106 protein-coding genes, 8 tRNA genes and 1 pseudogene are annotated in these 112,690 nt (G+C 72.1%); 32 read left to right on the plus strand and 83 right to left on the minus strand.

Annotated features, from left to right (window positions below; genetic code table 11):
- From ACIQF6_RS28890 to ACIQF6_RS28900, 3 genes are all read left to right on the plus strand, one after another.
- Nucleotides 1-3,825 (plus strand): DUF6531 domain-containing protein (locus ACIQF6_RS28890; protein WP_400900159.1); only part of this gene is annotated, 3,825 nt, incomplete at its 5' end.
- Entirely contained in the window at nt 3,822-4,304 is a 483-nt protein-coding gene (locus tag ACIQF6_RS28895) for a hypothetical protein (RefSeq protein WP_400900161.1), read from the plus strand. The genes ACIQF6_RS28890 and ACIQF6_RS28895, both read left to right, overlap by 4 nt.
- A 38-nt stretch (nt 4,305-4,342) precedes the next feature.
- Nucleotides 4,343-4,648 carry a hypothetical protein gene (locus tag ACIQF6_RS28900; RefSeq protein WP_400900495.1) on the plus strand — a complete coding sequence of 102 codons (306 nt, stop codon included), beginning with the start codon at nt 4,343-4,345 and terminating at the stop codon, nt 4,646-4,648.
- 18 nt (nt 4,649-4,666) lie between these two features.
- Here ACIQF6_RS28900 and ACIQF6_RS28905 read toward each other — a convergent pair.
- The 4 genes and pseudogenes from ACIQF6_RS28905 to ACIQF6_RS28920 form a co-directional block, all read right to left on the minus strand.
- Nucleotides 4,667-5,390 (minus strand): annotated as a pseudogene (locus ACIQF6_RS28905) (IS5 family transposase); the annotation flags it as partial.
- Nucleotides 5,391-6,071: 681 nt separating this feature from the next.
- A complete protein-coding gene (locus ACIQF6_RS28910) occupies nt 6,072-7,031 on the minus strand; it encodes a pirin family protein (protein WP_400900163.1) in 960 nt (319 codons plus the stop codon).
- Nucleotides 7,032-7,501: 470 nt separating this feature from the next.
- Nucleotides 7,502-7,816, minus strand: coding sequence for a hypothetical protein (locus ACIQF6_RS28915; protein ID WP_400900165.1), 315 nt, complete (start codon nt 7,814-7,816; stop codon nt 7,502-7,504).
- Complete coding sequence (locus ACIQF6_RS28920) at nt 7,816-8,127, minus strand: hypothetical protein (RefSeq protein ID WP_400900167.1); 312 nt, start codon at nt 8,125-8,127, stop codon at nt 7,816-7,818. The genes ACIQF6_RS28915 and ACIQF6_RS28920 overlap by 1 nt, the downstream gene beginning before the upstream one ends.
- A gap of 898 nt (nt 8,128-9,025) precedes the next feature.
- On the opposite strand from ACIQF6_RS28920, the gene ACIQF6_RS28925 reads away from it, so the two are divergent.
- Nucleotides 9,026-9,859 (plus strand): NAD(P)H-binding protein, encoded by an 834-nt coding sequence (locus tag ACIQF6_RS28925; protein ID WP_400900169.1) that lies wholly within the window; start codon nt 9,026-9,028, stop codon nt 9,857-9,859.
- Between the two features lie 109 nt (nt 9,860-9,968).
- Here ACIQF6_RS28925 and ACIQF6_RS28930 read toward each other — a convergent pair whose 3' ends face one another.
- Together ACIQF6_RS28930 and rpe are read right to left on the minus strand one after the other, a co-directional pair.
- The gene (locus ACIQF6_RS28930) at nt 9,969-10,256 is read right to left on the minus strand and encodes a hypothetical protein (protein ID WP_400900171.1); all 288 of its coding nucleotides are present in this window, start codon (nt 10,254-10,256) and stop codon (nt 9,969-9,971) included.
- A gap of 327 nt (nt 10,257-10,583) precedes the next feature.
- Nucleotides 10,584-11,267, minus strand: a complete 684-nt coding sequence (gene rpe, locus ACIQF6_RS28935; protein ID WP_400900173.1) for a ribulose-phosphate 3-epimerase — start codon at nt 11,265-11,267, stop codon at nt 10,584-10,586.
- A 286-nt stretch (nt 11,268-11,553) separates the two neighbouring features.
- Between rpe and ACIQF6_RS28940 the strand changes: the two genes are divergently transcribed.
- Both ACIQF6_RS28940 and ACIQF6_RS28945 read left to right on the plus strand, forming a co-directional pair.
- A complete protein-coding gene (locus ACIQF6_RS28940) occupies nt 11,554-12,480 on the plus strand; it encodes a hypothetical protein (protein ID WP_400900175.1) in 927 nt (308 codons plus the stop codon).
- 316 nt (nt 12,481-12,796) lie between these two features.
- Entirely contained in the window at nt 12,797-13,651 is an 855-nt protein-coding gene (locus ACIQF6_RS28945; RefSeq protein ID WP_400900177.1) for a hypothetical protein, read from the plus strand.
- 45 nt (nt 13,652-13,696) lie between these two features.
- On the opposite strand, the gene ACIQF6_RS28950 is transcribed toward ACIQF6_RS28945, so the two are convergent.
- Complete coding sequence (locus ACIQF6_RS28950) at nt 13,697-14,347, minus strand: C39 family peptidase (RefSeq protein WP_400900179.1); 651 nt, start codon at nt 14,345-14,347, stop codon at nt 13,697-13,699.
- 135 nt (nt 14,348-14,482) lie between these two features.
- On the opposite strand from ACIQF6_RS28950, the gene ACIQF6_RS28955 reads away from it, so the two are divergent.
- Together ACIQF6_RS28955 and ACIQF6_RS28960 are read left to right on the plus strand one after the other, a co-directional pair.
- Nucleotides 14,483-15,061, plus strand: a complete 579-nt coding sequence (locus ACIQF6_RS28955; protein WP_400900181.1) for a hypothetical protein — start codon at nt 14,483-14,485, stop codon at nt 15,059-15,061.
- A 92-nt stretch (nt 15,062-15,153) separates the two neighbouring features.
- Nucleotides 15,154-15,903, plus strand: coding sequence for a leucine-rich repeat domain-containing protein (locus ACIQF6_RS28960; protein ID WP_400900477.1), 750 nt, complete (start codon nt 15,154-15,156; stop codon nt 15,901-15,903).
- A gap of 47 nt (nt 15,904-15,950) precedes the next feature.
- On the opposite strand, the gene ACIQF6_RS28965 is transcribed toward ACIQF6_RS28960, so the two are convergent.
- From ACIQF6_RS28965 to def, 5 genes are all read right to left on the minus strand, one after another.
- Nucleotides 15,951-16,922 (minus strand): aldo/keto reductase, encoded by a 972-nt coding sequence (locus ACIQF6_RS28965; protein ID WP_400900183.1) that lies wholly within the window; start codon nt 16,920-16,922, stop codon nt 15,951-15,953.
- Between the two features lie 685 nt (nt 16,923-17,607).
- A complete protein-coding gene (locus ACIQF6_RS28970; protein ID WP_400900185.1) occupies nt 17,608-17,931 on the minus strand; it encodes a hypothetical protein in 324 nt (107 codons plus the stop codon).
- A gap of 286 nt (nt 17,932-18,217) precedes the next feature.
- Entirely contained in the window at nt 18,218-19,651 is a 1,434-nt protein-coding gene (locus ACIQF6_RS28975; RefSeq protein WP_400900187.1) for an RsmB/NOP family class I SAM-dependent RNA methyltransferase, read from the minus strand.
- A 128-nt stretch (nt 19,652-19,779) separates the two neighbouring features.
- On the minus strand, nt 19,780-20,712 hold the full coding sequence (fmt, locus tag ACIQF6_RS28980; RefSeq protein ID WP_400900479.1) for a methionyl-tRNA formyltransferase: 933 nt from the start codon (nt 20,710-20,712) through the stop codon (nt 19,780-19,782).
- 178 nt (nt 20,713-20,890) lie between these two features.
- Entirely contained in the window at nt 20,891-21,436 is a 546-nt protein-coding gene (def, locus tag ACIQF6_RS28985) for a peptide deformylase (RefSeq protein WP_400900189.1), read from the minus strand.
- Between the two features lie 215 nt (nt 21,437-21,651).
- On the opposite strand from def, the gene ACIQF6_RS28990 reads away from it, so the two are divergent.
- Together ACIQF6_RS28990 and ACIQF6_RS28995 are read left to right on the plus strand one after the other, a co-directional pair.
- Nucleotides 21,652-22,122, plus strand: coding sequence for a hypothetical protein (locus tag ACIQF6_RS28990; protein ID WP_400900191.1), 471 nt, complete (start codon nt 21,652-21,654; stop codon nt 22,120-22,122).
- A 357-nt stretch (nt 22,123-22,479) separates the two neighbouring features.
- Nucleotides 22,480-22,974: a VOC family protein gene (locus tag ACIQF6_RS28995; RefSeq protein ID WP_400900193.1), complete on the plus strand. Its 495-nt coding sequence runs from the start codon at nt 22,480-22,482 to the stop codon at nt 22,972-22,974.
- Nucleotides 22,975-23,074: 100 nt separating this feature from the next.
- Here ACIQF6_RS28995 and ACIQF6_RS29000 read toward each other — a convergent pair whose 3' ends face one another.
- From ACIQF6_RS29000 to pyrR, 14 genes are all read right to left on the minus strand, one after another.
- Nucleotides 23,075-25,150, minus strand: a complete 2,076-nt coding sequence (locus ACIQF6_RS29000) for a primosomal protein N' (protein WP_400900195.1) — start codon at nt 25,148-25,150, stop codon at nt 23,075-23,077.
- Nucleotides 25,151-25,289: 139 nt separating this feature from the next.
- Nucleotides 25,290-26,501: a methionine adenosyltransferase gene (gene metK, locus ACIQF6_RS29005; protein WP_400900197.1), complete on the minus strand. Its 1,212-nt coding sequence runs from the start codon at nt 26,499-26,501 to the stop codon at nt 25,290-25,292.
- Nucleotides 26,502-26,736: 235 nt separating this feature from the next.
- Complete coding sequence (gene coaBC / locus ACIQF6_RS29010) at nt 26,737-27,963, minus strand: bifunctional phosphopantothenoylcysteine decarboxylase/phosphopantothenate--cysteine ligase CoaBC (protein ID WP_400900199.1); 1,227 nt, start codon at nt 27,961-27,963, stop codon at nt 26,737-26,739.
- Nucleotides 27,964-28,124: 161 nt separating this feature from the next.
- A complete protein-coding gene (gene rpoZ / locus ACIQF6_RS29015) occupies nt 28,125-28,391 on the minus strand; it encodes a DNA-directed RNA polymerase subunit omega (protein WP_030459184.1) in 267 nt (88 codons plus the stop codon).
- A gap of 71 nt (nt 28,392-28,462) precedes the next feature.
- Complete coding sequence (gmk, locus tag ACIQF6_RS29020) at nt 28,463-29,020, minus strand: guanylate kinase (RefSeq protein WP_400305562.1); 558 nt, start codon at nt 29,018-29,020, stop codon at nt 28,463-28,465.
- A gap of 48 nt (nt 29,021-29,068) precedes the next feature.
- Complete coding sequence (mihF, locus tag ACIQF6_RS29025) at nt 29,069-29,395, minus strand: integration host factor, actinobacterial type (RefSeq protein ID WP_030459182.1); 327 nt, start codon at nt 29,393-29,395, stop codon at nt 29,069-29,071.
- A gap of 229 nt (nt 29,396-29,624) precedes the next feature.
- Nucleotides 29,625-30,464 (minus strand): orotidine-5'-phosphate decarboxylase, encoded by an 840-nt coding sequence (pyrF, locus tag ACIQF6_RS29030; protein WP_400900202.1) that lies wholly within the window; start codon nt 30,462-30,464, stop codon nt 29,625-29,627.
- Between the two features lie 207 nt (nt 30,465-30,671).
- On the minus strand, nt 30,672-31,769 hold the full coding sequence (locus ACIQF6_RS29035; protein WP_400900204.1) for a quinone-dependent dihydroorotate dehydrogenase: 1,098 nt from the start codon (nt 31,767-31,769) through the stop codon (nt 30,672-30,674).
- A gap of 82 nt (nt 31,770-31,851) precedes the next feature.
- Nucleotides 31,852-35,160, minus strand: coding sequence for a carbamoyl-phosphate synthase large subunit (carB, locus tag ACIQF6_RS29040; RefSeq protein WP_400900206.1), 3,309 nt, complete (start codon nt 35,158-35,160; stop codon nt 31,852-31,854).
- The gene (carA, locus tag ACIQF6_RS29045) at nt 35,153-36,310 is read right to left on the minus strand and encodes a glutamine-hydrolyzing carbamoyl-phosphate synthase small subunit (RefSeq protein ID WP_400900209.1); all 1,158 of its coding nucleotides are present in this window, start codon (nt 36,308-36,310) and stop codon (nt 35,153-35,155) included. The genes carB and carA overlap by 8 nt, the downstream gene beginning before the upstream one ends.
- Nucleotides 36,307-36,864, minus strand: a complete 558-nt coding sequence (locus ACIQF6_RS29050) for a hypothetical protein (RefSeq protein WP_400900211.1) — start codon at nt 36,862-36,864, stop codon at nt 36,307-36,309. Before ACIQF6_RS29050 ends, carA begins: the two co-directional genes overlap by 4 nt.
- A complete protein-coding gene (locus ACIQF6_RS29055; RefSeq protein WP_400900213.1) occupies nt 36,864-38,156 on the minus strand; it encodes a dihydroorotase in 1,293 nt (430 codons plus the stop codon). Before ACIQF6_RS29055 ends, ACIQF6_RS29050 begins: the two co-directional genes overlap by 1 nt.
- Nucleotides 38,153-39,133 carry an aspartate carbamoyltransferase catalytic subunit gene (locus tag ACIQF6_RS29060; protein WP_400900215.1) on the minus strand — a complete coding sequence of 327 codons (981 nt, stop codon included), beginning with the start codon at nt 39,131-39,133 and terminating at the stop codon, nt 38,153-38,155. The genes ACIQF6_RS29055 and ACIQF6_RS29060 overlap by 4 nt, the downstream gene beginning before the upstream one ends.
- Before the next feature lie 6 nt (nt 39,134-39,139).
- On the minus strand, nt 39,140-39,751 hold the full coding sequence (gene pyrR / locus ACIQF6_RS29065) for a bifunctional pyr operon transcriptional regulator/uracil phosphoribosyltransferase PyrR (protein WP_400900217.1): 612 nt from the start codon (nt 39,749-39,751) through the stop codon (nt 39,140-39,142).
- 260 nt (nt 39,752-40,011) lie between these two features.
- Here pyrR and ACIQF6_RS29070 point away from each other — a divergent pair, with 260 nt between their 5' ends.
- Nucleotides 40,012-40,515 (plus strand): transcriptional regulator, encoded by a 504-nt coding sequence (locus tag ACIQF6_RS29070; RefSeq protein WP_400900219.1) that lies wholly within the window; start codon nt 40,012-40,014, stop codon nt 40,513-40,515.
- Between the two features lie 114 nt (nt 40,516-40,629).
- Here the strand turns inward: ACIQF6_RS29070 and ACIQF6_RS29075 are convergent, their stop codons facing one another.
- From ACIQF6_RS29075 to ACIQF6_RS29095, 5 genes are all read right to left on the minus strand, one after another.
- A complete protein-coding gene (locus ACIQF6_RS29075; protein ID WP_400900221.1) occupies nt 40,630-41,484 on the minus strand; it encodes a hypothetical protein in 855 nt (284 codons plus the stop codon).
- 102 nt (nt 41,485-41,586) lie between these two features.
- Nucleotides 41,587-42,420, minus strand: coding sequence for a thioesterase family protein (locus ACIQF6_RS29080; RefSeq protein ID WP_400900223.1), 834 nt, complete (start codon nt 42,418-42,420; stop codon nt 41,587-41,589).
- Between the two features lie 151 nt (nt 42,421-42,571).
- The gene (gene nusB / locus ACIQF6_RS29085; protein ID WP_400900225.1) at nt 42,572-43,009 is read right to left on the minus strand and encodes a transcription antitermination factor NusB; all 438 of its coding nucleotides are present in this window, start codon (nt 43,007-43,009) and stop codon (nt 42,572-42,574) included.
- Nucleotides 43,010-43,011: 2 nt separating this feature from the next.
- Entirely contained in the window at nt 43,012-43,575 is a 564-nt protein-coding gene (gene efp / locus ACIQF6_RS29090; RefSeq protein ID WP_400900227.1) for an elongation factor P, read from the minus strand.
- Between the two features lie 69 nt (nt 43,576-43,644).
- Nucleotides 43,645-44,751: an aminopeptidase P family protein gene (locus ACIQF6_RS29095; protein WP_400900229.1), complete on the minus strand. Its 1,107-nt coding sequence runs from the start codon at nt 44,749-44,751 to the stop codon at nt 43,645-43,647.
- Nucleotides 44,752-44,885: 134 nt separating this feature from the next.
- On the opposite strand from ACIQF6_RS29095, the gene rpmG reads away from it, so the two are divergent.
- A complete protein-coding gene (rpmG, locus tag ACIQF6_RS29100) occupies nt 44,886-45,050 on the plus strand; it encodes a 50S ribosomal protein L33 (protein ID WP_400900231.1) in 165 nt (54 codons plus the stop codon).
- A 38-nt stretch (nt 45,051-45,088) separates the two neighbouring features.
- The gene (locus ACIQF6_RS29105) at nt 45,089-45,331 is read left to right on the plus strand and encodes a type B 50S ribosomal protein L31 (RefSeq protein ID WP_400900233.1); all 243 of its coding nucleotides are present in this window, start codon (nt 45,089-45,091) and stop codon (nt 45,329-45,331) included.
- 54 nt (nt 45,332-45,385) lie between these two features.
- On the opposite strand, the gene ACIQF6_RS29110 is transcribed toward ACIQF6_RS29105, so the two are convergent.
- The gene (locus ACIQF6_RS29110) at nt 45,386-45,964 is read right to left on the minus strand and encodes an XRE family transcriptional regulator (protein WP_400900235.1); all 579 of its coding nucleotides are present in this window, start codon (nt 45,962-45,964) and stop codon (nt 45,386-45,388) included.
- 116 nt (nt 45,965-46,080) lie between these two features.
- Here ACIQF6_RS29110 and ACIQF6_RS29115 point away from each other — a divergent pair, with 116 nt between their 5' ends.
- Entirely contained in the window at nt 46,081-46,926 is an 846-nt protein-coding gene (locus ACIQF6_RS29115; RefSeq protein WP_400900237.1) for an EamA family transporter, read from the plus strand.
- Nucleotides 46,927-47,058: 132 nt separating this feature from the next.
- On the opposite strand, the gene ACIQF6_RS29120 is transcribed toward ACIQF6_RS29115, so the two are convergent.
- The 16 genes from ACIQF6_RS29120 to ACIQF6_RS29195 form a co-directional block, all read right to left on the minus strand.
- Entirely contained in the window at nt 47,059-47,751 is a 693-nt protein-coding gene (locus ACIQF6_RS29120; RefSeq protein ID WP_400900239.1) for a DUF6445 family protein, read from the minus strand.
- Between the two features lie 95 nt (nt 47,752-47,846).
- The gene (locus ACIQF6_RS29125; protein ID WP_400900241.1) at nt 47,847-48,653 is read right to left on the minus strand and encodes an Fpg/Nei family DNA glycosylase; all 807 of its coding nucleotides are present in this window, start codon (nt 48,651-48,653) and stop codon (nt 47,847-47,849) included.
- A 110-nt stretch (nt 48,654-48,763) separates the two neighbouring features.
- On the minus strand, nt 48,764-49,621 hold the full coding sequence (locus ACIQF6_RS29130) for an AAA family ATPase (RefSeq protein ID WP_400900243.1): 858 nt from the start codon (nt 49,619-49,621) through the stop codon (nt 48,764-48,766).
- A gap of 85 nt (nt 49,622-49,706) precedes the next feature.
- Nucleotides 49,707-50,150 (minus strand): type II 3-dehydroquinate dehydratase, encoded by a 444-nt coding sequence (aroQ, locus tag ACIQF6_RS29135; RefSeq protein WP_400900245.1) that lies wholly within the window; start codon nt 50,148-50,150, stop codon nt 49,707-49,709.
- Complete coding sequence (gene aroB, locus ACIQF6_RS29140; RefSeq protein ID WP_400900247.1) at nt 50,147-51,241, minus strand: 3-dehydroquinate synthase; 1,095 nt, start codon at nt 51,239-51,241, stop codon at nt 50,147-50,149. Before aroB ends, aroQ begins: the two co-directional genes overlap by 4 nt.
- On the minus strand, nt 51,234-51,755 hold the full coding sequence (locus ACIQF6_RS29145; RefSeq protein WP_400900249.1) for a shikimate kinase: 522 nt from the start codon (nt 51,753-51,755) through the stop codon (nt 51,234-51,236). Before ACIQF6_RS29145 ends, aroB begins: the two co-directional genes overlap by 8 nt.
- On the minus strand, nt 51,752-52,936 hold the full coding sequence (aroC, locus tag ACIQF6_RS29150) for a chorismate synthase (RefSeq protein WP_400900251.1): 1,185 nt from the start codon (nt 52,934-52,936) through the stop codon (nt 51,752-51,754). The genes ACIQF6_RS29145 and aroC overlap by 4 nt, the downstream gene beginning before the upstream one ends.
- Nucleotides 52,937-53,231: 295 nt before the next feature.
- The gene (locus tag ACIQF6_RS29155; protein WP_400900253.1) at nt 53,232-54,056 is read right to left on the minus strand and encodes a shikimate dehydrogenase; all 825 of its coding nucleotides are present in this window, start codon (nt 54,054-54,056) and stop codon (nt 53,232-53,234) included.
- Complete coding sequence (locus ACIQF6_RS29160) at nt 54,053-54,745, minus strand: hypothetical protein (protein WP_400900255.1); 693 nt, start codon at nt 54,743-54,745, stop codon at nt 54,053-54,055. Before ACIQF6_RS29160 ends, ACIQF6_RS29155 begins: the two co-directional genes overlap by 4 nt.
- Nucleotides 54,742-55,554, minus strand: a complete 813-nt coding sequence (locus tag ACIQF6_RS29165) for an ABC transporter ATP-binding protein (protein ID WP_400900257.1) — start codon at nt 55,552-55,554, stop codon at nt 54,742-54,744. The genes ACIQF6_RS29160 and ACIQF6_RS29165 overlap by 4 nt, the downstream gene beginning before the upstream one ends.
- Nucleotides 55,555-55,727: 173 nt before the next feature.
- Nucleotides 55,728-57,737: an endolytic transglycosylase MltG gene (gene mltG / locus ACIQF6_RS29170; RefSeq protein ID WP_400900259.1), complete on the minus strand. Its 2,010-nt coding sequence runs from the start codon at nt 57,735-57,737 to the stop codon at nt 55,728-55,730.
- Nucleotides 57,738-57,847: 110 nt separating this feature from the next.
- Entirely contained in the window at nt 57,848-59,041 is a 1,194-nt protein-coding gene (gene mltG / locus ACIQF6_RS29175; protein WP_400900261.1) for an endolytic transglycosylase MltG, read from the minus strand.
- Between the two features lie 86 nt (nt 59,042-59,127).
- Complete coding sequence (gene ruvX / locus ACIQF6_RS29180) at nt 59,128-59,616, minus strand: Holliday junction resolvase RuvX (protein ID WP_400900263.1); 489 nt, start codon at nt 59,614-59,616, stop codon at nt 59,128-59,130.
- A complete protein-coding gene (gene alaS, locus ACIQF6_RS29185; RefSeq protein WP_400900265.1) occupies nt 59,613-62,279 on the minus strand; it encodes an alanine--tRNA ligase in 2,667 nt (888 codons plus the stop codon). Before alaS ends, ruvX begins: the two co-directional genes overlap by 4 nt.
- Nucleotides 62,279-62,710 carry a DUF6167 family protein gene (locus tag ACIQF6_RS29190; RefSeq protein ID WP_400900267.1) on the minus strand — a complete coding sequence of 144 codons (432 nt, stop codon included), beginning with the start codon at nt 62,708-62,710 and terminating at the stop codon, nt 62,279-62,281. Before ACIQF6_RS29190 ends, alaS begins: the two co-directional genes overlap by 1 nt.
- 6 nt (nt 62,711-62,716) lie before the next feature.
- A complete protein-coding gene (locus ACIQF6_RS29195; RefSeq protein WP_387861619.1) occupies nt 62,717-63,193 on the minus strand; it encodes a DUF948 domain-containing protein in 477 nt (158 codons plus the stop codon).
- Between the two features lie 229 nt (nt 63,194-63,422).
- On the opposite strand from ACIQF6_RS29195, the gene ACIQF6_RS29200 reads away from it, so the two are divergent.
- Nucleotides 63,423-65,474, plus strand: coding sequence for an ATP-binding protein (locus ACIQF6_RS29200; protein ID WP_400900269.1), 2,052 nt, complete (start codon nt 63,423-63,425; stop codon nt 65,472-65,474).
- 71 nt (nt 65,475-65,545) lie between these two features.
- Here the strand turns inward: ACIQF6_RS29200 and rpsD are convergent, their stop codons facing one another.
- From rpsD to ACIQF6_RS29240, 8 genes are all read right to left on the minus strand, one after another.
- Entirely contained in the window at nt 65,546-66,160 is a 615-nt protein-coding gene (gene rpsD, locus ACIQF6_RS29205) for a 30S ribosomal protein S4 (RefSeq protein ID WP_035860039.1), read from the minus strand.
- Nucleotides 66,161-66,466: 306 nt separating this feature from the next.
- Nucleotides 66,467-67,816, minus strand: coding sequence for a replication-associated recombination protein A (locus tag ACIQF6_RS29210; protein WP_400900272.1), 1,350 nt, complete (start codon nt 67,814-67,816; stop codon nt 66,467-66,469).
- Nucleotides 67,817-67,966: 150 nt separating this feature from the next.
- Entirely contained in the window at nt 67,967-68,572 is a 606-nt protein-coding gene (locus ACIQF6_RS29215) for a hypothetical protein (protein ID WP_400900274.1), read from the minus strand.
- Nucleotides 68,573-68,644: 72 nt separating this feature from the next.
- Nucleotides 68,645-69,433 (minus strand): polyphosphate kinase 2, encoded by a 789-nt coding sequence (gene ppk2, locus ACIQF6_RS29220; RefSeq protein ID WP_400900481.1) that lies wholly within the window; start codon nt 69,431-69,433, stop codon nt 68,645-68,647.
- 145 nt (nt 69,434-69,578) lie between these two features.
- Nucleotides 69,579-70,085 carry a GNAT family N-acetyltransferase gene (locus tag ACIQF6_RS29225; RefSeq protein ID WP_400900276.1) on the minus strand — a complete coding sequence of 169 codons (507 nt, stop codon included), beginning with the start codon at nt 70,083-70,085 and terminating at the stop codon, nt 69,579-69,581.
- A gap of 148 nt (nt 70,086-70,233) precedes the next feature.
- Complete coding sequence (gene aspS, locus ACIQF6_RS29230) at nt 70,234-72,024, minus strand: aspartate--tRNA ligase (protein WP_400900278.1); 1,791 nt, start codon at nt 72,022-72,024, stop codon at nt 70,234-70,236.
- Nucleotides 72,021-73,283, minus strand: coding sequence for a histidine--tRNA ligase (gene hisS, locus ACIQF6_RS29235; protein ID WP_400900280.1), 1,263 nt, complete (start codon nt 73,281-73,283; stop codon nt 72,021-72,023). The genes aspS and hisS overlap by 4 nt, the downstream gene beginning before the upstream one ends.
- 11 nt (nt 73,284-73,294) lie before the next feature.
- A complete protein-coding gene (locus tag ACIQF6_RS29240; protein ID WP_400900282.1) occupies nt 73,295-74,011 on the minus strand; it encodes an MBL fold metallo-hydrolase in 717 nt (238 codons plus the stop codon).
- 224 nt (nt 74,012-74,235) lie between these two features.
- On the opposite strand from ACIQF6_RS29240, the gene ACIQF6_RS29245 reads away from it, so the two are divergent.
- Nucleotides 74,236-74,982 carry a peptidylprolyl isomerase gene (locus ACIQF6_RS29245; RefSeq protein ID WP_400900284.1) on the plus strand — a complete coding sequence of 249 codons (747 nt, stop codon included), beginning with the start codon at nt 74,236-74,238 and terminating at the stop codon, nt 74,980-74,982.
- A gap of 205 nt (nt 74,983-75,187) precedes the next feature.
- Nucleotides 75,188-76,417, plus strand: a complete 1,230-nt coding sequence (locus ACIQF6_RS29250; protein WP_400900286.1) for a DUF349 domain-containing protein — start codon at nt 75,188-75,190, stop codon at nt 76,415-76,417.
- A 102-nt stretch (nt 76,418-76,519) separates the two neighbouring features.
- Here ACIQF6_RS29250 and ACIQF6_RS29255 read toward each other — a convergent pair whose 3' ends face one another.
- From ACIQF6_RS29255 to pgsA, 17 genes are all read right to left on the minus strand, one after another.
- Nucleotides 76,520-77,293 carry a hypothetical protein gene (locus tag ACIQF6_RS29255; RefSeq protein ID WP_400900288.1) on the minus strand — a complete coding sequence of 258 codons (774 nt, stop codon included), beginning with the start codon at nt 77,291-77,293 and terminating at the stop codon, nt 76,520-76,522.
- 111 nt (nt 77,294-77,404) lie between these two features.
- The gene (locus ACIQF6_RS29260) at nt 77,405-79,696 is read right to left on the minus strand and encodes a RelA/SpoT family protein (RefSeq protein WP_400900290.1); all 2,292 of its coding nucleotides are present in this window, start codon (nt 79,694-79,696) and stop codon (nt 77,405-77,407) included.
- Between the two features lie 197 nt (nt 79,697-79,893).
- Nucleotides 79,894-80,448: an adenine phosphoribosyltransferase gene (locus tag ACIQF6_RS29265; protein ID WP_400900292.1), complete on the minus strand. Its 555-nt coding sequence runs from the start codon at nt 80,446-80,448 to the stop codon at nt 79,894-79,896.
- A 27-nt stretch (nt 80,449-80,475) separates the two neighbouring features.
- The gene (gene secF / locus ACIQF6_RS29270; RefSeq protein ID WP_400900294.1) at nt 80,476-81,576 is read right to left on the minus strand and encodes a protein translocase subunit SecF; all 1,101 of its coding nucleotides are present in this window, start codon (nt 81,574-81,576) and stop codon (nt 80,476-80,478) included.
- A gap of 3 nt (nt 81,577-81,579) precedes the next feature.
- The gene (secD, locus tag ACIQF6_RS29275) at nt 81,580-83,373 is read right to left on the minus strand and encodes a protein translocase subunit SecD (protein ID WP_400900297.1); all 1,794 of its coding nucleotides are present in this window, start codon (nt 83,371-83,373) and stop codon (nt 81,580-81,582) included.
- 156 nt (nt 83,374-83,529) lie between these two features.
- Nucleotides 83,530-83,928, minus strand: coding sequence for a preprotein translocase subunit YajC (gene yajC / locus ACIQF6_RS29280; RefSeq protein WP_400900299.1), 399 nt, complete (start codon nt 83,926-83,928; stop codon nt 83,530-83,532).
- 184 nt (nt 83,929-84,112) lie between these two features.
- Complete coding sequence (gene ruvB, locus ACIQF6_RS29285; protein ID WP_400900301.1) at nt 84,113-85,186, minus strand: Holliday junction branch migration DNA helicase RuvB; 1,074 nt, start codon at nt 85,184-85,186, stop codon at nt 84,113-84,115.
- An 89-nt stretch (nt 85,187-85,275) separates the two neighbouring features.
- Nucleotides 85,276-85,887: a Holliday junction branch migration protein RuvA gene (gene ruvA, locus ACIQF6_RS29290; RefSeq protein ID WP_400900303.1), complete on the minus strand. Its 612-nt coding sequence runs from the start codon at nt 85,885-85,887 to the stop codon at nt 85,276-85,278.
- Between the two features lie 142 nt (nt 85,888-86,029).
- A complete protein-coding gene (gene ruvC, locus ACIQF6_RS29295; protein WP_400900305.1) occupies nt 86,030-86,707 on the minus strand; it encodes a crossover junction endodeoxyribonuclease RuvC in 678 nt (225 codons plus the stop codon).
- Nucleotides 86,708-86,831: 124 nt separating this feature from the next.
- The gene (locus ACIQF6_RS29300) at nt 86,832-87,587 is read right to left on the minus strand and encodes a YebC/PmpR family DNA-binding transcriptional regulator (RefSeq protein ID WP_400900307.1); all 756 of its coding nucleotides are present in this window, start codon (nt 87,585-87,587) and stop codon (nt 86,832-86,834) included.
- A gap of 91 nt (nt 87,588-87,678) precedes the next feature.
- Nucleotides 87,679-88,287: a pyridoxal 5'-phosphate synthase glutaminase subunit PdxT gene (gene pdxT, locus ACIQF6_RS29305; RefSeq protein ID WP_387642934.1), complete on the minus strand. Its 609-nt coding sequence runs from the start codon at nt 88,285-88,287 to the stop codon at nt 87,679-87,681.
- Between the two features lie 131 nt (nt 88,288-88,418).
- Complete coding sequence (gene pdxS / locus ACIQF6_RS29310) at nt 88,419-89,330, minus strand: pyridoxal 5'-phosphate synthase lyase subunit PdxS (protein WP_400900310.1); 912 nt, start codon at nt 89,328-89,330, stop codon at nt 88,419-88,421.
- Nucleotides 89,331-89,488: 158 nt separating this feature from the next.
- Complete coding sequence (locus ACIQF6_RS29315; protein WP_400900312.1) at nt 89,489-90,034, minus strand: hypothetical protein; 546 nt, start codon at nt 90,032-90,034, stop codon at nt 89,489-89,491.
- Nucleotides 90,035-90,053: 19 nt separating this feature from the next.
- Complete coding sequence (locus ACIQF6_RS29320; protein ID WP_400900314.1) at nt 90,054-90,416, minus strand: isomerase; 363 nt, start codon at nt 90,414-90,416, stop codon at nt 90,054-90,056.
- A 24-nt stretch (nt 90,417-90,440) separates the two neighbouring features.
- On the minus strand, nt 90,441-91,622 hold the full coding sequence (locus ACIQF6_RS29325; protein WP_400900316.1) for a glycosyltransferase family 4 protein: 1,182 nt from the start codon (nt 91,620-91,622) through the stop codon (nt 90,441-90,443).
- A complete protein-coding gene (locus ACIQF6_RS29330) occupies nt 91,619-92,524 on the minus strand; it encodes a phosphatidylinositol mannoside acyltransferase (RefSeq protein ID WP_400900318.1) in 906 nt (301 codons plus the stop codon). The genes ACIQF6_RS29325 and ACIQF6_RS29330 overlap by 4 nt, the downstream gene beginning before the upstream one ends.
- Complete coding sequence (gene pgsA / locus ACIQF6_RS29335; protein WP_400900320.1) at nt 92,521-93,177, minus strand: phosphatidylinositol phosphate synthase; 657 nt, start codon at nt 93,175-93,177, stop codon at nt 92,521-92,523. Before pgsA ends, ACIQF6_RS29330 begins: the two co-directional genes overlap by 4 nt.
- Before the next feature lie 127 nt (nt 93,178-93,304).
- On the opposite strand from pgsA, the gene ACIQF6_RS29340 reads away from it, so the two are divergent.
- On the plus strand, nt 93,305-95,320 hold the full coding sequence (locus ACIQF6_RS29340) for an elongation factor G (RefSeq protein ID WP_400900322.1): 2,016 nt from the start codon (nt 93,305-93,307) through the stop codon (nt 95,318-95,320).
- Between the two features lie 62 nt (nt 95,321-95,382).
- On the opposite strand, the gene ACIQF6_RS29345 is transcribed toward ACIQF6_RS29340, so the two are convergent.
- Nucleotides 95,383-95,805 (minus strand): thiol-disulfide oxidoreductase DCC family protein, encoded by a 423-nt coding sequence (locus tag ACIQF6_RS29345; protein WP_400900324.1) that lies wholly within the window; start codon nt 95,803-95,805, stop codon nt 95,383-95,385.
- Nucleotides 95,806-95,995: 190 nt separating this feature from the next.
- Here ACIQF6_RS29345 and ACIQF6_RS29350 point away from each other — a divergent pair, with 190 nt between their 5' ends.
- The gene (locus ACIQF6_RS29350; RefSeq protein WP_400900326.1) at nt 95,996-97,639 is read left to right on the plus strand and encodes a hypothetical protein; all 1,644 of its coding nucleotides are present in this window, start codon (nt 95,996-95,998) and stop codon (nt 97,637-97,639) included.
- Between the two features lie 74 nt (nt 97,640-97,713).
- Here ACIQF6_RS29350 and ACIQF6_RS29355 read toward each other — a convergent pair whose 3' ends face one another.
- Nucleotides 97,714-98,271, minus strand: coding sequence for an HIT family protein (locus ACIQF6_RS29355; RefSeq protein WP_400900483.1), 558 nt, complete (start codon nt 98,269-98,271; stop codon nt 97,714-97,716).
- 142 nt (nt 98,272-98,413) lie between these two features.
- Entirely contained in the window at nt 98,414-100,393 is a 1,980-nt protein-coding gene (gene thrS / locus ACIQF6_RS29360) for a threonine--tRNA ligase (protein ID WP_400900328.1), read from the minus strand.
- 257 nt (nt 100,394-100,650) lie between these two features.
- Here thrS and ACIQF6_RS29365 point away from each other — a divergent pair, with 257 nt between their 5' ends.
- Nucleotides 100,651-101,424 (plus strand): 3'-5' exonuclease, encoded by a 774-nt coding sequence (locus ACIQF6_RS29365; protein ID WP_400900330.1) that lies wholly within the window; start codon nt 100,651-100,653, stop codon nt 101,422-101,424.
- A 69-nt stretch (nt 101,425-101,493) separates the two neighbouring features.
- On the opposite strand, the gene ACIQF6_RS29370 is transcribed toward ACIQF6_RS29365, so the two are convergent.
- A tRNA-Val gene (locus ACIQF6_RS29370) sits at nt 101,494-101,565 on the minus strand.
- Nucleotides 101,566-101,776: 211 nt separating this feature from the next.
- Nucleotides 101,777-101,848 (minus strand) — tRNA-Val (locus ACIQF6_RS29375).
- Nucleotides 101,849-102,247: 399 nt separating this feature from the next.
- Here ACIQF6_RS29375 and ACIQF6_RS29380 point away from each other — a divergent pair.
- The 3 genes from ACIQF6_RS29380 to ACIQF6_RS29390 all read left to right on the plus strand — a co-directional run bounded on the left by ACIQF6_RS29380 (nt 102,248) and on the right by ACIQF6_RS29390 (nt 104,074).
- A complete protein-coding gene (locus ACIQF6_RS29380; RefSeq protein WP_030056266.1) occupies nt 102,248-102,661 on the plus strand; it encodes an SsgA family sporulation/cell division regulator in 414 nt (137 codons plus the stop codon).
- 267 nt (nt 102,662-102,928) lie between these two features.
- Nucleotides 102,929-103,510 carry a CGNR zinc finger domain-containing protein gene (locus ACIQF6_RS29385; protein WP_400900332.1) on the plus strand — a complete coding sequence of 194 codons (582 nt, stop codon included), beginning with the start codon at nt 102,929-102,931 and terminating at the stop codon, nt 103,508-103,510.
- A 75-nt stretch (nt 103,511-103,585) separates the two neighbouring features.
- The gene (locus ACIQF6_RS29390; RefSeq protein ID WP_400900334.1) at nt 103,586-104,074 is read left to right on the plus strand and encodes a DsbA family protein; all 489 of its coding nucleotides are present in this window, start codon (nt 103,586-103,588) and stop codon (nt 104,072-104,074) included.
- A 35-nt stretch (nt 104,075-104,109) separates the two neighbouring features.
- Here the strand turns inward: ACIQF6_RS29390 and ACIQF6_RS29395 are convergent, their stop codons facing one another.
- The 3 genes from ACIQF6_RS29395 to ACIQF6_RS29405 form a co-directional block, all read right to left on the minus strand.
- Nucleotides 104,110-104,952 (minus strand): GNAT family N-acetyltransferase, encoded by an 843-nt coding sequence (locus ACIQF6_RS29395; RefSeq protein ID WP_400900336.1) that lies wholly within the window; start codon nt 104,950-104,952, stop codon nt 104,110-104,112.
- A 62-nt stretch (nt 104,953-105,014) separates the two neighbouring features.
- Nucleotides 105,015-105,833, minus strand: a complete 819-nt coding sequence (locus tag ACIQF6_RS29400) for an aminotransferase class IV (protein ID WP_400900338.1) — start codon at nt 105,831-105,833, stop codon at nt 105,015-105,017.
- Nucleotides 105,834-105,853: 20 nt separating this feature from the next.
- On the minus strand, nt 105,854-106,870 hold the full coding sequence (locus ACIQF6_RS29405; RefSeq protein WP_400900485.1) for a chorismate-binding protein: 1,017 nt from the start codon (nt 106,868-106,870) through the stop codon (nt 105,854-105,856).
- A gap of 361 nt (nt 106,871-107,231) precedes the next feature.
- Here ACIQF6_RS29405 and ACIQF6_RS29410 point away from each other — a divergent pair.
- From ACIQF6_RS29410 to ACIQF6_RS29435, 6 genes are all read left to right on the plus strand, one after another.
- A tRNA-Gly gene (locus ACIQF6_RS29410) sits at nt 107,232-107,304 on the plus strand.
- Between the two features lie 39 nt (nt 107,305-107,343).
- Nucleotides 107,344-107,417: transfer RNA gene (locus ACIQF6_RS29415), tRNA-Cys, on the plus strand.
- Nucleotides 107,418-107,453: 36 nt separating this feature from the next.
- Nucleotides 107,454-107,525: transfer RNA gene (locus ACIQF6_RS29420), tRNA-Val, on the plus strand.
- 35 nt (nt 107,526-107,560) lie between these two features.
- Nucleotides 107,561-107,635: transfer RNA gene (locus ACIQF6_RS29425), tRNA-Val, on the plus strand.
- Between the two features lie 34 nt (nt 107,636-107,669).
- Nucleotides 107,670-107,741: transfer RNA gene (locus tag ACIQF6_RS29430), tRNA-Val, on the plus strand.
- Nucleotides 107,742-107,776: 35 nt separating this feature from the next.
- Nucleotides 107,777-107,848: transfer RNA gene (locus ACIQF6_RS29435), tRNA-Val, on the plus strand.
- 218 nt (nt 107,849-108,066) lie between these two features.
- Here ACIQF6_RS29435 and ACIQF6_RS29440 read toward each other — a convergent pair.
- Nucleotides 108,067-108,249 (minus strand): hypothetical protein, encoded by a 183-nt coding sequence (locus ACIQF6_RS29440; protein ID WP_400900340.1) that lies wholly within the window; start codon nt 108,247-108,249, stop codon nt 108,067-108,069.
- A 474-nt stretch (nt 108,250-108,723) separates the two neighbouring features.
- Here ACIQF6_RS29440 and ACIQF6_RS29445 point away from each other — a divergent pair, with 474 nt between their 5' ends.
- The 3 genes from ACIQF6_RS29445 (at nt 108,724) to ACIQF6_RS29455 (ending at nt 111,707) form a co-directional block, all read left to right on the plus strand.
- The gene (locus ACIQF6_RS29445; RefSeq protein ID WP_400900342.1) at nt 108,724-110,652 is read left to right on the plus strand and encodes a serine/threonine-protein kinase; all 1,929 of its coding nucleotides are present in this window, start codon (nt 108,724-108,726) and stop codon (nt 110,650-110,652) included.
- A 57-nt stretch (nt 110,653-110,709) separates the two neighbouring features.
- Nucleotides 110,710-111,267 carry a hypothetical protein gene (locus ACIQF6_RS29450; RefSeq protein WP_400900344.1) on the plus strand — a complete coding sequence of 186 codons (558 nt, stop codon included), beginning with the start codon at nt 110,710-110,712 and terminating at the stop codon, nt 111,265-111,267.
- Nucleotides 111,268-111,338: 71 nt separating this feature from the next.
- Nucleotides 111,339-111,707 carry a hypothetical protein gene (locus ACIQF6_RS29455; RefSeq protein ID WP_400900346.1) on the plus strand — a complete coding sequence of 123 codons (369 nt, stop codon included), beginning with the start codon at nt 111,339-111,341 and terminating at the stop codon, nt 111,705-111,707.
- Between the two features lie 42 nt (nt 111,708-111,749).
- On the opposite strand, the gene ACIQF6_RS29460 is transcribed toward ACIQF6_RS29455, so the two are convergent.
- Nucleotides 111,750-112,553: a TrmH family RNA methyltransferase gene (locus tag ACIQF6_RS29460; RefSeq protein WP_400900348.1), complete on the minus strand. Its 804-nt coding sequence runs from the start codon at nt 112,551-112,553 to the stop codon at nt 111,750-111,752.
- Between the last annotated feature and the right edge of the window lie 137 nt (nt 112,554-112,690).

The following is a 112,690-nucleotide window of genomic DNA, read 5'->3' on the forward strand; positions in this document are numbered from 1 at the left end:
CGAATGAGCAACCAGATCGTCAGGGCGCTGGAGCACGGCGCGCAGAAGCTCGGCAAGACGCTCGCGGAGGACGCCGGCAAGGCGCTCAAGAACCTCTACCGGCATGCGGGCGACAACCTGAAGAAGGTCGCCAGGAACACCCGGGAGATCGAGGCCAAGCACGCCAAGGACCTGGAGAAGATCTTCAAGGGCGACGGCAAGGGCGTCCCGCACCCGCGTGCGGGCGGCGGCGCTGGACGGTCGGGCCGGGGCGGCGGCTCGCATCCGAAGCGCCGCGGCCGCGACCAGGTGAAGAGCCCCCGCACCGAGGGCCGCGACCACGGCTCCCGCACCTGCCCGGGCGAGCCCGTCGACATCGCCACCGGGCGGATGTTCATCGACCAGACCGACGCCTCCCTGCCCGGCTCCCTCCCACTCGACTTCACCCGCAGCTTCGAGTCCGGCCTGCTGACGGGCCGATGGATGGGCCCCAAGTGGATCTGCACCTTCGACGAACGCCTGGAGATCGACGAGCAGGGCGTCGTCCACATCCGCGCCGACCGCATCACCCAGGCCTACCCCCACCCCGAACCCGGCGACCCGGTCCACGCCTCCGCCGGCTCACGCCACGAACTCGACCTCGTCGACGGCCACTTCACCGTCACCGACCCCGCCACCCGACTGGTGCACACCTTCACCCCCACCCCCGACGGCGACGAGGCCCTGCTCACCGAGGTCCGCGACCGCCACGGCCGCCACTACACCCTCGCCTACGACGAGGACGGCATCCCCCTCTCGATCACCCACTCCGCCGGCTACCGACTCCTCGTCACCGTCGACAACGACCGCATCACCGCCCTGCGCCTGGCGGGCGCCACCGACACCGGCGGCGACGCCCTCCTCACCCGCTACGGCTACACCGACGGCCACCTCACCGCCGTCTACAACTCCAGCGGCAAGCCGATGCGGTTCACCAACGACGCCGCCGGCCGCCTCACCTCCTGGACCGACCGCAACGACTCCCAGTACCGCTACACCTACGACGCCCACGACCGCGTCACCGACGAAGGCGGCACCACCGGCGCCCTGCGCTTCGCCTTCACCTACGGCGACCCCGACCCCGCCACCGGCCTGCGCACCCACACCGAGACCAACGCCCTCGGCCACACCACCACCTACCTGATCAACGACCACGCCCAGGTCACCGCCGTCACCGACCCCCTCGGCCACACCACCACGTACGAACGCGACGACTACGACCGCCTCCTCACCGAGACCGACCCCCTCGGCCGCACCACCCGCTACGCGTACGACGGCGTCGGCGACCTCATACGCGTCACCCGCCCCGATGGCGCGCAGGCCACAGCGGAGTACACCGGAAGTCTGAGCCTCCCAGTGATCGTGACTGAGCCGGGCGGGGCGACGTGGCGACACACCTACGACGAGGCCGGTCTGCGTACGTCGCTGGTCGATCCGCTAGGAGCGGTCACGGCCTACGGCTACGACGAGTCGGGCCATCTCGCCTCGGTCACCGATGCGTTGGGCCACACCACGTCGGTGCGGTGCGACCGCGCCGGGCTTCCGGTGGAGGTCACCGACCCGATGGGTGCCACCACCCGATTCGACCGCGACGCGTTCGGCAGGATCTCGGTCATCACCGAGGACCTCGGCACCCGCACGCGGCTGACCTGGACGACGGAAGGCCACCTCGCCACCCGCACCGCGCCGGACGACAGTACCGAGTCCTGGAGCTACGACGGCGAGGGAAACCTTCTGACCCACATCGACGCGCTCGGCCAGGTCAGCACGTTCGACTACACCCACTTCGAGAACCTCGCGACCCGCACAGACCCCGACGGCGCGCGGATCCGGTTCGACTACGACGCCAACATGCAGTTGGTCTCGGTCACCAATGCCCTCGACCAGATATGGACCTACACCTACGACCCGGCCGGCCGACTGATCGGCGAGACGGACTTCCACGGCCGCACCCGGCGCTACGAGTTGGACGACGCCGGCCAGGTGGCCTCGATCACCGACGCTTCGGGCCGCACCATCCGCTACTCCTACGACCTTCTCGGCCGCCTCACCGCCAAGGCCGCGGGCGACCGGGCCACCACGTTCGGATATGACGCCGGCGGGCACCTGATCCGTGCGACCAACGCCTACGCGGACGTGGTCCGGAGCGTCGACGTGGCCGGCAACCTCCTGGCCGAGACCGTCAACGGGCGGACCCTCAGCCACCTGCGAGACCCCATCGGCCGCCGGCAACGCCGCATCACCCCTGCCGGCCACGTCAGTGACTGGTCGTACGACGCCACAGGCCGGCCGAGTGCCGTCACGACGACCGGCGGGCGGATCGCGTTCGGCTACGACGAGGCCGGCCGGGAGCAGCAGCGCACCATCGGCGACCAGGTGACCCTCACGAGCCAGTGGGACCCGCTGCACCGCCTGACCGCACAGACACTGCGCCGGACCGGGCCCGCCGAGCCGGAGGTTCTCCAGCACCGGGCCTACGCCTACCGCGCCGACGGCAACCTCACCGGCATCGACGACCTGCTGAACGGACACCGGACCTTCGACCTGGACCCCGCAGGCCGCGTCGCCGGCGTTCGCGCCGATGGCTGGACCGAGCGCTACGCCTACGATCCGGCCGGCAACCTCACCGCCGCCGAATGGCCCGCCACGCCCGCCGGCGAAGCCGCCCTCGGGGCCCGAACCTACCAAGGCGCCCAGCTCGCCGCGGCCGGACGGGTCCGCTACGAGTACGACACAGACGGGCATTTGACGCTTCGGCAGGTGACCCGACTGTCCCGCAAGCCCGACACCTGGCATTACACCTGGGACGCGGAGGACCGCCTCGTCGCGGTCACCACCCCCGACGGCACCCGCTGGCGCTACCTCTACGACCCCTTCGGACGTCGCATCGCGAAGAACCGCCTCGGTGCGGACGGTGTCACGGTCGAAGAGCGTACCGACTTCACTTGGGACGGCCTCATCCTGGCCGAACAGACCACGCACGCCACGTACTTGCCGGGCCCGCACACGCTCTCCTGGGACCACCTGGGACTCGACCCGCTCGCCCAGACCGAGTCCATCAAGACCGGGCCGGCCACGGATTCCGAACAGGCGCGGACCGACCGCCGGTTCTTCGCCATCGTCACCGACCTGATCGGCACGCCGAACGAACTCGTCGACGCGGTGACCGGCACCATCGCGTGGCGCACCACCCCGACGCTCTGGGGGAACACCACCTGGCCGGCCGACAGCACCACGTACACCCCGTTGCGCTTCCCCGGCCAGTACTTCGACCCCGAGACCAGGCTGCACTACAACCTCAACCGCTACTACGACCCGGAGACCGCCCGCTACACCAGCCCCGACCCGCTGGGCCTGGCCCCGTCGCCCAACCCCGAGTCGTACGTCCGCAACCCGCACACCTGGTCGGACCCGTACGGCCTGTCGCCGCACGGGAAGAAGAAGGACAAGCCGCACGTGTCCGCGATGGCGCCCGACTGGGCGACGAAGGGCGCCCACATTCACATCGGCCAGGACGAGGTCCGGGTGTGGGCCGAGAAGACGACGAAGAAGCTGAAGAACGGCGATGACGAGGTGTCGTTCGAGTTCAAGTCCGAAGGGATTCGCCTCAGCCACGGCATGGCCTCGCAGCGCAGCGTGGACACGGCGGCCGACCTGGTACATTCCGACCCGAAGCTCCGGGCCGACCTCATCGCGAAGGCCAAGTCCGCCCAGGACCATATGCGAAACGGCGGCAACTGGGGCAACAAGCAGAACCGTGCGGACGAGATGCAACATCTGATCGAGTACTTGGAGACACTGTCGTGAACGGTGCTGCATTCATCGCCTCTGTCATCGCCACCGGCCGACTCCACGGCATCGGCATCGGCTCCCCGATCGCCGACGTCGACCGGGCGTTCCGGAGCCGGTGGATCGACGACGTGGACGAGCCGAACCTGTCCTTGCGGCGGGACTACGGCCTGGTCGAGCTGTACTTCAACGGGCCCGAGTGGGTCGTGGTTGGCGGCTCCGTCGAACTCCACCGCCTTGCCACCGTGGACGGGCTGGCCGAGGAGTGGCAGAAGAGCGAGGGAGTCGAGTTCTCCGAATACCTCGCATGGAGCGAGGTGGAGACCGCGCTCGCCCATCTCCCCGACGCCCCCGCTCTGACGGTGGACCACCGCCAGAGCGGCTACGTCGAGTACCGGGCGCAAGACCTGAGAGTCTCGGCGCTGGTCGTCGACAGCCACGAGGAGCGCGACGACTGGCCGGGGCACGGCGATGTGTTCAGCGTCGCGTTGGGTTAGGCAGTGTCCTGTGGATCACTGCGTGAGGTAATTGGCCCATGAGCTACTTCATGTACGACGTCATGGGCGGGACGGTCGATGAGCCTGATCCGAAGGCGATGAGGCGGGTGCTGGATGGCCTGGCGAACGCCGACGACGAGCATCCCGACGTGTCGCTGTCGCATGAGAGCGGGTGGCGCCTCAGTGCTTTCCGCAGTGGTCTGCTGATCTGGGAGAACACCGAGGACAGCTCGGTGGCTCCCGTGGAAATGCGCGAGGTCACCCGCGAGGAGATCCTCCGACTCTTCCGGCTGCTGGCGGCGGGTGACATCGCATCGGTTGAGGCACTTCCCTGGCAGCGATGACCGGCCGTCCCGTTGGGCCCGTGCCCACAGGAAGATCGCAGCGACGTGAAGTGCCGCGAGGTAGTGAACGGCGAGTCTGTCCGTCCGCATCGCGATCCCGCGCCACTGCTTGAGCCGGTTGACGCACCGCTCGACGGTGTTGCGGTGCCTATATGCCCGGCGGTCGAAACCGCGTGGGCGTCCGCCCCGCGAGCCGCGCCGCTTGCGGTTGGCGATCTGAGCGGCGGGTTCCGGGATCACCGCCGTGATGCCGCGACGACGCAGGTAGGTCCGGATGGCGCGGGATGAGTAGGCACGGTCCGCACTCACGCTGTCCGGCTCGGTCCTGGGTCTTCCGCTGCCGATCCTGGGTACGCGGATGCCAGCCATGACTGCCTCGAAGAACAGGGAGTCGTGCCGGTGTCCGGCCGCGACCATCAGGAACAGCGGACGGCACCGGCCGTCGGCTGCCAGGTGGACCTTGGTGGTCAGCCCTCCTCGGGACCGGCCGAGGGCGTGGTCGGCGGGTTCTCCTGCGGGTGCCCCTTTCTCGGGCGCCGGCAGCGTGCTGGTGGGCGCGGACGGTGGTGGAGTCCACGCTCACCAGCCAGTCGATGTCTCCGGCGGCGTCGGCCTGGGCCTGGAGCTCGGTCAGGACTTGTTGCCAGGTGCCGTCCTTCGCCCACCGCCGGAACCGGTTGAAGACCTGCCACGGACCGAACCGCTCGGGCAGGTCCCGCCATGCGTTGTTGCACCGGTACCGGAGACAACCAGCGGTATCCCGAGGCAACCGCCGACGCCTTCTGCCGGCGACCGTATCGCGGCGCACTGGAGCCTGACGAAACGTCAGATCACTTTCGGTGAAGGAGTCGTCGAGCATGCCCCAGACCGCAGGCATCCTGCCGCCGATGCCGCCCACCGTGACGCCGGCGTTCGGCCAGGGCGACACCCTGTGCGACATGTCACCGCCCGTCGACGGTCGGCTGACCGGCACCTACACCTTCCGTGGCCGACGCATCGAGGTGCGCACCCCTGCCGACGGTGAGGTGTTCTTCCCGACCGACGCGGGCCTGTCGCTTCTGGAGGCGCTCCGGCAGGACGGCCGCGTCGACATCAGGGGCAAAAGGGTCCTCGACATCGGCAGTGGCTCGGGCATCGCACGGGTGGTGCAGCAGCGAAGCCGTCGGCCCCAAATCTGTCACCTACGCGAAGAGCCTCCCCCGCCTACTGACGGATCGTCAGGAAAATCAGCAAAAGGGCAGCATCCATCCACCCACAGCGTGCAGGACCCACCCACAGGCGAGAATCGGCACGGTCTCCGGGACTGCTGTCGAGAGCTCGGCCCGCGACACGCTCGCTGGCGTCCCGCCCAGACTCGAAGGCGGTCGCGAGCCACCTCGCAAGAGCTGATCGCCACGACCGCCGAGTGTGGCATACGTACAGGTCAGTCGCGGTTTCCACGCGCCTTGAGGGGCACGTTCGGAAGCTCCGGAGCGGCCAGCCGGTCGCCCGCATAGCCCCGCACCTCGCCGAAGCGGACGCCCTGCTCCCAGTCGTTCCGCGCTTGCACGATCTCCTCGCCGGTGCGGCCGATGAAGTTCCACCACATGACCAGGCGTTCGTCGAAGGGCGCGCCGCCGAGCAGCAGGACGGCGGCGTCGGTGCGGGCCCGCAGGGGGAGTTCGCGGCGGCCGCAGCCGAGGTAGAGGATCGAGCCCGGTTCGACCGGGACGCCGTCGATCTCGACGCTGCCGGACATGGCGAGCGCCGCGTACTCGAATCCCTCCTCGACCGGGAGGCGGTGGGCAGCGTCGGCGCGCAGCGTCAGGTCGGCGCCGGTGAGCGGCGTGTAGGTGGTGCCGGGGGAGGTCGCGCCGTCGAGGGTGCCGAGGATCATGTGTGCCGTGAGGCCGTCCGCGGTGACGACCGGCAGCTCGGGGTGGTGCTCGAAGGCGGGCGCGGTGTGCCGGTGGGCATCGGGCAGGGCCACCCAGAGCTGGGCGCCGTGCAGCAGCCGGGCGTGCTCGCGCGGCGACTCCTCGGAGTGCGAGATGGCCCGCCCGGACGTCATCAGCCCCAGCTCGCGGGGGCGGACGGTCTGCAGACTGCCCAGGCTGTCGCGGTGCAGGACGCTGCCCTCGTGCAGCCAGCTGACGGTCTGCAGCCCCATGTGCGGGTGCGGCGGCACCTGCATGCCGGGCTCGTCCGCGATGTCGTCCGGACCGTAGTGGTCGACGAAGCACCAGGCGCCGACCATCCGCCGCCCGAGGTTCGGCAGCAGTCGCCGCACCACGGTCGACTCCCCCAGCGGAACATGACGACCGGTCAGCAGCTCCTTGACCGGCCCGGTCGCGGCCTGCCGCCCGCACGCCGCCGGGGCGGGCTTGAGATCGAGGTTGCTCATGGCGGCCAGTATCGGCCGCCACCCCGCTCCGCCCCGCGACGACAGGCCGTCCGGTTCGCTCGACGCACCCCGAGCAGCGCCACCGCGTCCGACATGACCCGCCGTCAGAACCCGCCGGCGCGCAGGCCGCGCGGAAAGCAGTGCCGGTGAGGGTGCGAGCGGCACCAGTGAGGCGGCGGGCAGCGGGGCAGAACGGGCCCTTGCGGTACCCCGAGGTCGACGAACGCCGCCACGTCACTGCCGTGCCCGTGCAGCGCCAGACAGACCGGCGGGTCGTGCCGGTCCGCACCGGGCGGGTCCATGACGGCCACACTCACATCGCACCCGCGGGGCCCGGGAGTGCTCGGTCCCGGTCCGCACCGCCCCGGCCGGGAACCCGGGCCCCGCCACCCGTCCCGATCGGAGGCCGTCATCTGCACCGGGCCTTGAGGAGCACCGAGCCGAGCAGGTCGTCCACCTCGCCGACGGCGTCAGCGAAGCGATTTCGCCTCGCCCGCGGTTCCGGGCCGCGTTGCGGTGACATTCCCCGTCCACCAGTCCGGGTTGTCGGTGGGCGTCCAGGCCATGGTGACCGGCCGTTGGAACGTGTCCTCGATCCAGCGGCGCATGGCCTCCTGAGCGGACTCGGGTGCGCTCTCGTGCGGTTCGTCGGGGAGCCCGCCGTCCAGGACACCGCGGGGATCGACGAGGTGGACCGCGTAGCGCCACTTGAGCGGGGTCCTGAACAGCACGACCGTGGCGGGCTGGCCAAGTCGGCTGCGCCAGTCCCGTCTGGACCTGGACATCAGGTACCTGCCTCCGACGCGTCGAGCTCGATCCTCACCTGGTGGTTGTGGCCGGCGTGGCAGACGACTCGGCCGCTGACGCGGGTTCCGATCGACGGAAGCACTGCGCCCGGGGGCATCGCCGTGATCTCGGCCAGGCCGATCGCGTCCGGAACGTTGTCGATGGCCATGAAGACGCCGAAGGGCCGGCGGCCGACGACCTCGCCGGTCACCGGGCTTCCGACGGGCAAGGCCCGGCAGGTCGCGGGCCAGGCTGCCCGGTACCGGGCTCCGGCCTCGACGCCGTTGTCCGGCCACGAGTATTCGTTCACGCGCCGATCATGGCATGCGCCGGTTTCGGCCCGAACGGGTCCGTCCGGCGCGGGCCGGACGAGGCTCGCATCGGGCCGCCCACTGCCTGCCGGCAGCTGCCGGTGATGCGACGGCACAGGTCGCAGAGTGCCCGAGCGCGACGGCGGGCTCGGTTCGGAGCCGCTCGTTGCACGGTGTCCTGGTTGAGCTTCCGGTCGACGCCCCGCAACGCGCACACGACGGCGTCGTGGGACTCGGTGGTGATGCGGTCCCGGTCGGGCAAGCAGGGCCGGCCCGGGGCAGGCCGTCCAGCGGCGGGGCCCGCCTCCCGGACGGACCGGGCCGACCAGCCGTCGCCATCGCCATCGCCGTCCCGGGGAGGAACGTGGAGGACCCGTTGACCGAGCCACCAGGTCGCGGACGGTCGCCCCGGGCGCTGACGCACGGTGGCGGAATCAGGTCGTCGGGGGGCCGACGGGGCTGAGGACCCCGGCCGGAAGGCCCTGAGCCGACGCAGCCCCGACGCCCGTTCGACTGCCGCGACGAGGGCTTCGCCGTCCCGGCCGGCCCTCCGGCCAACCGCCCCGGCCTTCAACCACTGCCCGCCCAACTGGGAGAACAGCACGGGCTGTTGCGGGCCGGCGGGCACCGAAGGAGACTCCACCAGGCCTGTCCGTCGCCACGGTGCCCGGGCGCGCCGCTCGCGGCGGACGGCTTCCGGCCCTACGAACCGCAACCGCACCTCGACCCCGTCCGGACCTGCGCGCTCTCCCAGTTCTCGGCGTACCCGTGAAGGTGCTCGGGCAGGTACGGACGAGCGTGGCCGACGAGCCGTCAGGGGCCGTCTTGACTTGAAGGGCACTTGAATTCCTAGGGTTCCCTTCCAGTTGATCGCCCAACGATGGGGGGAAGACGCTCGTGATCCTCGTGACAGGAGCCACCGGAAACGTCGGACGTGCGCTGCTGAAGGAGCTGAAGGCGTGCGGAGCCGGCCCGATCAGGGGGCTCACCCGTGATGCCGAACGAGCAGCCTTCCCTGATGGCGTCGAGGCCGTCGAGGGTGACTTCGCCGAGGCGGCGTCTCTGGAACCCGCGCTGGAGGGCGTGCGATCGCTGTTCCTCGTGTCACGCCTGGGCCCGGACGCCGACATCCTCGACGCAGCTCGGCGGGCGGGCGTGGAACAGGTCGTGCTCGTCTCGTCCATTACCGTCCAGACCCATCCGCACCTCGGCCCTGCCGCCGAGAACCTCGCTGTCGAACGGCTGCTCCAGGACAGCGGCATGGCCTGGACGATCCTGCGGCCGACCCAGTTCGCGTCGAACGCCCTGATGTGGGCGGCGTCGATCCGCGATCGGGAAACGGTCCGCATTCCGTACCCGGACGCCGGACTGCCCACCATCCACCCCGCGGACATCGCGGCCGTGGCGCGCGTCGCGCTGACCGAGCCCGGCCACCGGGGCCGGACGTACGCGCTCACCGGCCCCGAACGGGTGACGGCCCGTCAGCAGATCGAGTCCATCGCGGCGGCACTCGGACGGGAGGTACCGTTCACCGAGATCGGCCGGGAGGAAGCCCACGCCCGGATGGCCGCGGTCTTCGGCGCCGAAGCCGCGGACGCGGTGCTCGACGTGACGGGCGGAGACGTCAACGAAGCACTGCGACAAGTGCGCGACACGGTCGCACGGGTCACCGGCTCAGCGGCCAGGACCTCCCGGCAGTGGGCAACGGAGAACGTCGAAGCCTTCCGCTGACCTTCCCCACTCGGCCGCCCGGGCCGGTTCGGACGTCCGCCCGCGCGCGCGTGGGCGCACCGGCGCGGGAGTCCGGGCCGGACCGGACCGGATTCCCGCACCGCACTCGTCAGTCCGTTTCGTCGCCGCCGTGGATCGCGCTGTCGCAGGCGATACCGGCAGCCACCAGCGGGAGACCGGCGCGCTGCAGAGTGTGGATGCAGGCGGTGGTGTTCCCCTCGCTGCCGCTCCTACAGCCGTCCGACACGAGGTACTCGTTGGCGTTCGGAGCCTCTTCCATGGCGACTTGGTAGCAGCTATGCGCGTCCGCGTTCGCGGCCGGGGCAAGCACGACGACACCTCCCGCCATGAGCGCGAGGCCACCGGCGACAGCAACGGCACGGTGCAGCAGCTTCACAGTGATCATTCCCTTCCGAGTCGCGCGACGCCGCCCACGAAGGAACCCCTTCGTCCACGAACGCCCTTTGCGGACAGGCATACCAGGGCACCCCGAGGCCACCAGCCAGCCGCGCTCCGACATCGGCGAGCATCACCCGATCGCAAGAACGCCGACTCGCAGCAGCGTGACCGACCCGAACAGTCGGCGGCCGCCCGCCCGGCCTCACGTCGTCATCGCCCGACTGAACCGCCGGCACCGACAAGACCCGCGCCCCGAGCCACCGACGCGGCCACCGATCAGCACCGGCAAGCCCATCCCGCCCCGCCGTCTCCGCGCGGCAACCGGTCAGTGCCGGCAACCCCACCCGGCCGCCGCCGTCGCCGTCGCCGCCTGGGCCCGGAGGGCCCGGACCGCCTCGGCCGGGTCCGCCGCGCCGTACACGGCCGAGCCTGCGACGAAGACGTCCGCGCCGGCCTCCGCGCAGGCCTCGATGGTGGCGGCGGAGACGCCGCCGTCGACCTGGAGCCACAGGTCGAGGCCGTGCTTGTCGATCAGCTGCCGGGTGCGGCGGATCTTGGGAAGCATGATGTCGAGGAAGGCCTGGCCGCCGAAGCCGGGTTCGACGGTCATGATCAGCAGCATGTCGAGCTCGGGGAGCAGGTCCTCGTAGGGCTCGATCGGGGTGGCGGGCTTGAGCGCCATCGAGGCCCGGGCGCCCTTGGCGCGGATCTCGCGGGCGAGCCGGACGGGCGCGGCGGCGGCCTCCACGTGGAAGGTGACCGATCCGGCGCCGGCCTCCACGTACTGGGGGGCCCAGCGGTCGGGCTGTTCGATCATCAGGTGGCAGTCGAGCGGGGTGCTGGTGGCCCGGGCCAGGGATTCGACGATCGGCACGCCCAGCGTGAGGTTGGGGACGAAGTGATTGTCCATCACGTCGACGTGCAGCCAGTCCGCGCCGCGCACCGCTTCTGCCTCCTCGGCGAGACGGGCGAAGTCCGCGGACAGGATGCTGGGGTTGATCTGCGCCATGACCGACTACCTTCGTGCGAGGGGTGGGGCGCCGCCGGGACCGGGCACCTCGTCACATCATCCCGTGCCTGGTCGCCGACTCCTGCACGCCCCGACCCCGGGTGATCGTCATCACACTCCGGCCGGGGTTACCGGGCCGCCGTCGAGGCCATCAGCACGTGGACGGGCCCCAACGCCCAAGGGGTCGCCCCGCCCGGCGCATCAACCGTCCAACACATCACCGGTCCGGCCGAGTTGGCCGCACAGCCCGATCGCTCGACCGGCCAGGCCCCCGGGAGGTCACCCGATGTCCGAACCCGTCCAGCCCAACCAGCCCGACCAGCCCGTCCAGCCCGTCGAGTCCGTCGAGTCCGTCGAGTCCGACCACCCCGCCCACCCCGCCCGCGCGCTGTGGCAGCTCTTCGAGCCGGTGTACGCCGTCACGTTCCTTCAGCCGGAGAGCCAGGCAACGTTCGAGGCGGCGGGGCTGGACAACAGCTGGCGCGGCTACTTCGCCGCCCGCTCGGCCCCGTTGGGCGCGGTGGACGCGCCTGCGGTGGTCGCCTCGTTCTTCAGTTTCGCGCCGCGGATGGTCGGGCAGGCGCTGCCGGAGGCGTGGACGCACGCGAGCCCCGAGCAGGTGCTCGCCGCCCGGACGGAGGGTTCGGCGGCGGCACTGGCCCGGCTGCTGGCACCGGTGGAGCCCGAGCGGGTCGAGGCGGCGACGACGGCGCTGGAGGCGGCGGTGGCGCGACTGGACTGCGCCGGCCGGGTGCTGGCCGCCGCCAACGTCGCGCACCTCCGGCCGTCGGACGTCCACGGGCGGCTGTGGCAGGCCGCGAACGTCCTGCGCGAGCACCGCGGGGACGGCCATGTGGCCGCCCTGGTCGCGGCCGGGCTGGACGGCTCGGAGGCGCCGGTGCTGCACTGCGCGCTGGTCGCCAGGCGCGAGGTGCTCCAGCCGATGCGCGGGTGGACGGACGAGGAGTGGGACGCCGCCACCGCGAGGCTGGTCGAACGCGGCTGGCTGACGGACGGGGGCGCGGCCACCGAACTCGGCCGGACCCGGCACCGCTCCATCGAGGCCGCCACCGACCTGGCGGCCGGCCGGGTGTGGGAGGGGCTCTCGCCCGACGAACTCGACCGTCTCACCGCCGACTTGAGGCCGATCGCGGCGATCTGTCGCGAGCGGATGCCGCTCAACCCGCTCGCCATGCCGCCCGTACCACGGTGACCGCCCGCCCCGAGCCGACCCCTGACCGCCCGGTCGGCCCACCCCCCGGCCGGCCCACCCCCGCGGCCGACCGCGCCGCACCTCACCCCGCCCCACCGAAGCCATAAGTCGACACCCGCACAACCCGGTTGACGCGCCCGCCGACACCCGTCCACCCGCCCCGCCCCCGAACGACCCATCAGGCGCCCACCGCCCCGGTGAACTGCGGCGCAGATGTTCATCCGCCCGAAACATCTTCCCTTCCCGCCACCGATCCGCTCTGGCAGGCTCACGGAACAGTGGGACCCGCTGCTCGACCCTCACCGAAAGGCGTCCGATGACCCAGGTCGTCCACCCCGCACGTGCCCTGTGGTGGCTGTTCGAACCCGTCCACGCGCTCACCTACTTCTCCCCGGAGGCCCGCGCCGCGTACGAGGCGGCGGGGCTGCGCGGCTACTGGCGCGGCTACTTCGGCGGACGGTCGGCCCCGCTGGGCGCGGTGGAGGCCGCGCCGGTGGTCGCCGCGTTCTTCAACTTCGCGCCGCAGATGGTGGAGCGGGCGCTGCCGGAGATCTGGAGCCGGGCCACGCCCGAGCAGGCCCTGCAGGCCCGGGTGGAGGGGGCGACCGGCGCGCTCGGGCGGGTCCTCGTGGACGTGAAGCCGGATCTGATCGAGCGTTCGGTGGAGTTGCTGGAGCGCGCCGTCGAGGGTCTGGACTGCGCGGGGCGGGTGCTGGCCGCCGCGAACTCCGTGCTCCCCGCGCAGGACGGGCCGCTGGCCCGGCTGTGGCAGGCGACCACGGTGCTGCGCGAGCACCGCGGCGACGGGCACGTGGCGGCGCTGGTCGCCGAGGGGCTGGACGGCTGCGAGGCGCTGGTGGTGCGCTGCGCGCTGGACACCCGCCGGGAGACCCTGCAACCGCACCGCGGTTGGACGGACGAGGAGTGGGACGAGGCGACGGGCCGACTGATCGAGCGTCAGTGGCTGGCCCCGGACGGCTCGTTGACCACCGAGGGCCGCCGCCGTCACCTCGCCCTGGAGGCCGCCACGGACCTGGCCGCATCCCGGGTCTGGACGCACTTCCACCGCACCGAACTCGACGAACTCGCCGACGCGCTCCGCCCGATCTCCACCGCGTGTCGCGCCGATCTGCCCCCCACCACCCCGATCGGCCTGCCGAACGCCTCCTGACCACCCTCCATCCCTCCCCCGCCCCCGCCCCTCCCCGGCCCCGGCTCAGTACGGCGGCGGCCCGAGCAGGACGCCGCGGCCGGCGTAGAACCGGTCGAGGTCGGGCCAGGGGACGCGGGCGGCGCGCTGGGAGCCGTCGGGGAAGCCGGACGGGTTGTGGATGTACAGCGCGTCGTCGTCCGCCCCGACGGCCAGCACCAAGTGGCCGCCGGGCCGGGGGACTTCGGGGGCGAGGGTCCGGATCGAGGGGTGGACGGAGATCATCGGCAGGACGCCCCGGGCGAGTTCGTCCGCCAGCCGGGGCACGGGCAGCGGGCTGACCGCCTGCGCGTCCAGGCCCCAGCGGGCGCGGACGTAGGACGCGAAGGGCGAGTGGATCAGTCCGTCGAGCCGCCCGTCGGGGTGCCGGATGTACGCGCCGGCCAGCTCGCACTCCTCGGCCAGCCGGACGGCCGCCGGGGCGACGCCCCACCAGTGGTCGAGGACCATCCGCAGGCAGGCCATTCCGCACAGCCGCCAGGACCAGTACTCGTACTCGTACTCGTCGGCCGCGCCCGACCGCTCCCACAGCGGATCGTCGGCGGCCCGCAGCGTGCCGTCCAGAATGTCGGGCACGAGTTCGGACGACTCCCACTGGGAGTAGTAGGGCACCGCGTGGCTGATCGGCTTCACCCGGTCATCCTGACGTACTTTCATCCCGATCCGGTGCACCCTCGCCCGCGACACCGCCGAACACCCTCCCACCTGCGGCAACACCCTCCCCACGCAAACTTGAACGCGTTCAACTTCTCTGGCAGGGTGAGCCTGTCACCACCGGGAGGGGAACGAACCATGCGCGGCCATTACCTTCGGGCGGCGTCCCTCGCCGTCGCCGCCCTGCTACTGACCGGCTGCGCGGGCGCCTACCAGTACTACCAAGGCACTGGGGTGCACGACGTCACCGCCGCCGAGGCCGTCGGCAGCTGGGACGGCGAACAGCAGGCCCACCTGACGCTCCACCAGGACGGCACCGCCACCGCCGAACACCTGGACGGCCGGGAGTGGGACTACGACCGGGGCCTGCGGTTCTCCGGCACCGGACGCTGGGAGCTCACCGACAACGACGGCGGCCAGCAGCTCGTTGTCGACCTCTCCACCATCACCGGCATCGAGACCCGCGCCGACGCCGAGCACCCCGAACCGGCCCCCTCGATCCCCTCGACCCCAGCGGCCACCTCGGCCACCTCGACCGCCTCGATCGCCCTGGTGCCCACCAGGTACCGCTGGCACTACTACGTCCAGCGCGACAAGCAGCACCAGAATCTGGCCCTGTTCGTCTTCGTCGGCGACCCGGACGTCGGCGACCACTACTGGCTCACCCGCACCCCGGCCGAGCCCTCCGCCTCCGCGCAACTCCCCGCCGTGCAATGATCGTTGCTCCCCGGCGGCCCCAGCGACCCCAGCGGCCCTCGGTGGCCCCTCAGTGGACGGAGCGCGCCGTGAGCAAGGAACCCCAGGTCGAGATCCGCGGTGCCGCCCCGGAAGGCGCCGCGACCGGCCCCGTCGTCAGCCTGTGGAACGCGGGCCTCACCACCGTCCCGGACCACGTGTGGCAGCGCACCGACGCCGAGGTGCTGATCCTCGCCGACAACGCACTGACCGAACTCCCGGACACGATCGGCGACTTCACCGCACTGCGCACCCTCGACCTGGGGCACAACGCGCTCACCGCCGTCCCCGAACGGCTCGGCGACCTCACCGGACTTCACGGGTTCCTCTACCTGCACGACAACCGGCTCACCCGGCTGCCGGCCGGCCTCGGCCGCCTGCACCGCCTGCGCTACCTGAACATCGGCGACAACCCGATCACCGAACTCCCGGACACCATCGGCGAATTGTCCGCGCTCCAGGAACTCCGCGCGCAGCGCTGCCGATTGACGAGCCTGCCGGACACCATCGGCGCCCTGGCCCGGCTGCGCGAGCTGCGCCTGGAGGGCAACTCCCTCACCGCGCTGCCGGATTCGTTCGGCACACTGCGCGAGCTGCGCTGCCTGGAGCTGCGCGACAACGCCCTGACGACAATCCCCAGCACCCTCGCCGCGCTGCCACTGCTGCGTGAACTCGACCTGCGCGCCAACCCGTTGGAGTCATTCCCGGGCTGGCTGGCCGAGCTGCCCGCACTGGAGAAGCTCGACCTGCGGTGGACGCCGTCCGCGCCGGACCCGCAACTGGTGGAGCTGCTGGAACGACGCGGCTGCACGGTCTGGTACTGACCGCCGTGGCGGCCCCCGGAGGCGCAACTTCCCCGGGGGCACGGGAGTCACCAGGCGTAGTGCTCCGGGGCGGTGCGGTGGCCGGGGAAGATCTCGTCCAGCCGCTCCAGCGTCTTGGCGTCCAGCTCGACGTCCAACGAGCGGACGGCGGCAGCCAGTTGCTCCTCGGTGCGGGGGCCGACGATCGGCGCGGTGACGGCGGGGCGGGTGCGCAGCCAGGCGAGCGCGACATCGCCGGGCTCGTGGCCGAGCTCGTCGCACAGGTCCTCGTACGCCTGGATCTGCTCGCGCTTCTCGTTCAGGGTGTCGACGGCCCGGCCCTGGGTGCGGCGCACGCCCTCGCGCTCCTTGCGGAGCACACCGCCGAGCAGGCCGCCGTGCAGCGGCGACCAGGCGATCAGGCCGAGGCCGTAGTGCTGGGCGGCGGGGACGACCTCGAGTTCGACGGTGCGTTCGATCAGGTTGTAGAGCGACTGTTCGCTGGTCAGGCCGAGGAAGTGCCGGGCCCGGGCGGTCTCCTGGGCCTGGGCGAGGTGCCAGCCGGCGAAGTTGGACGACCCGACGTAGATGATCTTTCCCTGGAGGGTGAGCACCTCCATCGCCTGCCAGATCTCGTCCCAGGGGGTGTCCCGGTCGATGTGGTGCATCTGGTACAGGTCGATGTGGTCGGTCTGGAGGCGGCGCAGGCTGGCGTCCACGGCGCGGCGGATGTTGAGCGCGGAGAGCCGGCCCTCGTTGGGCCAGTCGCCCATGTCGCCGTAGAGCTTGGTGGCGATCACGGTCTTCTCGCGCCGGCCGCCGCCCTTGGCGAACCAGTTGCCGATGATCGTCTCGGTGAGGCCCTTGTTCTCCCCCCAACCGTAGACATTGGCGGTGTCGAAGAAGTTGATGCCGTGCCCGTGCGCGGCGTCCATGATCCGGTGCGCGTCGGCCTCTTCGGTGTGCACGCCGAAGTTCATGGTGCCCAGACACAGCGGGGACACGGACAGGCCGGTGCGGCCGAGGTGGGTGTACTCCATGAAACCCAACCCTCCGCCGCACCGGCCCCGTTGTCCAGCACGCAACGCCCGCAGCCACTGTGACGCGGCGTCAGCGGTCGGCGCTTCACCGCCCGGCGCGTCACCGCCCGACGCGTCAGCGGCCAGCGCGTCACCGCCCGACGCGTCAGCGGCCAGCGCGTCACCGCCCGACGCGTCAGCGGCCAGTGCGTCAGCGGCCAGCCCTGGCGAAGTCCCGCACCGCGAGCGGCGCCGCGACTGCCAGCACCAGCGCGCACCAGCCGAGCGCGGCGGCCACCGGGTGCTGGGCGGGCCAGGCACCGCCGGACACGAACCGCCCGCCCGCCGGGGAGTGTCACCACCACATGCGTCGACCGACCGGCGAGGCGATCCGACGATGTCGTCCGGCAAGCGACCCGGGCCGATCCGAGCCGGCTGCGCCCGGAGCGCTCCGCCCGCCGACCCCGTCCGGCACACAGCCGGGCGTCGACCGCCCGGGCGGCAGCGGACATTCCGGCCCGCGAGAGCCCGAACGCGGTGACGATACGCCGGATCGCGGCCGAACCCGACGCCGGCACCACCCCAACGGCCCGGACACCACCCACGAACGCGGCCCGCAACGCCTGCCCGCGACCTCGCCGATCTCGCCGATCTCGCCGATCCCGCCGATCCCGCCGACGCCCGACGCCCGACGCCCGACGGAACGTCAATACGACGCCGGACACGCCGCGTACAACCCGCGCTGCTCCTCGCACGGCCCGGAGTCGACCGGCACCGCCGGATCCACCGCCCGCGTGCACCACGTGCACCGCAGCCCCGCCGTCGCCCCCGCCGTCCGCAACCGCCCGACGACGCGCCGCGCCTGCTCGAACGGCTGCTCCCCACCGGGCAACACGGCGGGCACCTCGGCCAGCAGCCGACTCGCCTGCCACAGACTCAGCGTGCAGGCGGCCCCCAACACCTTGAAGACGTCGATCCGCCGCCCACCGACCTCGGCGACCACCACGACGAACTGCGGCTCCTCCGACACCTTGCCCCCAACTCCCCTGCCAGGCCCGTCGGATGAGAGTTGCAGCAAGGCAGTCGAGGGCACAACCAGGGCCGCGAAGAACTGCGCGCAGCAGAATCCTCCCCCGCCCCCGCAAGATCGCGACGCAGGGCGATGGCCTGCACGTGGTCGCGACCCTCCGGACACGACACGACACGACGCGACGTGACGTGCGCGCGCCGCACAGTCCTCCCCCGGCCCCGGCGAGCCGGCCGGCAACACCACAAGCCCCTGGCTGTGCGCCCCCGGCTTCAGGCCCGGAGAGGCCTCAGGCGGTGCGCCGCAGCAGCGCCAGGTACATCGCGTCCGTCCCGTGCAGGTGCGGCCACAGCTGCACGTCCGGCCCGTCGCCCAGTGCGGGCACGCCCGGGAGCAGCGGGCGGGCGTCGATCCATTCGACGTCCTCGCGGCCGCGCAGCACGTCGTCCACCACGGCACGCGTCTCGGCGAGGTGCGGCGAGCACGTCGCGTAGCCGACCACGCCGCCGACTCGCGCCGCGTCCAGCGCGCTGCGGAGCAACTCCCGCTGGAGCGGCCCGAATCCGGCGATGTCCTCGGGGCGGCGGCGCCACCGCGCCTCGGGCCGGCGGCGCAGCGCGCCCAGGCCGGAGCACGGCACGTCGACCAGGACGCGGTCGAACGCGCCCTGCTGCCAGGCGCCTCGGGTGCCGTCGGCGGTGATGACCGCGTACGGCCCGGGGTTGCCGTTCAGTGCGCGGGCGACCAGGCGGGCGCGGTGCGGCTGCTTCTCGGAGGCGACCAGGGCCGCCCCGCGCGCAGCGGCCATCGCGCCGAGCAGCGCGGCCTTGCCGCCGGGGCCGGCGCAGCCGTCGAGCCACAGCCGGTCGGGGCCGTCCACGGGGGCGTTGGCGAGGGCGAGGGCGACCAGCTGGCTGCCTTCGTCCTGGACGCCGGCCCGGTTCTCGCGGACCGCGTCGAGCCCGGCGGGGTCACCGCCCTCGGCGAGCCGCAGCGCGTAGGGGGACCAGCGGCCGTCCTCGGCGTCGGGCAGCGCCTCGCGCAGTTCGGCGACGTCGGAGCGGCCGGGGCGGGCCACCAGCGTCACCTCGGGGCGGGCGTTGTCGGCGTCCAGCAGGCGCTCCATCGCGGCGCGGCCGGCGTCCTCGGGCTGCCAGCGGCCGAGCGCGTCCCACAGCGAGGAGACCACCCAGCGCGGGTGCGAGTGCACGACGGCGAGGTGGTCCTCGGCGTCGTCCTCGTACGGCGGGGCGACCTGGGCGACCCAGCCGTCCAGGTCCTGGGCGCTGATCTTGCGCAGTACGGCGTTGACGAACTTGGCGCGGCCGTCGCCGAGCACCACCCGGGCGAGTTCGACGGTCGCGGAGACCGCGGCGTGGCTGGGGATGCGGGTGGCGAGCAACTGGTGCGCGCCGAGCGAGAGGACGTCCAGCACCGGCGGGTCGACCTCGCGCAGCGGGCGGTCCACGCAGGCGGCGATGATCGCGTCGTAGGTGCCCTGGCCGCGCAGCGTGCCGTAGACCAGCTCGGTGGCGAGCGCGGCGTCGCGGCGCTCCATGCCCTTGCGCTCGGCCTCGCGCAGCAGCGACGGCAGGATCAGGTTGGCGTACGCGTCGCGCTCGTCGACGGCGCGCAGTGCGCGGAACGCGACGATCCGGGCCGGGTCCTTCTTGGGGCGGCGGTGCGGACGGGGGGCGCGCTTGGCGCCGGCGGGGGTGCTCAAAGGGGTGCCTCGTAACAAAGTGCTGCGGATCAGGTCCGACCCGGCCGTAGAACGGGCACGCCGGGTCTCACCGTCAAGTCTAGGGTGAGACCCGGCCGAACCCGGCATCCGCCGCCCCGTGGACGGCGTCAGCCTTCGAAGCGCTCGCCGGACTCGATCCGCGCGCCGCGCGCCCAGTCGGCGGCCGGCATGGCCTTCTTGCCCTGCGGGCGGACCTCGCCGAGCTCCACCTCGTGGCTGCCGGTGCCGACCCGGACGCTGTTCTTGCTGACGGCCAACTCGCCGGGGGCGAGGGCGACTTCACCGGGCAGCAGGCGCACGGGGCCGGTCACCTTGAGCCGCTCGCCGCGGAACGTGGTCCACGCGCCGGGCGCGGGCGCGCAGCCGCGCACCACCCGGTCGACCCGCAGCGCGGGGTGGGTCCACTCGATCCGGGCGTCCTCGACGGTGATCTTCGGCGCCAGCGAGACGCCGTCCACGGGCTGCGGCTCGGGCCGCGCCTGGCCGTCCTCGATCGCGTCCATGGTGCGCACCAGCAGGTCGGCGCCCGCGAACGCCAGCCGGCCGAGCAGGTCGCCGCTGGTGTCGGTGGGCTTGACCGTCTCGGTGAGGACGCCGAACACCGGGCCGTCGTCCAGGCCCTCCTGGATCCGGAAGGTGGACGCGCCGGTGACTTCGTCGCCCGCCATGATCGAGTGCTGGACGGGGGCCGCGCCGCGCCACGCGGGCAGCAGCGAGAAGTGCAGGTTCACCCAGCCGTGCACCGGGATCTCCAGCGCGCCGGGCCGGATCAGCGCGCCGTACGCCACCACCGGGCAGCAGTCGGGGGCGATCTCGGCCAGCCGGGCCATGAACTCCGGCTCGCTCGGGCGGGCCGGCTTGAGCACCTCGATGCCCGCCTCCTCGGCGCGCTGCGCGACCGGGCTGGCCACCAGCTTGCGTCCGCGCCCGGCCGGCGCGTCGGGGCGGGTCACCACGGCGACCACCTCGTGCCGGGAGGCCAGCAGGGCGTCCAGGGCGGGAACGGCGACCTCGGGGGTGCCGGCGAAGACGAGACGCACGGGCATGGGCCTTTCTTGAAGTTCAGCTGATCAGCAGGAAGTCACGCTGGTCAGAACATCGGATTGCCGGAAAATGCTGATCGCTTGATCGGGCCTTCGGTTCATCGACCCCTCCGACAATCCCGCAATCCCGTCGAAACACCGGGCCGCAACGGACGGTTCGGCAGCCCCGGGCACATCAGCGAATGACACCGAACGTGGAATGCGGCGAGATCTTCACCGTCGGCGCCGGAGCACCGCCCCAGTCCGACTCCCGGATCGCCTTCATCGCCGCCTTCCGGGTCTCCCGGTCCAGCCGGTCGATGAAGATGATTCCGTCCAGGTGGTCCGTCTCGTGCTGGATGCACCGCGCCAGCAGCTCGGTGCCCTCCACCGTCACCGGGTCCCCGTACATGTTGAAGCCCTTCGCCACCACGCCGAACGCCCGCTTGGTGTCGAACCGCAGCCCGGGCAGCGACAGGCAGCCCTCGGGGCCGTCCTGCTCCTCCTCGGTCAACGACAGGTCCGGATTGATCAGATGCCCCACCACGCCGTCCACGTTGTACGTGAACACCCGCAACGAGACGCCCAGTTGAGGCGCCGCGAGGCCCGCGCCGGGCGCCCCCAGCATGGTGTCCGTGAGGTCCTTCACCAGCCGGCGCAGCTCCTTGTCGAAGGTCACCACCGGCTTCGCGGTCGACCGCAGCACCGGGTCACCGAAGATCCGGATCGGCTGAACTGCCAAGACTGCGACTCCCTCTGTCACCCGAACGGGACGGAAACAACGACCTACCGCGAAGTCTATGCAATGTCCGTCACCTGTTCGGAGCGGCCACCGACAAATCCCGACTCGCACTCCGGGCGTGACCCAACGACCCGACGTGCGTTGGTCAATGCGAATTGACCGGGACGCGCGAGCGCCCCGAGCACGCGACCCGACCGAGAGGTGGCAACCAGGCCATGGCCGAGCAGATCAACCACGACGCCCGGGCCAGGGCGTCCCTGCACCTGCTGGTGCGGGACATCGAACGGGTCCGACGCCAGGTCGACGCCCTTCGCACGCTCACCGCCCAGCTGGGCAACGTCTACCGCCCCCGCCGTCCCAGCACCTCCGCCGGCTTCGTGGTCTACGGCCGGGCCCCCGCCCCCACCGTCCGCCTCGCCCAGGAGCTGCGCGAAAGCGTCGAGACCCTGGTCGCCGCCGCCGTCGAGTTCGACCGCGCCCTCGGCTTCTCCTGGGACTCCGTCGGCTCCGCGCTCGGCGTCACCAAGCAGGCCGTCCACCGCCGCTACGGCGTCCGCCGCCCCACCACCGAACTCGTCCCCGCCCCCCGCGAAACCGAGACCCCTCCCCCGGCGCCCCCCGCCACCCGCCCCCCGATCCCCCAGGCCCGCCAGGCCAGCCCCCTGATGCCGACCCGCGCCCGCTGAAGCAAGGCCCCGCCAGGGGCGCGGGGAACTGCGCGAGACGGAAGGCACCCACCGGCAAGATCGCGACGCGGGCAAGGACGTGCCGCTGATCGCGACCTTGCGGACCGACGTGCGCCTGTCGCGCAGTTCCCCGCGTCCCTGTTCCCGCGCTCGGCCGCGTCCTTGTTCCCGTACTCGGCTGCGTTGCGCTCCCGCGCTCGGCTGCGTTGCGCCCCCGCAGGCAGTGCGAACCGGCGCGCCGCTGCGCCTCGCGCCCACCTGGCCGTACGGCCGCTTGCGTCCGGTTTGTCCCACCTCCGGTCCGCCCGAAGAATCGATCTCGCACGCCATCCTGCGCCAACGAGAGGGATCGATCCCATGGCCGTGGCCAACACCCCGATGAACCTCACCCGTGCCGCCCACGTCGGCATCTCCGTCTCCGACCTGGACACGTCGATCGCGTTCTACCGCGCCCTGACCGGCCGGGAGCCGATCGTCGCCGACGAGACCATGCACAGCGTCCCGTTCGGCCTGTCCCAGGGCCTGCCGACGGCGAAGCTCCGGTACGCGACCATCAATCTCGACAACGGCCTCGGCATCGACCTGATCGAGTTCGAGGAGCCGATCGGCCTGCGCACCAACGGCGCGGCCAACCGCCCGGGCTCCATGCACCTGTGCTTCCGGGTCGACGACCTCGACGCGGTGTACCGCCGGATGAAGGACGCGGGGTACGGCTTCCTCGGCGACGACTACACCTTCCTGGCCGGCGAGGTCACCCCGGAGGCCGCACTGGGCACCAAGGTCGCGTACTTCAACGACCCGGACGGCACCAACCTGGAGATCATCCAGCCCAAGGGCGGCTTCGCCGGCTGACCCCGACACCGATCCGACGCCGATCCGGCCCGATCCGGCACCGATCCGACGCCGCCCGATCCCGGACACCGGCCGACCCCGTACCGCCACCGCCCGGCGGTCAGCCGATGTCCGTCGGATCCACCCGGATCCGCACCGTCTCCGCCCCCCGCAGCGCCAGCCGCGCGATCTGCGCGGCCTTCAGCGCCGAAGCCAGCGCCGCCCCCTGCCCCGGGGCGACCCGCACCAGCGCCCGTTCCGCCGTCTCCCCCTTCGATCCGCCGTACACGGGCACCGGCCCGAGCACGTCCGCGCCCTCAGGCAGCCGCACCAGCGACAGCAGGTCCTCGACCGCCTGCGCGGGCCCCGTCACCGCGGCCATCCGCGACACCGGCGGGAACCGCAGCTCCTCCCGCTCGTCGAGTTCCATCCCCGCGTGCCCGGCGGGATCCCACCGCACCAGCGCCTGCACGGCTCGCGCCGCCGCCTCCGCGACCACCACCACCGTCCCGCCCTCGCCCGCCGGACGGACCAGCGACGCGGCGGTCAGCCACCGCCGGACCGTCTCCTCGCCGGCCCGCAGGTCGGGGCGGTTCAGCAGCGCCCACCCGTCCAGCAGCAGCGCCGCCGCGTACCCGGGGCCCTCCGCGACCGGCTCCGCACCCGGCGTCGAGATCACCAGCGCGGGGGACGCCGGCACCGACGCCAGGACGGCGTCCCGCCCGGACGTCCGCACGGGCACCCGCGGGAACGCCTTCCCGAGCTCCTCCGCCGTCCGCCGCACGCCCACCACCTGGGCCCGGAGCCGGAACGACCCGCACTCCAGGCAGTGCCAGTCGTGCTCCTCCGTCCCGCACCACGTGCACACCAGCGCCGCGTCCGCCGCAGGGGACTCCAGCGGCCCGCCGCAGGCCCGGCAGCGCACCGGCTCGCGGCAGCGCCCGCACGCCAACCGGGGCGCGTAGCCCCGCCGCGGGACCTGGATCAGCACGGGGCCGCGCGACAGCGCCTCCCGCGCCGTCTCCCAGGCGATCGACGGCAGCCGCGCGGCCTGCGCGGCGGCGTCCCGCGCCTGGTCGTGCTCGGTCACGGTCCGCACCCGGGGCGCGAACTGACGGACCGTCTCCCGGGGGGCGGCCAGCGGTCGGGCCCAGCCGCTGCGCAGCAGCTGCGCGGCCTCGACGGTCGTCGAGACGCCGCCGAGCAGCATCGCCGCGCCCTCCTCGGCGGCCCGCAGCAACGCCACCTCCCGGACGTGCGGATACGGCGCGTTCGGGTCGCTGTGACTGCTGTCGCCGTCCGACCAGACCACCACCAGGCCGAGGTCGCGGACCGGCGCGAACACCGCCGCGCGCGTGCCGATCGCCGCGTGCACCGAGCCCCGGCTGACCGACAGCCAGCGCCGGTAGCGTTCCTGCGGCCCGGCCTCGGCGGCCAGCACCGCGTGCCGGCCCTCGCCGAGCACGCCCCGCAGCGCGGCGTCGACCCGGGCCACCGAACGCCCGTCCGGCAGCACCACCAGCGCACCCCGCCCGGAGGCGAGCGTCGCCGCCACCGCCCGCGCGATCTCGAACGGCCACTCGGGCCCGGGCAGCGCCGTCCACACGGCGCGCGGCGCGTGTCCGCCCGCCAGCGAGGCCAGGAACTCCGGCCCGTGCGCGTACCGCTCCCAGCTGCCCGCCGCCGGCGCACCGGACGGCGGCGGCAGCGGCCGCGGCGAGGGCTCGGACTCGGCCCCCGCGTGCCGCGGCGGGATCGCCAGCTGCAGCACGTCCGCCAACGTCCCCGCGTACCGGTCGGCGACGGCCCGGCACAGCCGCAGCAGCCGCGGGGTCAGCACCACCTCGGGCGACAGCACCCGGGCCAGCGGCGCCAGCGGGCCCGCGTAGTCGGAGGTGTCCCGGCGCTCGACGACGAACCCGTCGTGCAGTGCGCCGCCCTCGCGCCGGCCGTGTGCACCGACCCGCCCCCCGAAACGCACCCGGACCCGGACGCCGGGCCGGGCCTCCTCGGACATCGCCTCGGGCACCGCGTAGTCGAAGTACTGGTCGAGGCTCAGCACGCCCTTGTCCACCAGCACCCGGGCCACCGGCTGCCGCTCCGCCAGGACGACCCCGCGCGCAGCCCGCGGCTTCGCCCGGCGCACCGTCTCCCGGATGAACGCCAACTGCTCCCCGGCCCCGTCCGCGCTGCTCACGCCCCCCAACCTAGCGGACACCGCCGACACAACGACGACGCCGCCCGTCGAGGGGAATCCCCTCGACGGGCGGCGTCACACGCTCGAAAAGCGCTCACGAAGGCACCAGCAAGGCACCAAGAAGCGCTCAGCTGAACGCTCAGCCCGCGACAGCGGCCTTCAGCGCGTCCACGCGGTCGGTGCGCTCCCAGGTGAAGTCCGGCAGCTCACGGCCGAAGTGGCCGTACGCGGCGGTCTGGGCGTAGATCGGGCGCAGCAGGTCCAGGTCGCGGATGATGGCGGCCGGGCGGAGGTCGAAGACCTTGCTGACGGCTTCCTGGATGTTCAGCACCGGAACGGTCTCGGTGCCGAAGGTCTCCACGAACAGGCCCACCGGCTCGGCCTTGCCGATCGCGTACGCGACCTGCACCTCGGCGCGCTTGGCGAGGCCCGCGGCGACGATGTTCTTCGCCACCCAGCGCATCGCGTACGCGGCCGAGCGGTCGACCTTGGACGGGTCCTTGCCGGAGAAGGCGCCGCCACCGTGGCGGGCCATGCCGCCGTAGGTGTCGATGATGATCTTGCGACCGGTGAGGCCGGCGTCGCCCATCGGGCCGCCGATCTCGAACCGACCGGTCGGGTTGACCAGCAGGCGGTAACCCTCGGTGGTCAGCTTGATGCCCTGGTCGGCCAGCGCCTTGAGCTCGGGCTCGACCACGAACTCGCGGATGTCCGGGGTGAGCAGCGACTCCAGGTCGATGTCCGAGGCGTGCTGCGAGGAGACCACCACGGTGTCCAGGCGCACGGCGCGGTCGCCGTCGTACTCGATGGTGACCTGGGTCTTGCCGTCGGGGCGCAGGTACGGGATGGTTCCGTTCTTGCGGACCTCGGTCAGGCGGCGGGAGAGCCGGTGCGCCAGGGTGATCGGCAGCGGCATGAGCTCGGGGGTGTCGTCGCAGGCGTAGCCGAACATCAGGCCCTGGTCGCCGGCGCCCTGCCGGTCCAGCTCGTCCTCGATGTCGCCCTCGACCCGGTGCTCGTGGGCGGTGTCGACGCCCTGCGCGATGTCCGGGGACTGCGCGCCGATCGAGACCGAGACGCCGCAGGAGGCGCCGTCGAAGCCCTTCTTCGACGAGTCGTAGCCGATCTCCAGGATCCGCTCGCGGACCAGCTGGGCGATCGGCGCGTACGCCTTGGTGGTGACCTCACCCGCGATGTGGACCAGACCAGTGGTGATCAGGGTCTCCACGGCGACGCGGGAGGTCGGGTCGTCCTTCAGGAGGGCGTCCAGGATCGTGTCGCTGATCTGGTCAGCGATCTTGTCGGGGTGGCCCTCGGTGACGGACTCCGAGGTGAACAGGCGGCGAGACACAGCGCTCCCTGGGGTTGCAGCGGCTGCTGACTGAATGCGCTCGGAAGTCCCGAGGCATCCGGAAAGACTTGATTCCTGCTGTGGAGTGTAACGGTCGGCTACCGATCGAGGACACTCTCCACCGGCCTCGAACGTGTCCGCGACACGGATCACATCCGGGCGAAACCGGAGGCAACATCCCGAAATATCGGCTCGCCCGTCTCAACTGCCGGTATTTTTCCAGCCATTGGGGTCTTTACTCGGCCGATCGACCGGCCTGATCGGCGAGTCGGGCGGCGACCTGGTCCCAGATCGCGTCGGCCAGCATCTCCTTCGGACCGTCCGCAATGTGGACTTCCGAGCCGTCCGCGCCGAGCAGCACGGCGCTGTTGGTGTCCTGACCGAACGCCTTGCCGTCGCCGACCTCGTTGACCACCAGCAGGTCGCAGCCCTTGCGGGCGAGCTTGGCGCGGCCGTTGGCGAGCACGTCGTCGGTCTCGGCGGCGAAGCCGACCACCACCTGCCCGGCGCGGGCCCGGTCGGCGGAGATCTCGGCCAGCACGTCGGGGTTGCGGACCAGCACGATCGGCGCGGGCTCGACCCCGTCCACCTTCTTGATCTTGCCGGCGGCGTACTCGGCGGGCCGGAAGTCGGCGACCGCGGCGGCCATCACCACCGCGTCGGCCCCGGCGGCGGCCTTCAGCACGGCGTCGCGCAGCTCCAGCGCGGTGCCGACCCGGACCACGTCCACCCCGGCGGGGTCGGGCAGCGCGGTGTTCGCGGCGACCAGGGTGACCCGGGCGCCGCGGGCGGCGGCGGTGGCGGCCAGCGCGTAACCCTGCTTGCCGGACGAGCGGTTGCCGAGGAAGCGCACCGGGTCCAGCGGCTCCCGGGTGCCGCCCGCCGAGACCACCACCTGACGGCCCGTCAGGTCCTGCTCCAGGCCGCCGCGGGCCAGCACCCGCCGGCAGGCGGCGAAGATCTCGCCCGGGTCGGGCAGCCGGCCCTTGCCGGTGTCCACGCCGGTCAGCCGGCCCACGGCGGGCTCGATGACGATCGCGCCCCGGCGGCGCAGCGTGGCCACGTTCTCCTGGGTGGCGGGGTGCTCCCACATCTCGGTGTGCATCGCGGGCGCGAACACCACCGGACAGCGGGCGGTCAGCAGGGTGTTGGTGAGCAGGTCGTCGGCGAGGCCGTGCGCGGCCTTGGCGAGCAGGTCGGCGGTGGCGGGGGCGACCACCACCAGGTCGGCCTGCTGCCCGATCCGCACGTGCGGGACTTCGTGCACCCGCTCCCAGGTCTCGGTGGCGGCGGGCCGCCCGGACAGCGCCGCCCAGGTCGCTTCGCCGACGAAGTGCAGGGCGGCGGCGGTCGGCACCACCTGCACCTGGTGCCCGGACTCGGTGAACCGGCGCAGCAGCTCGCAGGCCTTGTACGCGGCGATCCCGCCACTGACACCGAGGACGACACGGGGCGCGGTCATGGCGGTCGATTCTCCTAACGACGGGTCAACGCGCCCACCTTACGACCCGCCGCCGCGCCCCTGCGACGTGTCGACGCCCACAGGCGGACGTCCCCCGGACACGCCGAAGGCCCGCCCGGTGCACAGGGCATCGGACGGGCCTTCGAACAGGACGCGGGGGCTCAGGCGCCCTCGACCGCCTCGGCGGTGAGCAGGCCGGCGTTGATCTCGCGGAGCGCGATCGACAGCGGCTTCTCGTGCACGTGGGTGTCGACCAGCGGGCCGACGTACTCCAGCAGGCCCTCGCCGAGCTGGGAGTAGTACGCGTTGATCTGGCGGGCGCGCTTGGCCGCGTAGATCACCAGGCTGTACTTGGAGTCAGTGGCCTCGAGCAGCTCGTCGATCGGCGGGTTGATGATGCCCTCGGGCGCGGTCATCGAAGAGGACACGCTAAACCTTCCGAAGTGGTTTCAGTAACCGGTTGAATCCGGCGTGAACCGGCCGGGTGCAGCCGATCCGGTCAGGCTACACCGAGCAAGGCTAGCAGTTCGGCCGCTACCTGCTCGACGGAGGTATTGACAAGCGTCGTGTCGAACTCCGCCTCGGCGGCCAGTTCGATCCGGGCCGCCGCCAGCCGCTCGTCGATGACGTCCTGCGACTCGGTGCCGCGGCCGGTGAGCCGACGCACCAGCTCGTCCCAGCTCGGCGGGGCCAGGAAGACCAGCTGGGCCTCGGGCATCGACTCCTTGACCTGCCGGGCGCCCTGGAGGTCGATCTCCAGCAGCACCGGCTCGCCCTTGTCGAGCTTCTCGACGACCGCCTGGCGCGGGGTCCCGTACCGGTTGCCGGCGAACACCGCCCACTCCAGCAGCTCGCCGTTGGCGACCAGCTTGTCGAACTGTTCGTTGTCGACGAAGTGGTACTGCACGCCGTCACGCTCGCCGGGGCGCGGGTGGCGGGTCGTCGCCGACACCGACAGCCAGACCTCGGGGAACTGCTTCCTCATATGAGCGACGACCGTGCTCTTGCCGACCCCGGAGGGGCCGGAGAGCACGGTCAGCCGCGGACGCTCACTCATGTACCGATTATCCCGGATCGCGGAGGTTTCTCCGACACCGGCCTCCGTTCAGGAGGCGGCGCCGCCGAACTCCCGCTCCAGGGACGCGATCTGGTTCGTGCCGAGGCCCCGCACACGACGGCTCTCGGAGATGCCGAGGCGCTCCATGATCTGCTTGGCGCGGACCTTGCCGACGCCCGGCAGGGACTCCAGCAGAGCGGAGACCTTCATCTTGCCGATGACCTCGTCGTCGGACTTGCCGGCCTTGATGACGTCGTGCAGCGAGGCGCCCGAGTGCTTCAGCCGGTTCTTGACGTCGGCACGCTTCCGGCGAGCCTCGGCGGCCTTGGCGAGCGCGGCGGTGCGCTGTTCGGGAGTAAGGGGCGGAAGAGCCACGCCGTTCACCTCAGGTGTGGATGGAAGGGATGTTCCATGACTGGGTTGTGCCCGGACGCCACAGGCTCTGACCTGCGGCGGCGGCCGGAACCACCGCCAACTGGCGTCCTACCGCCGGACACTACCCAACTTGGGCCGCCGCGTCAGGAAAAGAACACGAAAAAGCCAGGTCAGCAGGGGCCGACCCCGGACTTATCCGGGCAAATCAGCCGAGTTGACCGCTCTTGGTTCACGCGATTGTGACGGCCCTCACATCATCGACGAACGCCTGCGCGGCCCGGCGCAGCGCCGCCACCGACGGTCCGTGCTTCAGCACATCACGGCTCACGCTGGGCACCACGTTGCGCACCTGGTCGCCGAACACCCGCGGCAGGTCCTGCGCGGTGGCGCCCTGCGCGCCCACGCCGGGAGCCAGCAGCGGGCCGTTGATCGCCAGGTCCACGCCCGCGTCGGCGAGCGTCGCGCCGACCACCGCGCCGAACGAACCCAGCGGCGCCGCACCGGAGTTCTCCGCCGCGAGCCGCCGCAGCACGGCCTGCGCGACGCTCTCGCCGTCCGCGCCGACCGCGCGCTGCACCTCGTGACCCTCCGGGTTGGAGGTGAGCGCCAGCGCGAACAGGCCGCAGCCGTTGCGGTGCGCCAGGTCGACGGCCGGCTGCAGCGAGCCGAAGCCCAGGTAGGGGCTGACGGTGAGCGCGTCGGAGAACAGCGGGCTGTCCGGCGACAGGAAGGTCTCCGCGTAGGCGGCCATGGTGGAGCCGATGTCGCCGCGCTTGGCGTCCATCAGCACCAGCGCGCCGGCCTCCCGGGCCTCGGCCACGGTGCGCTCCAGCACCGCGATGCCGCGGCTGCCGAACCGCTCGAAGAACGCCGACTGCGGCTTCAGCACGGCGACCCGGTCGGCCAGCGCCTCCACCACGGTGCGCGAGAAGCTCTCCAGGCCTGCCAGGTCGTCGTTCAGGCCCCAGGCGGTGAGCAGCGAGCCGTGCGGGTCGATGCCGACGCAGAGCTGGCCGCGGGTGTCGAGGGCGGTCCGCAGGCGGGTGCCGAAGGGCGTGATGTCAGTCATCGGTGTCTTCCTCAAAGTGGTCTCGGTGAAGGAACGGAAGGGCCAGGTCCTCTCTTCCGGATCTTGTCGGATCAGCGCGCGGCGTCGGGCGCCCGGCTGGGAGTGCCGGCCGAACGTCCTCGTACTGGGTGTACTTGGATGTTTGGCCGGTGCTTCCAGGCGGGATGATCCGGCGTCGCGCGCCCGGCAAGGTCCGGAAGAGAGGGCCTACCGGATGCCCTTGCCGACCGCCTCGCCGATCGATGCGTAGCCGGCGGCGCGCAGGCGCGCGGACAGGCCCTTGTGGACCTTGCGCATCCAGAACGGGCCTTCGTAGATGAACGCGGAGTAGCCCTGGACCAGGTCGGCGCCGGCCAGGATGCGCTGCCAGGCGTCCTCGGCGGTCTCGATGCCGCCGACCGAGACGATGGTCAGCCGGCCGTCGGTGCGCTTGCGAAGCCGCTCCAGCACCTCCAGCGAGCGGGCCTTCAGCGGGGCGCCGGACAGGCCGCCCATGCCGATCTCCTCGATCCGCGCGGCGGGGGTCCGCAGGCCCTCCCGGCCGATGGTGGTGTTGGTGGCGATGATGCCGTCCAGGCCGAGGTGCAGCGCCATGTCGGCGATCTCGTCGATGTCCTCGTCGGCGAGGTCGGGGGCGATCTTCACCAGCAGCGGCACGTGATGGGTGGTCACCTCGTCGGCGGCCTTGCGGACGTCCCACAGCAGCGGGCCCAGCACCTGCACGGCCTGGAGGTTGCGCAGGCCGGGGGTGTTCGGCGAGGAGACGTTGACGACCAGGTAGTCGGCGTACGGGGCCAGCGCCTTGGCGGACTTCAGGTAGTCGGCGGTGGCCTCGTCCTCGGGGACGACCTTGGTCTTGCCGATGTTGACGCCGATCACCGGGGTGTTGCTGGTGTGCGGGCGGGCGGCGAGGCGGGTGGCGACCCGGGCGGAGCCCTGGTTGTTGAAGCCCATCCGGTTGATCAGCGCGCGGTCCTCGACCAGGCGGAACAGCCGCGGCGCGGGGTTGCCGGGCTGGGGCTCGCCGGTGACGGTGCCGATCTCGACGTAGTCGAAGCCGAGCATCGACAGGCCGTCGATGCCGATGCCGTTCTTGTCGAAGCCCGCGCCGAGGCCGAACGGGCCGGGCAGGTCCAGGCCGAGCGCGGTGGTGCGCAGCTTCGGGTCGCGCGGGGCGAGCACGGCCCGCACCAGCGAGCGCAGGCCGGGTACCGAGTCCGCCAGCCGGATCCAGAAGAACGCCAGGTGGTGGGCCTTCTCCGGGTCCATCTTCTTGAACAGCAGGTTGAACAGCAGCTTGTACACGTGAGGCCTCCGACGGCTGGCTGGGCTCGGGCATGGACGTGGGGGGCACCCGACGTGCGGTGTGCCCCCCACGGTTGTCGACCTACTGGCGGCCGGCGTTGATCAGCGCGGCGTGCTCCTGGAGCGACATCACGCCGACCTCGCCGCGGTGCAGTGCGTCGATGCCCTGCACGGCCGCGCCCATCGCCTGCACGGTGGTCAGGCAGGGGACGGCACGGGAGACCGCGGCGGTGCGGATCTCGTAGCCGTCCATCCGGCCGCCGGTGCCGTACGGGGTGTTGATGATGAGGTCGATCTCGCCCTCGTGGATCAGCTGGACGATGGTCTTCTCGCCGTTCGGGCCCTCGCCCTCGGAGTGCTTGCGCACCACGGTGGCGGGGATGCCGGCCCGCTGGAGGACCTCGGCGGTGCCGGTGGTGGCGAGCAGCTCGAAGCCGAGCTCGACCAGCGCGCGGGCCGGGAAGACCAGGTTGCGCTTGTCGCGGTTGGCGACCGAGACGAACACCTTGCCGCTGGTCGGCAGGGCGCCGTACGCGCCGGTCTGGGACTTGGCGTAGGCGGTGCCGAAGACCCGGTCGATGCCCATGACCTCGCCGGTGGAGCGCATCTCCGGGCCGAGCACGGTGTCGACGCCGCGGCCGTGCACGTCGCGGAAGCGCGACCACGGCATCACGGCCTCCTTGACGGAGATCGGCGCGTCGGCGGGCAGCGTGCCGCCGTCGCCCTCCTTGGGCAGCAGGCCCTCGGCGCGCAGCTCGGCGACGGTGGCGCCGAGCGAGATCCGGGCGGCGGCCTTGGCCAGCGGCACGGCGGTCGCCTTGGAGGTGAACGGCACGGTGCGGGAGGCGCGCGGGTTGGCCTCCAGCACGTACAGGATGTCGCCGGACAGCGCGAACTGGATGTTGATCAGACCACGGACGCCAACACCCTTGGCAATGCCCTCCGTTGCGGAGCGCAGGCGCTTGATGTCGAACCCGCCGAGGGTGATCGGCGGCAGCGCGCAGGCGGAGTCGCCGGAGTGGATGCCGGCCTCCTCGATGTGCTCCATGACGCCGCCGAGGTACAGCTCCTCGCCGTCGTACAGCGCGTCCACGTCGATCTCGACCGCGTCGTCCAGGAAGCGGTCGATCAGGACGGGGTGCTCGGAGATCAGACCGGCGTGCCGCTCCAGGTAGGAGGCGAGCGAGGCCTCGTCGTAGACGATCTCCATGCCGCGGCCGCCGAGCACGTAGGACGGGCGGGCCAGCACGGGGTAGCCGATCTCGTCGGCGATGGCCTTGGCCTCGTCGAAGGAGAAGGCGGTGCCGTGCTTGGGCGCGGGCAGGCCCGCGTCCTTCAGCACCCGGCCGAACGCGCCGCGCTCCTCGGCGAGGTGGATCGCCTCGGGCGAGGTGCCGACCACCGGCACGCCGTTGTCCTTGAGCGCCTGCGCCAGGCCCAGCGGGGTCTGGCCGCCGAGCTGCACGATGACGCCGGCCAGCGGGCCGGCCTGCTGCTCGGCGTGGACGATCTCCAGCACGTCCTCCAGGGTGAGCGGCTCGAAGTACAGCCGGTCGGAGGTGTCGTAGTCGGTGGAGACGGTCTCCGGGTTGCAGTTGACCATCACGGTCTCGTACCCGGCGTCGGCCAGCGCGAACGAGGCGTGCACGCAGGAGTAGTCGAACTCGATGCCCTGGCCGATCCGGTTCGGGCCGGAGCCCAGGATGATCACGGCGGGCTTGGTGCGCGGCGCGACCTCGTTCTCCTCGTCGTAGGACGAGTAGAAGTACGGGGTCTTGGCGGCGAACTCGGCGGCGCAGGTGTCGACGGTCTTGAACACCGGGCGGATGCCGAGCGCGTGCCGCACCTCGCGGACCACGTCGGGCTTCAGGCCGCGGATCTCGCCGATCTGCTGGTCGGAGAAGCCGTGCCGCTTGGCGTGGCGCAGCAGCTCCGGGTCGAGCTTGTCGCCCTCGGCGAGCTCGACGGCGATCTCGTGGATCAGGAAGAGCTGGTCGACGAACCACGGGTCGATCCTGGTGGCCTCGAACACCTCCTCGGCGGTGGCGCCGGCCCGGATCGCCTGCATGACGGTGTTGATCCGGCCGTCGGTCGGGACCTGGGCCTTCGTCAGCAGTTCGGCCTTGTCGCCGGTCTCGCCGACGAAGGTGAACTGCGAGCCCTTCTTCTCCAGCGAGCGCAGCGCCTTGTTCAGCGCCTCGGGGAAGTTGCGGCCCATCGCCATGGCCTCGCCGACCGACTTCATGGTGGTGGTCAGCGTGGCGTCGGCGGACGGGAACTTCTCGAACGCGAACCGCGGGACCTTGACGACCACGTAGTCGAGGGTCGGCTCGAAGGAGGCCGGGGTCTGCTCGGTGATGTCGTTGGGGATCTCGTCCAGCGTGTAGCCGACGGCCAGCTTGGCGGCGATCTTGGCGATCGGGAAGCCGGTGGCCTTGGAGGCGAGCGCGGAGGAGCGCGACACGCGCGGGTTCATCTCGATGACGATGACCCGGCCGTCGTCGGGGTTGACGGCGAACTGGATGTTGCAGCCGCCGGTGTCCACGCCGACCTCGCGGATCACGGCGATGCCGATGTCGCGCAGGATCTGGTACTCGCGGTCGGTGAGGGTCATCGCCGGGGCGACGGTGATCGAGTCACCGGTGTGCACGCCCATCGGGTCGAAGTTCTCGATCGAGCAGACCACGACGACGTTGTCGTTCTTGTCGCGCATCAGCTCCAGCTCGTACTCCTTCCAGCCGAGGATGGACTCCTCCAGGAGCACCTCGGTGGTCGGCGAGAGGGTCAGGCCCTGGCCGGCGATCCGGCGCAGGTCCTCCTCGTCGTGCGCGAAGCCGGAGCCGGCGCCGCCCATGGTGAAGGACGGGCGGACCACGACCGGGTAGCCGCCGAGGGTGTCGACGCCGGCGAGCACGTCCTCCATCGAGTGGCAGATCACCGAGCGGGCGGACTCGCCGTGGCCGATCTTGGCGTTGACGGCCTCGACCACGCCCTTGAACAGCTCGCGGTCCTCGCCCTTGTTGATCGCCTCGACGTCGGCGCCGATCAGCTCGACGTCGTACTTGTCGAGGGTGCCGGCCTTGTGCAGGGAGATCGCGGTGTTCAGCGCGGTCTGGCCGCCGAGGGTCGGCAGCAGCGCGTCGGGGCGCTCCTTGGCGATGATCTTCTCGACGAACTCCGGGGTGATCGGCTCGACGTAGGTGGCGTCGGCGATCTCCGGGTCGGTCATGATGGTCGCCGGGTTGGAGTTGACCAGGATGACCCGCAGCCCCTCCGCCTTGAGGACCCGGCAGGCCTGCGTGCCCGAGTAGTCGAACTCCGCCGCCTGGCCGATGACGATGGGGCCGGAGCCGATCACCAGGACGGACTTGATGTCGGTGCGCTTAGGCACGCTGGGCCTCCATAAGGCTCACGAAGCGATCGAAGAGGTAGGCGGCGTCGTGCGGGCCGGCTGCCGCTTCGGGGTGGTACTGCACGCTGAAGGCGGGGATGTCGAGTGCCTGCAGGCCCTCGACCACGTCGTCGTTGAGGCAGACGTGGGAGACCTCGACCCGCCCGAAGGGGGTGTCGCTCACCTTGTCCAGCGGCGCGTTCACGGCGAAGCCGTGGTTGTGGGCGGTCACCTCGACCTTGCCGGTGGTGCGGTCCTGCACCGGCTGGTTGATGCCGCGGTGGCCGTACTTGAGCTTGTAGGTGCCGAACCCGAGGGCCCGGCCGAGGATCTGGTTGCCGAAGCAGATGCCGAAGAACGGGGTCTTCTTGGCCAGCACCTCGCGCAGCACCTCGACCTGCCGGTCGGCGGTGGCCGGGTCGCCCGGGCCGTTGGAGAAGAACACGCCGTCGGGCTGCACGGCGTAGATGTCCTCGGCGGTGGCGTTCGCGGGCAGCACGTGCACCTCGATGCCGCGCTCGGCCATCCGGTGCGGGGTCATGCCCTTGATGCCGAGGTCGACGGCGGCGACGGTGTACTTCTTCCCGCCGATCGCGGGGACGACGTAGGCCTCCTTGGTGGCGACCTCGGCGCACAGGTCGGCGCCCTTCATCTCGGGGGCCTGCTGCACCTTGGCGAGCAGCGCGGCCTGGTCCTCGACGGCCGGGCCGGAGAAGATGCCGACCCGCATCGCGCCGCGCTCGCGCAGGTGGCGGGTGAGCGCGCGGGTGTCGATCCCGCTGATGCCGACCACGCCCTGGCGCTCCAGCTCCTCGTCCAGCGAGCGCTGGGAGCGCCAGTTGGAGGCGACCCGGGAGGGGTCGCGGACCACGTAGCCGGCCACCCAGATCTGCTGCGACTCGTCGTCCTCGTCGTTCCAGCCGGTGTTGCCGATCTGCGGGGCCGTCATCACGACCACCTGGCGGTGGTACGACGGGTCGGTCAGGGTCTCCTGGTAGCCGGACATGCCGGTGTTGAAGACCGCCTCGCCGAAGGTCTCGCCGACCGCGCCGTAGGCCTGGCCGCGGAACGTCCGGCCGTCCTCCAGGACGAGCACGGCGGGCACTCGCTCCCGCCTGGTGCGCTGCGTGGTGGGGGCAGGTGCGGTCATGTCGCGGCCTCTTCCGTCTTGCTCGTCTTCGTACGTGTTACCAGTGCCTCGACGGCCTCGACCCAGGCGTCGTGCTCGGCTGCGGCATCCAACCGGAAACCGCTTTCCAACTCGCTGTTCCCGTGCGTCCAGCCGACCACCAGCAGGCCCGAGGGGACGACCTTGCCGGCGATGCCGGAGTCGGTCCGGGCGCCGGTGAGGGCTTCGGCGGGGATCCACAGGTCGTCCGCGCCGGTGCGGCGGGCCAGCAGGCCCTGCTCGGTGAGGGTGAGCTCGGCCAGGCTGCGGGTGCCCAGGCCGTGTGCGACGACCCGGTCCAGCCAGTTCCCGGCGGTGGTGGAGCCGTGGTACCGGCCGGGGCCGGTCCGCAGGGCCTCACCCGGCTCGGCGGGCACAGCGGGCAGTTCCGGCAGGTCGGACTGGAGGGTGCGCCGCCAGTTCCAGCCCTGCCGCATCAGCCAGTAGACCAGCGCGACGAGGATCAGCAGGCCGACCGTCGCACCGATGTATCCGGGCCAGTCGGTCACCCGGCCCTTCTCGGTGGCGAGCAGCATCAGCGCTCGACCAGTTCGCCCGCGAGGACGGTGGCCTCGCCGCGCAGGAAGGTGGCGTGGACCCGTCCGGGCAGGTCCATGCCCTTGTACGGGCTGTTGCGGGAGCGCGTGGCGAAGGTGTCGGGGTTCACGACTCCACGGTACGCGGGATCGAAGAGCACCAGGTTGGCGGGCTCACCCACCGAGATCGGACGCCCGTGGCCGGCCAGCCGGCCGATCCGCGCCGGGCGGTGCGACATCCGGTCCGCGACGCCCTCCCAGTTCAGCAGGCCGGCCTCGACCATGGTCTGCTGGACGACCGACAGCGCGGTCTCCAGGCCGACCATGCCCATCGCGGCGACCGCCCACTCGCAGTCCTTGTCCTCCGCCGGGTGCGGGGCGTGGTCGGTGGCGACGGCGTCGATGGTGCCGTCGGCGAGCGCCTCGCGCAGCGCCTCCACGTCCGCGGCGGTGCGCAGCGGCGGGTTGACCTTGTACACCGGGTCGTAGCTGCGGACGAGCTCGTCGGTGAGCAGCAGGTGGTGCGGGGTGACCTCGGCGGTGACGTCCCAGCCCTTGGCCTTGGCCCAGCGGACGATCTCCACCGAACCGGCCGTGGACAGGTGGCAGATGTGCACCCGGGAGCCGACGTGCGCGGCCAGTAGCACGTCGCGGGCGATGATCGACTCCTCGGCGACGGCGGGCCAGCCGCCGAGGCCGAGCTCGCCGGAGACCAGGCCCTCGTTCATCTGGGCGCCGGCGGTCAGCCGCGGCTCCTGGGCGTGCTGGGCGACAACGCCGTCGAACGCCTTCACGTACTCCAGCGCGCGGCGCATGATCACCGCGTCGTCCACGCACTTGCCGTCGTCGGAGAAGACCCGCACCCCGGCGGCGGAGTCGTGCATCGCGCCGAGCTCGGCGAGCTGCTTGCCCTCCAGGCCGACGGTGACGGCGCCGACCGGCTGCACGTCGCAGTAGCCGGACTCCTGGCCGAGCCGCCAGACCTGCTCGACCACGCCGGCGCTGTCGGCGACCGGGAAGGTGTTGGCCATCGCGTGCACCGCGGTGTAGCCGCCCATGGCGGCGGCCCGGGTGCCGGTCAGCACCGTCTCGGCGTCCTCGCGGCCGGGCTCGCGCAGGTGGGTGTGCAGGTCGACCAGGCCGGGCAGGGCCACCAGGCCGGTGGCGTCGACCTCGATGTCGGCCTGCACGTCGAGCTGCTCGCCGATCGCGGCGAACACGCCGTCGACGAGGTGGATGTCCTGGGGGGCGCCGCCGAGGATCTGGGCGTTGCGGATCAGGTAGGTGGTCACTGGGCGGCCTCCGGGGTTTCGGTGGTGCGGGCTGCGTCGGCGAGGGTGGCGCCGCCGACCAGCAGGTACAGGACGGCCATGCGGACCGAGACGCCGTTGGCGACCTGCTCGACCACGGTGCAGCGCGGCGAGTCGGCGACGTCGGCGGTGATCTCCATGCCGCGGACCATCGGCCCGGGGTGCATCACGATGGCGTGCTCCGGCATGGTGGCGAGGCGCAGCCCGTCCAGGCCGTAGCGGCGCGAGTACTCGCGCTCGGTGGGGAAGAAGGCGGCGTTCATCCGCTCGCGCTGGACCCGCAGCATCATCACCGCGTCGACCTTCGGCAGCACCGCGTCCAGGTCGTAGGAGACCTGGCAGGGCCAGGTCTCGATGCCGATCGGCAGCAGCGTCGGCGGGGCGACGAAGGTGACCTCCGCGCCGAGCGTGGTCAGCAGGTGCACGTTGGAGCGGGCGACCCGGCTGTGCAGGATGTCGCCGACGATGGCGACCTTGCGGCCGGCCAGGTCGCGGCCGAGGCCGGGGTTGAGGTGGCGGCGCATGGTGAACGCGTCGAGCAGTGCCTGGGTGGGGTGCTCGTGGGTGCCGTCGCCGGCGTTGATGACGCTGCCGTGCAGCCAGTCGGAGTCGGCAAGGCGGGCGGCGGCGCCGGAGGCGTGGTGGCGGATCACCACCGCGTCGGCGCCCATCGCCTGGAGGGTCAGTGCGGTGTCCTTGAGGCTCTCGCCCTTGGAGACCGAGGAGCCCTTGGCGGAGAAGTTGATGACGTCCGCGGACAGCCGCTTCTCCGCGACCTCGAAGGAGGTCTTGGTGCGGGTGGAGTCCTCGAAGAACAGGTTGACGACGGTGCGGCCGCGCAGCGTGGGGAGCTTCTTGACGGCCCGCCCGGAGAGCTGGGCGAGCTCCTCGGCGGTGTCCAGGATCAGCAGCGCGTCGTCGCGGCTGAGGTCGGCGGCGGAGACGAGGTGGCGCTTCACGCGGGTTTACTCCGGGAGCTGGGGATCGGCGGCAAGAGCCTGGGAGGAGCGGGCGGCGTAGTCGCGGTCGCCGAGCAGGACGGCGTCGCGGCCGTCGGTCTCGGAGAGCTGGACCTGCACGGCCTCGCGCAGCGAGGTGGGCAGGTTCTTGCCCACGTAGTCGGCGCGGATCGGGAGTTCGCGGTGCCCGCGGTCGACCAGCACGGCCAGTTGCACGGCGCGCGGGCGGCCGATGTCGCCCAGCGCGTCGAGGGCGGCCCGGATGGTGCGGCCGGAGAACAGCACGTCGTCGACCAGGATCACCAGCTTGCCGTCGATGCCGTCGGCGGGGATCTCGGTGTGCTCCAGGGCCCGGGCGGGCTTCAGCCGCAGGTCGTCCCGGTACATGGTGATGTCCAGCGTGCCGAACGGGATCTCCCGGCCGGTGATCTGGGTGAGCTTGGCGCGCAGCCGATGGGCCAGGTGGACGCCGCGGGTGTGGATGCCGAGCAGCACGACGTCCTCGGCGCCCTTGGCGCGTTCCACGATCTCGTGGGCGATCCGGGTGACGACCCGGGCGACGTCGGTGGCGTCCAGCACCTGGTGCGGGGCGCGGGGGGCAGAACTGGGAGTGGTCATGCCGAAGCGGACCTCCTTCCCCGCCTCACGGGACGGGTCTTAAAGGATGTCGGGAAGGGTTTCCGGCCGCAGCCAGAACTTCGCTCATCGTAGCAGTGCGCTGATCTCGGCCCGTTCGACGCGCGTTCGCACGAGTGCCCCATTCGGCTTGACGCGCCACCCTCACTCTACGTAACCTCACAGTGAGTTACGAAGGTGCCCCGCTGTGGGCGCTCGTCACTCCCATTCCAGCGCACGCGCAATCTCGTCCGGGGAGATCCATGTCCAGCGACTACGCGAAGCAGCTCGGGGCCAAGCTCCGGGCGATCCGCACTCAGCAGGGGCTCTCCCTGCACGGCGTCGAGGAGAAGTCCACGGGCCGCTGGAAGGCCGTCGTGGTCGGCTCCTACGAGCGCGGCGACCGCGCCGTCACGGTGCAGCGCCTCGCCGAGCTGGCCGATTTCTACGGCGTCCCGGTGCAGGAGCTGCTGCCCGGCGGCACCCCGGGCGGCGCGGCCGAGCCGCCGCCGCGCCTGGTGCTCGACCTGGAGCGCCTGACCCAGGTCCCGTCCGAGAAGGCCGGCCCGCTGCAGCGCTACGCCGCGACCATCCAGTCGCAGCGCGGCGACTACAACGGCAAGGTGCTGTCGATCCGCCAGGACGACCTGCGCACCCTGGCCGTGATCTACGACCAGTCGCCGTCGATCCTCACCGAGCAGCTGATCAGCTGGGGCGTGCTGAACCCGGACGCGCGGCGCGCCGTCCGCGAGGACGACGCCAGCTGAGTCTGCGGTCCGGAAAGATCTGCAGAAACGTCACAGCGGGGCGGGCGGCCGGTTCTCCGGCCGCCCGCCCCGCTGTCGCATGCCCGCCGGGACACCCGCCGGACCGTCGTGCGCTCAGACCACCGTGCCGAGGCTGAACCCCGGGCCCGCCGGGACGCCGTCCACCGCGAGCTCGGCCGGCGTCCAGTCGAAACCCGTGCTGCGCCACGCCCAGGCCACCTGCCGGTACTCGCCGCACACCGCGCCGGAGCCCTGCGTCCCGTGCAGCACCGCGACGCCCGGCAGTTCGCCGTACAGGCCCGCGCAGAGCACCGCCGTGATCAGGTCGAGGTCCTCGTCGTGGATCCGGACCGCGCCGTCCTCCCAGTGCAGCACCCGGGCGTGCGCCTCCAGCGGCCCGCCGGGGGCGTCCACCGCGACCCGGAACTCGTACGCGCCGCAGCCCGCGCCGACCAGCACCCGGCGGAACACCTCGGAGGCCTGCTGGTACGTCCAGCGCACCCGCGGGTCGGCGGCGGCCAGCTCCGCCTCGCACAGCGCGCCGTCCATCACCAGATCGGCGTGGCGCAGCGTCAGACCGCCCTCCCGGGCCCGGACCAGCCGGGGCACGAAGTCGGCCAGGTCCTCGCCGCGGTAGGTGACCAGCTGGGTCTGCAGCGGCGGGTTGACCAGGTAGCCGTCCCGGGCGGCCTGCTCACCGGGGTCGAAGCCGTGCAGCAGGCAGTAGTCCGCGAAATCGTCCGGGTGGAACATCCGGGCCCGGACGGTCGCGTACCCGTCCACCGCCTCCGCCAGCAGCCCGGCGGCCTCGCGCAGATAGGTGGCGTAGTCCGGCGCGTCGGTGAGCTGCCACTCGCGCGCCCGGGCGAAGTCGGCCTCGTCGGTCAGGATCCCGGTGACGAACGCCTCGTCGCTGCGGCGCGAGGGCTCGGCACCGCAACGGCGCGGCCGGCGGCTGTTCCTGGACATCGGTGGCTCCCGGGGGATCTCGGTCGGGCAAACTGCTGACCGACTTCTCCCCTCCCACACCCGTCCCACACACACGGGCTGTCACAACTCTGCAACTGACCGTCAGGAACGGGGCTCACGCGGGGTTTTGGCGAGCTGACGGGACTGGGCGACCAGGCGGCCGTTCTCGTCCCAGATCTCGCAGTCCTCCTCGAAGTAGCCGCCGGCCACGTTGCGGGTGGCGTGCGAGACCCGCAGCCAGCCCTCGGCGGGCAGGGCGCGCAGATGGACCGTCAGTTCGATGGTGGGGGCCCAGCCGGGGCGGCCCAGGTCGAAGGTGACCGGGGGCAGCGCGTCGGCGACGAGCAGCAGCGACAGCGGGTCGGCGGGGCGGCCGTCGGCCAGCTTGAACCAGCCCTGGATGCGGCCCTCCTTGGACGGCTGACCGAGCGCCCAGCCGACGGTGGCCGGGTCGAGGCGCAGGTCGAGGCGCTCCAACAGGGCGGCCTGGGCGATGAGTTCCCTGGGTGCGTGCTCCATCCCTATGCACTGCTCGGGGGCGGGCATGGCGGGCGGCACCGCGGTGGTGGCGATCTCGCCGTCGAGGGCGGCCAGGTCGGTGAAGGCCGCGGTGATCCGCAGCCGCTCCTCGCCGCCCTGGGAGAGGATCGCACCGCCGGTGGCCAGGGTGCGGCCGCGGCGCATGATCTCGGTGCGGACGGTGGCCGGCCCGGGGCGGGACGGCGAGACGTAGGTGCCGCTGACGGTCAGCGGGTGCGGGTGGCCCGGCCCGGCTTCCAGGGCGAGGGCGTGCGCGGCGAAGGCGAGCAGCAGTCCGCCGTTGACGCCGCCGCCGATCTGCCAGCCGTCGCCGAGTTCGCCGTCGTAGCGGCCGGGCTCGTCGGGGTACGGGGTGAGCGCGATGCCCCGGTCGAACTCGCTGGTGGTCTCCGGCATGGCTGAGGCCCTTCTGCGCAGACGCCAAAACACATTACTTGCCGGTAGCTTACGCGCGAAGGCCGCCGGACCAACAGGTCCGGCGGCCTTCGCGACGCCCGACCTGTCCGGGGACTCGACAGTGCGTCCCCGGACGGGTCGGACGAGAAAATCAGCGCCGAATGGTCGGCTTGAGCTCCAGGAAACGGGCGAGCAGACCGTTAACGAAGGCCGGCGACTCGTCCGTGGAGTACTCCTTGGCGATTTCGACGGCCTCGTCCAGGACGACCGCGTCGGGGGTGCCGTCCTCCCAGATCAGCTCGTACGTGCCGAGCCGGAGCACATTGCGGTCGGCGATCGGCATCCGGTCGAGCGTCCAGCCCACCGCGTAGGTGGAGATCAGGTCGTCGATGGTGCGCGCGTGCTGCGCGTAGCCCTCGACCAGCTGCATGGTGTACTCCGCGACCTGCGGAATGCCCTCGTCCGGACGGGGGTCGCGCGAACGCGCGACCCAGTCGGCGAGCACCCGCTCGGGGGCCACGCCGCGGTGGTCCGCCTCGAACAGGATCTGGAAGGCCCGGGTGCGGGCCTTGGTACGAGCAGCAGCCACGATTACTTGACCCGACCGAGGTAGCTGCCGTCGCGGGTGTCGACCTTGACCTTCTCGCCCGTGGTGACGAACAGCGGCACCTGGATCTCGGCGCCGGTCTCCAGGGTGGCGGGCTTGGTGCCACCGGTGGAGCGGTCGCCCTGCAGGCCCGGCTCGGTCTCGGAGATGACCAGCTCGACCGCGGCGGGGAGCTCGACGTACAGCGGGACGCCCTCGTTCTGCGCGACCAGGGCCTCGAAGCCCTCGAGCAGGTACTTGGCGGCGTCGCCGACGGTGGCGGAGTCGACCGGAACCTGGTCGTAGGTGTCCATGTCCATGAAGATGAACGCGTCGCCGTCGCGGTACGAGTACTGCATGGTCCGCTTGTCGACGTTGGCCGTCTCGACCTTGATGCCCGCGTTGAAGGTCTTCTCGACGACCTTGCCGGTGAGGACCTCCTTCAGCTTGGTGCGAACGAAGGCCGGGCCCTTGCCGGGCTTGACGTGCTGGAACTCGACGACGGACCAGAGCTTGCCGCCATCCAGCTTGAGGACCATGCCGTTCTTGAGATCGTTCGTGGTAGCCACGGGCGCACTTACTCCTGATATGTCCGCTGTCAAAGAACACCAAGCAGTGCGCCGCCGTGCCCTGTCGGGCTACAGCGCGAGGAGCTCCTTGGTGGTGATGGTGAGCAGCTCGGGCCCGCCCTCCTCGGGAGGCCGCACCACGAGCGTGTCCTCGATCCGGACGCCGCCCCGGCCCGGAAGATGCACTCCTGGACCGACGGTGACCGGCACGCGATTGTCCAGTTTACCCATGTCGGCGGGCCCGAGGCGCGGAGCCTCCCTGATCTCCAGGCCGATGCCGTGTCCCAGCGGGTGGACGGCGTGCTCGGCGTGGCCCGCGGCCTGCAGGATCGAGCGGGCCGCGTCGTCCGGGACGTGCTGCTCGACGCCCGGTCCGAGCGCCTCCCGGCCGGCCCGCTGGGCCCGGAACACCAGGCGGTGCAGCTCGACCTGCCAGGCGGCCGGGGCGGCGCCGATCACGAAGGTGCGGGCGGTGGAGATGCCGTAGCCGCGGTACTGCGCGCCCAGCGCGACGGTGAGGAAGTCGCCCTCCTCGACCCGGCGGTCGGTCGGCTGGTGGCGCTCCAGGCCGGAGTGGCTGCCGGTGCCGACGGAGACCGGGAAGGCGGCCCGGTCGGCGCCGTGGTCGATCATCCGGCGCTCCAGCTCCATCGCCAGGTGGCGTTCGGTGCGGCCGACCAGGATCGATTCGAGCAACTCGCCGAGCGCCTGGTCGGCGATCTCGGCGGCGATCCGCAGGTCGGCGAGCTCGTGCTCGTCCTTGACGACCCGCATCCGCTCCACCGCCCGGTCCAGGTCGAGCAGCCGGGCGGGGGCGGCCAGCTCGGCGACCGCGCGGTGGCGGTCCACCGTCAGGTCGTGCTCCTCGACGGCCAGGTCCCGCACCCGCAGTCGGGCGGCGGCCTCGGCGGCGGCCACCGCGGCGTCCGTCTCGGCGGGCACCGGCAGCCGGGTGACCTCCTCGTCCACCTCGCGCTCCACCCCCTCCTCGGGCGGCACGTCCTCCGGCAGCGCCAGCACCGCCCGCTCGCGGGTGAGCAGCAGGGCGGCGCCGCACGGCGGGCAGCCGGTGAGGTAGCGGACGTTCGCTGCGCGCGTGATCAGCGCGGCGTCGGCCCCGGAGGCGCTGCAGTACTCGCGGAGGCGTTCGCGTCGGGCGGCGTGCGCGTCGAACATGCTTCCGAGCCTACGAACGGGGCCGGGGGGCCGCCCGTCGGGACGGGCCCGATCGGTGGCGGGAATGCGGCGGGCCCGGGCCGTGTTGTGGCCACATGAAAACGGCAATCGTTGCCGAGAGTGGAGGTTTCGAGATGGCGCGCAGCGAGCTGCGACCGGTGATCACGCTCCGGTCGACGGCGGGAACGGGCTTCAGCTACGTGACTCGCAAGAACCGGCGGACCAACCCGGACCGGATGGTCCTGCGGAAGTTCGACCCGGTGGCGGGGCGGCACGTGGAGTTCCGCGAGACCCGCTGACCACCCACACGTTCGAAGGCTTGCAGAAGGAGGACAAGATGAAGCAGCGAGTGCACCCCGAGTACCGTCCGGTGGTGTTCCGGGACAAGACGGGCGGCCTGTCGTTCCTCACCCGCTCGACCGCCACCGGCGACCGGACGGTCGAGTGGACGGACGGGCGGACGTACCCGGTGGTGGACGTCGAGACGTCCTCCGCGAGCCACCCGTTCTACACCGGCAAGGCCCGCCTGCTGGACACCGCGGGCCGGGTGGAGCAGTACCGCCGCAGGTACGGCGGCTGACCCGAACGTGTCGAAGGGCCCCGGGAGTTGACGACGACTCCCGGGGCCCTTCGGTCATTTCCCGGCTGGCGGGGGGACGGAGACCACCAGGGTGAGGCGGCAGTCGACGGCGCCCTCGTTGTGGTAGCTGTGGGCGGTGCCGGCCTCGTAGGAGGCGGTGGAGCCGGCCGGGATGCGATGGGCGCGGCCGTCCAGCACCAGGGTGAGTTCGCCCTCGTCGATCCGGGCGATCTCGACGGTGCCGGCCGGGTGCGGGTCGGAGGCGTGGGTCTCGCCGGGGCGCAGGTGCCAGGTCCACAGCTCCAGCGGGCCGGGGGCCTCGATGCCGTTCAACAGGACGCCGCTGCCGCCGTCCGGGCCGCTCCACAGCCGTACGGCCTCCTCGGCCGGGACGATCCGCACCACCGAGGTCTCGTCGTAGTCGAGCAGCCGGGCGATCGAGACGCCGAGCGCGTCGGCGAGGCGGACCACGGTGCCGACGCTGGGGTTGGTGCGGGCCTGCTCGATCTGGACCACCATGCCGCGACTGACGCCGGAGCGGGCCGCGAGGGCGTCCAGGGTGTGGCCGCGCTCGGTGCGCAGCCGCTTGAGGTTGCGGGCGAGGGCCTGGGTGACGAGATCGGGTTCCGGCACGCTTCAGTCCAATATTTTAGTTGGGTCGGTTCAGTGGGTTGAACTATGCTGCGTCGGCACGACAGATCCACCGACTGTACTGCGGAGTCCACCATGCTGACCCCTCCCGCGCTCTCGTGAGCGCCGCCCTCGCCCTGCTCGCCAGCCTGCTCTGGGGCGTCGCCGACTACGGCGGCGGCGCGATCACCCGCCGACTTCCGGCGCTCGGCGTCGTGGTGCTCTCGCAGACCGCGGCCGCCCTGGTGCTCGCGGTGGCCGTCACCGCCACCGGCGGCTGGACGGGCGCCGGGCCCGCGCTCTGGTACGCCGTCGCGGCCGGCGTGATCGGCCCGTTCGCGCTGCTCGCCTTCTACCGGGCGCTGGCGCTCGGGCCGATGGGCGTGGTCTCGCCGCTGGCCACCGTCGGCGTGCTGGTGCCGATCGGGATGGGCCTGTTCCTCGGCGAACGACCGGGCCTCGTCCAGGTGTTGGGAATCCTGGTGGCCATCGGCGGGGTCGCGCTGGCGGGCGGGCCGCAGCGCGGCGGGCAGGCCGTGAGCCGCCGGGTCCTGGTCCTCACGCTCTCCGCCGCGTTCGCGTTCGGCGCGGTGCTCGCCCTGATCGGACACGCCAGCGCCGGCGGCGCCCTGCTGCTGACCCTGTGCGTGCAGCGGCTCACCAACGCCGTGATCGGCATCGGCATGCTGGCCGCCGCCGCCCGCAAGGAGCCGCTCGACCTGCGCGGCGCCGGCCGCTCCCTGCCCTCCCTGACCGCCGTCGGCGTCGCCGACGTGGCCGCGAACGGCCTGTACGCCGCCGCCACCCACCTGGGATCGGTCGCGGTCGCGGCCGTGCTCGCCTCGCTCTACCCGGTGGTGACGGCGCTGATGGCACGCGGCCTGCTCAACGAGCGACTGCTGCGGGTGCAGGTGGTCGGCGCCGGGCTGGCCGTCGCCGGAACGCTGATCCTGGCGGCAGGTTGACGCTCCGTCAGGCGGTGCGTGCAGTGCACCGGCGTCCCGGACACCACGGCCCGCCCGCCGCAGAACCCGGCTGCGGCGCGGCGGCAAGGGCGGACCGGGTCGCGGGTGGCACGGATCACCCCTGCCGGGGCGTCAGGCCATCCAGAAGAACACGCAGGTCATCCGCTTCTCGTCCAGCGTGCTGCCGTAGTACTCGGTGGCGGTGTGCATCAGGTTGGCGGTGTACAGCAGCAGCCGGTTGTAGCGGTGCGGGACGGCCAGGTCCTCGGTGAACGAGTCCGGCGGGACGAAGCGGGTGCCGAGCGCGTCCACCAGGTTGTTGTGCGGGGCGACCACGCTGTTCCCGCCGAGCCGGCCGCCCGGCAGGCTCTGCCGGTAGAAACTCGTCCCGCAGCGCTTCGGCACGTTCGGGTTGAGGTACAGCACCGCCGCGTACCGGCACAGCGAGCGCGAATCGGTGTGCGGCCGGGGCTCGCACTCCCCCTCCCCCACCACCTGCACGCAGTTGTGGTTGAAGGTGCCGCCCTCGGCCTCGCTCAACGCCCAGATCCGCGAGGCCCCGACGGTCTCCCGTACCAGCTTCTCGACGTGCGCCAACTCGTCCGGCTCCAGGCCCGGCATCGCCCTCAGCCCCGGCCACGACTCCGGCTTGTGCGGATACCCCTCGTCCCAGTCGGTGCGGGCCAGATGCCGGGCCCGCACCGCGTCCGGGTCCGGGAGCACGTCGTCCAGCACCCAGTAGTCACGGCCCTTGGTGGGCTTGCGGTACGGCAGGACCGGAAGGGCCGGGGTCGGGCGCGGGCCCTGGAACGGTTGCGCGGGCATGGACCCGACAATAGGAGCGCGTTCCAGGGCGCTCGCCCAAGGAACGGTCAACCTTGCGTCAAGGCTTTCCCACTACCCTCCGTGATGACGGCCCGTCAGGACTGCTGGCAGCGCGGGCACCAGAACAGGTTCCGGGCGGCCAACTCCTCCGTCCGCACCGGGGTTTCACAGACCAGGCACGGCTGGTCCTGCCGCCGGTACACGTACACCTCGCCGCCGTGGTCGTCCACCCGCGGCGCCCGCCCCATCGCCTCCGGCGTGTGCTCCGGCCGGACGGTGTCGATCCGCCCCGCCGTGACGCCCTCGCGCATCAGCGCCACCAGGTCCGCCCAGATCGCGTCCCACTCCGCGCGGCGCAGATCCCGGCCCGCCCGGTGCGGGCTGATTCCCAGCCGGAACAGCACCTCCGCTCGGTACACGTTCCCCACGCCCGCCAGGACCTTCTGATCCATCAGCAGCGCGGCCACCGTCGTCCCGCTCCGGGAGATCCGCCGCCACGCCTCGTCCCCGGCCTCACCCGGCCGCAACGGATCCGGCCCCAGCCGGCGGTGCAACGCCGCCTTCTCCCCCGGCGTCAGCACCTCGCACGCGGTCGGGCCCCGCAGGTCCGCGTAGCCGCTCTCGTTCGCCATCCGCAACCGCACCTGCCCGACCGGCTCCGGCGCCTCCCCCGCCCCGAAGTCGTACTTGCCGTACAACCCCAGGTGCACGTGCAGCCACGACTCGCCGAACCCCAGGAACAGGTGCTTCCCGTGCGCCTCCGCCACATCCAGCACCCGCCCGTCCAGCAGCGCCGCCCCCTCCGCGAAGCGCCCCTGCGGCGACGAGACCGCCACCGCCCGCCCCCCGAACAGCTCCCGGTTCAGCCCCGCCAGCCGATGAACCACATGCCCCTCGGGCACCCGCGTCAACTCCTCATTCGATCCCGGACGACAACCCCATTCTCCCAGCCCCCGCCGACACCCCGGCAGAGCCGAAGGTCCGGGAGCGGGCGGGGCGCTCCCGCGAGGGGTCAGCGCTGGTGGAGGCGGGAGAGGATCGCCTGGTCGAGGGCGGCGGCGGTTTCGGGGACGGTGAGGTTGGAGTTGTCGATGATGGGGAGGCCGGAGGTGCGCCAGCCGGCCATCCGGCCGTGGATGCGGGCCACTTCGTCGTCGGAGAGGCGGCGGTTGCCGGAGCGTTCGGCGTTGCGGGCGAGGACGCGGTCGAGGCCGGGGAGGAGGACGACGGGGATCATTCCGGGGCCGATGTGGCGCTTCCAGCCGCCGAGGCCGATCGCGGGGCGGTCGGGGAAGACGGCGTCGTCGATGATGCAGGAGATGCCGTTGGCGAGGTAGTTGCGGCAGGCGAAGCCGCAGGTCCGGCGGGCGAGGCGGTACTGGGCCTCGGAGGCGGTGTTCCAGCCGGACTGCGGGTTGGCGAAGCCGGACTGGACCCATTCGCGGACGTCGTCGAGGCTGATGTGCGCGGTGGGGGTGGGCCGGCGTTCGGCCCAGTGCCGGGCGACGGTGGTCTTGCCGGCGCCGGCGGGGCCGATCAGCAGGACGGCGATCGGGCCGGTGGGCAGCGGGGCGGGCAGTGCGGGCATCGGCGGGGGCGCGGCCGGGAGTTGGACGGCGCCGCCGCTGGGGAGCACGAAGTATCCGGTGCCGCTGGGGGCGACGGGGCCGGCGGACCCGGCCGGCCCGACGGCCTTGAGCGGGACGGTCGGCCGGTCGGGGCGGGGCGCGGTCGGTCCGAGGGTGGGGATGGCCTGGGTGGTGGCGGGCAGCGACCGTGCGGGGTACGGCTGTTGAGGGGCCGTCGGGGGCGTCCCCGGGCGGGGCGGCACCTGACCCCCCGGCTGGTGGCTCTGCGCGTACTGGCTCACCGTCACCTCCCTGCGCCGAATGTACACGTCGGCCCGGTGGCGGGCACAAGTCCGCCACCGGGCCTCAGGGCCTGCCTCGGCCCGGTCAGCGGGTGGTCAGCTGTTCGGCCAGTGCCCGCAGGGCGAGTTCGTACGAGCCGAGGCCGAAGCCCGCGATGGTGCCGGAGGCGACTGCGGCGATCACCGAGGTGTGCCGGAAGGTCTCGCGGGTGTACGGGTTGGAGATGTGCACCTCGATGAGCGGGGCGGTGCGCTGCGCGGCGGCGTCCCGCATCGCGTACGAGTAGTGGGTGAACGCACCGGGGTTGATCACCACGGGGGTCTTCGCGTCCGCCGCCTCGTGCAGCCAACCGACCATCTCGGCCTCGGAGTTGGTCTCCCGGACTTCGACCGAGAGGCCGAGTTCCGCGCCCAGTGCGACGCAGCGCGCGACCAGGCCGGTGTACGAGGTGGAGCCGTACACGTCGGGTTCGCGGGAGCCCAGCCGGCCCAGGTTGGGGCCGTTCAGGACGAGCACCGGGACGGTCATCCGGAGACCTCCGCGTATGCCGCGACCAGCAGCGACGGGTCGGGGCCCTCCAGGACGGAGGTCTTGGCGAGGCCGTCCAGGACGATGAAGCGCAGCAGGTCGCCGCGGGACTTCTTGTCGATCTTCATGGCGTCCAGCAGCTTCGGCCAGGCGTCCGCCCGGTAGCTGAGCGGCAGGCCGACCGAGGCCAGCACGGTGCGGTGCCGGTCGGCGGTGGCGTCGTCCAACCGCCCGGCGAGGCGGCCGAGTTCGGCGGCGAACACCATGCCGATGGAGATCGCCGCGCCGTGCCGCCACTTGTAGCGCTCGTTGCGCTCGATGGCGTGGCCGAGGGTGTGGCCGTAGTTGAGGATCTCCCGGCGGCCGGACTCCTTGAGGTCGCCGGAGACCACGTCGGCCTTGACCTGGATGGCCCGGCGGATGAGTTCCAGGGTGTGCGGGCCGGCCGGGGTGGTGGCGGCCGCGGGGTCCTGCTCGATCAGGTCGAGGATGACCGGGTCGGCGATGAAGCCGGCCTTGATCACCTCGGCCAGCCCGGAGACGTAGTCGTGCTTGCCGAGGGTCTCCAGGGTGCCGAGGTCGGCCAGCACGCCCGCGGGCGGGTGGAAGGCGCCGACCATGTTCTTGCCCTCGGCGATGTTGATGCCGGTCTTGCCGCCGACCGCGGCGTCGACCATGCCGAGCAGCGTGGTGGGCACCGAGATCCAGCGCACCCCGCGCAGCCAGCTGGCGGCGACGAAGCCCGCCAGGTCGGTGGTCGAGCCGCCACCCAGGCCGATGATCACATCGCTGCGGGTGAAGCCGGTCTGGCCGAGCACCGACCAGCAGTACGCGGCGACCTCGACGCTCTTGGCGTCCTCGGCGTTCGGGACCTGGAGCACGATCGCCTCGTAGCCCTGGTCGGCCAGGTCCTCGCGGATCGCCTCGCCGGTGGCCTCCAGCGCCTCCGGGTGGATGATCGCGACCCGCTTGGCCTGCGGGCCGATCAGCGGGGCGAGTTCGCCGAGCAGCCGGTGCCCGATCAGCACCTCGTACGGGGCGTGGCCGTCGCTGCCCGCCACCTGGATCCGGACGATGTCGCTGTCAGTCATGAGGGTTCTTCAACTCCAGTGCTTCGAGTACGGCGTCGGCGACCTGCTCCGGCGTGCGGCCCTCGGTGTCGACCACGGCGGTGGCGACCTCCAGGTAGAGCGGGCGGCGGGCCTCCATCAGTTCGCGCCAGCGGGCCCGGGGGTTGACCGCGAGCAGCGGGCGGGGGGCGTCCAGGCCGACCCGCTTGACCGCGTCGGCGAGGGCGACCTCCAGGAACACCACGGGCAGCGGCGCGAGCAGCTCCCGGGTCACGGGGGCCATCACGGCGCCGCCGCCGAGCGCGAGCACGCCCTCGTGGTCCGCGCAGGCGGCCGCGACGGCCTCCCGCTCCAGCTGCCGGAAGTGCGGCTCGCCCTCGTCCACGAAGATCTCCGGGATGGCCTTGCCGGCCGTCCGTTCGATGTCCGCGTCGGTGTCGCGGAACGGCAGGCCGAGGCGTTCGGCGAGGACCCGCCCGACCGTGGACTTGCCACTGCCGGGCGGGCCGACCAGCACCACAGCGGGCGTGGTCATCGGACGATCAGGTTGTCGAGGTACGACTGCACGTTGCGGCGGGTCTCGGAGACGTTGTCGCCGCCGAACTTCTCCGCCACCGCGTCGGCCAGCACCAGCGCCACCATCGCCTCCGCGACGATGCCGGCCGCCGGGACGGCGCACACGTCGGACCGCTGGTGGTGCGCCTTGGCGGGCTCGCCGGTGCGCACGTCCAGCGTCTGCAGGGCGCGCGGGACGGTCGCGATCGGCTTCATCGCGGCGCGGACGCGCAGCAGTTCGCCGGTGGACAGACCGCCCTCGGTGCCGCCGGAGCGGCCGGAGGCGCGCTTGACGCCCTCGGGGGTCGGCAGGATCTCGTCGTGCGCCTTGGAGCCGGGGATCCGGGCCAGCTCGAAGCCGTCGCCGACCTCGACGCCCTTGATCGCCTGAATGCCCATCAGCGCGGAGGCCAGCCGGGCGTCCAGCCGGCGGTCCCAGTGCACGTGCGAGCCGAGGCCGACCGGCACCCCGTACGCCAGCACCTCGACGACGCCGCCGAGGGTGTCGCCGTCCTTGTGGGCCTGGTCGATCTCCGCGACCATCGCCTTCGACGCGTCGGCGTCCAGGCAGCGCACCGGGTCCTCGTCCAGCCGGGCCTCGTCGGCGGGCAGCGGCAGCACCCCGGCCGGGGCCTTGGCCGCGGCCAGCTCCACCACGTGGCTGACGATCTCGATGCCGCAGGTCTCCTTCAGGTAGGAGCGGGCGACCGCGCCGAGCGCGACCCGGGCCGCGGTCTCCCGGGCGCTGGCGCGCTCCAGGATCGGGCGGGCCTCGTCGAGCGAGTACTTCTGCATGCCGGCCAGGTCGGCGTGGCCCGGGCGGGGGCGGGTCAGCGGCTCGTTGCGGGCCAGGCCCGCGAGCACCTCGGGGTCGACCGGGTCGGCCGACATGACCTGCTCCCACTTCGGCCACTCGGTGTTGCCGACCATGACCGCCACCGGCGAACCCATGGTCACGCCGTGCCGGACACCGCCGAGGAAGGTCACCTCGTCCTGCTCGAACTTCATTCGCGCGCCGCGACCATAACCGAGCCGCCGGCGGGCCAGCGCGTCGGCCACCATGGCGGTGGTGACCGGCACTCCGGCCGGCAGGCCCTCCAGCGTCGCGACCAGAGCGGGGCCGTGCGACTCCCCCGCCGTCAGCCAGCGCAAGCTACCCACCGAAAAGCTCCTTCGTCAGCGGCCCGCGCGCCGTGAACGGCGGCCGGCCCGGCGTCTCGTCCTGCCCGGCCGCAGAATGCGACGGGGCGAACACCGATCCTTTCACGTCCGGGCGGCCACCGGGGTCACGGTCCGCGTGGCGGACAACGGGCGTCCGCCGACGCCGCCCGGCCGGACCGACGAAGCCGCAGCTCAGGGCACCTGACCCGGGCCCGGAACGCGGACGCCGTCCCAGAAACCCGCCCGGCATCCAGGACGGCGACGCCCACCCCGGGCGAACCGGCGCAGCCGCGGCTCAGGACGCCAGCGCCGCCTCGCCCGCGGCGCGCATCGCGGCCAGCGGGCCGCGCTCGACGCCGGTGAACCACTCGAACTGGAGCACCGCCTGGTGCACCAGCAGGTCCAGCCCGCCGAGGACGGTGCCGCCGCGCTCCAGGCACGCGGCGGCCAGCGCGGTCGGCCACGGGTGGTAGAGCACGTCGAACAGCACGCCGGGAGTCCCGGTCAGCGCGGACGCGAAGGCGTCGGTGGCGCCGACCGGAGTGGTGGAGACGGTCAGCGGGCCGGCCAGCGCCCGGGCCGAGTCCGCCCAGTCGGCGGTGCGCACGGCCACACCGAGCTTCTCCCCCAACTCCCGCATCTCAACGGCCCGTTCGGCGCTGCGCACATACACCGTGACCTCGCCGTCGCAGATCTGGCCGAGCGCGGCCAGCGCGGACGAGGCGGTCGCCCCGGCGCCCAGCACCGCCGCCGAGGCGACCCGTTCGACGCCGCGCTCGCGGAGCGCGTTGACCAGCCCGGGGACGTCGGTGTTGTCACCGTGCCGCCGCCCGTCCGGGCCGAACACCACGGTGTTGACGGCGTCCACGGACCGCGCGGTGTCGCTGACGGTGTCCAGCAGCGGCCGGATCGCCCGCTTCAGCGGCATGGTCAGCGACAGGCCCGCCCAGTCGGCGTCCAAGCCGGTGACGAAGGCCTCCAGCCCGGCCTCGTCGATCTCGTACCGGTCGTAGCGCCACTCGTCCAGGCCGAGCGCGGCGTAGCCGGCCCGGTGCAGGGCGGGCGAGAGCGAGTGGGCGATCGGCGAGCCGAGAACGGCGGCCCGGTGCGCAGTGGTCACGACACGATCCTTCGGGGAGTTCGGTACAGGTGGACGTCGATCGGGTCCTCGGACGCGAAGGCGAAGCCGCGCCGCTCGTACGGGCGGCGGGCGGGGCTGCCCTGCATCACGACCCACCGGGCGGCAGGCCCGGCGGCGTCGACGTCGTCCGGCGCGGCACGCAGCCCGGCGACGCCGGGGCCTCGGCCGTGCGGTGCCGGAGCCAGTGCCGCGCCGGGCAGCCTTCGCCCGTCGAGGAGCGACGTCCGGTGCGTGCTGTCGGCGTGCCGGCCGGAAGCACTGGGTGTACTTGGGTTTCGGCCCGTGCGGCGGGAGTGCCCGCCCGGGGGCGCCTCCCAGCCCGCCGGGCCGGGGGCGCGTCGCGACGGCGCAGAGGTCGCCTGCCGCGGCACTGGACGGAAGCGCTCCGGCACCGGCGCGCCGGGCCGGCCCGCGTCCGGGCGCAGCGCCCGGCGGCCGGCCGGCGGCGGAGAGCCGGGCGCATCCGGCACCGGGGTGTGCGCGGACCGGTGCGCGTCGCGGGTCCGCGGCGGGACCCGGTGCTCGTCGAACCGGCCGAGGCGTTCCAGGTCGGGCCGTTCCAGGTCGGCGCGTTCCAGGTCGGGGCGCCGCGCCGCCGCCCGCGGCTCGACCGGCGGTTCCGGGTCGGCGTCGGTGGCGGGGCGCGGCGTCCGGGCCGGGACGGTCACTCGGCGCCCCGGCGGGTGCGGGCGGTCCAGCGGCCCTCGCTGTGGCCGATCCGGATCGGGTGCCGGAAGCAGTCGGAGACCAGCTCGGTGGTGAGCACCTCGGTGGCCGGGCCGGCGGCGGTGGTCAGGCCGTCGCGCAGCAGCAGCGCGTGGCTGGTGGTCTCCGGCAGCTCCTCCAGGTGGTGGGTGACCAGCACGGAGGCGACCTCGGGGAAGCGGCGGCGCAGTTCGTCCAGGCTCTCCAGCAGCTGTTCGCGCGCCGTCAGGTCGAGGCCGGTGGCGGGTTCGTCGAGCAGCAGCAGCCGGGGCTCGGGCATCAGCGCGCGGGCGATCAGCACCCGGCCGCGCTCGCCCTGGGACAGCGTGGTCCAGGCGCTGTCCGCGCGGTGCGCGACACCCAGCGTGTGGATCAACTCCTCGGCGTGGTCGAGCTGTTCGGCGGTCGGCTTGCGGAACGGATCCGGCTCGATGGACTGCGTCGTCCCGGTCAGCACCACCTGACGGACCGTCAGCGGCGAACGCAGCGGATGCCGCGGATTCACATGTCCGAGGTGCGCCCGCAGCTCCCGCACGTCCACCCGTCCGAGCTGCCGGCCGAGCACCTTCACGGTGCCGGCCGTCGGGTGCTGAACCGCCCCGAGCAACGACAGCAGGGTGCTCTTCCCGGCGCCGTTCGCCCCGAGCACCGCCCAGTGCTCCCCGGCCCGAACGGTCAGCGACACGTCCTTCAACAGATATCGGCCGTCGCGGACCACGTCCACGTGGGCGGCTTCCAGAAGTGCCAGGTCCGAGGGCTGCAAGGTCTCCATCCGGGTCACGCTACTCGCTCACCCCGGCCGTCCCGCAAAGCCGTTCCGCCCACCGGACGCCCCGGACCCGGACCCGGCTCCCACGCCCACGCCCACGCCCACGCCCGGAGAACGTCAGCCGCCCCGAACGCGCGGCGGCGCGGCCGGTCGCAGTGACCGACCGCGCCCACAACTCACTTGCAGACGACCTGCTTCGCGTCGTACTGCTTGCCCCTGGAGATGCACCAGTCCTTGGTGTTCTGCGCGTGCTCCTCGCCGGTGACGGCGAACTTGGTCTCCGACGGCGAGATCGCCAGCCAGTACGCCCAGTCGCCCGGCGTCGGGTTGAGGACCGCCTTGATCGCGTCGTCGCCCGGGTTGGAGATCGGCGTGGGCGGCAGGCCCGGGTTCATGTTCGTGTTGTACTTCAGCGACTTGTCGTTGATCTCCTGGTAGGTCAGTTCCTTGCGGCCCAACTGGTACTGGAGCGTGGTGTCCACGGCGAGCTTGTGGCCGGTGACGTTGGTGGTCAGGCGGTTGGACATGGCCCGGGCCATCTTGCCGAAGTCCACCGAGTTGTTGCCCTCGGCCTGCAGGATCGACGCCTCGGTGATCACCTCGTAGCCGTTCTTCAGGCCGACCTTCTGCGCCGCCTCGTCCAGCTTGAGATCGTTGTAGCGCTGGACCGCGTTGGCCACCATCTGCTTGAGCAGCTCCTCGGGCTTCATGCCGTCGGCGATGGAGTACCGGGCCGGGTACAGGAAGCCCTCGGGGTTGTTGTTCGCGTAGGCGGGCAGGCCGAGGTTCGCGGCCTGGTCCTTGGCGACCTGCGCGGTGGCGCCCTTGTCGAGCTTCAGCTTCTCGTCGATCTTGGCGTAGATGTCCGTGGCCCTCATGCCCTCCGGGAGGATCAGCACGTTGCCGCCGTTGGACTCCATGAGCTCCTGGAGCGCCGCCGCGGCGGACATCTCGTGCTTCATGGTGTAGAGGCCGGGCTGGATGCCGCGGGCCTTGTCGTTCTTCTCGTACGCATTGGTGAACGCCTTGACGCTCTTCACCACGCCGGCGTCCCGCAGCACCTTCCCGATGTCGCCGCCGAGCGCGCCGGAAGCGACGGTGATGTTGACCGAACCGGAGCCCTCGCCCGTGAAGTCCGGCGGCGGGCCGAAACGCTGCTGGTACTGGCCGTAGCCCCACCAGCCGGCGCCGCCGGTCACGCCGAGCAGCACCAGGGCGACCACCAGGCAGGCGCCGCGGTTGCGGCGGCCCGACTGCTTGCCCTTCTCCTTGCGCTTGCGCTCGGCCTCACGGGAGTTGTCCTGCTCGGAGAAGAACGACGCGGTGCCGCCCTCCTCCTCCTCGGCGTACTCGTCCTCGGCCCACTGCTCGTCCTCGCCGGCGCGTTCGTCGAACTCGCCCGGCTCGACGACGGCGGGCGCCGCCCCGGGGTTCTCCAGCGCGGCGGCCTCCGCCTCCCAGTCGATGCCGTCCGGACCGGGCCCGCTCGGCGCCGCGGGCTGCGGCCGAGCGGCCCGGGGCTGCACCGGCTGGGGCATGCCCTGCTGCTGAACGCCCTGCTGGGGCATGCCCTGTTGCGGCATCCCCTGCTGCTGAACGCCCTGCTGAACACCCTGCTGCTGAAGGCCCTGCTGCGGCATCCCCTGCTGCATCGGCTGCTGCGCCATGCCCTGCTGGACGAACTGCTGCTGCCCGCCCTGGGTCGCGCCGCGCTGCTGCGGGTAGCCCTGGCCGCCCATCGGCATCTGCTGCGGCGGAACCTGCTGCACCTGCTGCTGCGGGTAGCCCTGCTGCTGGCCGAACTGCTGCTGTTGCTGCGCGAACGGCTGCTGACCACTGTGCGTCATCCCCGGCTGGGGCATTCCCTGCTGCACCATGCCGGACTGCGGCATGCCCTGCTGCTGCGGGTAGCCCTGCGGCTGCTGCTGGACGTAACCCTGTTGCTGCGGGTAACCGTGCCCGCCCATCGGCATCTGCTGCTGGGGCGGGAAGCCCTGCTGGGGCATCCCCTGCTGGGGCACCATGCCCTGGTCCTGCGCCTGCCCCTGCTGCGGCATCCCCTGCTGCGGGTACCCCTGCGGATACTGCTGGCCGAAGTCCTGCTGACCGTACGGGGGCTGCTGCTGTTCGCCGGGGAACCACGCCTGTTCGCCCTGGGCACCGTAGCGCCCGCTCTGATCAGTCATCGATCCCCTTACCGCGTCCAGGGTGGCTGTCGAACCGGCGTGCTAGTGCCGCCTCTGCTGGGAGACGTTACCGTACCGCAGCGTAGCCACCGGGCGTCACTCCCTGTTGTTCACGGGGCGACCGGTGGGGAGTCGGAGGCGGTCGGGGACGGGTTCTGTGCGCGATGTGCGTTGAACTCGTCGACGTTCTTCCGTTGTTGGTCGGAGCTGTCGGTGAAGCGGGTGTCGCCGGGCTGAACCGTCACGAAGTACAGCCAGTCACCGTCGGCGGGGTGGATGGCGGCGCGCAGCGCATCGCGGCCGGGGTTGCCGATGGGGGTGGGCGGCAGGCCGGCGTGGGCGTAGGTGTTGAACGGGGAGTCGAGCTTGGTGTCGGCGACGGTGGTGGTGAGGGTGGAGCGGCCGAGCGCGTAGTTGATGGTGGAGTCGAGCTGCAGCGGCATGTTCTTCGCCAGCCGGTTGTAGACGACCCGGGCGACCCTGGCCATGTCCTCGGGGTTGTCGGCCTCGGCCTGGGCGAGGCTGGCGACGACGAGCAGGCCGTAGGGGGTGACGTTGTTGTTGGTGGCGGCGTCGTCGACGGCGCTGCCGTCGAGCCGGTTGTCGGCTTCCTTGACCATCTCCTTCAGCAGGGTGAGCGGGGTGCTCTCGCCGGTGATGGGGTAGGTCGCCGGGAACAGGTAGCCCTCGGGGTGGCCGTCCGCGTCGGCGGGCAGGCCGAGTTCGTCGAGGTGCTCCTCGACGGCGGCCTTGGTGGTGCCGGCGGGCAGTCCGAGCCGGGAGTCGACGGCGGCGTAGACCTGGGTGGTGCGCCAGCCCTCGGGGATGGTCAGGGCGTTGGCGTTGGCCGGGTCGAGCAGCACGTTGAGGGCTGCGGTCGCCGACATCTTCTCCTTGAGGGTGTAGGTGCCGGGCTGGATCCGGTTGCCGGCCGGGCTCTTGGCGGCGGCCTCGGTGAACGCCCGGACGGAGGCGATCACGTGTTTGGTCGTCAGGGTCCTGCCGATCTGGGTGATGCTGGCGCCCTGGGCGACCGACACCTGCACCCGGCCGGTGCCGGTGCCGACGTAGTCGGGGGCGGGCTTCTTGCCCTCGGGCCAGACCAGGAACAGCGCGACGGCGGCGGCCGCCACCACGCCGAGCAGCCCGGTGACGCTGAGACAGCAGGCCGCGCCGGTGCGCAGCCGTCCCGGTTCGGGCTGTTCGACGCCGTACGGCAGTCCGGGCGGGGCGCCCTCGGGTTCGAGCACGGGTGCGCCGAGGTGACCGGGGGTCAGTCCGGGTGCGGTGTACGGGTCGGTCACGGCGGGCCTCCGGCGGCGGGCATGCGATCGGGGCCCGTGCGGACGCGCGTCCGCACGGGCCCCGATCGGAACCTAAGCCTGGCCGGTCAGACCGTCGGCTCGACACTCTCGCCGGGTGCGCGTCCGCTCACCCGTTCGGTCTCAAGGGCGGCCTGGAGGATCACCACGGCCGCGGCCTGGTCGATCACCGAGCGGCCCTTCTTGGAGGACCGGCCGGAGGCGCGCAGCCCGGCAGCGGCGGTGACGGTGGTCATCCGCTCGTCGACCAGCCGCACGCCGACCGGGTAGAGCAGCATGGCCAGCCGGCCCGCGTAGTCGCGGACCTTGGCGGCGGCCGGGCCCTCCTTGCCGCTCAGCGAGCGCGGCAGGCCGACCACCACCTCGATCGCGTCGTACTCCTCGACGATCGACTTGAGCCGGGCCTGCGAGCGGCCCCCGGCGGGGACGGTCTCCACGGGCGTGGCGATCAGCCCGTCGGGGTCGCAGACCGCGACCCCGATCCGGGCGTCGCCGACGTCCACGGCGATCCGCCGACCGCGCCGGAAGACCTTCTCTTCGATGGAGCCGTCGGTCACGCGCGCTCGGCCACCAGTGCCCGAACGGCCTCGATCGCCTCGTGGACCGCGGCCGGGTTGCTGCCGCCGCCCTGCGCCACGTCGTCCTTGCCGCCACCGCCGCCGCCGAGGGTCTTCGCCGCGGCGCGGACCAGCTCGCCGGCCTTGATGCCGCGGGCCCGGGCGTCCTCGCTGGTGGCGATGACGGTCAGCGGGCGGTCGTTCGCGACGGTGAACGCGGCGACCACGGACGGGCGGTTGCCGAGCCGGGCGCGGATGTCCAGCACCAGCTTGCGCAGCTCGTCCGCACCGGTGCCGTCGCCGACCCGGGCGGCGACCAGGGCCACGCCCTTGATGTCCTGCGCGCCCTCGGCGAGGCCCGCGGCGGCCTGCAGCACCTTCTCGGCGCGGAACTTCTCGATCTCCTTCTCGGCGTCCTTGAGCTTGGCGAGCATGCCGGAGATCTTCTCCGGCAGCTCCTCCGGGCGGCCCTTGACCAGCTCGGTGAGCTGGGAGACCACGGTGTGCTCGCGGGCCAGGAACTTGTACGCGTCCGAGCCGACCAGCGCCTCCACGCGGCGCACGCCGGAGCCGATCGAGGACTCGCCGAGCAGCTTCACCAGGCCCAGCTGGGCGGTGTTGGCGACGTGCGTGCCGCCGCACAGCTCCTTGGAGAAGTCGCCGATGGTGACCACGCGCACCGAGTCGCCGTACTTCTCGCCGAACATCGCGATGGCGCCCTGCTTGCGGGCCTGGTCCATCGTCATCACCTCGGCGGTGACGTCGAGTTCGCGGGTCAGCACGTCGTTGATCTTCTGCTCGACGTCGACCAGCACGCTGCCGGGCACGGCGGCGGGCGAGCCGAAGTCGAAGCGGAAGCGGCCCGGCGCGTTCTCCGAACCGGCCTGGGCGGCCGTCGGGCCGAGCGCGTCGCGCAGCGCCTGGTGGGTCAGGTGGGTCGCCGAGTGGGCGCGGGCGATGGCCCGGCGGCGCTCGGTGTCGATGGTGGCGTACGCGGACGCGCCGAGCACCACCTCGCCGAACAGCACCCCGCCGGAGTGCACGATGACGCCCGGCACCGGCTGCTGCACGTCGCGGATCTCGACGACCGCGCCGGAGTCGAGGCGGATCCGGCCGTGGTCGGCGAGCTGGCCGCCGCCCTCGGCGTAGAACGGGGTGCGGTCGAGGATCAGCTCGACCTCGTCGCCCTCGCTCGCGGCCGGCGCCGGAACGCCGTTCACCAGCAGGCCGACCACGGTGGCCTCGCCCTCGGTGGCGGTGTAGCCGGTGAAGACGGACGCGCCGGCACTGTCGGCGACCTCGCGGTACGCGGCGACGTCGGCGTGGCCCATCTTCTTCGCCTTGGCGTCGGCCTTGGCGCGGTCGCGCTGCTCCTGCATCAGGCGGCGGAAGCCGGCCTCGTCGACCTGGAGGCCCTGCTCCTCGGCCATCTCCAGGGTGAGGTCGATCGGGAAGCCGTAGGTGTCGTGCAGCTTGAACGCCTGCTCGCCGGAGAGCACCACGCTGCCGCCGGCCTTGGTCTCGGTGACCGCGGCATCCAGCAGGTTGGTGCCGGAGCGCAGGGTCTGGAGGAAGGCGTTCTCCTCGGCGACCACGACCGTCTCGATGCGCTTGCGGTCGGTCTCCAGCTCCGGGTACTGCGGGGCCATCGCCTTGATCGAGATGTCGATCAGGTCCTTGGCGACCGGCCCGGTGGCGCCCAGCAGGCGCATGTTGCGGATCGCCCGGCGCAGGATGCGGCGCAGCACGTAGCCGCGGCCCTCGTTGCCGGGGGTGACGCCGTCGCCGACCAGCATCAGCGCGGTGCGGAAGTGGTCGGTGACCACGCGCAGCGAGACGTCCGACTTGTGGTCGGCGCCGTAGCTGTGGCCGGTGAGCTCGGCGGCGCGGTCGAGGATCATCCGGCTGGTGTCGATCTCGAACAGGTTGTCGACCTCCTGCAGGACGGCGGCGAGGCGCTCCAGGCCGAGGCCGGTGTCGATGTTCTTGCTCGGCAGGTCGCCGAGGATCTCGAACCCGTCCTTGCCGTCGCCGTGGCCGCGCTCGTACTGCATGAAGACCAGGTTCCAGATCTCCAGGTAGCGCTCGCCGTTGACCGCCGGGCCGCCCTCCTCGCCGTACGCGGGGCCGCGGTCGTAGTTGATCTCCGAGCACGGGCCGCACGGGCCGGGGACGCCCATGGACCAGAAGTTGTCCTTCATGCCCAGGCGCTGGATCCGCTCGGACGGGACGCCGATGACGTCGCGCCAGATCTGCTCGGCCTCGTCGTCGTCCTTGTAGACGGTGATCCAGAGCTTCTCGGGGTCGAGGCCGTAGCCGCCGTCCGCGACGGAACTGGTGAGCAGCTCCCAGGCGAACTTGATGGCGCCTTCCTTGAAGTAGTCGCCGAACGAGAAGTTGCCGCACATCTGGAAGAACGAGCCGTGCCGGGTGGTCTTCCCGACCTCCTCGATGTCCAGGGTGCGGACGCACTTCTGCACGCTGGTGGCGCGCGAGAACTGCGGCTTGACCTCGCCGAGGAAGTACGGCTTGAAGGGCACCATGCCGGCGTTGACCAGCAGCAGGGTGGGGTCGTCGGCGACCAGCGAGGCCGACGGTACGACGGTGTGGCCGCGCTCCTCGAAGAAGCGCAGCCAGCGGCGGCGGATCTCTGCCGACTCCATCAGTGGGGGTCCTTCCGATCGGTCGTGCGTCCCGGCAGCTCGCGCTGGCGGGGCTTGGCAACGATTTGGGGGGTGGTGCGGCGCGTGCCGCGAGACGTGGGCAGGGCGGCGGCCGGGGAGCCCGGGGCCGCCGAGATAGCTCGGTCCCCGCCGGAGCCGGCCGCGCCGCTGAGGGTGCGGCGGCGGGGCGGTTCGACGACCGCGGTGCCGTCCAGGCCCAGGTCGGCGCGCAGCTGCTGCTCGCGCTCGGCCATGCCGGTCTTCACGTCGCGGGCGAACTGCCGGGCGGCGTCGCCGAGTTGGAGCGCGCCGCGGGCGGCGCTGCCGGACAGCGAGTCGGGCGTGAGGCGGTGCACCGCCTCGTTGGCCTTGCTCATGGCCCACACGGTCGCGCCCGCGCCGACCGCCATCCAGAAGATCCTGCGCACCATCGCCGCTCAGCCCCTCACGGCCCGGCGGACCCGGGCCAGCAGCCCGCCGCGCGGTGCGGTCGCGGCCCGTACCTCGGCCCGGATCAGCCGGGCCAGCTCCTCGCGCTCGCCGCTCTGCTGCGGCACCACGGGCCCGGCCTGCTGGCGGTTCACGGCCCGGCGCACGCCGTAGCTGAACGCGGCCAGCTTCACCAGTGGCCCGCCGACGGTGGCGGCCACCGTGGAGGACAGCGCCTTGGCGTCGGCGGCGGCGTCCTGGACGTTGGCGGTGATCTCGTCGACCCGCTCCAGCTGCTCGTGCGCGCTGCGGACGGCGGCGTTCGCGTCCTGCAGCAGCGGCACGGCCTGCTCGGTGACGGCGGAGACCAGGACGGTGGCCTCCCGCAGCACCTTGGACAGCCGGACCAGGACCACGGCGAGCAGGGTGACCAGGACCGCCCAGAAGACGGCGACCAGCAGCCCGGCCAGCTCTCCCACGGACACCTTCGCGCGCTCCCTCGCCTGTGCCAGTCACACTCTTGCAATCCCAGGGTTGAACCCTACCGTGACTGCCGACCGCTCCCCGACCGGATATCGGCAGGTACGCCCGGCCCCGAACCGGTCGGATGTGCGAACACCGCGCGTAACCTACCGTCCGGTCACCTCGTTGGGGAGGTGACTCGCGGGGCACGGGCCGAACAGGCACTAACGACGGGGGCGTCCCTTGGACGACATGGCGGCAGCGTCGAGCGGGCCGGGCCGGCTGCCCGCCGAAGTCACCCGCTTCGTCGGCCGGGCCGCCGAACTCGACGCCCTGGCGGGGCTGCTCGGCCGCTCCCGGCTGGTCACCGTGACCGGGCCCGGCGGGGTCGGCAAGTCCCGGCTGGCGCTGCGGGCCGCCGCCCGGCTCGCCGCCGGCTTCCCGGACGGCGTCCGCCTGGCCGAGCTCGGCCCGGTGCGCGACCCGCTGCTGCTCGGCCGCACCGTGCGCGCCGCGCTGGCCCAGGCCGGCCCCGGCGCGCGCCCGCTCGCCGACCGCCGCCTGCTGCTGGTGCTGGACGGCTGCGAGCACCTGGTCGACGCCTGTGCCGGGCTGGTCGACGAGCTGCTGCGCGCCGCACCCGGCCTGCGGGTGCTGGCCACCTCCCGGCAGTCCCTGCGGGCGGCCGGCGAGCGCCTGCTGCCGCTGGCCCCGCTGCCGGTCGAGCCGGCCCGCGGCCGGGCCGACTCCGAGGCGATGCTGCTGTTCGCCGACCGGGCCGCCGCCGTCCGGCCGGGCTTCCGCCTCGACGGCGCCAACCGCGCCGAGGTGGCGCTGCTCTGCCGCCGCCTGGACGGCCTGCCGCTGGCCCTGGAGCTGGCGGCCGGCCGACTGCGCGCGCTGTCCGTGGAGCAGCTGACGGCCCGGCTGGACGACCGCTTCCGGCTGCTCACCGGCGGCGGCCGCACCGCCTTGGCCCGGCACCGGACGATGCGCACCGCGATCGGCTGGAGCCACGAACTCTGCACCATGCAGGAACGTTTACTCTGGACGCGCCTGTCGGTCTTCGCCGGCGGCTTCGACCTGGACGCCGCCGAATACGTCTGCGGCGGCGAGGGCCTGGACCTCGACGACATCCTCGAACTCCTCGACTCGCTGGTCGACAAATCCGTCCTGGAACGCCTCGACGGCGAACCCGCCCGGTTCCGGATGCTCGACACCCTGCGCGACTACGGCGCCCACTGGCTGCGGGCCGGCCACGACCACCCGCGGCTGCTGCGCCGCCACCGCGACTGGTACCTGTCCGTCGCCACCTGGGCCGAAGCCGAATGGTTCGGCCCCCGGCAGGCCGAGACCGCCGAACGCACCCGGCTCGCCCACCCCGACCTGCGCGCCGCCCTGGAGTTCTCGCTCGCCGAACCCGGCGAGGAACAGCACGCCCTCACCCTGGCCGGCGCCCTCTGGTACTTCTGGATCGGCACCGGCCGGCTCGGCGAAGGCCGGCTCTGGCTGGACCGCGCCCTCGCCCGCGCCCCCGAACCCACCGACGCCCGCGCCAAGGCCCTCTGGGTCGCCGGCCACCTCGCCACCCTCCAGGGCGATCCGGCCCGAGCCCGCCCCGCCCTCGCCGAGTGCCACCGCCAGGCCCGGGCCGCCGGCGACCCCCGGGCCCTCGCCCACGCCGTCCACCGCCAGGGCTGCGCCGCCCTGGTCGGCGACGACCCGGCCCGCGCCGCCGCCCTCCTCGACGAGGCGCTGCGCCACTACACCGCTCTCGGCGAACTCGACACCCACGTCCTGCTGGCCATGGTCGGACTCGCCCTGGCCCACCTGTTCCTCGGCGACGAACCGACCGGCACCGCCTGGGCCGAACGCGTCCGGGACAGCTGCGAGCAGTACGGCGAGCAGTGGGCGCACGGCTACTGCCTGTACGCGATGGCCTGGGCCCGCCGCCAGTCCGGCGAACCGCGCGCGGCCCGCGGCTTCGCCCGCGAGTCGATCCGGCTCGCCCACCCGCTGCGCGACCCGCTCGCCCTCGTCCTCGCCCTCGACCTGCTGGCCCTGCTCGCCGCCGAGGACCCCGCCCCCGACCCGTACGAGGCCCGGGTCCTCCAGGGCGCCGCCCACCGGCTCTGGGCGGCGGTCGGCACCCCGTTCCTCGGCTCCCGCACCTTCCACGGCCCGCACCTGGCCTGCGAACGCCGCGCCCGCGCCGCCCTCACCGAGCAGCAGTACGACGAAGCCTTCCGGCTCGGCGCCCGCCTCGACCTGGACGCCGCCGTCCGCCGCGCGCTCGGCCCCTGAAAACGCGCCCGGCCCCGGAAACGGGAAACGCCCCCGCGGTCCGAGGACCGAGGGGGCGTTCCGCTCGCGGGTCAGCGCGAGTAGTACTCGACGACCAGCTGCTCGTCGCAGACGACCGGAACCTCGCGGCGCTGCGGCGCGCGGTCCAGACGGAAGGCCAGGGCCTTCAGGTTGACCTCGAGGTACTTCGGGGTCTGGCCCTCGCCGGCGTTGCCGCCCTCGCGAGCCACCTGGAAGGGGACCTTCTCCTTGGACTTTTCCTTGACCGTGACGACGTAGCCCGGCTTCATCTGGAACGACGGCTTGTTGACCTTCGAGCCGTTGACCTCGATGTGACCGTGCACGACCATCTGGCGGGCCTGGTAGATGGTGCGGGCGATGCCCGAACGCAGGACCAGGGCGTCGAGGCGGACCTCCAGCAGGGCGACGAGCGCCTCACCGGTCTTGCCCTCGACCTTCTTGGCGGCCTCGAAGGCACGCGCCATCTGCTTCTCGCTGAGGTCGTACTGCGCGCGCAGACGCTGCTTCTCGGTCAGACGGACCTTGTAGTCAGAGTTCTGCTTGCGGCCACGGCCGTGCTGGCCGGGCGGGTACGGGCGGGCCTCGAAGTACTTGACGGACTTCGGGGTCAGCGGAACGCCGAGAGCACGGGCGATCTTGACCTTGGGGCGCTTCTGGTTCGCCATGTTTCCTTTTCCTGTTCAGATACGGCTGTCACCAGGTGTTGACGGAGGACGCTTCTCGCGGCCCGGAGAAAAACCGTCCGTCGCCGGATGGTCAGCCGCTCTCCGCGACCGGGCACTATGTGCTTGCACACGAGAGGCCCACCGACCGGGAAAGGTGGTGGGCTGCCCGCGACACCGAAAGCCGGTGCGCGCCGCTCCTGGAGAACTCCCTTGCGGGAGGCCTCCGTTGGTTGCCCCGCTGGTGCGGCCGGTCGCTCCTCGCGGAACCCCGGGCCCGGGACACACTGCGGACAGTCTACAGGCTGTTCACTCGCCCTTGAGCCGGGCCCTGGTCCACTCCGCGATCTCCGCGTACCGGGCCTCTCCCCCGCGCCTGGTCGGCCGGTAGTACTCCTTGCCGTGCACCGCGTCCGGCGCGTACTGCTGCGCGGCGATGCCCTCCGGCAGGTCGTGCGGGTACTGGTAGCCCTTGCCGTGCCCCAGCTTCTTCGCCCCGCCGTAGTGCGCGTCCCGCAGGTGCGCCGGCACCGCGCCCGCCAACCCCTGCCGGACGTCCGCCAGCGCCGCGTCGATCGCCAGGTACGCGGCGTTCGACTTCGGCGCCAGCGCCAGCGCGATCGCCGCCTGCGACAGGATGATCCGCGCCTCCGGGAACCCGATCAGCGCGACCGCCTGCGCCGCCGCGACCGCCGTCGGCAACGCGGTCGGATCGGCCAGGCCGATGTCCTCACTGGCCGAGATCATCAGCCGCCGGGCGATGAACCGCGGGTCCTCCCCCGCCTCGATCATCCGCGCCAGGTAGTGCAGCGTGGCGTCCACGTCACTGCCCCGGATCGACTTGATCAGCGCGCTCGCCACGTCGTAGTGCTGGTCGCCGTCCCGGTCGTACCGCACCGCCGCCCGGTTCACCGCCGTCTCGGTCGCCTCCAGCGTCAGCACGCCCCCGCCCTGCTCCAGCGCCGCCCCCGCCGCCGCCTCCAGCATGGTCAGCGCCCGCCGGGCATCGCCCCCCGCCAGCCGCACCAGGTGGTCCTCGGCGTCCTCCGCCAGCTCCACACTGCCGCCCAGCCCCCGCTCGTCCGCGGTCGCCCGGCGCAGCAGGGTCCGGATGTCCTCGTCGGTCAGCGACTCCAGGGTCAGCAGCAGGGAACGCGACAGCAGCGGCGAGATGATCGAGAAGTACGGGTTCTCGGTGGTCGCGGCGATCAGCGTCACCCAGCGGTTCTCCACCGCGGGCAGCAGCGAGTCCTGCTGCGCCTTGGAGAACCGGTGGATCTCGTCCAGGAACAGCACCGTCTCCCGCCCGGTCATCCCAACCGCCCGCCGGGCGCCGTCGATCACCGCACGGACTTCCTTCACGCCGTGCGTGATCGCCGAGAGTTCGACGAACCTGCCCTCCACCGCCTGGCTGATCACATGCGCCAGCGTGGTCTTCCCCGTCCCCGGCGGCCCCCACAGAATCACCGAACTCGTGGCCGCCGGCCCCTTCGCCCCCGCGACCAGCCGCCGAAGCGGCGAGCCGTCCTTCAACAGCTGCTGCTGCCCCGCCACCTCGTCCAACGTCCGCGGCCGCATCCGCACCGCGAGTGGGGCGCGCCCCGGCTCAGCACTCTGACGTTCCTCGGCTGCATGCGTGAAAAGGTCCGGCTCGTCCACGGAACGCAACCCTATACGGCGGGAATCCGGGGGCGCGGGGAACTGCGCGCAGCCGGAGGCACCCGAGCGCGGGATCACGACGCGGGAGAACGACCGGCACGCGGCCGCGACCCTGCGGACGGGCTCCGCGCCTGTCGCGCGGTTCCCGCGTCACTGCGGCCGGTGCAGCAGCACCACGTCGAACTCCTCCAGCCCGTAGATCACCGTCCCCGACGCCGCGCTCGCGGCCGCTCGCGCCGCCGCCTGCGCTCCGCGGGAGGCGTCGAACGCCCGGCGGTCGGCGAAGATCGTCCCGACCACCCCGATCGACCGCTTGCGGTCGATGAGCATGGCGGCCCCCACGTACCCGTCGATCTTCCTGAGCGCCGGCAGGCCGTTCTCCTCGAAGCCGCGCGCCACCCCGTCCGCGCCCGCCGCGCCGAACGCGAAGCGGGTGAGCCGGAAGCCCCCGTTCTCGACGGCCGGGCCGGGCTCGGCCGCGGCGACGTCCCAGCGGTTGACGACGACGGTCGCGGCGAACGGGACGAGCAGCGTGTCGCGGCGGTCGGCCAGCGCGGTGTCGCTGGCGGCCTCGTGTTCGGGGGTGTCCCACCAGGAGCCCATGGTGAGGGTGCCGAGTTGCCGGTTGGCGAACAGTCCGTAACCGCGGTAGCCGGGCTGTCCGGAGAGCATGTCGACGGATTCGCCGCGCAGCGCGTCGAGGCTGTCCTCCAGCAACGCCGGGTCGCCGGTCGCGTAGACGGTGCGGACATACATGGCGGGCCTCCAGCCGTTGCGGGGTCTCCTCCATCGCACGCCCGCCGCGTCGTACGGGTCAACCGGGGGCGGTCACCGCTCGAGCAGCGTCGCGGCGTGGTCGAAGACGTACTTCTGGAGGTCGCGCGGCGGCCGCTGGTAGCCGCGCGGTTGGGGCCTGGGCGGCAACGTGATCGCGGGGCGGACCACCTCGTGGTACGGGACGGTGGAGAGCAGGTGGGCGATCATGTTGAGGCGGGCGCGGCGCTTGTCGTCGCTGTCGACCACGTTCCACGGGGAGTCGGGGAGGTCGGTGTAGACGAACATCTCGTCCTTGGCCCGCGAGTACTCCTCCCAGCGCGTGATGGATTCGACGTCCATCGGCGAGAGCTTCCACTGCCGCATGGGGTCGTCGAGGCGGTCGCGGAAGCGGCGTTCCTGTTCGACGTCGCTGACCGAGAACCAGTACTTGCGCAGCAGGATGCCCGCTTCGATGAGCATCCGTTCGAAGGTGGGGCACTGGTGGAGGAACTGCCAGTACTCCTCCTCGGTGCAGAATCCCATCACCTTCTCGACGCCGGCCCGGTTGTACCAGGACCGGTCGAACAGCACCATCTCGCCGGCCGCCGGGAGCTGTTCGACGTAGCGCTGGAAGTACCACTGGCCGCGCTGGCGCTCGGTGGGCGCCGGCAGGGCGGCGATCCGGGCGATGCGCGGGTTGAGGTACTCGGTGACGCGTCTGATCACGCCGCCCTTGCCGGCGGCGTCCCGGCCCTCGAAGATCACGACCATCCGGACGCCTTCGCTGCGCACCCACTCCTGCATCTTGACCAGTTCCTGCTGGAGCCGGAGCAGTTCGGGCTCGTAGATCCGCTTGGGGATCCGCTGGATGCTCTTGGCGCCGCGGGTCTTCTTGCCGCGCTTGGAGTCCGCCACTTCGCACACCTTCCGATCACCGTACTGATGATGATCACTCAGGCTACGGGCCGCCGGTGGCCCACGCAGGTCGGCCGGCGGCCCTCGCGGGTCAGACCTCCGCGAACGGCGCGGGGTAGCGGCACGCGCCGTGCGGGACGCCGTCCGCGCCGGGCAGCGCCAGCGCCTGGAAGTAGTGGTCGGGGACGTCGAACGGGCTGCTGATGCGGTGCCCGGAGGCGGGTTCGAAGCCGAACCGGGCGTAGTAGCCGGGGTCGCCGAGGACCACCACGACGCGCTCGCCGGCCTCGGCGGCGGCGGTCAGCGCGGCCCGTACGACGGCGGTGCCGACGCCCTTGCGCTGCCATTCGGGGGCGACCGCGACGGGGGCCAGGGCGAGCCCCTTGCCGTTGCCGATCCTCAGCCGGGTGAGCAGGGCGTGGCCGATGACGACCTCGCGGTCGTCGACGGCGACCAGGGAGAGTTCCGGCAGCCAGGCGGGGTCGCGGCGCAGCGCGTCCACCAGGTCCGCCTCTTCGGGGCCTGGGAAGGCCGCCATGTGCACGCGCCGGGTCTCGGCGACGTCGGTGGGGAGTTCGACTCTGGTTCGTACGGTCATCCTTGACCCTTCTTGCGCCCTGCACCCCGTTGTGCAGCGATCCGGCCCCGGGCGGTGCGAGCCTACTCCTGGTAGGCACGCACCGACCGGGGCCGGAACAAATCGTGATCAATATGCCGTTCCTGACGGGGCGTCAGGCGACGGAGTGTCAGGCGGTGGGCTCGGCCTCCGCCTTGGCGGCGTCCTTCGACTTGGGCTTGGCGTCCACGCCGGCCTCCCGGCGCTGGGCCGGGGTGATCGGGGTGGGGGCGCCGGTCAGCGGGTCGCCGCCGGTGGACGTCTTCGGGAAGGCGATGACGTCGCGGATGGTGTCGTAGCCGCCCAGCAGGGTGACCACGCGGTCCAGGCCGAGCGCGATGCCGCCGTGCGGCGGCGGGCCGTAGTTGAAGGCGTCCAGCAGGAAGCCGAACTGCGAGGCCGCCTCCTCCTCGGACAGGCCGATCGCGTCGAACGCCCGCTTCTGCACGTCGCGCTGGTGGATACGGATCGAACCGCCGCCCAGCTCCGAGCCGTTGAGCACCAGGTCGTACGCGTTGGAGAGCGCGCTGCCCGGGTCGGTGTCGAAGGTGGCGAGCGACTCGGCGGTCGGCGCGGTGAACGGGTGGTGCACCGCGTGCCAGCCCTGGAACTCGCCCTTGTCGTCCTCGATGGGCTCGAACATCGGGAAGTCCACGACCCAGAGGAAGGCCCACTGGGACTCGTCGATCAGGTTGCAGCGGCGGCCGATCTCCAGGCGGGCGGCGCCGAGCAGCTCCTGCGAGGCGGTCTTCTTGCCGGCCGCGAAGAACACCGCGTCGCCGGGCTTGGCGCCGGCGGCGGCGGCCAGGCCGGACAGGTGCTCCTCGGACAGGTTCTTGGCGACCGGGCCGCGCAGCTCGCCGGTCTCGGCGTCCACCAGGACGTACGCGAGGCCGCGGGCGCCGCGGGCCTTCGCCCAGTCCTGCCAGGCGTCGAGCTGCTTGCGGGGCTGCGAGGCGCCGCCGGGCATCACGACCGCGCCGACGTACGGGGCCTGGAAGACCCGGAACTCGGTGCCCTTGAAGTACTCGGTCAGGTCGGTGAGTTCCTGGCCGAAGCGGACGTCCGGCTTGTCGGAGCCGTAGCGCGACATGGCGTCGGCGTACGTCATCCGCGGCAGCGGGTTGGGGATCTCGTAGCCGTGCACCTCGCGCCAGATCGCGGCGATGATCTTCTCGCCGAGGGCCAGGACGTCCTCCTGGTCGACGAAGGACGCCTCGATGTCCAGCTGGGTGAACTCCGGCTGCCGGTCGGCGCGGAAGTCCTCGTCGCGGAAGCAGCGGGCGATCTGGTAGTAGCGCTCCATGCCGGCCACCATCAGCAGCTGCTTGAACAGCTGCGGGGACTGCGGCAGCGCGTACCAGTGGCCGGGCTGGAGGCGGACCGGGACCAGGAAGTCGCGGGCGCCCTCGGGGGTGGAGCGGGTGAGGTACGGCGTCTCGATGTCGAGGTAGTCGTTCTCCTCCATCACCGTGCGGATGATGTGGTTGACCTTCGAGCGCAGCCGCAGCGCGCGGGCCGGGCCCTCGCGGCGCAGGTCGAGGTAGCGGTAGCGGAGCCGCACCTCCTCGTTGACCGAGCCGGGCTCGTACTCGGCGACCTGGAACGGCAGCGGCGCGGCCTCGGACAGCACCTCGATGGACTCGACGACGACCTCGACGGCGCCGGTCGGGATGTCCGGGTTCTCGTTGCCCTCGGGGCGGACCCGGACGTCGCCGATCACCTTCACGCAGTACTCGGAGCGCAGCCCGTGCACCGACTCCAGGTCGCGGACCACGACCTGCACGGTGCCGGAGGCGTCCCGCAGGTCGATGAAGGCCACGCCGCCGTGGTCACGGCGGCGGGCCACCCAGCCGGCCAGGGTGACGGTGGTGCCGGCGTGCTCCGGTCGGAGCGTGCCCGCGTCGTGCGTGCGGATCACAGCTGCTTCTCCTTCAGGGTGGTGACGAGCGCCTCCAGGGAGACGGGGGTCTGCTCGCCGGACTCCATGTCCTTGAGCTGGACCACGCCCTCGGCGAGGTCCCGGTCGCCGGCGATCAGGGCGAAGCGCGCTCCGGACCGGTCGGCGGACTTCATGGCGTTCTTGATGCTCTTGACGCCGAACGCCAGGTCGGTGGACACGCCGGCCCGGCGCAGCTCCACCACCTTGGCGAACAGCAGGTCCTTCGCCGCCTCGCCGAGCGCGACGGCGTAGACGGAGGTGGCGGCGGGCAGGTCGAGGGCGATGCCCTCGGCCTCCAGCGCCAGGTAGGTGCGGTCCACGCCGAGCGCCCAGCCGACCGAGGGCAGCGCGGGGCCGCCGATCATCTCGGACAGGCCGTCGTACCGGCCGCCGCCGCCGATCGCGGACTGGGCGCCGAGGCCGTTGTGCACGAACTCGAAGGTGGTGCGGGTGTAGTAGTCCAGGCCGCGGACCAGCTTCGGGTCGTCGGTGAACGAGACACCGGCCAGCGTGAGCAGTTCGCGGACCTTCTCGTCGTACGCCTTGCAGTCCTCGCAGAGGAAGTCCCGCAGCATCGGGGCGTCGGTGAGCTGGGCCTGCACCGACTCGCGCTTGTCGTCGAGCACCCGCAGCGGGTTGATCTCGGCGCGGCGGCGGGTGTCCTCGTCCAGGTCGAGTCCGGACAGGAACTCGATCAGCGCGGTGCGGTAGACCGGACGGCACTGCTTGTCGCCGAGGCTGTTGAGCAGCAGCGAGTAGTTCGACAGCCCGAGCGCGCGGAACGCGTCGTCGGCCAGGATGATCAGCTCGGCGTCCAGCGCCGGGTCCTCGGCGCCGATGGCCTCCGCACCGACCTGCGAGAACTGGCGGTAGCGACCCTTCTGGGCGCGCTCGTAGCGGTAGTAGTTGCCGGAGTACCAGAGCTTGACCGGCAGGTTGCCCTGCTTGTGCAGGTTCGCCTGGAGCGCGGCGCGCAGCACGGAGGCGGTGCCCTCGGGGCGCAGCGCGAGCTCGTCGCCGCCGCGGGTGGTGAGGTTGTACATCTCCTTGGTGACGATGTCGGTGGACTCGCCGACGCCGCGGGAGAAGAGCTTCACGTCCTCGAAGACCGGGGTCTCGATGTAGCCGTAGCCCGCCCGGCGCGCGGGGGCGGCGATCGCCTCGCGGATCGCCAGGAAGGTCGCCGAACTGGGCGGCAGCAGGTCGTAGGTGCCCTTGGGGGCGGTGAAGGTGCTCAACTTCTCTTCCGTCACATTCCTCGTCGCGGGAAAGCTGTGCTTTCGGCGGGGCCGCCGCCCCACGCTGCCTGCTGGAGGTAGGGGTTGGTGGCGCGCTCTCGGCCGATGGTGGTCTGGGAGCCGTGGCCGGAGAGCACCACGGTCGCGTCGTCGAGGGGCAGGCACACCCGGGCCAGCGAGCGCATGATCGCTCCGCTGTCTCCGCCCGGGAGGTCGGTACGCCCGATGGAGCCGGCGAACAGCAGGTCGCCCGAGAACAGCACCGGAGGAATGTCGTCCCCGGCGGGCGTCCTGAACGTCACCGACCCCTTGGTATGGCCGGGCGCATGGTCGACGGTGAGCTTCAGACCGGCCAGGTCGAGCACGCTGCCGTCGGTCAACTCGCGGACGTCGTCCGGCTCTCCGACGGTGAGGGAGCCCATCAGCTGCTGCCCGAGGGAGCGGCCGATGGCCTTCTCGGGGTCGGCCATCATGTACCGGTCCTCGGGGTGGATCCAGGCCGGGACGCCCGTGGCCCCGCAGACCGGGACCACCGAGGCGACGTGGTCGATGTGGCCGTGGGTGAGCAGGACCGCGACCGGCTTGAGGCGGTGCTCGCGGATCAACTCCTCGACGCCGCTTGCCGCTTCGTGCCCGGGATCGACGATCACGCACTCCTCGCCGGCAGCGGGTGCGACCAGGTAGCAGTTGGTGCCCCAGGCCCCGGCGGGGAATCCGGCGACGAACACGCGAGTCCTTCGTTCATGCGGTGGCGGTCTTCTTTACCCCCGCAGCCTACCGGCGGCACGGGGCCGCGGGCGAACCGGTTCCCGGGCGCGTTCAGGCCTTTCTCATGTGGCGTTGATCCCGAGCCGACGTCCAGGGTCCCTACACTTGGCCGCCGACAGGTGCGACGATGCGCACACGACAGTCGCAATTCCCACTCCCCACAGCGCAGTAGGAGACACGCCCGGTGGTCAGCAGCGAACAGCGTCGGCGGCAGCTCGCCCGCAAGAAGTACGAGGACCAGATGAAGCGCCGCGCCGAAGCCGCGGCCAAGCGCAAGAAGCGCAACGCACTGGTCGGCGGGCTCGCGGCCGTGGTCGCGCTGGCCGGCATCGGCGCCGCGGCGACCGGTTGCTCGTTCGGCTCGGACAAGAAGAACGACAAGAAGCCGGCCGCCGCGCCGTCCGAGAGCGGCAAGAAGTGGGCGGCCGAGCCGGCCATGTCGATCGACACGGCGGCGTCGTACACCGCGACGCTGGACACCTCGGCGGGCAAGGTGACCTTCTCGCTGGACGCGGCGAAGGCCCCGCACACCGTCAACTCCTTCGTGTTCCTGGCCGGTCAGCAGTTCTGGGACGACACCAAGTGCCACCGCCTCACCACCGAGGGCATCTACGTGCTCCAGTGCGGCGACCCGACCGGCACCGGTTCCGGCGGCCCGGGCTACCAGTTCACCGACGAGAACCTGACCGGCGCGACGTACCCGGCGGGCACCGTGGCGATGGCCAACGCCGGCCCGAACACCAACGGCAGCCAGTTCTTCCTGGTCTACAAGGACACCCAACTGCCGCCCAGCTACACCCCGTTCGGCAAGATCACCGGCGGTCTGGACGCGCTCCAGAAGATCGCCGAGGCCGGCGTCCAGGGCGGCGGCACGGACGGCCCGCCGGCCACCCCGGTCAACGTGAAGAGCATCACCGCGGCCAAGGGCTGACCCGCCGCGAAAATCGACCGGCGCCGGATGCGGACAGCACCGGCGCTGGTCGCCTATGTTGCTGTTGTATAGGGTGCCCAGACCGTCGGCCGTCACCCTCGGCACGACAACGACGGCTCGGGACGGCGGACTCCATCGGTCCGCCGCACATCAACTGTGGACGACGCTCCCGCCCGTGGGCGTGGCGTCATGTGGAGGAGGCGCTGTGAGCAGCGACCCGTGGGGCCGTGTCGACGAGCAGGGGAACGTCTACGTGAGGACGGCCGACGGCGAACGCCAGGTCGGCTCCTGGCAGGCCGGCTCTCCCGAGGAGGCCCTCGCCTACTTCGAGCGCAAGTTCCAGGGCCTGGAGGCGGAGACCGCGCTCCTGGAGCACCGGGTGCGCAAGACCGACCTGGCCGCCAAGGAGGCCCAGGTCGCGCTGGAGCACCTGCGCGCGCAGGTCGTCGAGGCGCACGCGGTCGGCGACCTGGAGTCGCTGGCCAAGCGTCTGGACACGCTGGCCGGTGAGATCGAGACCCGGCAGAGCGAGCGCAAGGCCGCCCGGGCGAAGGCCCAGGAGGAGACCCGCGCCGCCAAGGAGGCGCTGGTCGCCGAGGCCGAGCAGCTCGCCGAGTCCAACCAGTGGCGGGAGGCCGGCGACCGGCTGCGCGCGCTGGTCGACAACTGGAAGGCGCTGCCGCGCCTGGACCGCAAGAGCGACGACGAGCTGTGGCACCGCTTCTCGCACGCCCGCTCGGTGTTCTCCAAGCACCGCAAGGCGCACTTCGCGGCTCTGGACTCGGAGCGCGACAGCGCCCGCGCGGTCAAGGAGAAGCTGGTCGCCGAGGCCGAGCAGCTGTCCGGCTCCACCGAGTGGGGCCCGACCGCGGCCGCCTACCGGGAGCTGATGACGCGCTGGAAGGCCGCCGGCCGTGCCCAGCGGGAGGCGGAGGAGGAGCTGTGGGCCCGTTTCCGCGGCGCCCAGGACGTCTTCTTCCAGGCCCGGTCCGCCGCGTTCTCCGAGCGCGACGCCGAGCAGGGCGAGAACCAGAAGGCCAAGGAGGCGCTGCTGGTCGAGGCCGAGGCGATCCTGCCGATCACCGACCTGAAGGCCGCCAAGGCGGCGCTGCGCGAGGTCGCCGAGCGCTGGGAGGCGATCGGCCACGTCCCGCGTGACGCCCGTCCGAAGCTGGACGGCCGGCTGGCGACGGTGGAGCGCGCGGTCCGCGAGGCCGAGGAGGCCGAGTGGCAGCGCTCCAACCCGGAGGCCCGGGCCCGGGCCACCGGCATGACCGCGCTGCTGCAGTCCGCCGTCGACAAGCTGCAGGCCGACCTGGACAAGGCCCGCGCGGCCGGCAACGCGTCCAAGGTCGCCAAGCTGGAGTCCGAGCTGGCGGGCCGTCAGGCGCTGCTCGACCAGGCGCAGAAGTCGCTGCAGGAGTTCAGCTCCTGACGCACTGTCGGTGAAGGGGCCCGGTCGCCGTTCGGCGGCCGGGCCCCTTCGTCGTGGTCGGGCCCTCGGACCGCGGTCGGGCCCTCGGGCCGGGTCGGGCCCTCAGACCGTGGTCGGGCTGGATTCGGGCTGTTGCTGCTGGAGCTGGTCGATGTCGAGGCTCTGGTCGGGGCCGGGGGTGGCGGAGGGCACCGGGGTGCCGAAGTCGCTGAAGTCGACGGCGCCGACGTCCTGCTCCAGCCGCAGCGGCACCGGCTGCCCGTCGGCGGCGACGTACAGGGTGGCGGTGCCGGTGTCGGTGCTGCGGCTGAGCGGGACCGCCGGGCGGCCCTGGATCGTCGTGGTGGCGCCCTTGGTCAGGTCGTCGGTGGCGGAGCCGAGCTGGTCGGCGAGGGCGCCGAGGTCGCACAGGCTGCCGATCTCGCCGAAGTCCGGGTCGTCGGCGGTGGTCTTCAGGTAGCGGTCGCCGAGCTGGGCCGGCGCGGAGCCGCCCTGGTTCTGCCAGAACGCCTGGTCGGGTTTGACCCACAGCTGCTGGCCGGCCTTCACCACCTGGAAGCCGCCCACGCCGCTCTGGCTGAGCGTGCCGGTGCAGTTGCCCGCGGTGTCCAGCCGCAGGTCCATGGTGATCGGCTGGCCGCCGCCGGCGATGGTGCCGACCGCCCGCGCCGAGCGGGCGTCCCTGAGCGCCTGGGCGGAGCGCTGGAGGATCTGGGCGGCCGGCTGCCCGGCCGCCCCGTTGTCGGTGCCGGGGCCCGGAGCGGCGGTGGTCGCGGTGGCCGCCGCCCGGCCGGCCGCGGCGGACGGTCCGGTGGAGCCGCCCGAGCCGCCGCAGCCGGCGGTCAGGGCTGCGACGGTCGCCACTGCGCCCGCCATCGCCGTCATCGTCCGAGTCGTGTGCACGGTGCCTCCCGAAATGAGCGGGCCGCCCCCACCCGGCCAGTGTCGGCGGGGTGGGGGCGGCCTGCACCCGGAAGGACCAGGGGCCTACTTGTTGCGGGCGGAGGTGACCCGGTACACGTCGTACACGCCTTCGACGCCGCGGACGGCCTTCAGGACGTGGCCGAGGTGCTTGGGGTCGCCCATCTCGAAGGTGAACCGGCTCATCGCCACCCGGTCGCGGGAGGTCTGCACCGCCGCGGACAGGATGTTGACGTGCTGGTCGGAGAGCACCCGGGTGACGTCGGACAGCAGCCGGGAGCGGTCCAGCGCCTCCACCTGGATCGCCACCAAGAACACCGAGGACTGGGTGGCCGCCCATTCGACGTCGATGATCCGCTCGGGCTGCTGCTGCAGGGACTCCACGTTGACGCAGTCCGCGCGGTGCACCGAGACGCCGTTGCCGCGGGTGATGAAGCCGACGATCGGGTCGCCGGGCACCGGCGTGCAGCAGCGCGCCAGCTTCACCCACACGTCGTCCACGCCCTTGACGATCACGCCCGGGTCGCCCTTGGCCCGGCGGCGCATCGAACGCGGCTGGTGCGACGGGGTGGCGGTCTCGGCGAGGTCCTCGACCGCGCCGTCCTCGCCGCCCATCGCCTGGACCAGCTTCTGCACGATGGCCGGCGCGGCGACGTGGCCCTCGCCGATAGCCGCGTACAGCGAGGAGATGTCCGGGTAGCGCATCTCGTGGGCCAGCGTGACCAGCGAGTCCCCGGTGAGGATCCGCTGGATCGGCAGGCCCTGCTTGCGCATGGTCCGGGCGATCGCCTCCTTGCCCTGCTCGATCGCCTCCTCGCGGCGCTCCTTGGAGAACCAGGCGCGGATCTTGTTCCGGGCCCGCGGCGACTTGACGAAGTTCAGCCAGTCCCGGGACGGTCCGGCGTTCTCCGCCTTGGAGGTGAACACCTCGACGGTGTCGCCGTTCTCCAGCGTCGACTCCAGCGGCACCAGCCGGCCGTTCACCCGGGCGCCGATGCACCGGCAGCCGACCTCGGTGTGCACCGCGAACGCGAAGTCCACCGGGGTGGCCTGCGCGGGCAGCGCTATCACGTCGCCCTTCGGGGTGAACACGAAGACCTCGTTGCTGGACAGGTCGAAGCGCAGCGACTCCAGGAACTCGCTGGGGTCCTCGGTCTCCTTCTGCCAGTCCAGCAGCTGCCGCAGCCAGGCCATCTCGTTGACCGCGTCGGCCTTGTCGTGCTGCCGCTTGTGGGTCGGCGTGTCGGTGCGCACCTTGGACGCGCCGGCCACCGCCCGCTGCTTGTACTTCCAGTGCGCGGCGATGCCGTACTCGGCGCGGCGGTGCATGTCGAAGGTGCGGATCTGGAGCTCGACGGGCTTGCCGCCGGGGCCGATCACCGTCGTGTGCAGCGACTGGTACATGTTGAACTTGGGCATCGCGATGTAGTCCTTGAACCGCCCCGGCACCGGGTTCCACCGCGCGTGGATGGTGCCCAGCGCCGCGTAGCAGTCGCGGACGGTGTCGACCAGGACCCGGATGCCCACCAGGTCGTAGATCTCGGCGAAGTCCCGGCCCCGGACGATCATCTTCTGGTAGACCGAGTAGTAGTGCTTCGGCCGGCCCGTCACCTGCGCGGTGATCCGCGCGCCGCGCAGGTCGCCCTGCACCTGGTCGATCACGGTCGCCAGGTACTCGTCGCGCTTCGGGGCGCGCTCGGCCACCAGCCGGACGATCTCGTCGTACATCTTGGGGTAGAGGATGGCGAACGCCAGGTCCTCCAGCTCCCACTTGATGGTGTTCATGCCCAGCCGGTGCGCCAGCGGGGCGTAGATCTCCAGCGTCTCGCGGGCCTTCTTCTCCTGCTTCTCCCGCTTCAGGTAGCGCATCGTGCGCATGTTGTGCAGCCGGTCGGCGAGCTTGATCACCAGGACTCGCGGGTCCTTGGCCATCGCGACGACCATCTTGCGGACGGTCTCCGCCTGCGCCGCCTCGCCGAACTTCACCCGGTCCAGCTTGGTGACGCCGTCGACCAGCAGCGCCACCGAGTCGCCGAAGTCGTGCCGCAGCGTCTCCAGGCCGTAGTCGGTGTCCTCGACGGTGTCGTGCAGCAGGCCCGCCATCAGCGTCGGCGCGTCCATCCCCAGCTCGGCCAGGATGGTCGCCACCGCCAGCGGGTGCGTGATGTACGGGTCGCCGCTCTTGCGCTTCTGCCCGCGGTGCCACTTCTCGGCCACCGCGTACGCCCGCTCGATGTCCTTGAGCAGGACCGGGTCGGCCTTCGGGTCGTTGGCCCGGATGGTCCGGAACAGCGGTTCCAGCACCGGGTTGACCATCGAACTGCGCTGTCCGCCCAGCCGAGCCAGGCGAGCCCGCATGCCGCCGGGCGAAGGGCGGGTGCTGGCAGTCGCAGCCGTGGGCACAACCTCGTCGGGCAAGGACACTCCTACGTGCGGACGGATCAACCTTCATCGTACCGGCGGCGTGACAGGCTTCCGCGTTCGGCCGACCCCCTACAGACAAAGCCGCCCGGGAACGGAATCTGTTCCCGGGCGGCTCGTATGCGATCGGTCGGTCAGACCACGACCAGCGTCTCCAGCGGCGCACCGTGCAGGTGCGGGGCCAGCTTCTCACGGCCCGTCAGGAATCCGAGCTCCATCAGCACCACGACGCCCACCAGCTCGGCGCCGGCCTCCTGGACCAGGTCCAGCGAGGCGGCGATGGTGCCGCCGGTGGCCAGCACGTCGTCGACCACCAGCACCTTCTCGCCGGGCTCGAACGCGTCGCACTGGACCTCCAGCGTCGCCGACCCGTACTCCAGGTCGTACGAGCGGGAGAACACGTCGCCGGGCAGCTTGCCCTTCTTGCGGATCGGGACGAACCCGAGTCCGGCCGCGACGGCCGCGGGTGCGGCCAGCACGAACCCCCGCGCCTCCAGGCCGACCACCTTGGTGGCGCCGAGTTCCTTCGCCCGCTCGGCCAGCGCCCGGGTCAGTGCGCCGAACGCCTCGGCGTCGGCCAGCAGGGGGGCGATGTCCTTGAACAGGACGCCCGGCTTCGGGTAGTCCTGCACGTCCCGGATCCGGCTGTTGAGCAGCTCGGTCAGGGCGGGGTCGATGGTGGAGGTCACGGGGGTTCCTTAACGACGACGCGGGGTTCAGCGCTTGCCGGACGGCCGTCCCTTGCCCCGGGTGCGGCTGGTCGGCTGGTTACGCTGTCCGACCATACCCGCCGGAACCTCCTCGTCGATCATCCCGTCCTCGCCGTGCTCCTCGGCCTCGTCGGCCGCCTTGGCCTCGGACGCCCGGCGCTGCGCGACCCGCTTGGCCAGCGCCTTCATCTCCGGGGTCTGCTCCTTGAGCTGCGCGAGCAGCGGGGTGGCGACGCAGATCGAGGAGTAGGCGCCGGCCGCGAGGCCGATGAACAGCGCCAGCGAGATGTCGTTGAGGGTGCCGGCGCCGAGCAGGCCGCCGCCGATGAAGAGCAGCGCGGAGACCGGCAGCAGCGCCACGACCGTGGTGTTGATGGAGCGCACCAGGGTCTGGTTGAGGCCGTGGTTGGCGGCCTCGCTGTAGGTGCGGCGGGACTGCTTGGTGAGGCCCCGGGTGTTCTCCTTCACGGTGTCGAAGACGACGACCGTGTCGTAGAGCGAGTAACCGAGGATGGTCAGGAAGCCGATCACGGTGCCCGGGGTGACCTCGAAGCCGACCAGGGCGTAGACGCCGATGGTGATCAGCAGGTCGTGGATCAGCGCGACCAGGGCGGCCACCGCCATCCGCCACTCGAACGCGATCGCCAGGTAGACGGTGACCAGGACCATGAAGATGACCAGGCCGGTCAGTGCCTTCTTGGAGATGTCGGCACCCCAGGAGGGGCCGATCACCTGGGCGTTGATGTCCTTCTCGTCGACGCCGACGGCCTGCGAGAACTCCTTGGTGAAGGTCGCGGCCGGCACCGACTCCTCGGCGCTGATCTGGACCCGGACGTCGCCCTTGTCCGTGGTCTGCACCAGCGCGGTGTTGGAGTTGGTGATCTTGTTGGCGGCGTCCTTCGCCTGGGACACCGTCAGTCCGGGCTTGTGCACGGTGTACACCGAGCCGCCCTTGAACTCGATGCCCAGGTGCAGGCCCATGGCCAGGCCGATCGCGGCCACCAGGACGATCACGGCGGAGATCGAGTACCAGATCTTCCGCTTGCCGACGAAGTCGAACGAGACCTCGCCCTGGTAGAGGCGGTGACCGATGTTGCGGAGCGACATGGGTCAGACCTCCTGGGTCTGCTGGGAGGGGGCGGGACGGCGGCGCGTGCCGCGGATCGGCGGACGGGCGCCGAGCCGCTTCGGGTCCAGGCCGGACCACGGGTGACCACTGGCGAAGAACTTGGTGCGGGCGAGCAGCGTGATCAGCGGCTTGGTGAACAGGAAGATCACCACGACGTCGAGCAGCGTGGTCAGACCCAGGGTGAAGGCGAAGCCCTGCACCTTGCCGACCGACACCAGGTACAGCACCGCGGCACACAGGAAGGAGACGAAGTCCGACACCAGGATGGTGCGCCGGGCCCGCGGCCAGGCGCGCTGCACGGCGGGCCGCAGCTGGGCGCCCTCGCGGACCTCGTCCCGGATGCGCTCGAAGTACACGATGAACGAGTCGGCGGTGATACCGATCGCGACGATCGCGCCGCAGACCGCGGGCAGGTTCAGCGCGAAGCCGACGCCGGCGCCCAGCAGGCTCATGATCGACCAGGTCAGGATCGCGGAGACGACCAGACCGGCGATCGAGATCAGGCCCAGGCCGCGGTAGTAGACCAGCGAGTAGATGACCACCAGCACCATGCCGATCAGACCGGCGATCAGGCCGGCCTTCAGCTGCTCGGAGCCGAGCTGCGGGGAGACGGTGGTGACGTCGCTCTTCACGAAGTCCAGCGGGAGCGCGCCGTAGCTGAGCACGTTGCCCAGCGACTTCGCGTCGGCCTGGGTGAAGGTGCCGGAGATGATCGCGCTGCCGCCGGTGATCGCCTCGTTCACGTACGGGTGCGAGACCACCTGGCCGTCCAGCACGATGGCGAACTGGTTCGCCGGGGCCGGCTGGGTGGCGAGCTTGCCGGTGGTGGACGCGAAGGCCTTCGAGCCGGCGTCGTTGAACGACAGGTCGACCATCCAGCCCTTGGCGGACTGGGTGTCGTACGCGGCCTGCGCCTTGGTGACGTCCTGGCCGTTCACGGAGACGCCGCCGAGCGCGAACTTGTACCAGATGCTGTTCTCGGCGTCGTACGAGCAGGCCACCGCCGGCGCGGACGGGTCGGTGCCCTGGTAGTTGTGGCGCTGCTCCTTGACCGAGCAGTCCAGCGCGGCGAACTGCTGCTGCAGCTCGGCCGGGACGGTGCCCTGGGTCAGTGCGGCGCTCACGTCCGCCGCGGAGGCCGGCGCGGACGCGTCGGCGCTCGGGGCGGGCGAGCCGGAGGCGGCGGGGGCCGAGGCGGACGTGCTCGCGGCGGCCGTCGGGTCGGCCTGCAGGGCGCCGGACAGGGCGCGGCCGGCCTTGCTGGCCGACGGGCTCGGCGAGGCGGGCGCGGAGGCGCTGCCGGAGGCCTCCGGGCTGGCCGAGCCGCTGGGAGCCGACGAGGGCTCGCCGCTCTGCTGCGGCTGCGGCTGGGCGCTCACGCCGGTCGGCGCGACGGCCAGGACCGGGCGGAAGTACAGCTTCGCGGTGTCACCGACCTTGTCGATGGACTCCTGCGTGTTACCACCGTCGGGGATGTTGACGATGATGTTGCTGTTGCCCTGGGTCTGGACCTCTGCCTCGGAGACGCCCATGCCGTTGACGCGCTTCTGGATGATGCCGACCGCGGTGTCAAGGTTTGCCTTGTTGATCGCGGAAGGATCGTCCGACTTGGCGGTCAGCGTGACGCTGGTGCCACCGGCGAGGTCGATACCGAGACGGGGCTTGGTGTAGCCCGTCCCGAACATGAGGGCCACCAGGCCGACGGTGACCACCAGGATGAGCGCCAGCGCCCGCCCCGGGTATCCGTCGCGCGACCGCGACTTGGGTGTTGCCACCTTGTTCGTTTCTCCCTGTCCATGCCGTCCGGCGACCGGCCCCGGGCCCCCGCGCACGGCGGGGGCCCGAAGGAGACGGACGCACTGCGGCCCAAGAGGTCCTGTGGGCTTGCGGCGGATGCCGCAGGTCGGGAAGGAGAGGCCCCCCCGGCCGTACTACTTGCTCTCGGGAGCCTCGGCGTCGACCTTCGCCTCGTCCTTGGACAGGCTCAGCGGCTTCTCGTCGGCGTCCGTGCCCTCGGCGGCCTCGACGGCGTCCTGCTCGGACTCGTCCTCGATCGGACGGCCGTTGATGATCGCGTCGTACTCGAGCGGCTCCAGGACGGCCGCGATGGCGCCCTTGGTGTAGTGGGCCACCACGCCGGGCGCGACCTCGAGCTCGACCGTCTCGTCGTTGACCGCCTTCACCATGGCGTACATGCCGCCGATGGTGCGGACACCCGAACCCGGCTGCAGAGCGGTCTGCATGCTCTGCATCTGCGCCTGTCGCTTCTTCTGCGAGCGGAACATCAGGAAGATCGCGAGGAGCGGGAGGAGGAGGATGATGAAGTTCACAGCCAGGGTCCTTTGTCGGCCGCCCGCCGGGCGGCCAGTGCGTGTACGTCGGCCCGTCGGGCGAGAGGGGCGGTCCGGCGGAGTCTAGGCGACCCGCACTGAACGGACAACGCCAAGCATGCCAGTGTGCCGCCGAAAGTGGCGAGCCTTGGCATGGACATAAACTCCCGATAAGGCAGCCGAGTTATGCCTGGCCGTCCGCCCACAGCTCGGGCTGCGCCCCGCGCGGCGCCCGGGCCGACTGCGGCGGAGTGAGCCCCAGATGCTGCCAGGCCGCCGCCGTCGCAATCCGCCCGCGCGGAGTACGCGCCAGCAGTCCTTCCCTTACCAGGAAAGGCTCGGCGACCTCCTCGACGGTCTCCGCCTCCTCCCCCACCGCGACCGCCAGGGTGGACAGGCCGACCGGTCCGCCGCCGAAGAGTTTCAGCAGCGCCTCCAGCACCGCGCGGTCCAAACGGTCCAACCCGCGCGCGTCGACCTCGTACACCTCCAGCGCCCGGGCGGCGATCTCCCGGGTGATCACACCGTCGTGGCGGACCTGCGCAAAATCCCTCACCCGGCGCAACAGGCGGTTGGCGATGCGCGGCGTGCCGCGCGAGCGCCCCGCGATCTCCGCCGCGCCGTCCGGATCGATCTCCACGTCCAGCAGACCCGCCGAACGGTGCACCACCCGCTGAAGCTCGGCGGGCGCGTAGAACTCCATGTGCCCGGTGAACCCGAACCGGTCGCGCAGCGGCGGCGGCAGCAGACCCGCCCGGGTGGTCGCCCCGACCAGCGTGAACGGCGGCAGCTCCAGCGGGATCGCGGTCGCCCCCGGCCCCTTGCCGACGATCACGTCGACCCGGAAGTCCTCCATCGCCATGTAGAGCATCTCCTCGGCGGGCCGGGACATCCGGTGGATCTCGTCGAGGAACAGCACCTCGCCCTCGGCCAGCGAGGAGAGGATCGCCGCCAGGTCGCCGGCGTGCTGGATCGCCGGACCGGAGGTGATCCGGATCGGCGCGTTCAGCTCCGCCGCGATGATCATCGACAGCGTGGTCTTGCCCAGCCCGGGCGGGCCGCTCAGCAGCACGTGGTCCGGCGCCGCGCCGCGCTGACGCGCCGCCTGCAGCACCAGCGAGAGCTGCTCGCGCACCCGCTCCTGCCCGATGAACTCCTCCAGCAGCCGCGGCCGCAGCGCCGCCTCCACCGCCTGGTCCTCGCCGTCGGCGGACGCCGTCACCAGGCGGTCAACGGGCTCGGACTCGTACGGACTCATCGGAAAACGGCTCCCCAGTGTTGTGCCGCCGGCCGGTCGGCCGGTCATTGTCGACTTGGTGACGGATCGTCAGATCGCTTCGGCGCTGCTCAGCGGGCCCGGTTCAGCCCGCGCAGCGCGAGCCGCAGCAGCGCGCCCACGTCCGGCGTGGCCTGCGCCTCGGCGTCCGGCGTCACCCGGGTCACCGCCTCGTCCGCCTCCCGCGGAGCGTAGCCCAGGCCCACCAGCGCCGAATGCAGCTGCTCGTGCCACGGCGTCGGGCCGGTCGCCACCGGCTTCTGCGCCGGCACCGTCCCGTGCGGAACGCCCAGCTTGTCCTTGTACTCCAGCAGCAGCTTCGCCGCCTTCGCCTTGCCGATCCCCGGCACCGCGATCAGCGCCTTCTCGTCGCCGCCCGCCACCGCGACCCGCAGCGCCTCCGGCGAGTGCACCCCCAGGATCGCCTGCGCCAGCTTCGGCCCCACCCCCGGTGCCGCCTGCAGCACCTCGAACGTCGCCCGCTCGTCGTCGTCCACGAACCCGAACAGCGTCAACGAGTCCTCCCGCACCACGAGGGACGTCGCCAGCCGCGCGACCTCCCCCACCCGCAGCGCCGCCAGCGTCGACGGCGTGCACTGCACCGCCATCCCCACTCCCCCGACCTCCACCACGGCCACCCCGGCCCCGACCATGGCAACCGGCCCCTGCACAAAGGCGATCATGGCGTCGTCGTTCCCTTCAGTGGTTCTGCTGGTCGCTGCGCTCGGCAGAGCCGCGATTCGATCTCCCCGCCGCGCACGTCGGCGCCGCGCCGTCCTCCGCTGCCGGCCCGGGCCGCGGCTCCCGCTCGACTCCCGCGCGCCGTCAGGAGCGCCGGGGGCTGCGCGACCGGCCGGGCACTGCGCCGTACGCCGCCCGCGGTGCGACTGCCTGCTGCTCGGGCGGGTCCTGCCCGGTGGCGTCCTCCGCCTCGCGCGGTTCTCCCCGCCCCTGGCTCCGCACCGCTCCGCCACTGTGCACCCACGTGCCGCTCTCGTGTGCCCTGATCGCCGCCGTCAGACGGTTGGTCGTGCCGCCGCGCCAGATGTGGCAGATGGCCAGCGCCAGCGCGTCCGCCGCGTCGGCGGGTTTGGGCGGGGCGTCGAGCCGGAGGAGGCGGGTGACCATGGCGGTGACCTGGGCCTTGTCGGCGCGGCCGGAGCCGGTGACGGCGGCCTTGACCTCGCTCGGGGTGTGCAGGGTGACCGGGATCCCCCGCCGGGTGGCGCAGAGCAGGGCGACGGCGGAGGCCTGCGCGGTGCCCATCACGGTGCGGACGTTGTGCTGCGCGAACACCCGCTCGACGGCGACGAGTTCGGGCGAGTAGCGGTCGAGCCACTCCTCCAGCCCGCGCTCGACGGCGAGCAGCCGCGGCCCGAGGTCGTCCCCCGGCGGCGTCCGCACCACGCCCACGCCGAGCATCGTCAACTGCCGCCCGGGCAGCCCTTCGACGACTCCGACGCCGCACCTGGTCAGCCCAGGGTCCACACCCAGCACTCGCACGAGCCCTGCCCCACCTCTCTCCGACCTGGGAAGGCTACCCCCGGCCACGGACAACCGTCCCCGGACACGCCTCCGCCCGGCGGCCGCGAGCAGCCACCGGGCGGAAGAGCCGAGTTCGGGAAACTCAGGCGTCCAGCTCGGCCATGATCTCGTCCGAGACGTCGAAGTTGGCGAAGACGTTCTGCACGTCGTCGCTGTCCTCCAGCGCGTCGATCAGCTTGAAGATCTTGCGGGCGCCGTCGGCGTCCAGCTCGACCTGCATGCTGGGCACGAAGTTGGCGTCGGCCGAGTCGTAGTCGACGCCGGCGTCGACCAGCGCGGTGCGGACCGCGACCATGTCGGTGGCCTCGGAGATCACCTCGAAGGCCTCGCCGAGGTCGTTGACCTCTTCCGCGCCGGCCTCCAGGACGATGTCGAGGACCTTGTCCTCGTCCACGCCGTCGGCCTTGGGGACGATCACCACGCCCTTGCGGTTGAACAGGTACGACACCGAGCCCGGGTCGGCCATGCTGCCGCCGTTGCGGGTCATCGCGACGCGGACGTCGGAGGCCGCGCGGTTGCGGTTGTCGGTGAGGCACTCGATCAGGACGGCCACGCCGTTCGGGCCGTAGCCCTCGTACATGATCGTCGAGTAGTCGGCGCCGCCGGCCTCCGCACCGGAGCCGCGCTTGACGGCCCGGTTGATGTTGTCGATCGGGACGGAGCTCTTCTTCGCCTTCTGGATGGCGTCGTAGAGCGTCGGGTTGCCCGCGGGGTCGCCGCCGCCGGTACGAGCCGCCACCTCGATGTTCTTGATCATCTTGGCGAAGAGCTTGCCGCGCTTGGCGTCGATCGCGGCCTTCTTGTGCTTGGTGGTAGCCCACTTAGAGTGGCCGGACATCGCCAGCTCCTTTTCGTCGCCAATGGGAAATGAACAGGGAGATCTTACCGGTGCCGCACCGCAGGGTGGCACACGGTCACAGTGCCGCGCCTCAGCGCGCGGCGGCCTCGACCATGCGGACGAAGTACTCGTGGACGCGGTGGTCGCCGGTCAGCTCCGGGTGGAAGGAGGTGGCCAGCAGGTTGCCCTGGCGGACCGCCACGATCCGGGCGTCCGGGCCGTCGGCGGCGGGCACCTCGGCCAGCACCTCGACGCCCGCGCCGACCGACTCGACCCAGGGGGCGCGGATGAACACGCCGGTGACCGGCTCGGCCATTCCGGCGAACGGGATGGCGGTCTCGAAGGACTCGTTCTGCCGGCCGAAGGCGTTCCGACGGACCGTCATGTCGATGCCGCCGACGGTCTCCTGGTCGTCCCGGCCGTCCAGGATCTTGTCCGCGAGCATGATCATGCCGGCGCAGGTGCCGTAGACCGGCATGCCGGCCCGCACCCGCTCGCGCAGCGGGTCCATCACGTCGAACAGCACTGCCAGCTTGGAGATGGTGGTGGACTCGCCGCCGGGCATCACCAGGGCGTCGACCTCGGCGAGCTCCTCGGGGCGGCGGACCGGCCGGGCCAGCGCGTCGGCGGCGGCCAGCGCCACCAGGTGCTCACGGACGTCACCCTGCAGGGCGAGGACACCGATGGTGGGGGTGCTCACGGTCTGTCACTACCTCTTCATCTCGAACTACGGGCCGCGAAAGCCCACGGAGCGGCCCGCCGCGCCGACTGCTCGCACGACGGGCCGGAACCGGGAGGAGCAAAACCGTCGGTCCGCCCTCCCGAAGGGGCTTACCAGCCGCGGTTGGCGTAGCGCTCGGTCTCCGGCAGGGTGTCGCAGTTGATGCCGACCATGGCCTCGCCCAGGTTGCGGGAGGCGTCCGCGATGACCTTCGGGTCGTCGAAGAAGGTGGTGGCCTTCACGATGGCGGCGGCGCGCTTGGCCGGGTCGCCGGACTTGAAGATGCCGGAGCCGACGAAGACGCCCTCGGCGCCCAGCTGGCGCATCAGCGCGGCGTCGGCCGGGGTGGCCACGCCACCGGCGGAGAACAGCACGACCGGCAGCTTGCCGAGCTCGGCGACCTCGCGGACCAGCTCGTACGGGGCGCGCAGCTCCTTGGCGGCGGCGTACAGCTCGTTGTTGTCGAAGCCGCGCAGCTTGGCGATCTCGTTCTTGATCTGGCGCAGGTGGCGGACGGCCTCGACCACGTTGCCGGTGCCGGCCTCGCCCTTGGAGCGGATCATGGCCGCGCCCTCGGCGATGCGGCGCAGGGCCTCGCCCAGGTTGGTGGCGCCGCAGACGAAGGGGGTGGTGAAGGCCCACTTGTCGGAGTGGTTGATCTCGTCGGCCGGGGTGAGCACCTCGGACTCGTCGATGTAGTCGACGCCGAGCGACTGCAGGACCTGGGCCTCGACGAAGTGGCCGATGCGGGACTTGGCCATCACCGGGATGGAGACCGCGGCGATGATCTCCTCGATCATGTTCGGGTCGGACATCCGGGCCACGCCGCCGTCCTTGCGGATGTCGGCGGGCACCCGCTCCAGCGCCATGACGGCCACCGCGCCGGCGTCCTCGGCGATCTTCGCCTGCTCGGCGTTGACCACGTCCATGATCACACCGCCCTTGAGCTGCTCGGCCATGCCGCGCTTGACCCGGGCGGTACCGATCTGCGGCTGGTCTGCGGTGGTGGGGGTGGTGGACACGTAAGACCTCACTCAGGGATGAACCGGTGCTATCGCCCAATCGTAGGCCTGCGAGGGGGTGAACCCATACGCCACATGGTCCAGCGTCACCAACGGCATACGACAAACAGGCCAGAGCACAACGGACGGGTAACAGTGGGGGGAGAACAGTGCCCAGCCTACGCGGGAGCCCCTTCGGGCGTGAGCGCCGTCGGCGGCTCGTCGTCCATCTCGAAGGCCATGGGGAACGGCGCCCGTCCCGCAAGCCGGAAGTAGCGCACCAGCCGGTGCTCGCGCACCGCCCGCGCCGCCCGCACCGCGTCGTTGTGGAACCGCCGCGCCATCGGCACCCGGCGCACCGCCTCCACCAGGTCGCGCACCGCGTCCTCCCCGCCCGGGGCCGCCCGCAGCGCCGCGACCTGCTCCGGCTCGTCCAGCACGGCGCGCAGCGCGAGGCTCAACTCGCTCTCCGCCACCTCGCGCTGGTCGTCCAGCGCCTGCCGTGCCCCGTGCGCGGCCTCCAGCAGCAGGATCGACGCCGCCGGGTCGAGCAGCGAGGACGTCGCCAGCTCCGTCGCCACCGACGCCCGGCGCAGCAGCTGCGCGTCCAACGAGGCCCGCGCCGCGTCGATCCGGGCATGCAGCCGGTCGAGCCTGCCCGCCGTCCAGCTCAGGTAGACGGCGAACAGTACGACGGCCGCGAGGGCCCAGATCCAGGTAGTCACGGGGCGTTACGGTACCCGTTCAGCCGCCGAAGACCGCCGAGCGGTAGGAGTCCCGGTCGGTCTCGACGACCGACACCGCGGCCTGCACCGCCCCCGGATCGGCCCCCAGGTACTCCGGCAGCGCCGCCACCGCGGCCTCCGCCAGCGCCGCCTTGGCCGGCGCCGAACGCCCCGGGAAGATCTCGAATCCGATCGCCACCAGCGCGAACGTCTCGGCGTCCGCGCCGACCACCGCCTCCTCGGTACGCCGGAAACGGGTCTTGCAGGCCTCCGGCTTGGCGTCGATCAGCTTCACCGCCAGCCGGTTCAGGGCCAGCCCGAAGCCGCGCCGGTCGAAGCATCCGGCGAGCCGGTCGGTGTAGTCGACGGTGATCAGCGGCATGGTGGTACCTCTCGCGAGCAGGGTTCAGCGGCCAAGACGCGTACGCCAGCCGGACGGTTCGGCCTCGGCGACCGGTGGACGGCCGTCGGTGACCGTCTCGTACACCGACAGCACCTCCGCCCCGACGGTCTCCCAGTCGAAACGGCGCACGTGCCGGGAGGCGGCCTCGCGCAGCGCCAGCAGCCGCTCGGGGCTGCCGAGCAGCTTCACCGCGGCCGCGGCCAGCGCGTCCGCGTCCTCCACCGGGAACAGCTCGCCGGCCGCGCCGCCGTCCAGCACCTGGCGGAACGCGTCCAGATCGCTGGCCAGCACCGGCGCACCCGCCGACATCGCCTCGACCAGGATGATGCCGAACGACTCGCCACCGGTGTTCGGCGCCACGTACAGGTCGACGCTGCGCAGCAGCCGGGCCTTGTCCCGGTCGGAGACCATCCCGAGGAACTCGACCTGCGCCCGCACCTCGGCGGGCAGACCGGCCACCGCCTCCTCCTCGTCGCCCTTGCCGGCGACCAGCAGCCGCACCCCGGGGCGCTCGGCGAGGATCCGCGGCATGGCCGCCAGCAGCGTCGGCAGGCCCTTGCGGGGTTCGTTGATCCGGCCGATGAAGCCGATCGTCCGGCTCGCGTCCGGCCCGCCGTCGGCCGCGCCGCCCTGCCACTTCGGATCCGGCTCCGCATCCGCGAAGAACCGCACGTCCACACCGTTCGGAATCACCACCGCGTCGCCGCCCAGGTGCTCCACCAGGGTGCGGCGGGCGTACTCGGACACCGCGATCCGACCCGACATCTTCTCCAGGCCCGGCTGCAGGATCGGCGACGCCGCGAGCATCGCCCGCGACCGCGGGTTCGAGGTGTGGAACGTCCCGACCATCGGCCCGGACGCCGCCCACGCCGCCAGCATCGACAGCGACGGCGAATTCGGCTCGTGCACGTGCAGCACGTCGAACCGGCCCTCGCGCAGCCACCGCCGCACCCGGGCCGCCGACAGAATGCCGAAACTCAGCCGCGCCACCGACCCGTTGTACGGAACCGCCACCGCCCGCCCCGCCGACACCACGTACGGCGGCAGCGCCTCCTCGTCCTCCGCCGGCGCCAGCACCGACACCTCGTGACCCAGCCGGATCAGATGCTCCGCCAAGTCCCGGATATGGAACTGCACACCACCCGGCACGTCCCAGTCGTACGGGCACACCACGCCGATCCTCATGACGCGACCTGCCTCGGCGTCAGATCCGCCAGCCACAGCTTCTGCAGCATGTGCCAGTCCACCGAGTGCTCCCGGATCGCCTCCGCCCACACGTCGGCCATCGCCTGCGTCATCGCCGCGGCCTGCTCCTGCCGCGACCCCGCACCGGACGGCACCACCTCCGGGTGCACCTCCGCGCGCAGCATCGGCCCGTCGTACCAGAGCGTCACCGGGAACAGCGCCGCACCGGTGCGCTGCGCCAGCGCCGCCGGACCGGCCGGCATCCGGGTCGGCTCGCCGAAGAAGTCCACCTGGATCCCGGCCTCCGACAGATCCCGGTCGCCCACCAGGCACACCAGCCTGCCCTCGCGCAGCCGCCGCGCCAGCGTCCCCACCACCGACACCTGGGAGCCGGTCAGCGCCAGCACCTCCATGCCCAGGCTCTCCCGGTACGCCACGAACCGGTCGAACAGCGACTCCGGCTTCAACCGCTCCGCGACCGTGGTGAACGGAAACCCGCCCGCCGACGCGATCCACGCCCCCGCCAAGTCCCAGTTCGCCATGTGCGGCAGCGCCAGCACCGCGCCGCGCCCCGCCGCCATCGCCTCGTTCAGCTGATCCAGGCCCTTGACCGTTATCGCCTGCGCGACCCGCTCCCGGCTCCAGGTCGGCAGCCGGAACGACTCCATCCAGTACCGCATGTACGAGCGCATCCCGGCCCGGGACAGCTCCCGCAGCCGTATCGCGTCCGCGTCCGGATGGACCCGGGCCAGGTTGGCCTCCAGCCGCAGCACCCCCTTGCCCTGCCGCCGCCACGCCACATCGGCAATGGTGTTGAACAGGCCACGGGCCACCGGCTCCGGCAGGTGCTTCAACCCCGCCCAGCCGGCCGCATAGGCCGTGTCGACCAACCGCTCCTTCACTTGCCCCCCTCGGCGGCTCCCGCCGCCTCCAGCTCCGCCGACTCCCGGCGCACCGTCAGCATCCGCTGCGCCACCGTCACCAGGCTGCCCACCGCGACCACCCACAGGGCGATCGGCAGCAGCCACTCGATGTACGGCACGCCGAACTTGTGCAGGCCCGCGAACCCGGCCGCGACCAGGCTGATCACCAGCCGCTCGGCCCGCTCCACCAGCCCCGACACGTTCACCGGGAAGCCCAGCGACTCGCCGCGCGCCTTCGTGTACGACACCACCTGGCCGCTCGCCAGACAGAAGATCGACACCGCGCACAGGATGTCGTTGTCACCCTTGCCGGCGTACCACATCGCCAGACCGCCGAAGATCGCCGCATCGGCGACCCGGTCGAGCGTGGAGTCCAGGAACGCGCCCCACTTACTGGACCGACCCGCCTGACGGGCCATGTTGCCGTCCACGAGGTCGGAAAAAATGAACAGCGTGATGGTGATCGTGCCCCAGAAGAACTCCCCGCGCGGGAAGAACACCAGGGCGCCGGCCACCGAACCGGCCGTCCCGATCAGCGTGACCGCATCCGGACTGACACCCCACCGCAGCAACATCGCCGCGAACGGGGTGAGGACACGTGTGAAGAAGCCACGCGCGTACTTGTTGAGCATGGCCTTCCGGTCCGCTCCGCTCCTCGGATTGGCGCCCGCGAGCCGCTTGCCCGCCGGGCGACCGCGCGGATGGCCCCGCCCGGCTGGACAATGGTATCCACGCTGATCGAGCGGCAGGAGGCCAGCCATGCCGGACCGGGCAGCCCACTCCCCCACCACACCCGCCGACCGACCCGGCCGGCTCCGCAACCTCGCCCTGGTCGGGGCAGGCGGAGCCGGCAAAACCACCCTCGCCGAAGCCCTCGCCCTCACCGCCGGCGCCCTGACCAGACCCGGCAACGTCCCCGACGGCACCACCGTCGCCGACTGGGAGGACATCGAGCACCAACAGCAGCGCTCCGTCCAGTTCGCGCTCCTCCCGCTCCCCTGGCAGGACCTCACCGTCAACCTGCTCGACACCCCCGGCTACGCCGACTTCGCCGGCGAACTCCACGCCGCCCTGCGCGCCGCCGAAGCCGCCGTCTTCGTCCACTCCGCCGCCGACGAGAGCGTCCCCCGCCCCGTCCAGGCCCTCTGGCAGCAGTGCGAGGACGCCCACCTGCCGCGCGCCCTCGCCCTCACCCACCTCAACACCGCCCGGGTCCGCCTCGACGACGTCCTGCGCATGCTCCAGGACACCCTCGGCACCCCCGACACCGTCCGCCTCCTGCACCACCCCGACCTGCGCGACGGCCACCTGCACGGCAGCACCGACCTGCTCACCGGCCGTGTCTACGGCACCCCCGATGCCCCCGGCGACCTCACCGCCGAACGCACCCGCCTGGTCGAAGCCCTGGCCGGCGAGGACGACGCCCTGATGGAGCGCTACCTCGACGGCGCCGACCTCGACACCGCCGCCCTCACCGCGGGCCTCCGCCGCGAATTCCTCGCCGGCACCCTGCACCCCGTCCTCGCCACCGCCCCCGACGGCACCGGCTGCGACGCCCTCCTCGACCTGATCGCCGCCGCCTTCCCCACCCCCGCCGACCGCGCCGACGGCCTCCCCGCCGCCGACCCCGACGCCCCCCTCACCGCCCAGGTCGTCCAGACCGGCGAAGACCCCTACCTCGGCCGCCTCAGCCTGCTCCGGATCTTCACCGGCACCCTGCACCCCGACACCACCGCCCACCTCCCCGACGGCACCGACGAACGCCTCACCGCCCTGCACAGCCCCTTCGGCCACCAGCTGCGACCCGTCCCGGGGGCCGTCGCCGGCGACCTCGTCACCGTCGCCAAGCTCGGCGCCGCCCGCACCGGCGACACCCTCACCACCGACGGCGCCGTGCTGCCGCCCTGGCCGCTGCCCGAAGCCCTGCTGCCCACCGCCGTCCGGGCCCGCTCCAAGGCCGACGAGGACAAGCTCTCGCAGGCCCTCGGCCGGCTCACCGCCCAGGACCCGGCCCTGCGCGTCGAGCAGAACCCCGACACCAACCAGCTCGTCCTGTGGTGCACCGGCGAGGCCCACCTCGCCGTCACCCTCGACCGGCTCGCCGGCCGGCACGGCGTCCACGTCGAGACCGTCCCCTACGAGGTCGCCCTCCGGGAGACCTTCGCCGCCCCCGCCAGCGGCCACGGACGGCACGTCAAACAGTCCGGCGGCCACGGCCAGTACGCGATCTGCGACCTCACCGTGGAACCGCTGCCCGGCGGCGGCTTCGAATTCGTCGACCGGGTCGTCGGCGGCGCGGTCCCCCGCAACTTCGTCCCGTCCGTCGAGAAGGGCGTCCGCGCCCAGCTCGCCCACGGCCTGCACGGCCACCCGATGACCGACGTTCGGGTCACCCTCACCGACGGCAAGGCGCACTCCGTCGACTCCTCCGACGCCGCCTTCCAGACCGCCGCCGCCCTCGCCCTCAAGGAAGCCGCCGACCACACCGACGTCCGCGTCCTGGAACCCGTCGACGAAGTCCGCGTCCTGCTTCCCGACGAGTACCAGGGCGCCGTCCTCACCGACCTGTCCGCCCGCCGCGGCCACGTCCTCGGCACCGAGATCGGCGGGCCGGGCCTCAGCCTGGTCCGCGCCGAAGTCCCCGAGCTCGAACTCGCCCGCTACCCGCTCGACCTGCGCTCCCTGTCGCACGGAACCGGCCAGTTCACCCGCAGCTACCTGCGCCACTCGCCGATGCCCGCGCACCTCGCCACCCAGTACGCCGCAGCGGGCTGACGCGCCCGCTACGAGCGGCGCGGCGACCCGCCCAGTACGTCCCAGCGGGCCGACCGCACCCGCTACGAGCGGCGCGGCAACGCACACGCCGGCGTGCCGCCGGGCATCTGCTCCCGGTGGCGCGCCACCCAGCGGTACACGACATCCGCGAGCGGCCGCACCGGCGCCAGCGCCATCAGGCCGCCCGCCCACGCCCACAGCCCGCCCGAGCGCATCAACAGCCGCGCCACCGCCTGCGAGCCCCCGTACACCTTGCGGTCCGGTGTGATCCACAACACCTCGTGCTCGGCCCGCTCCGCCGTCACCTGCCCGCCGGTGAACTCCGCCAGCGCCGCCAGATCCGCGAACTGGAAAGCCACCGCCTCCCACCCCGCCGACGAAAGGCTCTGCCGCGGATAGCGCTCCGCCCAGCGGACACAGCTCGAACAGAACGCGCAGTCACCGTCAAAAACCAGCACCGGCTCCGGTGCGAATGCACTCGTCATGCCGCGATCCTCCTCTCCCCCTCTCCGACCGACAAACCCGGGGTGCGTCGAAGTCCCCACGACGGGGCAATATCCCCCCGAAAGCGCCACGCGCGGCCGAGATGTGACCCAGGATCAGTTGATGATCCGCACGGGCGGGCCGCCGCGCGGTAACCTGCCGCAGACCATCAGGGGAGGAGGAGCTGCTCAGGTGACTCAGCTCGACATGACGCCGGGCGCACAGGTACCACGGACGGACGTCGGTCATCAGACCGCGGTCACCCAGTCGTTCTCCTCAGCCGCCTACCGCACCGGCGACTACAACGAACTGGAAGCGCTCGCCGGGGTCTCGGTCAAGCCGGGCAAGTTCGCCCTGTTCCGGCCCAGCGCCGGCGAGGCGTTCAGCCGCGCCCTGATCGACCGCACCCTCGGCGGCGGCCGCAAACCGATAGTGCCCTCGCACGGCACCGACATCCGCATGGTCGTCGAGCACTGCCTCGCCGCCCAGGACCTGCGCGAGGCCCGGGACCGCCGGCTCTCCACGCTCACCGCCGTCTGCGGACTGCTCTTCCTGCCCGGCACGCTGATCTGGCTCGCCGCGTACCAGGCCCGCGCCTGGCTCGGCACCAAGAAGTCCGCCGCCCGGGACGGCTTCGTCGGCACCCTGGCCCTGCTCGCCGCCACCGCCCTCACCCTGTTCCTGGCGATCCGCCCGCCGGCCCACGGCCTGCTCGGCCTCTACTGCCGCGTGGTGATGATCGGCCCGGTCATCGGCTGGTACTTCGCCCGCCGCACTGTGATCGACGCCGTCATGCAGCAGCGCGCCCGCTGGGGCGACCTGGTCGGCGGCAGCGCGGTCGCCGCCATCGTCCCCAAGGCCGTCCCCAAGGACCACCTCGACAAGAAGGCCAACGACCTCCGGGCCGGGCTCGACCGCCTCAGCAAGGAGCAGACCACCAACATCCAGCACTACGCCGGTCCCAAGGGCATCCTCGGCATCGGCGCCCGCTGGGCCGAGTGGTCACTGCGCGAGGACCTCCGCCCCGCCGAGGGCCACCCCGACTTCCGCAGCTTCCACGTCTGGGACATCGCCCGCCGGATCGCCGACCGCCTCGGCTCCCTCACCGGCTCCGACGTCCCCAACGGCGGCCTGCCCAAGCCCCAGATCAACCACTGGGTGGTGCTCGACACCGGCGAGGGCGCCGACGAGATCGGCCGCCCCTCCGGCGCCGAGATGGACGGCGACCGGATGCGCGACTTCGCCGTCTCCGAGCTCGCCAACAAGCAGAGCGTCGGCACCGACACCCGGCACCGCATCGCCGTCCAATTCGTCCTGCACAAGGGCCAGTTGGTCACCACCGTGGTGGTCAGCATCATGGTCCTGGCGCACAGCCTCCAGGTCACCGCCACCGCCCACGCGCTCGGCCCGATCGCCGGCTACTTCGGCTCCAAGCCGAAGACCCCCGAGAAGGACGTCCCCAAGACCCTCCGCTTCTGGGAGACCCGCTCCGTCCAACTCCCCGTCGTCACCGACGACGAGATCGTCCGACAGGCGGTCCGGGCCCCCTTCCACAAGGTCCCCAGCCTGCAGAAGTGGCTCGGCGGCTCCATCGGCCTCCCCGAACCGCTCTGCCTGCGTCAGGCCTGGGCCGACCCCGCCTGGAACAGCCGCTTCAAGTCCGACGACGCGCTGTACATCCCCACCCCCGTGGTCGGCCTGATCCACGCCGCCGTGGTCGAATTCCTCGACGAACACGACGTCGCCACCGACCGGATCTCCGGCCGCTCCAACGCCATCCGCGCCGAAATGCAGGGCTCCCGCCCGTTCCGCGCCGACAAGTACGACGCCGGCTGACCCCCGGCACACAACCGGCAGGGGCCGGGCGGGAGATGTTCCCGCCCGGCCCCTGCCGTCTGCCCGTCACCGCATCAAACCGGCCACACCTCGGCCAGCGCCTTCCGCGTGTCCGCCAGCAGCTGCGGCAGCACCTTCGTGTGCCCCACCACCGGCATGAAGTTGGTGTCCCCACCCCAGCGCGGCACCACGTGCTGGTGCAGGTGCGCCGCGATCCCGGCGCCCGCCGCCGCGCCCTGGTTCATCCCGATGTTGAACCCGTGCGCCCCCGACGCCGCCCGCAGCGCCGTCATCGCCTTCTTGGTGAACTCCCCGAGCTCCGCCGTCTCCGGCCCGTCCAGCTCGGTGTAGTCCGCGACATGCCGGTACGGGACCACCATCAAGTGCCCACCGTTGTACGGGTACAGGTTCAGCACCGCGAACACCGACTCGCCGCGCTGCACGATCAGCCCGTCCTCGTCGCTCAGCTTCGGGATCGAACAGAACGGGCAACCGTCGTCCGGAGCCGGCCCCGTGGGCTTGTTCTCGCCCTGGATGTACGCCATCCGATGAGGTGTCCACAGGCGACGGAAGCCGTCCGGCTCCCCCACGCCCCGCTGCAGTTCCGGCTCACTCGTCATGCTCGCCAGCATAAGCGTCACAGCTCGTGAACCAAGCAGTGCGGGGCAGACTCCCGGAGGAGACTGCCCCGCACTCACGGCCGCTCGGACGTTTCGCCGTTTCCCGCAATCAAGATGTACGGAACCGGCTCACCTCCGCTTGCGCAGAGACCCGTCAGACCTGGACCCGGCTCCGCACCGCTTCAACGATCTCGGCGATCGCTTCGTCACGGGGCACGCCGTTCTTCTGCTCGCCGCTGCGGTAGCGGAACGACACCGCGCCGGCCTCGACGTCGTCGTTGCCCGCGATCAGCATGTACGGGACCTTCGACTTCTGGGCGTTGCGGATCTTCTTCTGCATCCGGTCGTCCGAGGTGTCGACATCCACCCGGATCCCGTGCTTCTTCAGCTCGGCCGCCACCTCGAGCAGGTACGGCACGTGCTCGTCGGTGATCGGAATGCCGGTCACGGTGACCGGGGCCAGCCACGGCGGCATGGCACCGGCGTAGTGCTCCAGCAGCACCGCGAAGAAGCGCTCGATCGAGCCGAACAGCGCGCGGTGGATCATCACCGGCCGCTGCCGCGAGCCGTCCGCCGAGGTGTACTCGAGTTCGAAACGTTCCGGCAGGTTGAAGTCCAGCTGAATGGTGCTCATCTGCCAAGTGCGGCCGATCGCATCCCGCGCCTGGACCGAGATCTTCGGGCCGTAGAAGGCCGCGCCACCCGGGTCCGGCACCAGCGGCAGGCCCTGCTTCTCGGCCACGCTCGCCAGCACCGCGGTGGCTTCCTCCCACGCGTCGTCGCTGCCGACGAACTTCTCCGGGTCCTTGGTGGACAGCTCCAGGTAGAAGTCGTTCAGGCCGTAGTCGCGCAGCAGGTCCAGCACGAAGGTCAGCGTGCGGTCCAGCTCGTCGGCCATCTGCTCGCGGGTGCAGTAGATGTGCGCGTCGTCCTGCGTGAAGCCGCGGGCGCGGGTCAGGCCGTGCACCACGCCGGACTTCTCGTACCGGTACACGGTGCCGAACTCGAAGAGGCGCAGCGGCAGTTCACGGTAGGAGCGGCCGCGCGCGTCGAAGATCAGGTTGTGCATCGGGCAGTTCATGGGCTTGAGGTAGTAGTCCGTGCCCTCGTCGAGCTGCATGGGGGGGTACATGCCGTCGGCGTACCAGTCGAGGTGGCCGCTGGTCTCGAACAGCTTCCCCTTGGTGGCGTGCGGGGTGTAGACGAACTCGTAGCCCTCTTCCTCGTGCCGCTTGCGCGAGTAGTCCTCCATGGTGCGGCGGATGATGCCGCCCTTGGGGTGGAAGACGGCGAGGCCGGAGCCGATCTGCTCGGGGATGGAGAACAGGTCGAGCTCGGTGCCGAGCTTGCGGTGGTCGCGCTTGGCGGCCTCCTCGAGGAAGTCGAGGTGGGCCTTCAGCTCTTCCTTGGTGGGCCACGCGGTGCCGTACAGGCGCTGCAGCATGGGGTTCTTCTCGCTGCCGCGCCAGTAGGCGGCGGCGGAGCGCATCAGCTTGAACGCCGGGATGTGGCGGGTGCTGGGCAGGTGCGGGCCGCGGCAGAGGTCGCCCCAGCAGACCTCGCCGGTCTTGGGGTCGACGTTGTCGTAGATGGTGAGTTCGCCGGCGCCGACCTCGACGTCGGCGCCCTCGCCGGCGGTGGCGGCGGAGCCCTTGAGGCCGATCAGTTCGAGCTTGTAGGGCTCCTTGGCGAGCTCCTCGCGGGCGGCCTCGTCGGTGACCACGCGGCGGGAGAACTTCTGTCCCCGCTTGATGATCTCCTGCATCTTCTTCTCGATGGTCTTGAGGTCGTCCGGCTGGAACGCCTTCTCGACGTCGAAGTCGTAGTAGAAGCCGTCGCGGACGGGCGGGCCGATGCCGAGCTTGGCCTCGGGGAAGACCTGCTGGACGGCCTGGGCCATCACGTGCGCGGTGGAGTGCCGCAGGATGTCGAGGCCGTCGGGGCTGGAGATCTCGACGGGTTCGACCTCGTCGCCGTCCTGGACGGCGTAGGTGAGGTCCTTGAGCTGGCCGCCGACGCGGGCGGCGATCACGGCGCGGTCGTCGGCGAAGAGCTCGGCGGCCGTAGTGCCCGTGGTCACCACGCGCTCTTCCCGATCGGGTTCGCGGTTGATGATGATCCGGACGTCCGTCACCGGTCTCTCCTGACGTTCTGGCTATGGGGCGCAGCACAACCGCTGCGTTGTGCATGGTACCGAGCCGGGCCAGGTCCCTGTCGCCCAGGCTCGAGGGGGTCGCGGTGATCGTTCGGTCACTTTCTGCCACAAAGGGGTCGTCCGGCACGGTTGACGGTGCGTCAACTGCGGTATCACCTGGACACGGCGCGGCGCTCCGCTGGTCCTCGGTGGCAGCGCCGCCCGGCAAGGGTTCGCGCGGCGTCCGAGGAGGCGTCATGCAACAGCTCCGTTCCTGGTTCCACGGTCCGTTGGCATCCTTCGACACCGAGACCACGGGTGTGGACGTCGAGCAGGACAGGATCGTCTCGGCCGCCCTGGTGGTGCAGTCCGCCCCGGGCGGGGCTCCGGCCGTCCGCAGTTGGTTGGCGAATCCGGGTGTGCCCATTCCGGAGCAGGCCCGGGCCGTGCACGGCATTTCCGACGACCGGGTGCGGGCGGACGGGCGTCCGCCGCGCACCGTGGCGGTGGAGGTGGCGCTCGCGCTGGCCGAGCAGTCCCGTGCGGGGGTGCCGCTGGTGGTGATGAACGCCCCGTACGACCTGACGCTGCTGGACCGGGAGTTGCGCCGGCACGGGGCGGGTTCGTTGACGGAGGTGCTGGGCGGCGCGGAGTTGCTGGTGCTGGATCCGCGGGTGCTGGACAAGCAGGTGGACCGCTACCGCAAGGGCCGCCGCACGCTGACCGATCTGTGCGGGCACTACGGGGTTTCGCTGGTGGGTGCGCACGACGCGGCGGCGGACGCGCTGGCGGCACTGGAGTTGGTGCGAGCGGTGGCGTCGCGGCACGCGGAGCGGCTGGGCGGCTTGTCCCCGGCGGAGCTGCATCTGCGGCAGGCGGTGTGGCACGCGGCGCAGGCGCGCGGCCTGGAGCGCTGGTTCGAGCGGTCGGGCACGCCGGAGCGGGTGGACACGGCGTGGCCGCTGCGGCCGGCCCGGTGTCGCTGCGGTGAGCGTCTGGAGCCGGGCCACGCCTGCGAGTTGGCGGCCTGACGGTCTGCCGGGCATGCACAACGCGGAAGGCCCCGACCTGATGGTCGGGGCCTTCCGCGTTGTGCTCGGTGGGCGATACTGGGATCGAACCAGTGACCCCTTCGGTGTGAACGAAGTGCTCTCCCGCTGAGCTAATCGCCCGGGCAACGAGATGAACAGTAGCACCACTTGGGCCCGGGCATCCAATCCGTTCCCCGACGGGCCCCCAGATCCCGCGCCGGGCACGCCGGTTGAATAGGCCTCGGGCGGAGCGGGCCCGTTGAATGCCCGTCAGAACTCGGACGGGAACGCGGAAAAGGCGTAGGGCTCCGACCTGATAAACAAGTCGGAGCCCTACGCCTTTGCATTCCGGTGGGCGATACTGGGATCGAACCAGTGACCCCTTCGGTGTGAACGAAGTGCTCTCCCGCTGAGCTAATCGCCCGGGTGCAGAAAGAACATTACCCCATCCGCGCGGCTGCTCCGACCACCCCCGCCCTGCTCCGGGCCCGGTCCGCACCCCGGGCCGGGCCGGCGGCCCCGACCAGCGGCGTCGGGCGGACCGGCCGGAAGGCCGCGGGCGGGGCGGGTCCGGTGGCGGCAGCTTCGTGCGTTCCTCCAGTCGCCCGGCCGCCGGTCCCGGTGCGACCGCGGGTAATCCGTGCCGTTACCGGGCCGCTCGGCCTCAGGTCGGGCCGTTCGGGGGATTCCGCAATGCGCCGGAAGGGGTACGACTCGCACCGGAATCGGGACAGACGGGTTTACACCGGGCTTTCAGGTGGGATGGTCCGTTCGCCGACGTGCGATTCCCCGAGCGCACACTGAGCGAAAGGCCCTGGCGCTTATGAACACCACGGTCAGCTGCGAGCTGCACCTGCGCCTCATCGTGTCCAGCGAGTCGTCACTGCCCGTCCCCGCGGGCCTGCGCTACGACACTGCCGACCCCTATGCCGTGCATGCGACGTTCCACACCGGAGCCGACGAGACCGTGGAGTGGGTGTTCGCCCGCGACCTCCTCGCGGAGGGGCTGCATCGACCGACCGGTACCGGCGACGTCCGGGTGTGGCCGTCCCGCAGCCACGGTCAAGGCGTGGTTTGCATCGCCCTGAGCTCTCCGGAAGGAGAGGCACTGCTGGAGGCCCCGGCCCGGGCGCTTGAGTCATTCCTCAAGCGGACCGACGCCGCGGTGCCGCCCGGCACCGAACACCGTCACTTCGACCTCGACCGGGAGTTGTCGCACATCCTCGCCGAGAGCTGAACCGAACGAGTCACGGCCCGCCGTCGCGCGGCGGCGGGATTGCCTCGATGCGCACCGTCCTACTCGGGGGCACGGTCGCAGTTCACTGCCGCCATCGGCGGCCTCGGGGCCCGGCCCCGGGCGTCCTCTCCCGTCGGAGCGGACGTCCGGGGCTAAGCCACGTCCGGGTCGCGTCCGGGCCCGGGCGGCGGCCCGGGCCGGTAGAGTCGGGGCCCGCTTTGACCGACGCGGTGGTCCTCGGGCCGCCGCCGCGTGAGGAGTTCCCACGTGCTGATCACCCATGACACCGAATGCGCGCTGAGCATCCTGGTGGAGCTGCTGAACACCGCGCCGGAAGCCTGCGGCAGCGAGCAGCTGCCCGACGTGGCGGCACTGAGCGCCTTCGTGGTGGGGCAGGAGATCAGCGAGATCGACTCGCTCGGTCCGGCCGACCTGGCCGCGGTGCACCACCTGCGCGACCGGCTGCGCGAGGTGTTCTCGGCCGACACCGTCGAGCAGGCCGCGGAGCTGGTCAACGCGCTGGTCGCCGAGGCGGGCACCACGCCGCGGCTGACCAATCACGACCACCACGGCTGGCACATCCACTACTTCGCGCCGCACGCGGCGATCGGCCGGCACCTGGCCGCCGAGCTCGGGATGGCGCTGGCCTTCATCGTGATGGCCGGCGAGCTGGAGCGGCTGCGCCGCTGCGAGGCGCCGGACTGCGCCCGGGTCTTCGTCGACCTGTCCCGCAACCGCTCCCGCCGCTACTGCGACAGCCGCACCTGCGGGAACCGGCTGCACGTGGCCGCGTACCGGGCCCGGCAGCGTTCGGCGGAGGCCGGCGCGGTGGCGGCGGCCGGGCGCTGAGGCCTGCCGGTGGGCGCGGGGCCGGATCGGTCGGGGTCGGTCGGGGCCGGGTGGTGGACCTGGGAGACTTGAGGAATGAGCGATTCCCCCCTGCCCCGTGTCGAATTCTGGTGCGACCTGCTGTGTCCCGACTGCCGTACCGCGCTGGAGGACCTCCGGACGCTGCGTGCCCGCTTCGGTGACGCGCTGACCGTCGAGCTGCGGCACTTCCCGCTGGAGAAGCACAAGTTCGCGTACCCGGCGGCGGAGGCCGCGGCCGAGGCGTTCGAGCAGGGGCGCGGCTGGGAGTTCGTCGAGGCGGTGCTGGCCCGGCTGGAGGATGTGGAGCGGGGCGGAGCACAGGCGCTGGTGGAGATCGCCGGGGCGGCCGGGCTGGATGCGGACGAGGTCGACACCGCGCTGATCGACGGCCGTCACATGCTGTGGGTCGACTCGGACGTGGCCGAGGGCCGGGCGATCGGCGTCACGGGCACTCCGACGTACGTGGTGGCCGGGAAGCGGCTGGATGGCGGCAAGTCCCAGGACGGGCTGCTGGAGCGGATCGTCGAGCTGCTGGGCGGCTGATCGCCCCGCCATGGGTGGCGGCGGGGCGGTCGGGCTCAGAGCAGCGGCTTGGTGAGCCGGCGCGCGGTGACCCGGTAGCCGAGCGATTCGTAGAGCGCGCGCGCCACGCCGTTGTCGGCGAACACGGTGAGCCCCAGGTCGTGGACGCCGGCGGCGAGGCATTCGCGTTCGGCGAGGCGCATCAGGGTACGGCCGTAGCCGTGGCCGCGCTGCCCGGGGTCGACCTCCACCAGCATCACCCAGGCCAGCGGGCGGCCGTCCGGCAGGCTGTCCTGGCGGAGAGCGACCCAGAGGCAGCCGAGGATGTTTCCGTCGGCGTCGAGGAGGTACCGCAGCACGGTGTCCGGGGTGTCCGGGCCGTCCGGCAGAGCGCGCCGGTGGTCGTGGTCGGCCTTGGCGGTGGCTTCGGCGTCGCCGAAGCCGGAGTCGATCAAGTCCTGCCGGTAGCCCGCGATCGACTTTCGTTCCCAGGCCGGGTACTCGTCCGGTCCGATCTGGCGGTCCGTCAATTCGGCGGGCAGGGGCGGGAGTTCGGCGAGTGATTTGGCCATGCTGCGCATCCGCTCGGTGTAGCCGAGGGCGCGGGCCAGGTGGAGGCCGGCTTCGGCCTCTGCGGGCACCATGACGTCGACCCGGGTGCAGCCCCAGGAGCGCAGCACCTCTTCGGCGGCGAGCGCGGCGACGGTGCCTCGGCCGCGCCGCCGTCCTTCGGTGACCTGGAGTTCGCTGATCTCGCCCGCGCAGTAGCCTTCTCTGGGCCAGGCGGTGGTCCGCAGGCCGCCCACCTGGTGTCCGTTCACCATGATGTGCCAGCGCCGCGTCCGCCCCTGGTTGGCCGCGGTCTCCTCGTCCCCGTCCGGCCGCAGTGTAGTGGTCATACCGGCCCCCTTTCCTCCCCCGTTGGGGCTCTACCGTCCCACACTGCCTGCCGCCGGTGTGCTCAGACGGGGTCGTTGTCCCGGGCCGCCCGGTCGGCGAAGATCTCCATCGCCTTGCGGGTCACCGGGCCGATGCCGGGGAGGGTGCGGGCGTCGACGCGGGTGACGGCCTGGACGTCGCGGAGGGTGGAGGTCAGGAAGATCTCTTCGGCGTCGGCGAGGGCCTCGAAGGGGACGTCGGTCTCCTCGGCGCCGGTCCAGTCGATGACGAGTTGGCGGGTGATGCCGGCCAGGCAGCCGGAGGCGAGGGTGGGGGTGAGGAGGCGGCCGTCGAGGACCACGAAGACGTTGGATCCGGTGCCCTCGCAGAGCCGGCGGGCGGTGTTGGCGAGGAGGGCTTCGCTGGCGTCGGCGCGGTGGGCCGCGGAGAGCGCGATGACGTTCTCGGCGTAGGAGGTGGTCTTCAGGCCGGTGACGGCGGAGTGCTCGTTGCGGCGCCAGGGGACGGTGACGACGGCGGTGGTGTCGGGGCGGCGCTTGGCGGTGCCGAGGGCGACGACCAACGTGGGTGCGGCGTCGCCGCGTTCGGAGCCGAGCGGGGCGCGGCCACCGGTGTAGGTGATGCGCAGGCGGCCGAGCGGCATCGGCTTGGCTGCGAGGACCGCGGCGCAGGCGTCGCGGACCTGGTCGTGGTCGGGGGCGGGGAGGCCGAGGCCGCGGGCGGAGCGGGTGAGGCGGTCGAGGTGCCGGGTGAGGGCGAAGAGTTCTCCGTGCTCGGCCTTGACGGTCTCGAACACGCCGTCGCCGACGGTCAGTCCGTGGTCGAGGACGGAGAGGGTGGCGTCGTCCTCGGCGGTGAGGGTTCCGTTGACCCAGATCATCGGCGCAGTACTCCTTGCGGTCAGGCGGGGGTGCCCGTGGAGGCTATCGCCACCAGCCTGGCGGCTTTGAGTTCGGTTTCCTGCCATTCGTCGTCCGGGTCGGAGTCCCAGGTGATTCCGGCGCCGGCGCCGAACTTGAGGACGGGCCGCCCGGTCTCCCGTTCGATCCAGAACGAGCGGATGCCGACGGCGAGTTCGGCCTCGTCGCGGTCGGCGTCGATCCAGCCGATGGCGCCGCAGTAGGGGCCGCGGGGGGCGGTCTCCAGTTCGCTGATGATGCGCAGGGCGCTGCCCTTGGGGGCGCCGGTGACGGAGCCGGGCGGGAAGGTGGCGTCGAAGAGCTGCGGCCAGCCGGCGTCGGTGTGCAGGCGGCCTTCGACGGTGGAGACGAGGTGGACCAGGCCGGGGTGCTTCTCGACGGCGCACAGGTCGGGGACGGTGACGGTGCCGGTGTCGCAGACCTGGCCGAGGTCGTTGCGGACCAGGTCGACGATCATCACGTTCTCGGCGTAGTCCTTGTCGAACAGGTCCTGTTCGGTGCGGCCGGTGCCCTTGATCGGGCCGGAGCGGACGGTGCGGCCGTGGCGGCTCAGGTAGAGCTCGGGTGAGGCGGTGGCGATTTCGACGCCGTGCTCGGGCAGCCGGATCGTTCCTGCGTACGGCGCGGGGTTGTGCGCGGCGAGCAGGCCGGTGAGGGCGTCGACGTCGGTGCGGTCGGGGTCGGGCAGCGGCGCGCTCAACACCCGGCAGAGGTTGACCTGGTAGACCTCGCCGGCGGCGATGTACTCGTGGATGCGGCGCACTCCCGCGCGGTAGGCGTCGGCGTCGAGGGAGCTGTGCCAGCTGTCGGGGGCGGGGCCGAGCCAGTCGTGGGTGGCGGGTGGGGCCGGGTCGGGGCGGACGTCGTCGAACCGGGCGCAGGTGAGGCGGCCTTCGAAGTCGAGGGCGACGGCCCAGAATCCGCCGCGGTCGAGGGCGGCGGGGTCGTGGGTGACTTCGCGCAGACCGGTGGCGAGGCGTCCGGCGAAGCGGGCCATCGGCTGGTGGGGGCTGAGCGGTGCGGTACGGCCGGACACGGGTTCTCCTGCGCGGATTCGCGGATGGTGGTGCTGCCCGCCTGTGTCCGCGCGGGCGCGGACAACCTGGGCACCTCATTACGTAATGAGGTGGTCCCGCGCGGGCGGGGGCGTGGGCGTCGGGGGTTCGCCCCGGTACCGAAAGTCTAGGTCGGAGGCCTGTTGGAACGGTCCGGCCGGGCCCGGCGGTTGGGCATCCGGCGGCCACTCCCGCGCCACGCTGCGGGAACGGATTTTTCAGCTGGGCCAGAAATCCGCTAGAGTTCAACACGTCGCCAGGGAGCGCAGCCGGAAAAAACCGGAGGAGCTGCCAGGAAGACAGGCGGACGTGGCTCAGTTGGTAGAGCATCACCTTGCCAAGGTGAGGGTCGCGAGTTCGAATCTCGTCGTCCGCTCGATGGAGAACAGGTAGGATCGTTCTCCAGATGTTGCCTGGTGGAGTGGCCGAGAGGCGAGGCAACGGCCTGCAAAGCCGTGTACACGGGTTCAAATCCCGTCTCCACCTCCAAGAGGAACCCTCCGGTCTCGACCGGAGGGCCTCCCCGCGCGATTAGCTCAGCGGGAGAGCACTACCTTGACACGGTAGGGGTCACTGGTTCAATCCCAGTATCGCGCACTGATCTTCGGATCCTCGGTCCTCGGACCGTCCCTGCGCGATTAGCTCAGCGGGAGAGCACTACCTTGACACGGTAGGGGTCACTGGTTCAATCCCAGTATCGCGCACCACCGGCATGCTCCTCGGAGCTTCTGGCACACCCCCGCGCGATTAGCTCAGCGGGAGAGCACTACCTTGACACGGTAGGGGTCACTGGTTCAATCCCAGTATCGCGCACTGATCTTCGGATCCTCGGTCCTCGGACCGTCCCTGCGCGATTAGCTCAGCGGGAGAGCACTACCTTGACACGGTAGGGGTCACTGGTTCAATCCCAGTATCGCGCACCGCAGTTGAGAGCCGCCGTCCGGTTTCGGACGGCGGCTCTCGGCGTTCCGGCAGTGTGGCGGGCATGGGAGTGGCCGGGAACGGCACGCCCTCACCGACGTGTCGTTCCCGGCCACCGGGTGGGCCGGAGCTGCAGCCTGCGCCACTCATTTTCGTCCGTCCACGACGTGATGAGGGTTGCTCCGGGCCGGCGCGAAGACCCCTACCCCATTGGGGGTCAGCGCCCGATCAGATCGGCGACCGCTTGGGTCTGGGTCGCCAGTTGGTCCCATGCCCCGAACAGGGCCATCAGCAGGATCGCGCAGGGCAGGACGATGGCAAGGGCGACCATCGGGTGCCGGGTCTCCGCGGGGTGCGGGGACAGGGGCCGGCGGCGAAGGGCTCTGTTGAGCGGTGCCATGTCTGCTGTGCTCCTGCCGGGCTGCGGTGCTGCGGTCGGTTCGGGATTCGGGCAGTGGTGCTCGGGCAGCGAGGACGGTCATCTCGGGGGACGAGCGGGGCCGTCCTCGCTGTGTGAACAACGTTAGGCGGGACGGCTTTCGGGGTCGTCATGCCGTCGTACCGTTCCGATCGCCTCCGCTGGTAGGAGGTCGGGCGGGGCGGTGTACGCCTGGAGTCGGATACCGGAGTGCGCGAACCCCTTAGGCGACCCTGACAGCGCCCCCTGAGGGACGGCGGGATTCCTGGTGGGGCACGGGGTTTGACGGGATGACAACGACCCTGGTCCGACAATCCGACCGGCGGTTCACGTGTTGCGTGTCAGCGCGGGGCCGCTACCTGTCCGTAAGCTGTGCCGAGACAGTTGTCTGACGATGCCCCAAATCCGACGGGGCCTCACCCCACAGGCTGACGGAACGGGAACGGGTACGGGCAAATGGCAATGATGCGGCTGCGGCGTGAGGACCCCCGCATCGTCGGTCCGTACCGGTTGCACCGGCGGCTGGGCGCCGGCGGGATGGGCGTGGTCTTCCTCGGCTCGGACCGGAAGGGGCAGCGGGTCGCGCTGAAGCTGATCCGCGCCGAACTCGCCGAGGATGCCGAGTTCCGCACCCGGTTCGCCCGGGAGATCGCGGCGGCGTCCCGGATCCGCGGCGGCTGCACGGCCCGGGTGATGGGCTCCGACATCGAGGCCGACCGGCCGTGGCTGGCCACCGCGTACGTCCCCGGGCCCTCGCTGTACAAGCAGGTCTCCGAGGAGGGCGTGCTGGCCTGGCCGGACGCGGCGCGGATCGGCGCGGCGCTGGCCGACGGGCTGGTGAAGGTGCACGAGGCGGGGGTGGTGCACCGCGACCTCAAGCCGTCGAACATCCTGCTCTCCCCCAAGGGCCCGCGGATCATCGACTTCGGCATCGCCTGGTCGCGCGGCGCGTCCACGCTCACCCACGTCGGCACGGCGGTCGGCTCGCCCGGCTTCCTCGCGCCGGAGCAGGTGCGCGGCGCGGCGGTGACGCCCGCCACCGACGTGTTCGCGTTCGGGGCGACGCTGGCGTTCGCGCTGACCGGGGAGTCGCCGTTCGGGTCGGGCGCCTCCTCCGAGGTGATGCTGTACCGGGTGGTGCACGAGGAACCGGACCTGTCCGGGATTCCTCCGGTGCTGGCCCCGCTGGTGCGGGCCTGCCTGGCCAAGGAGCCGTCCGAGCGCCCGCCGGCGGCGGCGCTGCACGAGCGGCTGAGCGAGCTCGCCGCGCGCGGCACCGGCGGCCGGGCCGCCCGGGCCGCCGCCCTCGCCGAGGAGCGGCTCGCATCGGCCGCCCCGGCGGAGAGCGCCCGGCCCGACGGTGCGCCGCCGCGCCGCCCGGCCGGTCCGCAGGGCGCCCCGGGGGTGGGCCAGGCCCGCCGGCCGGCCGCCGACGGACCGCGCGCCGCGGCGGGAGCGCCGCCCGTCCGCCCCGCGCCCGTTCCGCCACCGGCCGCTGACGGTGCGCCGGCGGCGGCTGCCGCGGGCGGACGGCCGGTGGCGGCCCCGCCCGCGATGCCCCGGCAGGAGGTGCGCCCCGACGCCCGGACCGAGCGGGTGCGGCGGCCGGTCCGGGACGGCGACACGGTGCGCGAGCGCCGGCCCGCCGCCCCCGCCGGGCGGGAGCGCACCCCGGTGCCCGGCCGCGACCGCACTCCCCCGCCCGGGCGGCCCCCGGGCGCCCTCGGCAGCCGGCCGACGGCCCGTCAGCGGCTGATGCGTCAACGGCTGGTGGTGTTCGTCACCGTGACGCTCGGGGTGGCGCTGGCCATCGCGGTCGCGCAGGGCTGCGAGAACCGCGCCACCCACGGCCTGCCGGCGCCGACGGTGACCGCGCCCGTGAAGCCGTCCTCCGGCACAACGCTGTCGGTGGACAGCCTGAACACGGTCGGCCACAGCAGCTCCGGCCTGGCCCCGGCGCTGGGCAGCCCGCCGGCCGTGGACTGGCCCAACCGCAGCTACCCGGACCCGTCCGGCGGCCCGGCGATCCAGCTGCACGACGGCCGCTCGACCGACGCGGGCGCGCCCGTCACGCTGTCCGCGGTACTGCCGGCCCGGTTCCGGGACGACCGGGCGGCGCTGGTGGTGCTGCGCCGGGTGGAGGGCTCCGTCCCCGTCGACCTGGTGCAGCTGTACGGCTTCGACGGCGACGCCCCGGTGCTGATCTCCGGCCGGGCGTCCACCGCGAATCCGGAGGCCGGGGCGGTGTGGCGGGTGGAGAACGGCGCGCTGATCCGCGAGGAGCGGGTGGAGCGCACCGGCGCGGTCTCCTCGACCCGGTACACCGTCCGCCCGGACGGCGGCCTGGAGGAGTCCTGGCCGGGCGCGGGCGTGTCCGGGAACTGACGGCCCCGCTCAACTGCCGGTGACGGTCTGTCAGTGCCCGGCGGGAGCATGTGCCGCATGATGTGGACGACCGACGCGATGCACGTCGCGTACTGCCAGTATTTCCTGTACGGCCCGGAGCTGCCGGACGGTTGGGACGCGCATGCGCTGGCCCGGCTGTTCCACGGCAACGGGGTGGCGGCCGGCTGCCCGGACCACCTGACGGTGCTGTGCGGCACCCACACCGGGCTGATCCGGCTCGGCGTGGAGCGCGCGGCGGCGCGGCCGGCCGAACCCGGGCCCGAGTGGGAGAGCGCGGTGGAACTCTCGCTGTACAGCAGCGGCGCGCTGCACCTGCGGGCCTGGGACGGCGTGGACATCGCCGAGGCCGGCAACCTGGCGCACGCGGGCCGCGGCTGGTACCGGGTCCGGGTGCAGACCCGGGGCCGCGACCGCGGCCGGGAGACCGACACCGCCGCCCGCGCCGTCGAGGAGCACCGGCTGACGATCTGGCCCGCTCCCCCGTCCCCCGACCTGGTGCTGCGGGTGGGCGACCTGACGGGCCGTCGGCACCACGACCCGCGCCGCCCCGCGCCGCAGCCGATATCGCCGCCGGCGGCGCGTCGCGCGGCCTGACCTGCGGGCCCGCGGCCGGTGGCGGCGGATAATGATCCGCAGTGCACGGCGAGCCGGGAGGTGGCGGAGCAATGACGCTGGTGGCAGGGCAGCGCGTCGCGTTGGTGACGGATCTGACGCTGGGTGAGGCGTTCGGCGACGGGGAGGCGGCAGTCGGGTTCCTGCGGCTGGCGGCGGGTGTCGAGGGCACCGTCGAGCAGGTGGTCGAGGTGCCGCCGTCCGACGAGGTCCGCGAGTACCAGCGGCTGCGGGCGCTGTTCGACGACTACGGGCACACCATGCCCGCGGAGAGCCGCAAGGCGCTGGAGGGCCAGATCGCGTCCCTGGAGCCGCACTGGGAGGCATACGGCGAGCACGGGCCGCAGTCGTCCGTCCGGGTCCGGTTCGACAACGGGTACGTGCTGGACACCGCGGACGAGACGGTGCTGACGGCGCTCTGAGTCGCTTTCGTCCCCCTCGGGGAGTCGTCGGGGCCGGAGGGCTCAGCCGTGGTTGACGGCGTAGAACGCGATCGCGGCGGCGGCGCCGACGTTCAGCGAGTCGATGCCGTGCGCCATCGGGATGCGCACCCGCTGGTCGGCGGCGGCGAGCGCCTTCGGGGTGAGGCCGTCGCCCTCGGCGCCCAGCATCAGGGCCGCCCTGGGGAGCAGGTGGGACTTGGCGACGGTGAAGTCCTCGGCGCCGGACGGGGTGAGGGCGAGGAGCTCGAACCCGGCCTCGCGGACGGCGGCGAGCGAGTCCGGCCACGGGTCGAGGCGGGCGTACGGAACTGAGAACACCGCGCCCATGGACGTCTTGACGGCACGTCGGTACAGCGGGTCGGCGCAGTCCGGGGACAGCAGCACGGCGTCCATGCCGAGAGCGGCCGCCGAACGGAAGATCGCCCCCAGGTTGGTGTGGTCGACCAGGCCCTCCAGCACGGCCACCCGCCGGGCCCCGTCGAGCACGTCGGCCGCGGTCGGCAGCGGCTTGCGCTCCATCGACGCGAGGGCGCCGCGGTGCACGTGGTAGCCCGTGACCTGCTCGGCGAGGGCCGGCTCGACGAGATGGACGGGGGCGTCGCTCGCTTCGATCACGTCGCCCATCACGCCGAGCCACTTCGCGGTGAGCAGCATCGACCGCATCCGGAAGCCTGCCGCGAGGGCGCGGCGGATCACCTTCTCGCCCTCGGCGATGAACAGGCCTTCGGCGGGTTCGCGGCGACGGCGCAGTTCGACGTCGGTGAGGTCGGTGTAGTCGCTCAGCCGGGGGTCGGCGGCGTCGGTGACGGTGATGGGCTCGGACATTGGACGATTTTCGCACGTGGGGGGAGGTGGCTGGGGGCAGGTGGGTGCGTAATCAGGGGCTCGGGGAACGGCGAGGTCCTGTTGCTGGTGGTCGGAGACAGCGGTTGGCCATGGCTGCGGCGGGCCTTACGGCGGGG

The organism is Kitasatospora sp. NPDC092948, from assembly GCF_044754805.1.
GTDB lineage: Bacteria > Actinomycetota > Actinomycetes > Streptomycetales > Streptomycetaceae > Kitasatospora.

Excerpts from the sequence above, each read along its gene's own strand:
- secF (WP_400900294.1), bottom strand. The coding sequence starts at position 81,576 with ATGTCGCTCCGCAACATCGGTCACCGCCTCTACCAGGGCGAGGTCTCG.
- ACIQF6_RS29145 (WP_400900249.1), bottom strand. The coding sequence starts at position 51,755 with ATGACCACGCCCGCTGTGGTGCTGGTCGGCCCGCCCGGCAGTGGCAAG.
- ACIQF6_RS29450 (WP_400900344.1), top strand. The coding sequence starts at position 110,710 with ATGATGTGGACGACCGACGCGATGCACGTCGCGTACTGCCAGTATTTC.
- ACIQF6_RS28955 (WP_400900181.1), top strand. The coding sequence starts at position 14,483 with ATGCGCGGCCATTACCTTCGGGCGGCGTCCCTCGCCGTCGCCGCCCTG.
- ACIQF6_RS29070 (WP_400900219.1), top strand. The coding sequence starts at position 40,012 with ATGTCCAGCGACTACGCGAAGCAGCTCGGGGCCAAGCTCCGGGCGATC.
- alaS (WP_400900265.1), bottom strand. The coding sequence starts at position 62,279 with ATGGAGTCGGCAGAGATCCGCCGCCGCTGGCTGCGCTTCTTCGAGGAG.
- ACIQF6_RS29405 (WP_400900485.1), bottom strand. The coding sequence starts at position 106,870 with ATGGCCCGCTTCGCCGGACGCCTCGCCACCGGTCTGCGCGAAGTCACC.
- ACIQF6_RS28900 (WP_400900495.1), top strand. The coding sequence starts at position 4,343 with ATGAGCTACTTCATGTACGACGTCATGGGCGGGACGGTCGATGAGCCT.
- ruvB (WP_400900301.1), bottom strand. The coding sequence starts at position 85,186 with ATGAGTCCGTACGAGTCCGAGCCCGTTGACCGCCTGGTGACGGCGTCC.
- ACIQF6_RS29395 (WP_400900336.1), bottom strand. The coding sequence starts at position 104,952 with ATGACCACTACACTGCGGCCGGACGGGGACGAGGAGACCGCGGCCAAC.
- ACIQF6_RS29320 (WP_400900314.1), bottom strand. The coding sequence starts at position 90,416 with ATGCCGCTGATCACCGTCGACTACACCGACCGGCTCGCCGGATGCTTC.
- ACIQF6_RS29355 (WP_400900483.1), bottom strand. The coding sequence starts at position 98,271 with ATGCTGGCGAGCATGACGAGTGAGCCGGAACTGCAGCGGGGCGTGGGG.
- ACIQF6_RS29120 (WP_400900239.1), bottom strand. The coding sequence starts at position 47,751 with ATGCCCGCGCAACCGTTCCAGGGCCCGCGCCCGACCCCGGCCCTTCCG.
- ACIQF6_RS28940 (WP_400900175.1), top strand. The coding sequence starts at position 11,554 with ATGTCCGAACCCGTCCAGCCCAACCAGCCCGACCAGCCCGTCCAGCCC.
- rpsD (WP_035860039.1), bottom strand. The coding sequence starts at position 66,160 with ATGGCGAACCAGAAGCGCCCCAAGGTCAAGATCGCCCGTGCTCTCGGC.
- ACIQF6_RS28965 (WP_400900183.1), bottom strand. The coding sequence starts at position 16,922 with ATGGAGTACACCCACCTCGGCCGCACCGGCCTGTCCGTGTCCCCGCTG.
- carA (WP_400900209.1), bottom strand. The coding sequence starts at position 36,310 with ATGACCGCACCTGCCCCCACCACGCAGCGCACCAGGCGGGAGCGAGTG.
- ACIQF6_RS29300 (WP_400900307.1), bottom strand. The coding sequence starts at position 87,587 with ATGTCCGGCCACTCTAAGTGGGCTACCACCAAGCACAAGAAGGCCGCG.
- ACIQF6_RS29365 (WP_400900330.1), top strand. The coding sequence starts at position 100,651 with ATGCAACAGCTCCGTTCCTGGTTCCACGGTCCGTTGGCATCCTTCGAC.
- aroQ (WP_400900245.1), bottom strand. The coding sequence starts at position 50,150 with ATGACCGTCCCGGTGCTCGTCCTGAACGGCCCCAACCTGGGCCGGCTG.
- mltG (WP_400900259.1), bottom strand. The coding sequence starts at position 57,737 with ATGACTGATCAGAGCGGGCGCTACGGTGCCCAGGGCGAACAGGCGTGG.
- ACIQF6_RS28915 (WP_400900165.1), bottom strand. The coding sequence starts at position 7,816 with ATGTCCAGGTCCAGACGGGACTGGCGCAGCCGACTTGGCCAGCCCGCC.
- ACIQF6_RS29105 (WP_400900233.1), top strand. The coding sequence starts at position 45,089 with ATGAAGCAGCGAGTGCACCCCGAGTACCGTCCGGTGGTGTTCCGGGAC.
- gmk (WP_400305562.1), bottom strand. The coding sequence starts at position 29,020 with ATGAGTGAGCGTCCGCGGCTGACCGTGCTCTCCGGCCCCTCCGGGGTC.
- ACIQF6_RS29200 (WP_400900269.1), top strand. The coding sequence starts at position 63,423 with ATGGCGGCAGCGTCGAGCGGGCCGGGCCGGCTGCCCGCCGAAGTCACC.
- ACIQF6_RS29445 (WP_400900342.1), top strand. The coding sequence starts at position 108,724 with ATGGCAATGATGCGGCTGCGGCGTGAGGACCCCCGCATCGTCGGTCCG.
- pyrR (WP_400900217.1), bottom strand. The coding sequence starts at position 39,751 with ATGACCACTCCCAGTTCTGCCCCCCGCGCCCCGCACCAGGTGCTGGAC.
- ACIQF6_RS29225 (WP_400900276.1), bottom strand. The coding sequence starts at position 70,085 with ATGACCGTACGAACCAGAGTCGAACTCCCCACCGACGTCGCCGAGACC.
- ACIQF6_RS29215 (WP_400900274.1), bottom strand. The coding sequence starts at position 68,572 with ATGTATGTCCGCACCGTCTACGCGACCGGCGACCCGGCGTTGCTGGAG.
- ACIQF6_RS28990 (WP_400900191.1), top strand. The coding sequence starts at position 21,652 with ATGGCCGAGCAGATCAACCACGACGCCCGGGCCAGGGCGTCCCTGCAC.
- ACIQF6_RS29050 (WP_400900211.1), bottom strand. The coding sequence starts at position 36,864 with ATGCTGCTCGCCACCGAGAAGGGCCGGGTGACCGACTGGCCCGGATAC.
- ACIQF6_RS28950 (WP_400900179.1), bottom strand. The coding sequence starts at position 14,347 with ATGAAAGTACGTCAGGATGACCGGGTGAAGCCGATCAGCCACGCGGTG.
- ACIQF6_RS29325 (WP_400900316.1), bottom strand. The coding sequence starts at position 91,622 with ATGAGGATCGGCGTGGTGTGCCCGTACGACTGGGACGTGCCGGGTGGT.
- rpmG (WP_400900231.1), top strand. The coding sequence starts at position 44,886 with ATGGCGCGCAGCGAGCTGCGACCGGTGATCACGCTCCGGTCGACGGCG.
- ACIQF6_RS29345 (WP_400900324.1), bottom strand. The coding sequence starts at position 95,805 with ATGACGAGTGCATTCGCACCGGAGCCGGTGCTGGTTTTTGACGGTGAC.
- ACIQF6_RS29165 (WP_400900257.1), bottom strand. The coding sequence starts at position 55,554 with ATGGAGACCTTGCAGCCCTCGGACCTGGCACTTCTGGAAGCCGCCCAC.
- ACIQF6_RS29255 (WP_400900288.1), bottom strand. The coding sequence starts at position 77,293 with ATGGCGGGCGCAGTGGCGACCGTCGCAGCCCTGACCGCCGGCTGCGGC.
- ACIQF6_RS29390 (WP_400900334.1), top strand. The coding sequence starts at position 103,586 with ATGAGCGATTCCCCCCTGCCCCGTGTCGAATTCTGGTGCGACCTGCTG.
- rpe (WP_400900173.1), bottom strand. The coding sequence starts at position 11,267 with ATGGCGCAGATCAACCCCAGCATCCTGTCCGCGGACTTCGCCCGTCTC.
- ACIQF6_RS29440 (WP_400900340.1), bottom strand. The coding sequence starts at position 108,249 with ATGGCACCGCTCAACAGAGCCCTTCGCCGCCGGCCCCTGTCCCCGCAC.
- ACIQF6_RS29190 (WP_400900267.1), bottom strand. The coding sequence starts at position 62,710 with ATGGTGCGCAGGATCTTCTGGATGGCGGTCGGCGCGGGCGCGACCGTG.
- ACIQF6_RS29455 (WP_400900346.1), top strand. The coding sequence starts at position 111,339 with ATGACGCTGGTGGCAGGGCAGCGCGTCGCGTTGGTGACGGATCTGACG.
- ACIQF6_RS29075 (WP_400900221.1), bottom strand. The coding sequence starts at position 41,484 with ATGTCCAGGAACAGCCGCCGGCCGCGCCGTTGCGGTGCCGAGCCCTCG.
- aroB (WP_400900247.1), bottom strand. The coding sequence starts at position 51,241 with ATGACTGACAGCGACATCGTCCGGATCCAGGTGGCGGGCAGCGACGGC.
- coaBC (WP_400900199.1), bottom strand. The coding sequence starts at position 27,963 with ATGACCGCGCCCCGTGTCGTCCTCGGTGTCAGTGGCGGGATCGCCGCG.
- pgsA (WP_400900320.1), bottom strand. The coding sequence starts at position 93,177 with ATGCTCAACAAGTACGCGCGTGGCTTCTTCACACGTGTCCTCACCCCG.
- ACIQF6_RS29400 (WP_400900338.1), bottom strand. The coding sequence starts at position 105,833 with ATGATCTGGGTCAACGGAACCCTCACCGCCGAGGACGACGCCACCCTC.
- ACIQF6_RS29380 (WP_030056266.1), top strand. The coding sequence starts at position 102,248 with ATGAACACCACGGTCAGCTGCGAGCTGCACCTGCGCCTCATCGTGTCC.
- ruvA (WP_400900303.1), bottom strand. The coding sequence starts at position 85,887 with ATGATCGCCTTTGTGCAGGGGCCGGTTGCCATGGTCGGGGCCGGGGTG.
- ACIQF6_RS29340 (WP_400900322.1), top strand. The coding sequence starts at position 93,305 with ATGCCGGACCGGGCAGCCCACTCCCCCACCACACCCGCCGACCGACCC.
- ACIQF6_RS29260 (WP_400900290.1), bottom strand. The coding sequence starts at position 79,696 with ATGCGGGCTCGCCTGGCTCGGCTGGGCGGACAGCGCAGTTCGATGGTC.
- pyrF (WP_400900202.1), bottom strand. The coding sequence starts at position 30,464 with ATGACTGACATCACGCCCTTCGGCACCCGCCTGCGGACCGCCCTCGAC.
- ACIQF6_RS28945 (WP_400900177.1), top strand. The coding sequence starts at position 12,797 with ATGACCCAGGTCGTCCACCCCGCACGTGCCCTGTGGTGGCTGTTCGAA.
- ACIQF6_RS29095 (WP_400900229.1), bottom strand. The coding sequence starts at position 44,751 with ATGTTCGACGCGCACGCCGCCCGACGCGAACGCCTCCGCGAGTACTGC.
- ACIQF6_RS29080 (WP_400900223.1), bottom strand. The coding sequence starts at position 42,420 with ATGCCGGAGACCACCAGCGAGTTCGACCGGGGCATCGCGCTCACCCCG.
- ACIQF6_RS29460 (WP_400900348.1), bottom strand. The coding sequence starts at position 112,553 with ATGTCCGAGCCCATCACCGTCACCGACGCCGCCGACCCCCGGCTGAGC.
- ACIQF6_RS28995 (WP_400900193.1), top strand. The coding sequence starts at position 22,480 with ATGGCCGTGGCCAACACCCCGATGAACCTCACCCGTGCCGCCCACGTC.
- ACIQF6_RS28910 (WP_400900163.1), bottom strand. The coding sequence starts at position 7,031 with ATGAGCAACCTCGATCTCAAGCCCGCCCCGGCGGCGTGCGGGCGGCAG.